Below are 115,343 nucleotides of genomic sequence, written 5' to 3'. Positions count from 1 at the left end.
CGCTTGCGGTAAATAACGCGATCGAGCTGTGAACGACCATCCGACGCCATTTTTCATTTGATTTTCGGGGAATAACTGCCTTTATACCTTTATTTTTCAGTTCATAACGTAATGCATGCCCTGAATATGCCTTGTCAGCCAGTACCGCATGACCACGGCGCTTCATACTACCGGTCTGGCGCTGAATGCCAATGTTATCCAGAAGACGTTGTGCGAACTGACTCTCGTGGGCTTGTCCGGGGCTCAGCACGATGTTAACGGGAGGCCACTTCCGTCTGTAACCAGATGGATTTTGGTGCCAAACCGCCGCGAGAGCGACCCCGGCTATTATCTCCGGTGATATCGGGATGTTTTTTGCGCTCTAGCGCCGTTGCTGACCAGTCAACGAGTCCATGAGCGTCAATAGATGAGAGTAACTTATTGAAAATAATGTTAATCACTCCCGATTTTGACCATCGATTAAAGCGGTTGTAAACGGTTTCCCATGGGCCGTATCGTTCAGGCAAATCGCGGCATGGCGCTCCTGAGCACAGTATCCAGAACATGCCGTTGATGATCATGCGATGTTCTGCCCATGGCCGTCCTGCACGTGGTGAATCTGGTTGCGCAGGCAATAAGGGCTGAATGAGAGTCCATGCATCATCGGGTAGAACGTAGCGAGCCATAGTTCAATATATTCTGGAAACAGATAGTTACTATAACTCAGATGATTAAGGGACACAGCCTAACCTATCCACTTAGTAGTCGCTGATAACAATGTAATGTTTCACAGAGTATGTTATAAAAAACTTTACATATAACATTACGCTTTGTAGGTTTTGTTGAAAATATTTTGATAATTTTCTATACTATATAATCATTTATCGTTTCCATGAGATTATTCATGGTATATCAGGTAAACCTAACCGTTCTGATTTTTACTTAAAAATAAAATGGTTAGCATGAGATATCGTGATAACCACAGGCTATTGGTACGCCTACTGCAAACCTGACCTCTCCTTACCCGGTAATGGGTTTGAAGCTCGAAAGAGAGAGGGGAAAGCGACATGTCAGGAAAAGGCTGGTTGCGGGGAAATAACCTACCCTGCGCCAGCTATTGCAAGACCCGCAAAGTTAAGCCCGATTGCTCACAAAACGCTGCAATGTCAACCGTGGCAAATTGATTTACCCTGACTGACGTAGTACCATTCAAAACTCACCCTACCCCTCATAAGCAGTTGGTTTTTCTATGCCAATCATCCAGTCGGTGGAACGTGCTTTACGTATTCTGGACCTTTTTGACGAATACAACGTTGAAATCAAAATTACCGATATCAGCACCCAAATGGGGTTACATAAAAGTACCCTGCACTCCTTGCTGAAAACATTGCAGGTCGCGGGTTATATCGATCAAAACCGTGAAAACGGCAAGTATCGGTTGGGAATGAAGCTGGTTGAACGCGGTAATCTGGTGGTGAACTCCATTGATATTCGTGAAAAAGCGCGCAGCTACCTGCTGGATCTGGCATCGCAAACCGGTCAAACCACCCACCTTGCCATCCTTGACGGCAAAGAAGGGGTCTACATCGATAAAGTGGAAGGGAAACTGGCGGTCATCACATTTTCGCGTATTGGCAGGCGGTTGCCTGTTCACGCGACGGCGATTGGGAAAGTTCTGTTGGCGTTCAACCCCGAAAATGAAATCGACGCGTTGTTGCAAGACTATGAATTTACCCAGCAAACGTCCAACACCATCCTCGATCGGGAAACTTATCTACAAGCGCTGGAATGGGTACGTCAGAATGGCTATGCGCTGGATAATCAGGAAAATGAGCAGGGCGTGAGATGTATTTCCGTGCCGATCTGGAATCATGCCCGCCGCACCATTGCGGCAATCAGTATGTCGACGCTCACCAACCGCGTTTCCGATGCGGAATTCAACGACTACATTGTGCTGCTGAAGGCCGCATCCAAGGAACTTTCCCGACGTCTTGGCTACGAAGGCTGAGACTGCCGCTCTGGTATGGCGTCAGGCCACACCAGAGCAAGACCGTTAAATCACCGTATTCAGTAGTAAAATAAACGCCAGACCAAAGATAGAAACCAGCGTCGACAATAACGTCCAGGTGGCGAAGGTCTCTTTCATCGTCAATCCGAAATACTCTTTTATCATCCAGAAACCCGCATCGTTGACGTGAGAAGCGATGGCGCTGCCCGCCCCTGTCGCCAGCGTGACCAACGCCAGATTGGCGTGACTCTGCGCCAGAGTCGGAATTACCAGCCCGGCGGTGGAAATGGCCGCGACGGTGGCCGAGCCCAAAGAAACACGCAGAATGGCCGCAACGCCCCAGGCAAGCAGAATGGGTGAAGCCGAGGTGCCGGCAAACAGTTCGGCGACATAGGTGCCCACGCCGCCATCGATCAGCACCTGTTTGAAGGCGCCGCCGCCGCCAATGATCAGCAGCATCATCCCGATACCGGCAGCCGCGGAACTGCATGAGGACATCAGATCCTTCACTGCAATATGCCGGTTCAGCCCCATCGAATAGATGGCGAACAGCAGTGAGATAATCATCGCGACCGAGGCGTCACCCAGAAATTTTATTACCCCGGTGAACAAATTATCCGCCACGCCGATTTGCTGTTGTACCATCGATACCAGCGTCGCAACCGACATCAATATAACCGGCAACATGGCGGTAAACAGGCTAATACCGAATCCCGGCGTCTCTTCCAGTTGAAAGGTTTTCTGCATGCCGAGGGAATCAATATTCCCGACCTTGCTGAAGCCTTCCGGAACAATAAGTTTTGCTACCTTATTGAATAGCGGGCCACAAATTACTACTGTCGGCGCACCGACGATAATGCCATAAAATAATACCGTGCCGATATCTGCACCATATTCCCCCGCAATCATCGTTGGGCCGGGATGTGGCGGCAGGAAGCCGTGAGTCACCAGCAACGCGGAAATCATCGGAATGCCCAAATGCAGAATGGACACATTTAACTGCCGCGACATGGTAAACAGAATAGGGATCAGCAATACCAGCCCCACTTCAAAAAACAGCGCAATCCCGACAATAAATGACGCAATCACCACCGCCCATTGAATATGACGTTCACCAAATCGATTAATCAACGTCACGGCAATGCGGTGCGCACCGCCGGCATCGGCAATTAACCGCCCCAACATGGCGCCCACGCCAAAAATAAGCGCAATGTGGCCTAATGTGCCGCCCAACCCTTTTTCAATGGACTTCACGACGCCGTTGAGCGGTATACCCAGTGCCAGCGCCACACCAAAGGCGACAATCAGCAAGGATACAAACGTATTCAACTTTAACTTCATGATTAGAATAAGCAGGAAAAAAATCCCGACACAGACAATAAATAAAGGCATATCAGTAACTCCGGGTTTTTATATTATTAAAGGTAAGATAGTTTTCTATTACTTATGATTTTCCCTGATAATTAACCCTACGACTCCTGCAATAACATTTATTTCTTACAAACCTATCCCATTTATTTAAAGTTGCAGAAATACGACCAACATCCCGGCAACTTTAAAATTAAACATATAAAAATAAATCGCATGAAAAATAAAAGACAACACCTACCCGATGGCTATTACCGCTTGTTTAATTAAACCAAGCGGTAATGCACCACATTATTTCCAGTCAGATAATTATCTTTTTTATTTTTGGCTATTCGGTATTATTTATTTAATACTTTTACACCTGCCTGTAATACTTCGATAATTTTATCGGTATCATAAATACAGCCTTTCCAGGTTCCGCCGCTGGCCGCCTGTAGCGCCGCCCATAAACGCGTGTCATCAGGCAGTTCCGGGTGGGGGCTCAAATCAGGATGGGCCTCGCGTTTCGCCAGCACCTCAGCCGCTTCATCCGGCGTCAGCGGGTGTTCCTCACTGCCGATAAAATTAATCGATCCCGACAATTCCCGACGATCGATGATAATTTCAATCATATCGCCATCGCGCAGTTTGCCAATCGGCCCACCGACCAACGCTTCCGGCCCGACATGCCCGACGCAGGCGCCGGTAGAGACGCCGGAAAAGCGGGCATCGGTAATCAGCGAAACATATTTGCCGTAAGGTAAGTGCTTCAGCGCCGACGTCACCTGATACGTCTCCTCCATACCGGTTCCCGACGGCCCGCCGCCGATGATCACCATGATATCGCCCTTGTGCACATGGCCTTGTTTAATGGCTTTAATCGCCAACGCTTCCGATGTAAAAACGCTGGCTTTACCGGTATGCCGGTAGATACCATCCTCCCCGACCACCGAGTCGTCTATTGCCGTCGATTTAATGACCGATCCTTCCGGGGCGATATTGCCCACCGGAAAGGTGATCGTCGACGTCAGGCCTCGGGTACGAGCCTGCGCCGGACTCATGATCACCTCATCAGGGTGAATGCCGTCCAGCTCTTGCAAACGTTCGCGGAATATTTGCCGCCGCGCCGAATTTTCCCACCATGCCAGGTTATCACCCAAGGTTTCCCCGGTAACGGTCAGCACATCTTCATGCAACAGCCCTAATGCACGCAGGTGCAGCATCACTTCGGGTACGCCGCCGGCAAGAAACGCGCGCACGGTCGGATGATAAACCGGGCCGTTAGGCAATACGCTGACCAGCCGCGGTACCCGGCGATTGATGGCGGTCCATTGATCGACGCCAGGGATCTGACACCCCGCGGCATGTGCAATGGCGGGAATGTGCAGCAGTAGATTGGTTGACCCGCCAAAAGCGGCGTGCACCGTCATCGCATTCTCAATCGCCTTGTCGGTCAGAATATCCCGGGTCGTCAACCCCTTACGCTCCAGCGTCAGTACCGCGCGCGACGACTGACGCGCAATTTCCAGCCAGACCTCCTGCCCAGAAGGCGCCAGCGCGGAATGCGGCAGCGCCAGCCCCAGTCCTTCGGCCACCACCTGTGACGTACCGGCCGTACCGAGGAACTGGCATCCGCCGCCCGGCGAAGCACATGCCCGGCAGCCGAGCATCGCGGCTTCTTCCAGCGTCAGATCGTGATTGGCAAACCGCGCGCCAATCGTCTGCACTTTGCCCGCGTCCTCACCGTGCGTCGGCGGCAGCGTGGCGCCGCCGGGAACGATGATCGTCGGCAGAGAGTGCATGGATGCCAGCGCAATCATCATCGCCGGTAGTCCTTTATCGCAGGTCGCGACGCCAATTACCGCCTTACGGGTGGGGAGGGAACGGATCAGACGACGAAAAACCACCGCCGCATCATTGCGGTATGGCAAAGAGTCAAACATCCCGGTGGTGCCCTGAGAGCGCCCGTCGCACGGGTCGCTGATATAGCCGGCAAACGGTACGCCGCGATGAAGCGCAATTTCCTCGGCGGCGGCGCGCATTTGCAAACCAATTTCCCAGTGACCGGTATGGTAACCCAGCGCCACCGGCGTGCCATCCGCATCGCGGATGCCGCCCTGCGTGCCAAGAATCAACACTTCACTGCCCAATAACTTATTCGGATCCCACCCCATGCCGGCGTTGAGCGTCAGACCAAAAATATGGCCGCTCGGCGAATCGATCAGCATTTCCGGCGTCAACGGCAGCGCCCCCTGTGGCCCCGCCGCGTGGGTATGAATGTCATAGACCTGCGCATTGTCTTGATTAAAAATAGTATTAATAGACATGGCTTCTTCACTTATTCAGTAGAATTAAAATCACTGTATCCCTTGGGGAACAGCGGTAACCTATTCTATCCGTAGCGTGCGTTATTCCTGTGGAAATAGAGCGGCGTCAATTAGCGTTTGCCTGACCTGCGCTTTCTGCCTGTCGTTCAGAGGCTGAGTAGGCGGCAGACAGACAGTCGAAATATCCAACCCCATCAACTTCATCGCCTCTTTCACCACATTGACGAATGGGCTGTCGATTTGATAAAGCCTCGGCAATTGCAGAATAGTTTTATGCAGCGCGGCGGCCTGCGCCAAATCGCCGTCGGATACCGACTGATACAGGCCGACAGACAACGCCGGCGCAAAGTTGGCACTGGCGGAAATCGCGCCATCCCCTCCCAGCAGTAGTGTATTCAGCAAATGATCATCAAACCCGCAGAACACGCTGAAATCTGGATGGGCAGACTTCACGGTGGTAATCATGTCGCGTAAATGGGCGACCGAGTCGATAGTGTCTTTAATCCCCACAATATTGGCATGTGCATCGACGAGGCGTTTCACCAATTCAGGATAGAGATCCTGCCCGGTCAGTTTTGGGAAGTTGTACAAAATCACGGGTAGCGCGACCGCCTGTGCAATGGCGCCGTAGTAGCCGAACAGATTTTCTTCGGTGATTTGCCAGTAATATGGGTTAATGGCCACCACCGCATCCGCGCCTGCCGATTGCGCATGCTGGCTTAGCGCCACCGCTTCCCGTGTATTGGTGCTGCCAACCCCGATCAATACGGGAACGCGCCCATCCACCAGGCGAATAGCCGTTTCGGTCAACCGCATCCGTTCTGTCGCCGACATTTGCGAAAACTCGCCGCCCGTACCGAGGAAAAACAAACCATTCACGCCAGCCGTAATCAGATAGTCGATCACACGCCGCATTCCGGTCTCATCCAACGAACCATCGGCAGCAAAGATCGAAGATACCGGAGGAATGATCCCGGAAAATTTTGTGCAAAACCCCATGAACGTCTCCTTACAACACCAAGAGAGGAAGGCCCTTGTCTTTCGACGACGTTAATCGCGACGATTGAGAACCTATCGATAATTTTGTTTTACATTATAGAACTAAGTTCTACATTGCATAACAGGATGCTAGCACCGTTGTTTATGGCGAGTAAATAACCGGCTTAGGACATCCCTTAGAAATGGTTTGTGGATCACAAAATCAACAGCAGGAGATAAAAATCTGAATAAAGTAAGGCGGCATTCCTGCGAGGGAAAGCAGTCAGAGCGGGCAGTCTTTGAATATGCGGGGCGGATGACTCACGTGCAGTGGTGCGATGTCGCACCGCTCCACAGATAAAACATTTATAAAGCGGAGATGCCTTGTTACACCAACGTCAAATTAAACGGCTGCGCCTTAAGCTGAGCCTGAGCTTCCGGCGGTAATCCGCCGTCGGTGACGATATCCGAAAGATCGGATAAGGGCGTGACGCAAAATAGTGAATAAGCGCCGTACTTACTGCTGTCCGCCAGCAAAACCCGGCGGCTGGCGTTGAGGCCGAGATCCTGCTTCACGCCGGCTTTTTCCTCGGTCGGCGTGGTGATGCCTTTTTCCAGACTCCACGAGTTGCAACTGATGAACGCGATATCCGGGTAGATGCTGCGTAATAAACGCCGGCCGTGTTCGCCGATGCATGACTGGCTGCTGTCATCAATCCGCCCGCCGATAATCGTCACTTCAATCTGTTTGAATTCGGACAAAAACAGGGCGATTTGCAGATCGGCGGTGATCACCCGCAATGGCAGGTGCGTCAGATTGCGCGCCAGCTCCAACATGGTAGTGCCCGCATCCAGCACCACCGCGCTGCCCGGTTTCACCAGCGTCGCGGCATAGCGGGCGATGGCCTGTTTTTCCTGTAAATTACGTTGAAGCTTTTCATTAGTGGTCGGCTGGGAGGGAATAAACCGGTTAAGCGTGACGCCGCCGTGGCTGCGGCTGATAACGCCCTGCTCATCCAGTTTGATCAGATCGCGGCGAATCGTCGCCGGGGAAGCATCAATGACAGTAACAAGTTCATCCACCGTCACCAGATTATGGCTTTTCAGATAATCCATAATCTGATCAAGACGGCTTTGACCTCTCACTTTATCCCCGCTTACGCGGAAAGCATCACTCAATGTTTGCCCCACGACGATATCCATTTATTTAATTAAAAACTCCCGTCAGCCATAGAAAATCTCCCGATATTACGCAAGCTGCATGGCCAACTTGATTGAGATCGCCATGCTCTCAGACTTCGCTTTTCCTGTCCAGGCAATATCAAACGCGGTGCCATGATCGGCGGAGGTACGAATAAAAGGTAATCCGGCGGTAATATTGACGCCATCATAAAAGCCCAGCAGCTTCAGCGGAATATGACCCTGATCGTGATACATCGCCACCACCATATCATACTGCCCTTCATACGCCTGTAAGTAGACGGTATCGGGCGGGCATGGGCCGTATACGTCAATCCCTTTGGCTTTCATCGCTTCAACCGACGGCGAAACAATCTTGATTTCTTCATCGCCAAACAGGCCGTTTTCTCCGGCGTGCGGGTTTACCCCGGCAACGGCAATGCGCGGATGGGTGAAACCAACCCGTTTAAGGAAAGTATCCGCCATCGCAATCACCGTTTCAACGCGGTCGCGGTTAAGCGTATCCAGGAATTTACGCAGCGCGATATGCGTTGAAACATGGATCACTTTCAGTTTATCGGTATACAGCACCATGGCGTAGTCGCGGCTGTGGGTGAGCTTCGCCAGTAATTCCGTATGCCCCGGATAGAGATGTCCCGCTGAATAGAGCGCTTCCTTGTTCAGTGGCGCGGTGGCGATGGCATGAACCTCTTCCGCCATCGCCAGCTCCGTGGCCCGTTTAACGCAGCGGTAGGCCAGATCGCCCGCCTGAGCCTGAACGATGCCCGGCTTAAGCGTCAGCGGATCGGCCAGCGGTTCGTCGATGATATTCACCACGCCGGGGGTAAAAACCGCGTCGGCGGGCTTATTGATAACCTTTAATTCAACCGCCGGCACCGCATTCAGCGCCTGAATACGGCGCAGCGTCTGCACACAACCAATCACCACTGCCGGGGCGCCAGAGAGTTCTCCCTCAGCCAGCGACTTGATAATAATTTCCGGACCAATACCTGCCGGGTCGCCCATGGTTACCGCAATAATTTTACTCACTGACTTTCTCCTCAATAAAACGCAAAACGTCCAGCAAAGTGGTTTCGTTACCAAATCCCCCCGCTTTAGTCATAACGGGGATATCGCCGACCACGCTGTCCAGCAATCGCCCCCAGGGCACGCACGCGGCGATTTGCCCCTTGATCTGAAAACCGCTGGCGCCCAGCGCGGTCGCCACCGCAATCGCAATATCACCGCCGGATAAATACAGCCCTCCCGGCAACGGACGCTTAGCCATGCTGTTCGCCATGACGATATTGCGCGTCAGCTCCCCCAGCGCATGGCTGATGGTGTCGCCAAGCTGTTGCCGACTCAGCCTATGCTGTTGACACAAGTTGTTGATTTCAAAACGTTGATTATCGTGATGACAGGTTCGAATGATGCAATGGCGTCCCTGTTCCAGCGCGGTGAGCGCTTCATCGCGCCAGCGGGTCATCGCCGTCAGAACAGACTGAGAAAGTAATTCATTGATATTGATATCAACGATCTGCACATTACGCCGCTGACTGATGGCGATAATCTGTTTTTGAGCGATATCGCTCATCGAACCCACCACCGCCAGCAGCGGTTTACTGGTTTCCGGCTGAAAATTCAGGGTCTGCGCCAGTGCTTCACTCAACCCGGCCGAGCCCACCAGCAAGGGACGGAAAGCCAATGTATCGGCGGCGTTGACGATGTTTTCCAGGTCGTCCTGATGCTCGGCATCCAGAATCACCAGACGCACGCCCGACTCGGCCAAATGATGAAAACGTGCGCCCAGATCGGCCCGACGGATGTCGGCTAAATGAATTTCCGCCATCGGCAGCGTCGTCTGTTCCGCCAGGCGGCTGGCAATCGACGCCGAGCTAACCGGGGTTTTCGGATCGCTGGCAAACTCGGTGTCCGTCAGCAAACGCCCATGCACCCAGACCTGACCGGCACGGGTAACCCGGCCCTGCGCCGGTGAGGCGGGAGCAACCAGCGCCAATGGCGCCTGTATGGCCGCCAACGCCGCCTCAATTTCCGCCCCTATATTTCCCCGCAAGGTGGAATCGATCTTTTTAACTACCCATCCCTGCCCGCCGGCGTCATACCACGCGTTCACCGCTTGTGTGGTGCGATGGGCCGCCGCCTCCGCGTTCACGGCGCGGCTACCGGTATTGATCACCACGGCGTCACCCAGCAGATCCGTATGCAGCTTATCGACTTCGAACATCACGCTAACCTGAGCGCCATTCCGCGACAGGCCAACGCCGGCATCATTTGCCCCAGTGAAATCATCCGCAACGACCAATACCCGATCCGCTGTCTGCTGCTCTTTCGGCATACTCCATCTCCGGCTTATCGATTACCTGACAATGATTATATTAAATCATATTTGATTATATGTGAGCAATCTCAAATTATTTGAAATGAATTTAACCTATAAATTGTCCCTACAATGTGGCAAATGGCTTTTTACATTGATTGACCTCAAGCCATTTGACTGAAACAAATCATCGGCATTGGCTGGATTCTGGAAGAAAAGGCAAGGTAATAGCATGAACATCAATAGCACCATCATCAGCGGCTATCGGGTACTACAGGACATTCGCCATCTTATGGCAGGCAAACAGCACGTATTGTTTGTCACCGATAAGAACATCGTCGGTCTGTCCGATGTACAGGCGCTGATCGAGCAAGTCAGGCAGACAGTCTCTCAGGTGGTCGTGGTGGACAATGTTCCCGCCGAGCCCAGCCAGCATGATGTGGCGGGAATATTGGCGCACTTGCCCCACACCTATACCGATATGGTGATTGGGATTGGCGGCGGCAGCGTGCTGGATGTCGCCAAGCTGCTTTCCGTACTGTGCGCCGGTGATGATGCCGTCACGCTCGACACGTTGCTGGCCGGTGAAAAGCCGACGCGGCGAACACCGTCGCTATTAATTCCGACCACTGCGGGCACCGGCTCGGAAGCCACGCCCAATGCGATTCTGGCTATTCCTGAAAAAGAGACCAAGGTCGGCATCATTACGCCGGTGATGCTGCCGGACTATGTGGCGCTGGTTCCCGAATTGACCACCAGCATGCCCGCTCACATCGCCGCCTCCACCGGTATTGATGCGTTATGCCATCTGATTGAGTGTTTCACCTCCACCGCGGCAAACCCGGTCAGTGATAACTACGCCTTAATCGGTCTGAAAAAACTGTTCGCCAATATTGAGACCTCGGTGAGTGAGCCGGGCAATCTGGAAGCCAGGCTGAATATGCTGTGGGCGTCTTACTACGGCGGCGCGGCCATTGCCCATTCCGGAACCCATCTGGTGCATGCCATGTCCTATCCGCTGGGCGGCAAATACCACATCCCGCATGGGGTGGCGAACGCCATTCTGCTCGCCCCCTGTATGCGGTTTGTACAGACGGCCGCGCAGGAGAAGTTCGCTCAAGCCTACGATCTGCTGCCGGATGCCGAGCTGACGCTCGGTCGCACGGAGAAAGCCCAGGCGCTGATAACGTATTTCACCGCGCTGGTGAAGCGGCTCAACCTGCCCGATACGCTGCAACAGCTTGGGGTTGAAAAAGCGCATCTGCCTTATCTGGTCGATGGCGCGTTACAGGTTCAGCGTCTGATGAAAAACGTGCCGGCCCCGGTGAGTGCCGATGACGTACGCAAAATTTATTTAACGCTGTTTTAAGTTTTCATCTTTTGATAACGAATCCACGAGGAAATGATGAGTAAAAACATTACCGGCGTACTGACAGCCATCGTGACGCCCTTTGACACCCAGGGTGAATTTAATCCAGTCGCTATGCGTCGACAGGTGCAGCGCCAGATGAAATATGGCAACGGTATTTTCTGCAACGGCACCAACGGCGAGTTTTTTGTTCTGCATACCGATGAAAAAATTGCCGTAACGGAAGTCTGCGTCGATGAAGCCGCAGGCAAGGTGCCGGTGGTCGGTCACATCGGCGAAATCTCCACTCGCGAAACCATCAAACTCGGTAAACGTATCGCTGCTTTGGGGGTCGATGCGGTCTCCGTGATCACCCCCTATTTTGTGCCGCTGAAACAGAAAGAGCTTATCGCACACTATTGGGCCATCGCCGATGCGCTGACCGTACCGGTATTTCTGTATAACATTCCGGCGCGCACGGGCAACACGCTGGAGCCAGAAACCGTACGTATTTTGGCCGAACATCCCAACATCATCGGTATTAAAGACAGCGCAGGCAGTTATGAAAGCCTGAGCGGCTATTTACAAGCGGTGAAAGGCTTGCCGAACTTTGATGTTCTGAACGGACCAGATTCGCTCATCCATCAGGGATTTGTTGACGGCTGTTCAGCCTGTATCTCCGGGCTGGCCAACGTCGCGCCCGAGGCCGTCAGCCAGATCTGGCATCGCTTCCATGCCGGCGATATCGAGGGGTCGCGGCTTGCTCAGGAACAGGTCAGCGAATTGCGTAATACCTTATATGCCATTGCTTTCTCACCAGCCGCAGTGAAAAAAACCATGACCCTGATGGGAGAAGACGTTGGCGTAAGCCGATATCCTGTTGAATTTGACGATAACATGAACGCTTCCATTAAAAATATTATTCAACATCATCGTTTATGCTAATTCATTTTTCGTCAGATAATCGTCAAGCAATAGAAGGGATATACAATGAATATTTCCTCTGTGATTAAAAACGGTTCTCCGTACAGTGCATTATTAACAACCCGGGTGACGGCTGCCACGGTGAAAATTATTCCCCAGGAGCCAGGAGGTAGCAGGTATCCCTATAATTCAGCATTTGGAAAAACAATCACTGATTAAACCAATAAAGAAATATCGTCTAATGTAAATTTACCAAAGCTGTTACACGATAAAAAATAAAGAAAAACTTATCTTTCAAAAATGATACGGGGGAATAAAAATGGCTACAAAATTACCGAGTGTAAGACAATCAGAACCAAATGGCGTCGTGTATCGTGATGAATTTTTAAATGTGGATTTTGCTTTAATTCCAACAGGTGGAAATAACACTGCCCATGCGCCGGCATTAATCGAAACGCAAGACGGCGGTCTATTATGTGCTTGGTTTGCCGGAAGTTTTGAAGGAAGCGGCGATATTTCCATTGCGGTATCTAAATTAGTCCCGGAAACGCAACTCTGGTCAGTTCCGGAAATAGTATCTAAAGGCGTTGATCGCAGTGAACAAAACCCTGCATTTTTTAGAGCGCCTGATGGTCAAATTTGGCTAATTTATACTTCGCAATTAAGCCGGCAAGAAGGCAAGGACAACATGCAGTTTACTTCGATCATTATGGTTCAAAAATCCAATGACGAAGGTAAAACCTGGGAAGAACCTGAAGTATTGTTTGCCCGTGAAGGGACTTTCTCAAGACAAGCGATTCAAATTTTAAGCAATGGACGCTGGATTTTCAGTACTTGGTTATGTGAGGACTCACCGGAGGGCTTGAAAAATGATCCAACCGAATTTCAACTCTCTGATGATAAAGGAAAAACGTGGAAATCTGTACGTATGCCAGAAAGTAGTGGCCGCGTTCATGCGAATGTTATTGAAGTACAAACCGGTCATTTAGTTGCTTTCATGCGCAGCCGTTTTGCCGATCGTGTGTATACAAGCGAATCTCATGACTTTGGGGATACGTGGAGTGTTCCAGAAGCCAATGTGTTACCAAATAACAACGCTAGTATTAGTGCTATCAAATTGCAATCTGGAGAAATCGCTTTAGCTTATAATGTTAATTCAGCCAATAATGCTGAATTTGGGAAAGTAGCTTGGCCAGGTCTGCGTAATCCTGTCGCTGTTTCTGTAACAGAAGATGTTGGCAAAACATGGCCAATCGGTAGAGTTTTTGAACCCGCAGAAGGCTATATTGGAATCGAAAACAAAACAAATAATTCACAATATGAATATCCGACGATTTATCAAGACAGCAATGGCGTGTTGCACTTGGTGTATGCCTACAAGAATAGACTTTGTGTTAAATACCTCCGCTTTACCGTAGAAGATTTATTTGGTGAAAAACGCGAAACAGAAGGCCTGTACAATCCAACGTCAGGTGAAGGAATAGATAAATAATCAGCGAATTGGATTTTCGCTAAACGGGGTAACAGGTTTTATAACGAGAAATAAATGTTGATTTAATTCAGCATCACGTCAGGCATTTTATAACGCGGTGCTAATGTGAGCAAAATTCAGTATGGATAGGTCAGATGGGAATGGTCAAACCATACAGAATATCTAATGTAATCGTATTCAAAGGTATTTTTTGAATACCAGACAGAATCAACATAAACCTGTTAATTATGTTATGAAAGAAAGCGGAGAAACAACAATGACAATGGAAATGATTCACGCTCTTGTTATTTTGATTCTAATGATTGTAATGATTATGTGCGACAAGTTTGCATTTGGCGCACCGCCCATTATGGCTTGCCTTTTACTTGTAGTCACTGGTTTATCTACTGTTCAGGAAGCATTCGCCGGATTTATCAATTCAAGTGTGATTATGGTTGCAGGCTTCATGGTGGTGATGGCGGGGCTAATGAAGACGAGTTTAATTGGCAGGGTTCAGTCGGCTATGGTTACTTTAGTAAACAGGGGCGGATATAAAAGCTATGCCCTTTTACTAATCGTAGTCATGCTTGGCGCCAGTTTAACCGGTTCTGGTTCCACGGGTTATTATGTCCTTATTTTATCTTTAGTATCGACGATTCCTTATAATAAAAAAATGCCGACCTCTAAGCTGATGATGCCTTTAGGTTTTGCAACTAACCATCCGCTGGTTCCTTTTAATGTCGCACTTTTCTACGGAGTGACCGTCAGTGTTCTGGAAACAGCCGGTCACCATGTTTCACTATCGATGCCAAGATTCGCTATAGTAAATTTTATTTTGGCGCTGGGTTTCTTAATATGGGCTTTAGTTGCTTACCGTCTTTTACCGGATCATGCAATTAATGAAAATTCCGGAGACGATGAAATAGTAGAAAAAACCGCAACGTCGACCCTGCCTAGATGGAAAGAAAATTGTACGATCGCATTATTTGCTATTAGCGTAATAGGAATGATGCTTATGAGCACCATTGGCGAGCCGGCTTATGTCATCCCGGGCATCGCCGGAGCAATCATGATGATCATCAATGTGATTGATTTCAAAGAAGTTCGCGATAATATGGGAGCCCCTGTAATTCTGATGATGGCTGGTGTCATTGGTGTAGCAGATGCGTTGGCTAATTCTGGCTTCACAGTGATGATCGGTGATGTTGTGGCTGATGCATTAGGGGCCAATATTCATCCATTTATCCTTATTTTCATTTTCGCACTTTTAACCAGTACCTGTGCTACCTTCACGGGGTCAAATATGGGTTCTGTTTACATTTTTGCACCCATTGTCATCATGACTTTCTTAAGCCTGGGACTTAATCCTGTTGCTGCTGCAACCGCAGTAGTTATCTCTGGATGGAACGGTGGCTACATGCCGGTTGATGGTATGCCTGCCATGATCTTAGGGATGGGTAAATATAAGCTTCCAGAGTTCTGGAAATTCACTGTACCGATGTACTTGATTCGTATTTTCGCCCTGTGTGTCGGAGCGGTGATTATGTTCCCGTTACATTCATGATGGGATCGGGAAAAAAGACTATCAAAGCACGACCGGCATTTTTTAACTGTTCAGAATGTTAAACCTGAAGAAGCGGATCATTGACGGTCAAAAACGTTTAAAGTTTATATGAGAAGTTTGTTCTGGGTATTATCTCATTGAATGGCCTATGGTCAACTTTCGAAATTTTCAGGAACTTCGCCTCTCAGGCATTGAATGTTAATTAACAGCTCTTAAATGGGGTAAATAAATTACCCCATTTTTATAAACCATCAACTGTTTCACACTGACGAAAAAGAAATAAAGAGGAAAAAAGATGTTTATGTGGATGGCAGATCCCAATGCCTGGCTGACACTGAGTACATTAACGATCCTCGAGATTGTACTGGGTATTGATAACATTATATTTTTATCATTGGTGGTGGCGAAACTCCCTAAAGAGAAACAGAATATCGCCAGAATAACCGGATTAACGGCGGCCATGCTGATGAGGCTCTCATTACTGGCCTCGATTTCCTGGCTAATGCACCTGAACCACCCTTTATTAACGATTTTCAATCATAGTATTTCCGTCAGAGATCTGATTCTCTTTTCCGGTGGGCTTTTTCTTATTATTAAGTCAATGAAGGAAATAAAAGCATCGCTAATAACAGAAGAACATCAAGTCCATAGTCGTGTGACTTCTTTTTTCGGCGCAATCATTCAAATTATGTTACTCGATATTATTTTCAGTCTTGATTCCGTTATCACTGCCGTGGGACTCTCAGAGCATCTGGCGATTATGATGTTGGCCGTCATTATTGCAGTTCTGGTTATGATGCTGGCCGCAAAGCCGATAGGAAACTTCGTTGAAAATCATCCGTCAGTGAAAATGCTGGCATTGGCTTTTTTAATTTTAGTCGGGTTCACCCTGGTTCTCGATGGTATTCATATCCATGTCCCTAAAGGATATATCTATTTCGCCATGTTTTTCTCTATTTCCGTCGAGACATTAAATCTAATAAGAAATAAGAGTGAATATCAACTTTCAAGGAGAATATAATGATCGCAGGTAATCTCAGCCATCTGAAACTGGCCACTTTGCCCATACCATTATGGAATATTCTGTCTGCGCCAGGCATGACGCTGACGGAACTGAACGCATTGCCGGAAGGCCGCTATCAACCTGAAGGCGCTGACTGGTTCTACAGCATCGGCACCGTGAGTACCGCGCCGCAGACGGAGCGGCACACCGAATTTCATAGTAACTATCTCGATATCCAGTTGATTTTGGCAGGAGAGGAAATCATCGGCTATGGCCTGAACGACGTACACGGCCAGGCGGCGACGGAGCGCAAACCGGATTTGTACATTCTTGATAACCCAACCGTTCCCCACAAAATACATCTCCGTGCGGGTGATTTTGCGATCTTTTACCCCGGGGAAGCACATCAGGCCTTGTGCGCCGTTAATGACCGCCCCGCTCCGGTAAAGAAAGCGGTGTTTAAAATCCCGGTAGCCCGGTTAAATACGCACTAAGAAGATAATCGCATTCCAGTAACAATACCAAAGCATGCGCTGATTACCGGAAGCCGTTCGGGCATTGGCGCGGCGTTCACTCAGACATGACTAACATCATGCTGTGTTAATCAATGGGGAGCAGGTCACAACCAAAACCCGGCTCAGCGTTGCTGTACAAATTCCCGGTATTTCGCCGCCAGATCGAGAAAATCTTCCAGGCCGCAGAGGGACAAACTTTCTTCGTCGTAATAGCTCATTCCTTCTTCCATCTCATCGACCATAAATTCAAGCTGGTTCGCCTGGATCATCACTTCCTCGCCGTCCAGCAACAGCGTGTATTCATGTCCGACTTTTCGCCACTGGCGCTCACTGCCGATCACCGAACGGGCCGCCTCCACGACCTCATCCAACACCGCCAGTTGGCCTTTTACTTCTTCATTTAACCAGTGGCCCACTGCTTCATGTCCCATCGACATCCGTACAATTACCTGACCGGTAACGTCGCGCAAGAATTCATAGTCCATGATGCCATCCTCTGTGATAGTGCTTAACGCTCAGTTTAACTGCCCTCCTGCAATACCACAGTGATAGTTCGCATAATTGGAAGCAAAAAAGATCTGCCGGTCTGATAGAGGTCACGTAATCTTACTGCCGGATGAAACGCGGGGATAAGGTTTTCGCTTCGCCACGCTCACCCCGTGCTTTCGAGGGGCGGCACGGGGAGGTTAATTTTCAGTATCTTGCGCTATTAAAAGCGATAATTGCGCCATCTCTTGATCGGAAAGCTGAGTCACCTGCTGCACCATGGTTTTATCCAGCCCATTGAGCAACAACTGGCGAGCTATCTGTCGCGCGCTGGTTTTCATACCCTGTTCCATTCCTTGTTCTAAACCTTGTATTACCCCGGCCTGCATGCCCTCTTCAAATCCCATTTGTTTCAGTTGCTGAGCAATGGTCATAATCTCCTCCCGATCCACTGACAGCGGCGCTGCCACTGCCTCGATAAAGTCGGCTGGTTTGGATGTATTGCCGGTCTGGGCAATATAGTGCAGCAATGCCCGTTTCTGCATTAGCGGCACCTGCCAGCGCTCAAATAATACCCCGATATCTTGCGCCAGTTCCAGCATATCCCGTGTGCGGATATGTTTTTGCACCAGTGACAGCAGCGCCGCTCGCCGATGCGTTTTGATTTCCTCATCTGGAATAACAGTGAGATCTATCAATGGAAAAGCATTACTGTATATTTGCGCCGCCAAATCCGGATCATCAAAGCCGTCCAGCCAGCGCATACTGTATGGATACGGACAGCGTTCCCCCTGATAGAACAATAACGGCACGACCAGCGGCAGTTGCTTATTCCCCTGCTCAAGATGTTGCTGCATCGCCGCCAGGCAGTAGCGCATCAGTCGGAATGCCATCATTTTGTCCGGCTTGCTCTGGTGCTCAATTAAACAGTAGATATAGCCCGTTCCGCTGAGGGTATGCAGCGAATAGAGCATATCGGAAATCCGGGCGCGCAGCGCTTCATCGACAAATGAAGCGGATTGAAGTTGCAGTGTGCTGAAATCGCAGCGTTCACGAATATCCGACGGCAGGTGGATAGTGAGAAAATCCCGAGCCACATCGATATCGCTGAGGAATATTTTGAATACATTATCGTGTGATTGCATGTCATCCCTGACGGTCATGTTCCTTTGACCTAAGGGTAATCAGTCGTGATAGCGCGTAAACATAATTTCACGCGGTCTGCAAACAGGCTCGAAAGAAAAAAACCTAAGAACGGCGGAAAAACATTTTCCTGTGCGCGATGCCGCACGGTAGGCATCGGCGTGATGGGTCTCCCATATTGAACGGCCCCATAGCCATAGTCTGAGGCCGTCCCCTTACCGGGAAACAGGAAGGTTATTTATTTGTCAGCCAGCGCCGGGTAGTCGGTATACCCTGTACCGTCAGAGCTGTAGATGGTATCGCTATTCAGCGCATTTAACGGCGCCTGGCGGCGGAAGCGCTCCACCAGATCCGGATTGGCGATATACAGTCGGCCGAAAGATACCGCATCGGCTTCCCCCTCGGCAATCAGCTGCTCGGCGGATGCCTGCGTCAGGCCGTCATTGGCAATGATCGCACCGGTGAAACGTTGGCGGATCAGCGGCAGAATGCGATTCGGCGTCGTCAGCGCCTCACGGACGAAAATAAACGCCAGATGACGCTTATCCAATTGTTCGGCTACGTAACTGAACAACGCCTGCGGATCGGAGTCCTGCATCGAGTGGGTATCAGACATGGTATTCAGGTGAACGCCCACCCGATCCGCCGGCCACACGTCCAGAATGGCATCCACCGTTTCCAGCAGGAAACGCGTCCGGTTGGCGATGGAGCCGCCATATTGGTCGGTACGTTTATTGGATCCGTCATGCAGGAACTGATCGAACAGATAACCGTTGGCGGCATGGATTTCCACCCCGTCAAAACCGGCGCGCTTTGCGTTTTCCGCCGCCTGGCGGAAATCCGCCACCAGCCCGGCCACTTCCTCCGTTGTCAGCGCCCGCGGCACGACATAAGGTTTATACGGACGGATGGTGGCGACATGGCCTTCCGGCGCAATCGCGCTGGGCGCCACCGGCAGTTCGCCATCCAGATAAACCGGGTCGGAAATACGCCCGACGTGCCATAGCTGGATCACTACTTTTCCCCCAGCTTGATGCACCGCGTCATTAATCTTTTTCCAGCTTGCAATCTGCTCTTCCGACCAGATGCCCGGGGTATTGGGGTAACCCACCGCTTTCGGCGTGACGGCGGTGGCTTCGGTCAAAATCAAACCGGCGCCGGCCCGCTGGACGTAGTATTCCAGCGACAAGGCGCTGGGAATGCGTTGTTCAAAAGCATGCATACGGGTAAGCGGAGCCATCACAATACGATTGGATAATGGGATCGCGCCAATCTTGATAGGATCAAACAAACTAGGCATAGCATTTTCCTTAAGACTTAACACCCTATGAATTACAGGAAGCCTATCGATAATTTTTATCGATAACCCAATGATATCATGCGCGAATCAACGCAGAGTTATAGCGCATTATGTGTGATTGCGTCATACGATTAGATACTAAGTCGGTAGCAGAAAGTTATATGCCGATGCGCCGGCACAGCGGCAACCTGCAAGAAGAAAAAATGAAGAAGGAGGCCAATACCTCTGTATCGGATTTGTGAATGGTTCCGTTATTGAATTACCCATAAAAAATGCACAAAATCCGCCCAGAGGTTCAGTGAAAATGTCATACGGCACTCACCCTGAATATCATCATGGCGTATTGATAATAAAGGGGGCGTCAGATCTGACGCCCTCTTTCCGGCAAAAAACAAACTATTTTAAACCGTGGTCTGGAAGATCACGCCGTCTGCTTTGTCTGTATATTGATCCAGACGATCAAAGTTCAGATAGCGGTAGGTATCCAGCGCGGTTTTATCCACCTGCTCCATATAGGCCTGATATTCATTCGGCGTCGGCAGACGACCCAGCAGCGAAGCCACCGCCGCCAGTTCAGCGGAAGCCAGATAAACGTTGGCGCCGGTCCCCAAACGGTTCGGGAAGTTACGGGTAGAGGTTGATACCACCGTCGCGCCGTCGGCCACCCGCGCCTGGTTGCCCATGCACAGTGAACAGCCGGGGATCTCAATGCGCGCACCGCTCTTGCCGAACACGCTGTAGTAACCTTCTTCGGTCAGCTGGGCCGCGTCCATTTTGGTCGGCGGCGCCACCCACAGGCGGGTCGGCAGTTGCCCTTTGTGGCTATCCAGCAGTTTACCCGCCGCGCGGAAGTGACCGATATTGGTCATACAGGAACCGATAAACACTTCATCGATCTTCTCGCCCTGCACATCGGACAACCAGCGCGCATCATCCGGATCGTTCGGCGCGCACAGGATCGGCTCTTTGATTTCAGCCAGATCGATATCGATCACCGCGGCGTATTCCGCATCGGCATCGGCTTCAAGCAGTTGCGGATCGGCCAGCCATTTTTCCATACCCTGAATACGGCGTTCCAGCGTACGGCGATCGCCGTAACCTTCCGAGATCATCCACTTCAGCAGCACGATGTTGGAATTCAGGTATTCGATAATCGGCGCTTTATCCAGCTTGATGGTGCAACCCGCGGCCGAACGTTCCGCCGAGGCGTCGGTCAGTTCAAAAGCCTGCTCCACTTTCAGATCCGGCAGACCCTCGATTTCCAGAATACGACCGGAGAAAATGTTCTTTTTGCCTTTCTTCTCAACGGTCAGCAGGCCTTGTTTAATGGCGTACAGCGGAATGGCGTGAACCAGATCGCGCAGCGTGATGCCCGGCTGCATTTTTCCTTTGAAACGAACCAGCACCGATTCCGGCATATCCAGCGGCATGACGCCCGTGGCGGCGGCAAACGCCACCAGCCCGGACCCCGCCGGGAACGAGATGCCGATCGGGAACCGGGTATGGGAGTCCCCTCCGGTGCCCACGGTATCCGGCAGCAGCATACGGTTCAGCCAGGAGTGAATAACCCCATCGCCCGGACGCAGGGAAACTCCGCCGCGGTTCATGATGAAATCAGGCAGCGTATGGTGAGTCGTGACGTCAACCGGCTTCGGATAGGCCGCGGTATGGCAGAACGATTGCATCACCAGATCGGCGGAGAAGCCCAGACAGGCCAAATCTTTCAGCTCATCGCGAGTCATCGGCCCGGTGGTGTCCTGAGAGCCGACAGAGGTCATCTTCGGCTCGCAGTATTCGTTCGGACGAATACCGGCGACGCCGCAGGCGCGGCCGACCATTTTCTGCGCCAGTGAGAAACCTTTGGCGCTGGCCTCCACGGCTTTGGAAATACGGAACACTTCGCTGTGCGGCAGCCCCAGCGACTCGCGGGCCTTGGCGGTCAGTCCGCGGCCGATGATCAGCGGAATACGGCCTCCGGCGCGAACCTCATCCAGCAGCACATCGGTTTTCAGCGCAAAGGTCGCCAGCAATTCGTTGGTATCATGACGGCGAACCTCCCCTTGGTAGGGATAGATATCAATCACATCGCCCATGTTCAGGTCGTTGACATCCACCTCGATCGGCAGCGCGCCGGCATCTTCCATAGTGTTGAAGAAGATTGGCGCAATCTTGCCGCCCAGCACCACACCGCCGCCGCGCTTGTTCGGCACATGGGGGATATCATCCCCCATAAACCATAACACGGAGTTGGTGGCGGACTTACGGGAGGAACCGGTTCCGACCACATCGCCGACATAGGCCAGCGGGAAACCTTTCTTGTTCAGTTGTTCAATCTGTTTGATTGGCCCAACCACGCCGGGCTGATCGGGCTCAATACCTTCACGGGCGTTTTTCAGCATCGCCAGCGCATGCAAGGGGATATCAGGACGCGACCAGGCATCAGGCGCGGGAGACAGGTCATCGGTGTTGGTTTCACCAGTGACTTTAAATACGGTGACGGTAATCTTTTCCGCCAGTTTAGGACGAGACAGGAACCACTCGGCGTCAGCCCAGGATTGAATGACCTGTTTGGCGTAGGTATTGCCTGCCTTCGCCTTTTCTTCCACGTCGTAAAAGTTATCAAACATCAGCAGCGTGTGCGACAACGCTTTTACGGCAATCGGCGCCAGCAAATCACTGTCCAGCGCGTCAATCAGCGGATGAATATTATAACCGCCCTGCATGGTGCCCAGCAGTTCGACCGCTTTTTCGGGGCTGACCAGCGGGGAAGAAGCCTCGCCTTTCGCGATGGCGGCCAGAAAACCGGCCTTAACGTAGGCGGCTTCATCAACACCCGGCGGGACACGGTTAATCAGCAGATCCAGTAAAACGGCCTCTTCGCCAGCCGGCGGATTTTTTAATGACTCAACCAGCGCCGCCATCTGCGTGGCGTCCAACGGCTTAGGAACAATCCCCTGTGCAGCCCGCTCGGCCACGTGCTTACGATATTCTTCTAGCACGACTTTCTCCTCGCTCTCATTGTCTTCGTTATGCCCGGCGCTCTTGTTCCTGATTATAATGTCCATGCCGGCATGTCAGCATGTGGGGGTAAGGTAAGAGAGTGCCCGGTCCAGCCTCGTCAGCATATCAGGATTTGAATCGATTGTTAATTCGTTCACATAATAGCAACATTAAAACGCAGTTAACCCACAGCTAACGTTTCTATCCAATAGCGGCCAACGCCGGAAGATTAACATGTTAGCGGCAAAATCGACCACAGATTATGATCCCGGCGCGGTTAAGGATAGCGCCGCACCCCCCGTCTCCGTCTGACGCCTCCCCGCGGCTATCTTTATGAGATCCATAATAAATCAATATGCAAGCAACCCTCAGGATTGCCGATAGGCTATTAATAGTTAGGATGATCTTGATGCCATCTGGAGTCGCTATGTCTTTTTTGCGGAATATTACAATCAGGAAAGTGTTGTTGACGATTCTAAGTCTTTTCCTGCTGTTATGGGGTGGAGTTTCGTGGTTTACGCTGTCCTCGCTCAATCAGGCGACCAACGTCCTTACGCTCGGTAATACACAAATAGAGGGATTGAATACCCTAACGGATGGCAACAACCAGGCGCTGCGTGCGGCGATCCGGCTCAATCAGGCGATGACGTTGATGCAAAGCGGGAAACTGGACGATATCGATACGACCATCTCGTCCGCCGTCGATGCGCTGCAAAGCAGCCGGGATAATCTGGAAAAATTCAAAAATCAGCCGCATCCGCAGATCGATCGACCCACTGTCGATAATGTGATTACTACCTGGAGTCAGCTTATTGATCGCGGATTACAACCGATGCTGACCGCCTTGCAAGAGAAAAGATTCGCCGAGTATCGCCGCCTGTTCCGCGATGAATTCCAAACGTTGAATGAGACATCCATAACAGCATTAAATCATTACCAAACGCTATCGGCGGATAACCCTACGCTGCAACAAATATATACGCTGGTTGACTGGTGCAAAAGGATCCTGATTGCCGCCATGGCGGCGGGCGCGATCATTTTACTGCTGACCGACCGCTATCTGGCGGGCTATGTGGTAAAACCGCTAACCATCATCAAAGCGCACTTTCGAACCCTGGCGGCGGGAAAGCTCGATCATTCACTGGATGAGTTCGGCCGTAACGACGCCGGTCAGTTGATCCCTTATCTTAAGGAAATGCAGGAAAGCCTGAAAGCAACGGTGATAGCCATTCGCAGCAGTGCGGATTCTATCTATCAGGGAACGGCGGAGATCAGCGCCGGCAACAACGATCTCTCTTCACGTACCGAACAGCAGGCGGCGGCGCTGCAACAGACAGCCGCCAGCATGGAGCAGTTGGGCACCACGGTAAAACATAACACCGATAATGTTCATCAGGCCACCAGGCTGTCGGAAAAAGCGGCGACGGTCGCCAGGCAGGGTTGGGAGATGGGGCGCGAGGTCGGTGCGATCATGGACAGCATTGCGGCCAGTTCGCGTAAAATCAACGAGATCACCGGAATGATCAACAGTATCGCCTTCCAGACCAATATCCTGGCCCTGAACGCCGCGGTCGAAGCCGCGCGCGCCGGCGAGCAGGGACGCGGCTTTGCCGTCGTGGCGGGCGAAGTTCGTAATCTGGCGCAGAAAAGCGCCCAGGCGGCCAAAGAAATTGAAGTGCTGATTGCAGAATCGGTCGATCACGTTGATGCAGGCTCCAGACAGGTGGTTCGCACCAGCGAAGTCATGGATGGCGTTATTGCCTCCATCGGTCAGGTTAACGATCTGATGGAGGAAATCGCCTCAGCCTCCGATGAGCAAAGCCAGGGGATCAGTCAGGTGAGTCAGGCCGTGACGGAAATGGACAGCGTCACCCAACAGAATGCGGCGCTGGTGGAACAGTCGGCGGCGGCGGCAACCTCGCTGGAAGAGCAGGCTCGCCAACTCACCCAGGCCGTCGCCATTTTTCAACTGGCCCAGGATCAGGACATCGCCGCAACGTTTTCCGCCGAACCGCCGGTGCCGCAACTGGCGGCGGCATTCTGAGCTGCGAATAACAACCGGAACCTATTTTAAAACGCCAGACCGGGTGGTCTTATCGCCCGGCTCCGGCAGGAACCTGCCGGAAATGGCTACGCAACGCCTGCTGTAAGGCGAACAGCGGCACCGACTGATGCGACTGTTGCGGATAGATATCCAGCGTAACCTGCAAATTCGGCGCCCGGTTTTGCAACAGCCACGCCAGTTCCCGAACGCCGTCGACCATCCGCCGCTGATTACGATGTTGCCGCAGCGTCAGACGCTGTTCGTCGGGCAAATCCAATTCCCACGGCTCCAGAGACTGTTCATATTCCCCCACCGACAGGGCCAAACCGGCTGTTTGCGGCTGGGCGCGCGCAAGAAACCGTTCGGCCTGCCGGATAAGATACCCCCCATTCCACCAGACTGACGGACTGGCGGCATAAAAATGCTGAAAAGCATCGGCGGAGGAAAACAGCGTATCGACGGTAAATAAACCGCCGTAGGAATGACCAAATAATGCCGCGCGCTGACTATCGACCGGATACAACCGCGCGACAAATGGCTTGAGTTCATGCTGAATAAAGCGCCGAAATCCGGCGGCATTCCCCGCCATGCCGGACGGATAATACCCGCCCTGTGGGTTGGCTTCCGGCACAATGCGCTCAACCGCGGGACGATAGTCCCGTTCACGCCGGGTAGGGCCGTCGTAATCCAGCGCCACAATAACCCCCGGCGCCATACCGCAGCGCGGATGGGCCAACGCCTCCATCAATGACACCGCGACCGGGAAATAGCGGGCGCCATCCAAAAGATAGATAATCGGCCAGCCCTGCGGCGGCGGCGCGATGGCGGGGCAAAAGGACATAATGCGGTAACGCCCGCAGGTTGCCGAATCAAACCTTTCATCACGAGTATTACGTAACTGATACACCCATCCTCCCTTACTCAGAACCTGCTCCCAAAGCGATCCGTCATGCCAAATAAAAAATCCGGTGAAGGAAACCCGCACCGGAAACAATAGCGTAATAACGCCTTGCCTGTAGGTCTTTTCCAACCGACGCCGATACGCAGCGCCGGTTGCCCGTCACCGCTTAAAAGCGGGTATTCAGACTGACAAAAAAGGTTCTGCCCGGCTCGTTGTAGGTGGCGGCGCCGGCGCCGTACATATACGACTCGACCCCGGCTCTGGTATTGCCCGTAGTTTGAGCATTCCCCGCACGATACAAACGCTTATCGAATAGATTATCCACCCCCACCGTGACGCTGGCATACTTATTCACGTCATAAGTACCGCTCAAACCGAAAATGGCATACGGGCTGACTTCATTCGTTCCGCTATCGGTCACCCGGTTGCCTTGATAATCATATTTTTTCGGTTTCTGACGTCCGTACCAGGTCAAATCCGCCAGGAAGGAAAGATCTTCCGTTGCCTGCCAGTTGACCGATGAATTCAGGGTGAATTCAGGCGTAATCGACAAATATTCGCCGGTTTCTTTATTCTCGCTTTCAAGCATATAGGTAATGTTGTTATTCCAACTGACCGTTTCACTGACGGGAATATTCAATGTCCCCTCCAGTCCCTGCACGACGGCCTTCGGTATATTATCCCACTGGAAAATCCGGGTATCGCTCGCCGTCGTGCCTATCACCGAGGTTCCCGCCTCGATTTTATTACGGTAATCATTACGGAAATAGGTCACGCCAGCCTGATATCCGTCGCGATGAAATTCAATGCCGATTTCTTTGTTAATACTGGTTTCGGCCTTCAAATCCTCGTTGCCTAACAGATAACAAGGCGTTCTGGTGCCGCTGCATCCCTGACCATTGCTGTAGAGCAAATAATCGCTGTTAAGCTGGTAAAGGTTTGGCGCTTTATAAGCACGGGCTATCCCCATTTTCAGCGTAAAGTCTTCACCCAGTTCCTGGGACAAATTCAGCGACGGACTCCAGTTCGTTCCGGCCATACTATGATGATCCAAACGCAGCGCCGGCGTCAGCATAGTGCTGGGCGTCAGTTCCAGGTTATCCTCCACGAATACCGAGGCAATGCGCGCCGATATGCGGTCACTGCGCGTACCGGTGGCATAACCGTCGATCGCGCCGCCGGAAAGCGCCTGTGATGTCGAAACAGGATCTTTCATTTTTTGCTCTGTCCACTCAACGCCAACGGTGGCGGTCTGATTGAACAGCGCTTCAAACGGGATATTGACCTCGCTATGCGCCGTTACGCTGTCCAGTTTGACGGTGCCATAAGTATCCGCAGCAGAAAATATCCCTTCCGTCCCCCCCGCCAGTCCTTCGGTTATCCGGGTATTCTGGGTACGTTCATATTGCAGATATGACATCGAATTGACGCCGCTGTCCCAGTAACCGCGATGGGTAACGGCAAAGTTCTGACGGTACATACGGTTGGTTTCACGGCCATAATTGCTGATGACATAGGCGTTGCTGTTGGTATTCTGCGTATCGCCGGCATAGATATTGCCCTGACGGCTCGCTCCCGCCTCAAACTCCAGAGATTGCTGCCGGGTGATATCCCAGCGCAGCAGACCGTTAATATCTTTATTGCGCACCCCTTCCCGTCCGGCAGCCAGCGTATCGGCATACGATCCCGTCCGTTCCGACTGGTGGCCTTGATTGATATCCCTGGCATCGGCCTGCGTTTTATTGATATTACCGTACAGGCGGAAACTCAGGTTATCGGTCAGGCCGCCCATCAGGCTGAAGTCGGTACGTTTGGTCGCCCCTTCGGACTTATGCTCCGGCATATTCAGGTAGGTATTCCAGCTACCGTGCAATTCTTGTGCGGGCTGTTTGGTAATAATGTTAATCACCCCGCCCGCCGCGCCGTTGCCGTAACGCGCCGCCGCCGGCCCGCGCAACACTTCGATACGCTCCACCAAATCAGATGGCACCCAGTTGGTATCGCCGCGGCTGTCACGCTCGCCGCGCCAGCCGTAACGCACGGCATTGCGGCTGGAAACCGGTTTGCCATCCACCAGAATCAGCGTATTTTCCGGCCCCATACCGCGAATATCAATCTGACGATTATTCCCACGCTGGCCGCTGGAGGAATTACCGGAAAGATTTACCCCGGCATGGTACGAATAATTTCCGACAGATCGTTGGCCGGTGGACGTTTGCTGATATCCTCTGCGGTGATCACCGACACGCCCGGCGCCTGTCGGGTTTGCTCGGCGGCGGTCACCACCATCGTATCCGAGACGTCTGACGTAGCGTTCGTCTGAGTTTGCTGGGTCGTGGCTGGATCGGCCGCCGTCGTGTCGGCCCAGGTAAGGAAAGGGGCCGTCGAACAACTCAGTCCGATAAGGGTCGCCAGATAGTGACGTGGTGGTAGTCTCATTATTAAAATCGCCCTGTAGAATCGTAATTTGAAAAACGCGAAAGCTGACTGGCTCAGGCACGGACAGGCTTCATTGATTACCGTAAACGGCCTCCATACGTTGTGGAGAAAAAACCTGTGTATTATCGGGCGGTTATCGGACAGGCGTACCTTATTGAGGATGTGCCTGCCTGTTCCGATCCTGGCCCGGGCGGACAGACCTGCCCATCCGCGTTTTACCGGCCGTCAGCGAAAAATGCTTTTGAGAAGTATTTGCATTACCAATTCGGCGCAGTCATTGTTACATTTGTTTTTCAGGACTGGGTTTGTGCAAACGGCAAATTGCTTTGCGAAAGCGGCAAAATGATCGGCGATAACCAGACAAAATAAGGGGAAATGATGCAGAATCCTATTCCATCGCTAAAATCCATTTATAAAAATCACATCGTCGAGCAGTCCAGTCTGGTCTCAAATAACTATCGTTTGCTGGGATCGAAATTGATCGACGATACGCCGGTACTGTTTGGCAGCTTCGATGTGATACGACTGAACCGCGATCTGATTCTGCATACGGCTGATGTGATCAATCTGCACAATATGAAAACGCAGAGCATTCTGAATGGCGCGGTAAAACTGGCTATCGTGGTAAACAGTATCGCGCATATTACCTATGATGAAAAGCGGTTGCATTTGGGCAATCATCAGCCGGCTTCGCTAATTTCACTGACCGAACCCACATCCTTTAGCCGCAACGGTAAACGGGATGAATACGAGCGCACCGTTTCGCTGACCTTTAGCCGGGAATGGCTGTACGGCAATTTGCTGGACACCGTCAGCGACTGGCAGGCGATTTATGACTTCACGCAAACCCATCTTGCCACGCACTTATGGATCCCCTCGCGTCAGGCATTGGCCATTGCCTGGCAGATCCTGAATGCGGGGCCTTGCCATACCCCTCTGCAACGTCTGTATCTGGAAACGCAGTGTATGTCGCTGATAATAGAAGCATTCAGCTCGCTTACCAGCCATGCGTTACAGGGTGCGATCCCACCCGGCGTCACCCTGCGCAATCATCACCGCGTCCATCAGGTGAGGGATATGCTGGAAAGCGGCGCCGCCGACCAGCTATCGATGAGCGACATCGCCAAAAACGTCAATATGAGTGAAAGCACGCTGCAACGGCATTTTCGCCAGACATTCAACATGACGGTATTTGAATACCTGCGTAATTGTCGTTTACAACGCGCCATGCTGGCATTGCAAAAAGACGGAATCGGCATTCCGCAGGCCGCCAGTATCGCCGGCTATAACAGCCCGGCCAACTTTGCCACCGCCATGCGCCGCGCATTCGGTATTACGCCGGGGCAGCTTAAAGATCGTTTCTGATCCAGCGACCTCAACGTCACATATAACCAAAATCGATAACTCATTCCATTTAGTTATTAATAACCCATCAACAGAGCGCAGTAGATTAGAACAACGTTACCGATGACTTTCTGCCGTTTATGACTAATCACACCGATTTAACCGTCGCGCTCGCTCATGCGATTACACACAGTTTGCCAGACCAGGCGGCCATTGATGCGGCGCGTCTTGGGGTCACCGATTTCATTGCCACCGCGCTGCCGATCACCCAGGGGGCTATCGCCGACAGCGGTCTGACGCCGTTAAAGCAGGTTTTCAGCGCCACAGACAGCCTGACGAACAGCCTGATATTGGGTTATGTCGGTCATGCGCTGGACTTTGATGATTATCACCCGGCATTTCGTGGTCATCCCAGCACGGTGATTTTGCCTGCGTTGTTCGCACTGGCGGCGGAAAACCCACAGATAACGGAAAAGGCGTTTTTGACAGCCTATGTCATCGGCGTGGAAGTTGCGGGCAGAAGCGGTCTGGCAAGCGGATCGCGGCACTACAGCCTCGGCTACCACACCACGGCCACGCTGGGCGCCATTGCCGCCGCCGCGGCAGCAGCGCGTCTGTCCGGGGCATCGGTTGAACAGACGCAAACGATTCTCGGTCTGGCCGCCACGCAGGCGGCGGGCTTGCGCGCGCAGTTTGGTTCGGCGGTAAAACCGCTACATGCCGGGCTGGCGGCCAGAGCGGGCCTCACCGCCGTTAAACTCGGATTGGCTGGTTTTAACGGGAATACGCAACAGGTTCTGGACGCGTTTCTGGCCGCGCACGGCGATCAAAAGCAGCAGCCCGAATTGCTGATCCAATCCTGGGGAGCCCCCTGGCGGATCCTATCCCCCGGTCTGGAATTCAAACGTTATCCGACCTGCGGCGGAACGCACAGCGCAGCGGAAGCCGCTTTCGCCCTACGGGAACAATGGGCTGAACAACATGACGCGAACGCCTCGCTCGCTGACAGTATCGAAAGCATCACCGTTACTTTCCCGCCCGGCGGCGATATCGCCCCCTTTATCCGTAGAGCCGCCACCGGCGTCGAAGCCCGTTTCAGTCTGGAATATGTGATTGCCGCTGCTCTACTGGAAGGCGAGCTGCAACTGACGCGCTTTGCGGAAGGGCCGGTCGATCCGAAAATCGCCTCGCTGGCCGACAAAGTTCAACGGATCGCCGACGAAACCGCACCGCCGGACGAGCTGGATCCCGATGCCCGTTTTCATGAGGTCACCCTCTTCCTGCGCGACGGCGCCACGCTGACAAGCCGCGTCACCCGACAGGAAACCGCCGCAAAACCGACCGACCTTGGCGCGAAGCTAAAACAGAACATCAACGCCCTGCCGCATCTGGACGCTGAACAGATTCTGGCGCGCTGCCAATTGAATACCTCCGGCGATCTGGGCGTACTCCTGCGGCTGCTGCTGCCATAAGAAAAAATCATTTTCTATCAGTTCATTAACTATAAGCCACTACGCCAATTAGCCTTTCCTCATTTCCCTATTCCGCGCCCTGCTCTCCTTAAACGAAAGACGGTTTAAGGAGGGTATGCGCATCAATAAACGCGGCAAAACGTTACCCAGGTCAAATAATGAACGCAAAGGTATTGAAAAGGTATTATCCAGTGATACCGTCACGCTTGTTGCAAAGGTTTTATCCCGCTCGATACCCTACACACTGGTGAAGGAAGGCAATCAATGAATAAAACAAAATCCAAACTCTCATTCATGATGTTTCTTGAATGGTTTATCTGGGGAGCATGGTTTGTTCCTCTTTGGCCTTTTCTACACAATAATGGTTTTACCCCGACACAAATCGCCTGGTGCTATGCCTGTACTTCTATCGCCGCCATTTTATCGCCGATTCTGGTGGGTTCTCTGACAGACCGTTTCTTTGCCGCCCAAAAGATGCTGGCGGGGTTGATGATTGTCGGCGCAGCGTTGATGTATCTGGTCGCCCAGCAAACCCAATTCAGTACCTTCTTCCCGCTGCTACTGTTGTACTCACTCACCTACATGCCGACCATCGCGCTGACCAACAGCATTTCATTTTCCAATGTGCCTGATGTGGAACGGGATTTTCCCCGCATCCGGGTGATGGGAACCATCGGTTGGATCGTTTCCGGCATAGCCTGCGGTTTCCTGCCTCCCATGCTGGGTTTCGGCGATATTTCCGCCACCAAATTCCCGCTGGAGTTGGCCGCCGCCAGTTCTTTGCTGCTCGGCCTCTTCGCCTTTATCCTGCCGCATACCGAACCAAAAGGAACGGGTAAACTGAGCCTTAAAGTGATGCTGGGTCTGGATGCGTTGGTGCTATTGAAAGACCGTAATTTCCTGGTGTTTTTTATTTGCTCGTTCATGTTCAGTATGCCGCTGGCGTTTTACTACATCTTTGCCAATGGCTTTCTGAGCGAGGTCGGTATGACCAATGCGACCGGATGGATGACGCTGGGTCAGTTTTCGGAAATCTTCTTTATGCTGGCGTTGCCGTTTTTCACCAAGCGCTTTGGTATCAAGAAAGTGCTGATACTCGGTCTGGTCACCGCCGCTATCCGCTATGTTTTCTTCGTTTACGGCGGAGCGGAACATCTGTTCACCTACGCGCTGCTATTTATGGGGATTCTGTTGCATGGCGTCAGCTACGATTTTTATTTTGTTACCGCCTACGTTTATGTGGATAAAAAAGCGCCGATACAGATGCGCAACGCCGCGCAGGGACTGATCACGCTGGGGTGTCAGGGTATCGGCAGCCTGCTTGGCTACCGTTTGGGGGGCTGGTTGATGGAAAAACTGTTCGCATATCCCGAGCCGCAAAACGGCCTGACGTTTAACTGGTCGGGAATGTGGGCTTTCGGCAGCGTGACCATCGCCATCATCACGGTGATTTTCCTGATTCTGTTCCGTGAGTCCGATCGGGAAATCAACGCAATAAAAATCCATAACAACCGCTCATCTTCCGCCTCGTCATAAACGCGGGAGCGGGTATTCATTTCAGGGTTAACGCCGACGCCATGCTTTCTTCACCACCGGGAAGGCGTGGTCGTTCGGCCCACAATATAAGGATGATGTCATGTCATACAGTAAAGAAAGCCGGATTGCAGGCGCGTTATACGGACAAATATTAGGCGACGCCATGGGCATGCCGTCCGAATTGTGGCCGCGTTCGCGCGTCAAGGCGCATTTTGGCTGGATCGATCGCTTCCTCCCCGGGCCGGCGGAAAATAGCGCCGCCTGTTACTTCAAGGCGGCGGAGTTTACCGATGATACGTCGATGGCCATCGCTCTGGCTGATGCCATTATTGAATGCGAAGGACAGATCGACGCAGACGTTATTGGCCGGCATATCCTTGATTGGGTCATACGCTTTGACGCCTTCAATAAAAACATACTGGGCCCGACCTCAAAGATTGCGCTGCGCGCCATTGAACAAGGTCAGGATATCGCCTCGCTGGAAAACAACGGCGTCACCAATGGCGCGGCAATGCGGGTTTCTCCGCTAGGTTGCCTGCTGCCGCCTCGTTCTCTGGGCGATTTTATCGCCGAGGTCGAGCGGGCCTCCAGCCCGACCCACAAATCCGATGTCGCCATCGCGGGCGCCACCGCGATCGCCTGGGCGATATCCAAAGCCATTGACGGCGCCAGTTGGTCATCGATCGGCGATCAGTTGCCCGCCATCGCCAAATTTGCTCAGGAGAAGCATGTCACCACCTTTAGCGCTTCCATCGCCGCGCGTATCGAACTGGCGCTACAGATTGCGAGAAACAACCATGGCGTGGAACAAACGATGGAGCAGATTTATCAGCTGATAGGCGCCGGCACCTCAACCATCGAGTCCGTCCCTGCGGCGATTGCCATGGTGGAACTGGCGCAGACGGATGCCAATCGTTGTGCGATTTTGTGCGCCAATCTGGGAGGCGATACCGATACCATTGGCGCGATGGCAACCGCCATCTGCGGCGCGCTCAACGGCGTAGAGAGTCTTGACCCGGCGCTGAAACAGCAATTGGACGACGCAAACCGGATTGATGTCGGTCGTTATAGCCATGAACTGCTGCGCCTACGCTTGCTCAGAGAGGCAGACTATGCCGACAAATAATCTTCTTCAGCACCTGCATACGCTGAAAAATCAGCGTCAGATTTGTGTCATCGGCGCCGCGGTCATTGATGTCATCGCCGATGCCTATTCGCTGCCGCACCGTGGCAGCGACATCGAACTTCATCAGCAAGGGGTGAATATTGGCGGCTGCGCCCTGAATATCGCCGTCACGCTGAAACAACTGGGAATGTCATCGCTTAACGCGCTGCCTGTCGGGCAGGGGATCTGGGCCGATATTATTCGCCACGCGCTGAAAGAAAAAGATATCAACAGCGTGATACAAACCGAAAAAGGCGATAATGGCTGGTGCCTGGCGCTGATAGAGCCAGACGGCGAACGCACGTTTCTGTCGGTGAGCGGCGTCGAAAATCAATGGACGACGGATATGCTGTCGCAACTGACGATAGATCCACACGCCCTGGTCTATCTGTCCGGTTATCAGCTAACCAGCGCATGCGGCGATGTGCTGATTCGCTGGCTGGAGACATTGCCGCACAGCACCACGCTGTTTATCGATTTCGGCCCGCGGATTGCCGATATCGCGCCAGACCGGCTGGCGCGAGTGCTCGCCCGCAACCCGATAATATCGCTGAACCGCGAAGAGGCCGGCCATTTACTCAAAACCGACTCTGACGCCGAGCTGACCGCTCAGGAAGTCGAAATTCTGGTCGCAAACTGGAGTCAGCGCCATCGCTGTCCGCTGATCGTCCGACTGGATAAAGAAGGCGCCTACTATCGCCATGCGCAACAGGCCGGCTGGGTTTCTCCCGTTCAGGCTCAAGTCGTTGATACCATCGGCGCGGGCGACAGTCACGCCGGCGGCGTGCTCGCCGGGCTGGCCTCCGGCTGGTCGCTGCAACAGGCGGTTATGCTGGGCAATGCCGTCGCGTCGTTTGTGGTGAGCCATCGCGGCGGCGACTGCGCCCCGTCGCGCCGGCAGCTCAGCGAATATTTACAGGCCCGGGAAACATAAAAATATTTTATAGCCTGCCGCCAATTGCCTGCCCCCGGATAATTGGCGCTATTCTTCAGACACAAACACATAGGTATCAGCACGGCAATAGCTGATACTGTACTCAATAGGAATGTTGCTCCGATCAAAAGCAAGCTGTTTCACCACGAGTACGGCCGCGCCGCTGTTCAATTTCAGCGATTCGTGCATGGACTTATCCGCAAGCTGAGCCGACACCCAACTACGCGTGCGCACCGGACTCCGGTTCTGACTGCGAAAATAAGCATACAGCGACAGGGTAATGTCATCCACATCATGGATAAATGCCACCGGCACATAGGACTCGGCGATGGACAACGGCTCATCATCAATATAGCGAATGCGTTTTAAGCAGAAAACTTCACTGCCTACCGGCAGCTTAAGCCGTTTGGCAATCTCCTCACGACAGTTCACCACCGATTTGCACAGCCATTCCGTACCCGGTTTTTTCCCCTGCTGCTGAACCTGTTGAGTAAATCCCTGAGCTTCCTTGAGATAATATTCCATTTGATCGCTGATATAGGTGCCATAGCCGCGCGTTCGAATAACAACCTGCAACGACTCCAGCTCAGACAACGCCTTACGCACCGTAATACGCGAGATCCCAAGCCATTCGCTCAGTTCGCGTTCGCTGGGTAAAAAATCCCCCTGGCGAATTTCGCCCGCTTGTAACGCCTGCTGTACCGTTTGTACAAATCGAACATACAACGGAGATTTATTCGGCAACGCCAAACTCTCGCGTAGCCGTTCCATCAATATGGCGTCACTCTCCATTTAACCCCACCCGAACAGTAAAATTACGTTCAAATATCATCACGTTTTCCGTTTTATCGATCGGTTACACCCTCCATAAAACCTAATACCATCCGGTGTTTCAATAAACCATAGGCATCACTTTATTTTTTGATGTCCATCGGGTATCAGCCAGCGATCCAGCCAGAGAAAAACCGCTTCCTGCTGTTGCTGATAGAAAACGTGCCCCAGTTCCGGCCAGATTCGGGTTTCCAGTTGACTGCCCGCCCGCTGCGACTGCCAGACCCGGTGCATTTTCGCATACGCGTCCGTCACCGAGCGGCCAGGAAACAAAGCGTCTTTGCCGCCGTTGAACAACAACATCGGCTTCGGCGCCGCAAGGCTGGCCACATCCGGGAAATCCATACGTGCCGGCAAACCGGGATGCAGCATGTAAAACGCCGACTGCCCGCGCAGCACGTTATTGCCCGGCGTCATCAAGCCCTCATAAGTCCCAATCCAGGAAACCGCCGCCGTGGCGGCGATACGATCGGATAGCGCCGCCAACTGCCAGGCCCGGTAAGCCCCCATCGAAAAACCGACGGCGCCAATGCGACGCGCATCAACCTGCTGGAGCGAGGCTAAAAAGTCCGTCGCCCGCATATCTTCATAGGCCATCAACCCTGCCAGCGAGCGCCCCAAATTAAAGAAGTTGCTGGCCAGCGCCTGCTGCTGCTCATAGTTGATGGGGCCGCGTTCGCCCCATCCCAGCGCATCGACCGCCAGCACCACGTAACCCCGTTTCGCCAGTTCATCGCCCACAAAACGCCCGCTGAAAAACTTGTCGGCCCAGGCCTGCGCTGAAGCCGACTGCTCATCGTTCCCCCACGGCTTGATCATCTTCTCTTTGCCGATATCAAATTTCGATCCGTGATCGTGCAACAGAACCACCGCGGGATGCGGCCCTGGCGTTTTGGGCGTCAGCAACAGCCCGTTGACGCGGCTTTCATCCGTCAGATTAAACGCCACTTTCTCCGCGACGTAGTCTCCACGATCCTGTTGCGCCAGGGTTTTCGGGGCAAAATCCTTACTGGCCTCCGGCGTCAATAGCAGCCTATGCAACGTCTGCCGCGCCGCCGATTTCCACAGAGTAAAATCGGCATAGTTGCCGGAAAGCCAGGAATCGGGATAGGTCATCTGCTGTTTAAGCTGGGGATAAAACGAGGGCAGTCCTTCATCCGTGACCGCCGGCGTATGAGTGTTCATATCATTGGCCATAAGCGAGGTACTGGACAATAACGCCGCCAGCAACCAGACAGGAAAACGCAGGATAGTCATTTTCATAAATAATCTCAAAAATAAAACATCGTTTCTTTTTTGAAACTTGATTGTAAATGACGCGGATAAAAATAGAGCGAGGAAAGTACAATTTTGCGAAGCCGGTAGTAAAAAAACGTCGGGAACGTTTTTTAACGTTGCGCAGCAACGGCCCGAAGGGAGGCGGGCAAAACGCCCGGCCATAAAAAATCCGGCCTCTTACGAGACCGGATCAGCAATGATTAACCACCAGCTAAAACGAAATTATTTCTTTTTCGCTTTCGGGTTCGGCAGATCGGTGATGCTGCCTTCATAAATTTCAGCCGCTAGACCGACAGACTCATGCAGCGTCGGGTGAGCATGGATGGTCAACGCGATATCTTCCGCATCGCAACCCATCTCGATCGCCAGACCGATTTCGCCTAACAGTTCGCCCCCGTTAGTCCCGACAATCGCGCCGCCGATAACCCGGTGCGTTTCTTTGTCGAAAATCAGTTTGGTCATACCGTCCGAACAATCGGAAGCGATGGCGCGGCCGGACGCCGCCCACGGGAACGTAGCCGTTTCATAGCTGATGCCTTTCTCTTTCGCTTCTTTCTCGGTCAGACCAACCCAAGCGACTTCCGGCTCGGTGTAAGCAATGGAAGGAATGACTTTCGGATCGAAGTAATGTTTTTTGCCGGCGATAACTTCCGCGGCCACGTGACCTTCATGAACGCCTTTATGCGCCAGCATCGGCTGCCCGACGATGTCGCCGATTGCATAAATGTGCGGCACGTTGGTGCGCATTTGCTTATCCACGCGGATAAAGCCGCGATCGTCAACCTCAACCCCGGCCTGACCGGCATCCAGCTGTTTGCCGTTCGGCACACGTCCGATGGCCACCAGCACCGCATCATAACGCTGTGGTTCAGCTGGCGCTTTTTTGCCTTCCATCGTGACGTAGATACCGTCTTTTTTAGCTTCTACCGCGGTCACTTTGGTTTCCAGCATTAGCGTGAACTGCTTGCTGATACGTTTAGTGAACACTTTGACGATGTCTTTATCGGCAGCCGGGATCACCTGATCGAACATTTCGACCACGTCGATCTGAGAACCCAGAGCATGATACACGGTGCCCATTTCCAGACCGATAATGCCGCCGCCCATAATCAACAGGCGTTCCGGTACGTCTTTCAGCTCCAGCGCAGCGGTGGAATCCCATACGCGCGGATCATCATGCGGAATAAACGGCAGTTGGATCGGACGGGAACCCGCCGCGATAATCGCGTTTTCAAAATTGATTGTCGTCTTGCCGTTTTCACCGTCAACCACCAGCGTGTTAGCGCCGGTGAATTTGCCCAGGCCGTTAACCACTTTAACCTTACGGGCCTTCGCCATACCGGACAGGCCGCCGGTCAGCTGGTTAATCACTTTTTCTTTCCACAGGCGAATTTTATCAATGTCGGTTTTAGGTTCGCCGAATACGATGCCGTGTTCCGCCAGCGCTTTGGCCTCTTCAATCACTTTGGCAACGTGCAATAATGCTTTGGAAGGGATACAGCCAACGTTCAGACACACGCCACCCAGCGTGGCATAGCGCTCAACCAGTACGGTTTCCAGGCCTAAATCCGCGCAACGGAAGGCAGCAGAATACCCTGCGGGGCCGGCACCAAGTACCACCACCTGAGCTTTAATTTCAGTACTCATCATGACCTCTTAATTAATTTCCGGCGGGTCTGTGACGTCATTGTTATTGAGTCTTAACGCCCTCTTCCACCGGGACGTGTCCTTGTCGCTGTAGTGTACAAAATCGTTAACAATTTTGAAACAACAAGCGACTAACGATTTGTCCTTAATCACTGATAGCTGTAGCAAACGACAGCTTACCAGAAAAAAGCCGGCCGTCAGGCCGGCTTTTTCGATTACATCACCAGACGGCGAATGTCAGACAACATATTGTTGATGATGGTAATAAAGCGCGCACCATCAGCACCGTCAATGACACGGTGGTCGAAAGACAGAGAGATCGGCATCATCAGACGCGGCGTAAACTCTTTACCATTCCAGACCGGTTCCATCGCCGACTTAGACACCCCCAGGATAGCCACTTCCGGCGCGTTGACAATCGGCGCGAAATGCGTCGTACCCAGGCCGCCGATGCTGGAGATGGTGAAGCATCCGCCCTGCATTTCGCCCGCGGTCAACTTACCGTCACGCGCTTTCTTAGAGATAGTCATCAGTTCGCGGGACAGCTCGATGATGCCTTTCTTGTTCACGTCTTTGAACACCGGAACCACCAGCCCATTAGGCGTATCCACCGCCACGCCGATATTGATGTATTTCTTCAGCGTCAGTTTCTGAGCATCTTCAGACAGCGAACTGTTGAAACGCGGCATCTGCTCCAGCGCATAGGCAACGGCTTTCATGATGAAAACCACCGGGGTGATCTTCACATCCAGTTTTTTCTTCTCTGCTTCCACGTTCTGCTGTTTACGGAACGCTTCCAGATCGGTGATATCCGTTTTGTCGAAATGCGTAACGTGCGGGATCATCACCCAGTTACGGCTGAGGTTAGCGCCGGAGATTTTCTGGATACGCCCCAGCTCGACTTCTTCAATTTCACCGAATTTGCTGAAGTCCACTTTCGGCCACGGCAGCATGCCTGGCAGACCGCCGCCGGTAGCGGCAGGCGCGGACTCGGCGCGTTTCACCGCGTCTTTCACGTAAGCCTGAACGTCTTCGCGCAGGATCCGGCCTTTACGCCCGGTTCCCTTCACTTTCGCCAGATTCACGCCGAATTCACGCGCCAGACGACGGATAACCGGCGTCGCGTGAACATAGGCGTCATTTTCGGCAAACTCGCCCTTGCCTTCCGCTTTGGCGGCTGGCGCAGGAGCAGCGGCGGCTGGTTCTTCTTTCTTCGCCGGAGCGGCATCCTGCTGACTGGCCGCCGGAGCGGAAGCCGGGGCGGCGCCTTCAACTTCAAACACCATGATCGGCGAGCCGGTTTTCACTTTGTCGCCGGTGTTGATTTTGATTTCTTTCACCACGCCGGCGAACGGCGCCGGCACTTCCATCGACGCCTTGTCGCCTTCAACGGTGATCAAAGACTGCTCGGCTTCAACGCTGTCGCCGACTTTAACCAGCACTTCGGTGACTTCGACTTCGTCATCGCCAATGTCCGGTACGGCAACATCTTTACTGGCGCTGGCGGCGGCGGCCGGTTTGGCCTCTTCTTTCGGCTCTTCTTTCTTCTCTTCAGCCTTGGCGGGCGCTGCATCGGCCGCGCCGTCGGCGGAATCGAAAATCATAATCAGCTTGCCGGTTTCCACTTTATCGCCGACGGAAACTTTGATCTCTTTTACTACACCGGCCTGCGGAGAAGGCACTTCCATAGAAGCCTTATCGCCTTCTACGGTGATCAGCGACTGTTCAACTTCAACCTTGTCGCCTACCTTCACCAACACTTCGGTGACTTCAACTTCATCTGCACCGATGTCCGGTACCTTGATTTCGATAGCCATGTAATCTTTACCTCTTATGCCAGACGCGGGTTGACTTTATCTGCATCGATATCGAATTTGACGATAGCGTCAGCAACCACTTTCTTATCGATTTCACCGCGTTTAGCCAGTTCACCCAGAGCCGCAACCACGACGTAAGACGCATCCACTTCAAAGTGGTGACGCAGGTTCTCACGGCTGTCGGAACGGCCGAAACCGTCAGTGCCCAGAACGCGATAATCGCTGGCCGGGATGAAGTTACGAATTTGCTCGGCAAACAGCTTCATGTAGTCGGTTGAGGCTACGGCCGGCGCATCGCTCAATACCTGCGCCACATAAGGCACGCGAGGTTCGTCGGCCGGGTGCAGCATATTCCAACGCTCGCAATCCTGACCATCACGCGCCAGCTCGGTGAAGGAGGTGACGCTGAATACATCGGAACCGATGCCGTAATCTTTCGCCAGAATCTGCGCGGCTTCACGCACGTGGCGCAGGATAGAACCGGAACCCAGCAGTTGGACCTTACCTTTGCCGCCTTTGACCGTTTCCAGCTTATAGATACCCTTACGGATACCCTCTTCCGCACCCTGCGGCATCGCCGGCATGTGGTAGTTTTCGTTCAACGTGGTGATGTAGTAGTAGATGTTTTCCTGCGCTTCGCCATACATACGATGCAAACCGTCATGCATGATGACAGCCACTTCGTAAGCATAGGCCGGATCGTAGGAAATACAGTTCGGGATCGTCAGCGACTGAATGTGGCTGTGGCCGTCTTCATGCTGCAAGCCTTCGCCGTTCAGCGTGGTGCGGCCCGACGTACCGCCGATCAGGAAGCCGCGCGCCTGTTGGTCGCCTGCCGCCCAGCACAGATCGCCGATACGCTGGAAGCCGAACATCGAGTAGTAGATGTAGAACGGGATCATCGGCAGGTCGTTAGTGCTGTAAGACGTCGCCGCCGCCAGCCAGGATGAACCGGCGCCCAGTTCGTTGATCCCTTCTTGCAGAATCTGGCCTTTTTCGTCTTCTTTGTAGTAAGCAACCTGCTCACGGTCCTGCGGGGTGTACTGCTGACCGTTCGGGCTGTAGATACCGATCTGACGGAACAGACCTTCCATACCGAAGGTACGCGCTTCATCGGCGATGATCGGAACCAGACGATCTTTGATCGACTTGTTTTTCAACATCACGTTCAGGACGCGGACGAAAGCGATAGTGGTGGAAATTTCTTTGTTCTGCTCTTCCAGCAGCGTGCTGAAATCTTCCAGCGTCGGCAGTTCCAGTTTTTCACTGAATTTCGGCAAACGGGTCGGCAGGTAGCCTTCCAACGCCTGACGGCGTTCGTGCAGGTATTTGTACTCTTCGGAGTCTTTATCGAAAGTGATAAGCGGCAGTTTTTCGATGTTGTCGTCGCTAACCGGCACATTGAAACGATCGCGGAAGTAACGTACGCCTTCCATGTTGATTTTCTTGACCTGGTGAGCGATGTTTTTACCTTCAGCCGCATCACCCATACCGTAGCCTTTAATGGTATGCGCCAGAATAACGATCGGTTTGCCTTTGGTTTCCTGCGCTCTTTTCAGGGCGGCGTAGACTTTCTTCGGATCGTGACCGCCACGGTTCAACGCCCAAATCTGGTCGTCGGTCCAGTCTTTGACCAGCGCCGCCGTTTCAGGATATTTACCGAAGAAGTGCTCACGCACATAAGCGCCGTTTTTGGATTTGAAAGTCTGGTAGTCGCCGTCAACGGTTTCGTTCATCAGTTGAACCAGTTTACCGCTGGTGTCTTTACGCAGCAGTTCGTCCCAACGCGCGCCCCAGATAACCTTGATCACTTCCCAGCCGGCGCCGCCGAAAATGCCTTCCAGTTCGTTAATGATTTTACCATTACCGGTAACCGGGCCATCCAGACGTTGCAGGTTACAGTTGATAACGAACACCAGATTGTCCAGTTTTTCGCGGGTGGCGATAGTGATCGCCCCTTTGGATTCCGGCTCGTCCATTTCACCGTCGCCCAGGAACGCGTAAACGGTTTGCTTAGACGTATCTTTCAGACCGCGGTGTTCCAGATACTTCAGGAACTTAGCCTGATAGATAGCGCCGATCGGCCCCAACCCCATCGAAACGGTCGGGAACTGCCAGAATTCCGGCATCAGTTTGGGATGCGGGTAAGAAGACAGACCTTTACCGTGAACTTCCTGACGGAAGTTGTTCATCTGCTCTTCGGTCAGACGGCCTTCAAGGAAGGCGCGGGCATAAATGCCGGGAGAAATGTGGCCCTGGAAGTAAACCAGATCGCCGCCGTCCTGCGCGTTACGCGCGCGGAAGAAGTGGTTGAAGCACACTTCATAGAAGGTTGCGGAAGACTGGAAAGACGCCATGTGGCCGCCCAGATCCAGATCTTTTTTCGACGCGCGCAGCACGGTCATGATCGCGTTCCAGCGGATCGCGGAGCGAATACGTCTCTCCAGATCCTGATTACCTGGATAGTCCGGCTCGTCTTCCACTGCGATGGTATTGACGTATTGGCGAGCGGCACTGCCAGCGGCAACGCTCACTCCGCCTTTGCGCGCTTCGCTCAATACCTGATCAATCAGGAACTGAGCGCGCTCAACACCCTCTTCACGGATGACCGATTCGATCGCCTGCAGCCAGTCGCGGGTTTCGATCGGATCCACGTCATTATTTAAACGATCTGACATGGTTATTCCTTATCTTCTCTAATAAGTTAGTTTGTTGGAGCCTGTCTTCTTGCGCTCTGCCGTATAGCTATAAGTAAAGCACATGAAGACAGGCTCATCGTCGTAGTCGCCGCATTCAGCGTCCCAACCAGGTAGGACACTCAATCCTTGCGCTGCTGGAGCCGACGCAGCGATCTTTCGCGCCGACTATTTTCCCGGTTAAGATCCAGCAATACTTCCTCAATAAACGCCAGATGGCGGTGTGATGCCTCGCGCGCCTTCTCGGGCTCACGGGCAACAATCGCCTCAAAAATTCCAGCGCGATGAATGCTCACCTGCGCCAGCACTTCCCGGCTTAGATAAAGCAATTCAAAATTCTGTCTCACGTTCTGTTCCAGCATCGGCCCCATGCAGCGCAGCAGATGCAGCAGCACCACATTATGCGTGGCCTCGGTGACCGCAATCTGATACTGCATAACCGCTTCCGACTCGGATGCTAAATCCCCCGCATCTCTGGCCTGCTGAATGGCCTCATGACAATCCCGGATACGTTGCAAATCTGACTCTGTGCCACGTAACGCGGCATAATAGGCCGCAATACCTTCCAGCGCGTGGCGGGTTTCCAGCAGATCAAATTGTGATTCGGGATGATTACTCAGTAATTCCGCCAGCGGATCGCTGACGCTTTGCCAGAGATTGGCCTGAACGAAGGTGCCGCCGCCCTGACGGCGCAAAAGTAATCCTTTGGCTTCCAGACGTTGAATGGCTTCTCTCAGAGAGGGGCGGGAAACATCGAACTGTTTGGCCAGTTCGCGCTCCGGAGGGAGCTTCTCGCCGGGGCGCAGAGTGCCCTCAAGGATCAGAAATTCCAGTTGCTGCTCAATCACATCTGACAGTTTGGGCTGACGGATTTTGCTGTATGCCATGGTGGATTCATCTCTGCGAATAGCGCGGAGTCAATTGGTAATACCAATTTCAAAAACGTGACGCTAAAGTAACAAAGTATTCACCTTCTGTCCATAAGGACGTGGGGTAAAATCACCAATCCCACCATATTTTAACAAATGCACGAAAGATATACGGCAAAGTGATAGGGCGCCAGTGGTATTACCATTAATCCTCTTGCGTATGTTTTAACTTTTATGAAACCTAAAGCAGGCAATGCTGAACCGTTTAAATAACCAATAATTGAATTTAAATTCAAAATAAATGAATTTTTATGAAAATATGCATTTGAGGATAATGCTGTGGCCTGGTGCAATTCGTGCACAGAATTGGGCAAATTCACCGGATGGTAAGAAAAGACATCGTGAAAGAGTAAAGGTAAAAAAGAACGCCCGACGTTATCAGGCCATCGGCTGAGGATTTATGGGCGAGACATTGATGTCGTTATAATTATTCTTTACTGACCCGTAAGAAATCAGTGCAATCTTGTTTGCTTGCCACTATTCTCTGACCAACGATAGATGTCGGATAATATTAGCCAGCATCTCATCGTAAAAATAAAATTACACCAACGTAAAAGAGTTAATACAACTGAGCTTATGATCGGCTCACAATGGCAGAGGGTAAAATTGATGGATGATCAACAACAGGATGGAGCACTCAAGCGTGGCTTGAAAAACCGTCATATTCAGTTGATTGCCCTGGGTGGCGCGGTCGGTACCGGGCTTTTTCTCGGGATCGCTCAAACAATCAAAATGGCTGGGCCGTCAGTCATTTTAGGGTACGCCATCGGCGGGCTGATCGCCTTTCTTATCATGCGTCAACTGGGGGAAATGGTGGTAGAGGAACCGGTGGCAGGTTCTTTCAGCCACTTTGCTTATAAGTACTGGGGAAATTTCGCCGGTTTCGCCTCCGGCTGGAACTACTGGGTGTTGTACGTGCTGGTTGCCATGGCGGAACTGAGCGCGGTGGGTATTTATGTCCAGTATTGGTGGCCCGATATTCCCACCTGGGTTTCCGCCGCCGTTTTCTTTCTGGTGATTAACGCCATTAATCTGGCGAACGTCAAAATTTACGGTGAAATGGAATTCTGGTTTGCCATCATTAAGGTGGCGGCCATTATCGGTATGATCGTCTTTGGCGGCTGGCTGTTGATCAGCGGCACAGGCGGCCCGGAAGCGACGGTCACCAACCTGTGGGCGCAGGGAGGGTTCTTCCCGAACGGCACCATCGGCCTGGTGATGGCAATGGCGGTCATCATGTTCTCATTCGGCGGACTGGAGCTGGTCGGCATCACCGCCGCTGAAGCTGATGACCCGCAAAAAAGCATTCCACGGGCAACCAATCAGGTTATCTACCGTATTCTGATCTTCTATATCGGTTCTCTGACCATTCTGCTGTCGCTGTACCCATGGGGTAAAGTGGTCGAAGGCGGCAGCCCGTTTGTGATGATCTTCCATGAACTGAACAGCAATGTGGTGGCGACCGTACTGAACATCGTGGTGCTGACCGCCGCGCTGTCGGTGTACAACAGCTGTGTGTACTGTAATAGCCGCATGTTGTACGGTCTGGCAAAACAGGGCAACGGCCCTAAAGTGCTGAAAACGGTCGACAGCCGCGGCGTACCGGTGGTTGCCATTGGCCTTTCGGCTCTGGCTACCGCGCTCTGCGTACTGATCAACTACCTGATCCCAGGCAAGGCCTTTGCGTTGTTGATGGCGCTGGTGGTTTCCGCCCTGGTGATCAACTGGGCGATGATCAGCCTTGCCCACCTGAAGTTCAGGGCGAAAAAAGACAGCGAAGGCACCGTAACCAAGTTTAAAGCGCTGTTTTATCCGCTGGGCAACTATCTCTGCTTGTTATTCCTGGCGGGGATTCTGGTCATCATGTACCTGACGCCGGAGATTCAGATTTCCGTGCTGTTGATCCCGGTATGGCTGGTTATTCTCGGCATCGGTTACTTTATCAAACAGAAAAATCAACGCCGTTAAGGTTTTTCATCCGACTGTTACAATGGCCGATGTTTTATCGGCCACTCAGACCGTTGACAAAGCCCGTTATTAGGGAGAGCGTGGCGAGGGGCCGTAGCGGCGTAAGCCGCCGGAGCGCCCCTCGGTACGGTAGGCCCGGGTATCTCAGGCTTACAGACGACTTTGTCAGCAACCTCAATGGCCGATATCTATCCGCCATTTTTCATTTCTGCCGCAGTAAGATTTATACCAGCGCGCCGTAAATCGTCAGTAAAGCCACCACCACCACCAGCGCCAGCGTCACCTTTTTCGCCAACGTCACCGCCGCCTTCGGCGTTTCGACCGGATCGATATGCGGTTCTCGCGCCAGCGAAAATTGCGCCAGTTGAGTCAACACCCAATATTGTGAATTACGATAGTCTCCCAGAGAAGCAAACCAGGCCGGTAATGCCTTCTCGCCGTGTCCCAGCAGCGCGTAGACCACGCCGGCCAAACGAACCGGGATCCAGTCAAGCCAGTGCAACAGGCTATCAACCCCCGACTGCGCGCGCGCCAGCGGCGTATGATGACGCGCCAGCCAGGTCTGCCGGGCACGCAAAAAAGCATAGCCGGCCACGGCGACAGGACCATAAGGGCCTGCCACGGTAAACCAAAACAGCGGAGCTAAATAAAACCGGAAATTAATCCATAACAAGGCATTTTGTAGCTCTTTCAAGCGTTCACTTTCTCCGGTGCCGACCGGTAAACCGTGGATCAAGGCTAACTCCGCCGCCATTTCCTGACTCGCGTCCTGTTCGCCGCGCTGGGCCGACTGAAGATAGCGGCGATAGTGCTGACGAACATTCCCCGCGCCAATACACATCATGCCGATCAAAATCCACAGCAGTAACAGAATAAGACCGAATAAAATCCCCTCCGCCAGCCACAACACGGCGGCCACAGCCCCCATACAGCACAATGTCAGAAACAGGGTCTGAAATAAGGACGGAGAAGGCAGATGACGAAACACGACTTCAAGACGGTGATCCAACTGCCAATGCTCGCCTTGTTTAAACAGACGTTCCCACGCCAATACCAGCAACAATGTAAACAGCGTCATCGGGTTATGCTCCCTTTGTTCTTTATCCGGCCATCCTGTATCAGGCGGAGATATAAATCCCAGTCAAAAACCGGCCCGGGATCGGTTTTCCGCCCCGGCGCAATATTGCTGTGTCCGGTAATTCGGGACGGTGTAATCGGGTAAGCGCTGACCAACAGCCGGGTTATCGCCGCCAACTGATGATATTGTTCAGTAGTAAAAGGTAGCGTATCCGTTCCTTCCAACTCGATGCCTATCGAAAAATCGTTACACCGCTCACGGCCCTCAAAACAGGAAACGCCCGCATGCCAGGCGCGCTGATTAAAGGAAACGTATTGAATAATCTCTCCATCCCGGCGAATTAGACAGTGTGCGGAAACCCGCAAATGGCTGATGTCGGCGAAATAGGGATGAGCGGAAGGATCGAGCGTCGCGGTAAATAATTGGTCAATATACGGGCCGCCAAATTCGCCAGGCGGCAGACTGATGTTATGGATCACCAGTAATGAAGGCGCTTCACTGTCCGGGCGGCTATCGCAATGGGGGGATGAAAGGTGTTTTATCTCAGATAACCAGCCATTTTCCAAAAGCATCGGCGGTAACCTCGCATTGTGTCGTTTGCCGGCTGAATAAGGTGCAATTCATCAGAGCTGTTTTTAACAAAAATGCCTCTGCCACCAGAGTAGCATGTTTCTCAACATCATAACTAACCAATTGGATATAAAAAGGTTTATTGTTTTCCTGCTCATTAATGCCACGACCAGCGCATCCTGAATGCGGCGATCGTTTAATGCCCCCGCCCGTATGACCTCTTTTTTCTCCCTCAATAAAATTGAGATACAGATCACAATATCAATGCAAAATTATGAGCTTATTAAGTAATTTACGTGCACTGAATCACTTTTTATTTAAAATAACAATTTGCAACAATCACTAAATTTTTAGTTATTACAAAAACTTATTTTACTCGTTCCAACATCACAACACATTTCGCCAACTCGGTAATTAACATGAAGAAAACTCTCGCCGCAGGCGCTTTGCTCGCCTTGTCCTACAGTGTCCCGGCTCTCGCCGACGAAAATAAAGCAGAATATCTTTCTGACTGGTGGCACCAGAGCGTCAACGTCGTGGGCAGTTATCACACGCGCTTCGGGCCACAGTTGAACAACGATGTCTATCTGGAATATGAGGCGTTTGCCCGTAAAGACTGGTTCGACTTTTACGGCTATGTCGACGTGCCGAAATTTTTCGGCACGGGAAATTCAACCAACAGCGGCGCCTGGGACGATGGCTCGCCGTTGTTTATGGAAATTGAACCACGCTTTTCCATTGATAAACTGACGGGCGCCGACCTCGGCGTCGGCCCGTTTAAAGAGTGGTACGTCGCCAACAATATCATTTACGACCACGGGCGCAGCAGTGATTCCCGGCAAAGCACCTGGTATATGGGATTAGGCACCGATATCGATACCGGTACTGACTTATCGCTTTCTGCCAATATCTATGCCAAATACCAGTGGAAAAACTATGGCGCGGGCAATGAGAACGAATGGGACGGCTACCGGGTTAAAGTGAAATACTTTTATCCGTTAGGAACGATGTGGGGCGGCAACGTTACCTATATCGGCTTCACTAACTTTGACTTCGGTTCGGATCTGCGCAATCAGGATGGCCGCGCCCGTACCGGTAACGCGATCGCCTCCAGCCACGTTCTGGCGTTGGGTTACGACCACTGGCACTATTCCGTCGTCGCCCGTTATTTTCACAATGGCGGACAATGGGCGGACGGCGCTGAACTGGATTTTGGCAAAGGCCCGTTTGAAGTGAAATCAACCGGCTGGGGCTATTATCTGGTCGTGGGTTATAGCTTTTAAGGGTAACATATAACCCCGAATCCCCTTTCGGAGTTTTTGTGATGACAACGCGCCGCTACAGTCAGGAACAGCGCCAAACCGACCTGCTCGATCGTATTGCGCAGGATATTCCCGCCAGCGTCAGGTTGGCGTTAAGTGAAGATTTGGGCGGCGTTGTCGATGCCGCCCAGGACATTACCGCACACCTGTTGCCGGATAATAATCAGGCGCAGGCCCGGATTATCACCCGCGAGGCTGGGATCTTCTGCGGCAAACGCTGGCTTGAGGAAGTATTTTCCCAGCTTGGCGATGCAACATCCATTCGCTGGCAGGTTGCCGACGGCGATGCCATCGCCCCAAACCAAACGCTGTGTGAAATTACCGGGCCGGCAAGACAGCTTCTGACCGGAGAGCGTACGGCGCTGAATTTCCTGCAAACGCTTTCCGGCGTGGCAACCGAAGTCGGCCGTTACGTCGCATTATTGGCAGGAACCGGCACGCGTCTTCTCGACACCCGAAAAACCCTCCCCGGGCTGCGAACCGCGCTGAAATATGCCGTTTCTTGCGGCGGGGGCGGCAACCACCGGCTCGGCCTGTCCGATGCGTTCCTGATTAAAGAAAACCATATCATCGCGGCAGGCTCCATCCGGCAGGCGGTGGAAAACGCTTTTTTGCTGCGCAGCGACGTGCCGGTGGAAGTCGAAGTGGAATCGCTTGATGAACTGCAACAGGCGCTGGACGCCGGCGCCGACATCATCATGCTGGACAACTTCAGTCTGGAAAAGATCCGTGATGCGGTAAGCCTAACGCGCGACCGGGCGCTGTTGGAAGTATCGGGCAACGTGACGATAGAGACCTTACGCGGCTACGCAGAAACCGGCGTGGACTATATTTCTGTCGGCGCATTGACCAAGCATGTCCGGGCGCTGGATTTATCGATGCGTTTTCTCTGAATCGCTCTGTCGGCCCGGGGAAACTCGGGGCCGATTCCCCTCTTCCTTTCATTTCCCGCACCGACAGAGATTGCCAAACCGCTCGCAAAAACCCCTGAACAAACGGCAAATTATAAAACCTTTTCCGAGACGCTTTCCTGTTTTAACCCATTCCTGTCGCCAGCCATCATCAGGTTTTCTATCCTGCTGGCATGCATCACAACAGGGGGAAAGCACATGCAAAAACAACAGGGATTTACGCTCATTGAGCTGATGATCGTCATTGCGATTGTCGCCATCCTCAGCGCCATTGGCGTGCCGGCGTATCAGGGGTATCTGCAAAAAGCGGCCTTGACCGATATGCTGCAAACGTTGGCGTCCTATAAAACAGCGGTAGACCTGTGCGGATTGGAGAACGCGGCGTTCTCCTCCTGCAACGCCGGAAGTCAGGGAATACCCGCCAGCCAAACCTCACGCTATGTCAGCGCGGTCAGCGTTAAGCAAGGCACGATCGCTTTAACAGGCCAATCTATGTTGCAAGGTTTGAACGTGGTGCTGACGCCGGTATGGAATGCGCAAACCGGCTCATCACGCTGGACAAAAAACTGCGTCACCGAGAACCAGGCAGACAGTCTGCAATCCGCCTGTCAGGATGTTTTCCGCTTTGATAACACGGCGGATTAATCATGGCTAACGCAGAACATCTGGCCGCCGAACTACAAATACTGTGCCGCCGTTATCATGCTTTACTGCTGAGCATGGATGAACAGACCCTATCGGTGGCGATCACCGGCGCGCCCTCGGCGGAAATGATCGCCGCACTGCGTTTTGCCGGCAACCGCCAGATTCTGATAGAACAATGGCCTCAGGCAAGGATGGAACAACAGCTCAATCTCAACCCGGTAAACACCGTTGAGGAACCCGCAGAGATTTACCAGGCGGAACCAGAAAACCCTGTCAGTGACGAAGATAGCCCTGCGGTTCATTTTATTAATCAAACACTGCGGTTAGCCGTTCAACGTCGCGCTTCGGATATCCATTTTGAACCCTTGCAGGATCGCTATCGCGTTCGCTTACGCATTGACGGCGTATTGCAGGAAATATCGGCCCCGCCGAACGCGTTGACCGCGCGGATTACCGCCCGGCTGAAAATTATGGGCAAACTGAATATTGCCGAACGTCGTCTGCCGCAAGACGGACAATTCAGCGCCACGCTGGATCGGCAAACCTATTCATTGCGCATTGCAACCTTGCCGGTACAGCATGGCGAGAAAGCGGTACTGCGTATTCTGCAAACCCAACGGCAGGAACTCACGCTGGATAAACTCGGGCTTTCAGACGCCGATCTGGATCAATTCACCCAGGCGCTTAATGCGCCGCAAGGGATGATTTTAGTGACCGGGCCAACCGGCAGCGGCAAAACCGTCACGCTGTATAGCGCCATCCGCTGGCTGAACAATGTCAGCCGGAATATCTGTAGCGTGGAAGATCCCATTGAAATTCCCTTGCCGGGCATCAATCAGACGGCGATCAATCCGAAAGCCGATCTGGATTTCAGCCGGATATTACGGGCGCTGCTGCGTCAGGATCCGGACGTTATTATGGTGGGTGAAATCCGCGATGCCGAAACGGCTGAAATCGCCGTCAAAGCCGCGCAAACCGGGCATTTGGTGATGTCCACGCTGCATACCAACTCGGCGGTGGAAACCCTGACCCGGCTGAGCCATCTTGGCATACCGGGCTACCTGATCGCCGCCGCGCTGAAACTGGTGATTGCGCAACGTCTGGTTCGACGCTTATGCCCTCATTGTAAAACCCAGGCCGCCCCGCTCTCTCATTTGCCGACAACGCTGTGGCGCGGCACGCTGAATAACTGGCAAGCCCACGGCTGCGGCCACTGTCTATCGGGCTATTACGACCGTATTGCGATTTATGAATTGCTGGTCATTACGCCCGAGCTACAGCAGGCGCTGGCGAATAACGCCAACAGCAACCAACTGGCGCAACTCTCACGCCAGTCGGGCTTCCCCACGCTACTCACCGCCGGGTTATCGCTGGTTCATGAAGGCGTAACGTCGATTTCAGAGATTTATCGCATTGTTGGCGAAAGCATCCGGCATCAGGACGCGGCCTTATGAAACTGGAACGTTTATATCACTGGCAGGCCATCACCCCGGAAGGGACGCTCACCCACGGAGAAATAATCGGTTCCCATCGGCAACAGGCACATGTCCGTTTAATTGCCCGGGGATACCAGCCTTTAGCGCTGAAAACGGGGCAATATCTGCCACAACGTTATTGGAAAGGCGATTGGCTCAGTGAAATCATCAAACAATTGGCCGCGCTGTTACAGGCGGGACTTCCCTTGCTGGAAGCCCTTCAGTTGATCACCGAACAGCATGAACGTCCGGGCTGGCGCTGCGTTCTTAGGGAAATCAGCACCCAGATTGCACAGGGGAAATCGCTGTCGGAAGCACTGACGGAATATCCCCATATCTTTCCCGTCATCTATCGCTCGCTGATCGCGGTGGGCGAACTGACGGGGAAACTGGATGAATGCTGCTTACAGCTGGCGCAGCATCAGCAAGCGCAATCACAGCTACACCGGAAAGTCGTTAAGGCGCTGCGCTATCCGTGTTTTGTGTTAATCATCGCCACGCTGGTCAGCATATTGATGCTGACATGGGTGTTACCGGAATTCTCCGGCTTGTACGCCTCTTTTGACGCGCCGCTGCCGTGGTTTACTCAACAATTACTTCATCTGGCGGAGTGGATAGCCGACAATGGTTTAGCGGGTTTGATCATCACCTTGAGCGCGCTATTGAGCTATCTCAATCTGCGGCAGCACCGACCGATATGGCGGAAAAAGGAACAGAGCGGGTTACTGAGGTTGCCGGTGATTTCGCACCTGATACGCGGTCACTGTCTAAGCCAGATATTTAACGTACTGGCGATGACGCAACATGCGGGGCTGACATTACCCGCAGGATTAGACGCCGCCGCTACGATCCATCACCCGGTGTATCAAGCCGCTATTCAGCAAATACAGAAGCAAATCCAGCAAGGCATTACCTTGCACCAGGCGATTCAGCAATATAGCCGGCTGTTTCCCGCGCCTTGTCAGCAACTTATTCGAGTGGGCGAGGAAACCGGGGCCTTAGATACCTTGTTCGCTCAACTGGCGCAGTGGCATGAGAGAAAAACACGACAGCAGGCAGAAGCCCTGACGCAAACGCTGGAGCCGATGCTGATGTTGATTGTCGGAGGGATGGTGGGTGCATTGGTGATTGGTATGTATTTGCCTATTTTTCAACTGGGTAACGTATTGGCTGGCGCCTGAACCAGCCAATACCCACCTCGCTTAACATCACGACGGGCAGAGGTTATCCGTTAAAAACGCGGTTTTCCTGCTCGGCGACGCGAATGAACGTGGTGCGCTTGGTCAGCTCTTTCAACCGGGAAGCGCCGACATAGGTGCAGGCGGAACGTAACCCGCCGAGAATGTCGCGCACGGTGTTATCCACCGGTCCGCGCAGCGGTAATTTGACCGTTTTACCTTCAGCCGCGCGGTATTGTGCGACGCCGCCCACGTGACGTTCCATGGCTGAAGCGGAACTCATGCCATAGAACAGCATCATTTTTTCGCCATTCTCTTCAACGATAGTGCCTTCGCATTCATCATGCCCGGCCAGCATGCCGCCCAGCATGACAAAATCCGCGCCGCCGCCGAAAGCTTTTGCCACATCGCCCGGCACGGAACAGCCGCCATCGCTGACGATCTGCCCACCCAGGCCATGAGCCGCATCGGCACATTCGATTACCGCAGAAAGCTGGGGATAGCCGACACCGGTCTTCACCCGGGTGGTACAGACCGAACCGGGGCCAATACCGACTTTCACGATATCCGCGCCAGAGAGGATCAGTTCTTCGACCATTTCACCGGTCACGACGTTGCCCGCGCAAATCACTTTGTCCGGGCAGGCTTCGCGCGCTTTTTGCAGGAAAGTGACAAAATGCTCGGAATAGCCATTGGCGACATCGATACAGATAAACTTCAGCTCCGGCGACAACGCCAGAATTTGCTTCAGTTTGATGAAGTCTGCCTCCGACGTGCCGGTTGATACCATGACGTGGCGTAAAACGGATTCGGATGAACGTTGCACAAACTGCGTCCATTGTTCCAGCGAATAATGTTTATGCACCGCCGTTAATACATCAAATGACGCCAGCGTCTCCGCCATGCGGAACGTACCTACCGTATCCATATTGGCGGCGATAATCGGAATACCTGACCAGTCGCACCCGGCGTGGAGAAAAGCGAACTGACGCTCAAGCTCAACATCGGAGCGGCTTTTGAGAGTAGAGCGTTTGGGGCGGATGAGAACGTCTTTAAAGCCTAACTTCAAGTCTTCTTCAATACGCATGAGGTTTGCATTCCTGGTTAGTGGCGACGATTCGCAAAAGTTGTGATCGACGTAATTAATACCATTCCCAGTGACGTTATCATACGCGGGAATAATCCTACGACAAGACTGCGAATTTACCTTTATTTGGGATAAAATCGGACTAATTTATCCATTAACTTTCAAAGTCGGCACATGACCTATATCGTAGCCTTAACCGGCGGCATCGGCAGTGGGAAAAGCACGGTGGCCGATGAGTTTGCTAAACTCGGGGTAACCATCATTGATGCGGATATCATCGCGCGTCAGATGGTTGAGCCGGGGAAACCGGCGCTGGAAGCGATCAAACGCCGGTTTGGCGACACTATCCTTAACGCCGATGGTTCGTTGAATCGCGCAGCGTTACGACAACGAATTTTTTCCTCCCCGGAGGATAAACGATGGGTGAACAATCTGTTGCACCCATTGATTCATGCGGAGACACAGGCTCAGATTCAGGCGGCCGCCGTCCCTTATGTATTGTGGGTGGTGCCCTTACTGGTAGAGAATGGTTTACAACAACGCGCCCAACGTGTTCTGGTTGTCGATGTAAACCGGGATACCCAGCTTGAACGCACCCTTGCCCGAGACGGGGTCAGTCGTCAACAAGCAGAAAACATACTGGCAGCTCAGGCCACCCGCGAACAGCGGCTAGCCTATGCCGATGATATTATTGATAATAACCGTAGCCAAAAAGAGCTTGCTCCGCGCGTGGCGCAATTGCATCGTCGCTACCTAGAGCTTGCCGCTTCAGCCGCTGACAGGATTACTAATGATGAGTGACGTTTCCTCAACCATTTTATTTGAATATCCCTTGAACGAGAAAACGCGTACCTGGTTGCGTATCGAATCACTGTTGCAGCAGTTACATAAAAACCATGCCCTCACGGATATGGGCAGCGCCCTGACATTTTTCCGCGCCATTTCCGATCTGATGGATGTATTGGAACGAGGGGATGTACGCACCGAACTGTTAAAAGAACTGGAACGCCAGCAGCAAAAGCTGCTGCAATGGAGCGATGTCCCCGGCGTCGATATGGATCGCATCCACTCGCTGCGTCGCCAGTTAAAAGAACAGTCAACCGCGCTGATGGCCGCCCCGCGGATGGGACAACACTTGCGGGAAGATCGTCTGATCGCCATGGTGCGTCAGCGTCTGAGTATTCCGGGCGGATGTTGCAGTTTCGATTTGCCTACGCTGCACATCTGGCTTTATCAACCACAGGATCAACGCGAAAAGCTGGTCTCAGGCTGGCTAACCTCACTCGCGCCCTTAAAAAAATCACTGGATATGATCCTGGAACTGATCCGTCATTCCGGTATGTTTCGTCCTCAGATTAGCCTGAACGGCTTCTTTCAGGATAATGCGTCCGAAGCCGACCTATTACGCTTGCGCATCGATTTGGCTTATCAGCTCTACCCGCAAATCTCTGGTCATAAGACGCGCTATGCTATTCGTTTTTTGTCTCTGGATAGCGAGAGCGGACAAATTCCCCCTCGTTTAACGTTTGATTTAGCCTGTTGCTAAACCGCACATGAACCATAAGACGCGTTAAGCGGGAATAAAGTAAGGAGAAATCATATGGCTACAGATATCACCACGGTAAAATGTCCGACCTGCAAGAAAGCGGTTATCTGGAATGAAACCAGCGTTTATCGCCCTTTTTGCAGCAAACGCTGTCAACTTATCGATTTGGGGGAATGGGCTGACGAGGAAAAACGTATCCCCAGCGATGATATCGTTTCAGACACCGAAGACTGGAGCGAACCGCGGCACTAAAAGATATTGCCACGGTATTTCAGGCGACTGATGTCAAAGGCGATGGTTTAAAAAACCGTTAATGGGATTTCAACCAGCGGATCATCTCCGCATTCGCTGGTGGAAATTCATCCTCCTGCAACTCCTCCGCACGCAGCCAGCGGGAATCCTGTCCTTCACGGCCGTATGGCTCGCCCTGCCAGTGCTCCACCAGAAAAAAATGCAGCGTGATTGTTCGCTCCGGCGTAGAGAAGGTTTTTGTAGTCAGCGGCTGAGGGTTTTCCGCCTCAATCCCCGTTTCTTCACGCAACTCACGAATCAGCGCCTGCGCCGGCGTTTCTCCCGCCTCAACTTTCCCGCCGGGGAACTCCCACATCCCCGCCATATGAACGCCTGCGGGCCGGAGAGCAATAAAAAACCGCTGTTCGGCATTGCGAATAATCCCTACCGCAACGGATAACTGTTTTTGCACCATGATACGTCCTATCAAGTAAAAGGCGGTCGGTGACCGACCGCCTTAACAGTATGACTCAATTCAACAGTCGGTTACTTCTGTATACGACCGTGGCATTGCTTATACTTTTTCCCGGAACCGCAAGGACAGGGATCGTTGCGACCGATTTTACGATCCGCATGAACCGGCATGCCGCTGTTCTGGCTCGCTTCTTCCTGATGACTGAGCTGCTGCTGACGCGCCAGACGTTCGGCCTCTTCACGACGCTGTTGCTCCAGCGCCTCGATCTCTTCCGGCATACGAACCTGTACTTTGCTCAGCGTACTGATCACTTCATATTTCAGTGATTCCAGCATGGCCGCAAACATGGCGAAAGATTCACGCTTATATTCCTGCTTAGGATCCTTCTGAGCGTAGCCACGCAGATGAATCCCCTGGCGCAGGTAGTCCATAGCCGCCAGATGTTCTTTCCACAGCGAATCCAGCGTCTGCAACATCACGCCTTTTTCGAAGTTGCGCATCACTTCAACGCCCACAACCTCTTCTTTACGCTGATAAACTTCAATCGCCTGTTGGAAAATGCGCTCGCGCAACGTTTCTTCGTGCAGTTCCGGCTCTTTATCCAACCACTCTTTAATCGGCATTTCCAGATCGAAGTCGTTTTTCAGCCGCTGTTCCAGACCGTCGACATCCCACATTTCTTCCAGCGATTGCGGCGGAATATAGTTATCGATGGTCACTTTAAACACATCTTCACGAATACTGGTGATGGTTTCGCTGATATCGGAAACATCCAGCAGTTCGTTACGCTGAGAATAAATCGCCCGACGCTGATCGTTGGCGACATCATCATATTCAAGCAGTTGCTTACGAATATCAAAGTTGCGGCTTTCAACTTTACGCTGCGCGTTGGCAATCGCTTTCGTCACCCACGGGTGCTCAATCGCTTCACCCGGTTTCATACCCAGTTTACGCATCATGTTGGACACGCGATCGGAGGCGAAGATACGCATCAGCGCATCTTCCATCGACAGGTAGAAACGGGAAGAACCGGGATCCCCCTGACGACCGGAACGGCCGCGTAACTGGTTATCGATACGGCGCGACTCATGACGCTCAGTACCGATAATATGCAAGCCGCCGGCTGCCAGCACTGCGTCATGACGTACCTGCCAGGCCGCTTTAATCTCGGCTATCTGCGCTTCATCCGGGTTTTCCAACTTGGCGATTTCCGTCTGCCAGCTTCCGCCCAGCACGATATCCGTACCACGACCGGCCATGTTGGTGGCGATGGTCACCGAACCGCTTTGGCCCGCCTGCGCGATGATATCCGCTTCCATCGCATGGAACTTGGCGTTCAACACATTGTGCTTAATGCCTGCTTTATCCAGCGCCTGGGAGACAACCTCCGACTTCTCAATGGAAATCGTCCCCACCAGTACCGGCTGGCCTTTTACGGAACGCTCTTTGATATCTTCAATAATCGCATCAATCTTTTCGTGCTCGGTCATGTAGACCAGATCGGGCAGATCTTTACGGATCATCGGACGGTTAGTCGGCACAACGATGGTGTCCAACTTATAAATCGAGCTGAATTCAAACGCTTCCGTATCCGCCGTACCGGTCATCCCGGCCAGTTTTTCATACAGGCGGAAATAGTTCTGGAAAGTGATAGACGCTAATGTCTGGTTCTCATTCTGAATAGCGACATTCTCTTTCGCTTCCACCGCCTGATGTAAACCATCCGACCAGCGACGTCCTTGCATGGTACGCCCGGTGTGCTCATCCACAATGATGACTTCACCGTCTTTCACAATATAATCCACATCGCGGGTAAACAGCACATGGGCGCGCAATGCCGCCGTTACGTGGTGCATCAGCATGATATTGGCCGGGGAGTACAGCGACTCGCCCTCCTCCATGATGCCTTCTCTCACCAGCAGCTCTTCGACCAACACCAGACCACGCTCGGTCAGGTTGACCTGACGGGCTTTCTCATCCACCGAGAAGTGACCTTCGCCGTGGAAGGTGTCCGAATCCTCTTTCTCCTGACGAATCAGGTGCGGAATAATTTTGTTAACCCGGATATAAAGTTCCGAACTGTCTTCCGCTGGCCCGGAAATAATCAACGGGGTACGGGCTTCATCGATCAGGATGGAGTCAACCTCATCCACCAGCGCGTAATACAGTTTACGCTGTACCCGCTCTTCCGGGCTGAAGGCCATGTTGTCACGCAGATAGTCGAAACCGTATTCGTTGTTGGTGCCGTAAGTAATATCCGCGGCATAGGCTTCACGCTTGGCCGGCGCCGGCATGCCCGGCAGGTTGATACCCACGCTTAATCCCAGAAATTCAAACAGCGGACGGTTATTTTCCGCGTCACGCTGCGCCAGATAGTCGTTCACCGTCACCACATGAACGCCGCGGCCGGTCAGCGCATTGAGATAGGCCGGCAGCGTCGCCGTCAGGGTTTTACCTTCACCGGTACGCATCTCGGCGATACAGCGCTCGTTCAATACCATCCCGCCGATCAACTGGACGTCAAAATGGCGCATACCGAACACGCGTTTACTGGATTCGCGCACCACGGCGAAAGCTTCCGGCAGCAGACTTTCCAAAGATGCGCCTTTTTCCAGACGCGCCCGGAACTCAAGCGTTTTGCCTTTTAACTCGTCGTCTGAAAGCTTTTCCATATCCGCTTCCAGACGATTAATCACCTCAACGTTCTTACGCATACGGCGCAATGTACGATCGTTACGGCTACCAAAAATTTTAGTTAATATATTCAAGGCCATAATAATTTTAATCTCACAAATGCCGCTCATCCAGCGGCTGCACAACATCAAAAAAACTGGGGACGCATCCTACAGCTGTTTGGCGATAATTCTTTTTTCAGCTTGGGAAATGCGGGCCGGCGCGAATACCGCGAACCTGGGCCAGCCAGATCCCCGTCTGATGATGTGTTGGGGGAAAAGAAGAGACTCGCCCTGTTTGGCGAATGATGGTTGGCAGCTTTGCTTCACGCGTTAATAACGCACTCAGCGTATCCAGCAACACCAGAGAATGTGAAGGTAAATCGTCAACCTGCCGCGCAGTTATCGGCTGCGGCGCCGTGAGCGCAAAAGAGAGGTGACGAATGACGGTGCGAATGGCATGCTGATGCCAGTAATCCACGCCAAAAGACGAGCGACGATGCGCGTCTTTCAACGCCACTAAATCGGTAAGGCTGAGTGATGTGCTGTTCTGACGGCTGACGCTGGAAGCGGAATTAGCTAGCGGAGTCAGCTCCTGTGACTCATTCAGACTGGTCGGCAAGCCAAGACTCGCCGCGACCATCCCCAATAAGAGATGCGGCCAGAAATAACGTCTGCCAAATTGTCGCCAACGATTTAGAATACCGATCACTAGTTTAACGTCCGTCGGAGCCTGATATATGCGTGATAGCCGCCCACAATCACTGGAATCCCTGTTTGATAGCGCGTCAGGCGCGGGCACTGGCCCACTGCGTGACGTGCAGCAACGCGCTATCGCTTTATTAAAACTCAACCGGGCCGTACGCGGAATTCTTCCGGCACAGTTGCACCCCTGGTGCCGTGTCGCCAACTATCGACAAGGGCTGCTGGTGCTGGAAACCGCCAACGCTAACTGGTTGATGCGGTTACGTTATGAACAGCCGGCGCTGCTCTCTGCATTACGCGCCCAAATATTACCATCATTGGCCTCAATCGACATCAGGATTAATCCGGCGCTCGCCGCAAAAGGGCATGAAATGATGAAAAAAGGCGCTATCGACACACCGGACAAGGCAGAGACACAGCCATTTCGGCAGTTAAGCGAACAAAGCGCGGAAGCATTGAGAAGTCTGGCGAGTCACAGCCCGGAGAAATTACGTAAGATATTAGAACGACTGGCCTCACTGGCCGGAGAGAGTACCAGTAAAACCAGTCGTAATAAAAAATGACTACATCAAGCGTTAAGCCAATACCGTCGACGGCGCTTTAAATGCCAATGGCACTTCGGCTTCGTCTTCAAAGGTAACGAATTCCCACGCTTCCTGCTTAGCCAGCACAGCCTGCAACAGTTTATTATTCAAGGCATGGCCGGACTTAAAGGCAGTAAAGGCGCCGATGATGTTGTGACCGCACATAAACAGATCGCCAATGGCATCCAGCATTTTATGGCGCACAAACTCATCTTCAAAACGCAGTCCGTCTTCATTCAGCACGCGGTAATCATCTACGACTATCGCGCAATCGAAACTGCCGCCCAGGCACAACCCACGAGACTGCAAGTATTCGATATCACGCATAAAACCGAAAGTACGCGCGCGGCTAATCTGGCGCACGAACGCATCGGCGGAGAAATCCAGACGATAGCGCTGGGAGCCGGCATCAATAGCCGGGTGGTTGAAATCGATAGTGAAGTCCAGACTAAAACCGTTGAACGGCGTCAGCTCGGCCCATTTGTCGCCATCTTCAACCCGCACAGGCTGTTTGATACGCACGAATTTCTTGGCGCTGTTCAGTTCTTCGATACCCGCATCCAACAGCAGGTAAACAAAAGGACTGGCGCTGCCATCCATAATTGGAATTTCCGGTGCGTCAACTTCAATGACGATATTGTCAATACCCAACCCTGCAAGCGCAGCGTTAAGGTGTTCCACCGTGGAAATACGCACGTCATGCTCATTAACCAGGCAAGTACAGAGCATGGTATCACGCACGGATTTTGCATCAGCCGGAAAATCAACCGGTGGATTCAAGTCAGTGCGACGATAGATGACCCCGGTATTTGCCGGTGCAGGACGCATGGTCAGGGTGACTTTCTTGCCGGTATGCAAACCGACCCCTGTCGCCTGAACAATACGTTTTAATGTACGTTGTTTGATCATCATTTTATCTCGCATGTTACTGAACCTACCGACCTAGCATACACCAGGCTCGGCGGGACAGTTTAGCACAAAGAGCGGAGATTCCAACGTTCTATGGCAGTATTAATCTGCCTGCTTGCGCAGAAACGCCGGGATATCCAGGTAGTCAGGCTCTTTATTGGTCTGCGGATTCTGGTCATTGACCACTTTAGCCGCCGGCTTTTCTTGCGTCAGCGGCGTCATGCCATGCTGCTGATAGCGATGATCCATCACTGGCTGACTGGCCTGCTTATTGGTCACCAGGGTAATTTCCGGACGCTTGTCCATACCGATGCCGGTGGCAACCACGGTAACCCGCAGTTCGTCATTCATTTCCGGATCAAGCGACGTGCCGATAACCACGGTCGCATTGTCAGAAGCAAACGCACGGATAGTGTTACCCACCGTTTCGAACTCATCCAAACGCAGATCGAAGCCGGCGGTGATGTTAACCAACACGCCGCGCGCGCCAGACAGGTCGATATCTTCCAGCAGCGGGCTGGAGATCGCCATTTCCGCCGCTTCTTCCGCACGATCTTCGCCGCGCGCCACACCCGAGCCCATCATGGCATAACCCATTTCAGACATCACAGTGCGAACGTCCGCAAAGTCGACGTTCATCAGACCGGGACGGGTGATCAGTTCGGCGATACCCTGAACCGCGCCTTTCAATACGTCATTGGCGGCGCCGAACGCATCCAGCAGGGAAATACCGCGCCCCAAGACTTTCAGCAATTTATCGTTCGGGATAGTAATCAGCGAGTCGACATGTTTAGACAGCTCGGCGATCCCCTGCTCGGCGAAAGCCATGCGCTTTTTGCCTTCAAAATTAAAAGGCTTGGTGACGACGGCAACCGTCAGAATGCCCAAATCCTTGGCGACTTCGGCAACCACGGGGGCTGCGCCCGTTCCGGTGCCGCCGCCCATACCGGCGGCGATAAACACCATGTCGGCGCCTTCAAGCGCCGTACGCAGCGCTTCACGGTCTTCTTCCGCTGAATTGCGACCCACTTCCGGGTTGGCGCCTGCGCCCAACCCTTTGGTGATGCCGCTGCCGATCTGAATCGTTTGGCCCACCGCCGTCTTACGCAATGCCTGAGCATCGGTATTCACCGCGAAGAATTCAACGCCTTCGATGCGCTCACGCACCATATGTTCGACAGCGTTGCCGCCGCCGCCGCCGACGCCGATGACTTTAATCACCGCGTCGTTGGTTAATTCCATTGGTTCAAACATAGTTTCTCTCCGTTTTGTGCCTGTAACTGCGAGATCATAAACTGTGCTAAGCGATCTCTTTGATAAAATTAAAATTCTTTCCTCAGCCAACTATTGATTCTTTTGAACCAGTTGCTCACCGAGGCGCGTTTTTCGACTTCATGCTCACCACCAAGGTGAGACTCTTTGCCGTAATGCAGTAACCCGACCGCCGTGGAGTAGTAGGGTTCCTGCGCATAATCCGTCAGACCTGTAATATTTAATGGCTGGCCGATACGCACCTGCGTGTGGAACACACGCTGGGCGCAGGCCGCCAGGCCGTCTATTTGCGCAGCACCACCGGTAAGCACAATACCCGCCGCCAGATGGTGTTTAACGCCTTGTTGACGTAACTGCTCCTGCAACTGTAAAAGTTCGTCATTCACCAAATTCAATAGTTCGGTGTAACGCGGTTCAATCACTTCCGCCAGCGTCTGCCGTTGCAGACTGCGCGGCGGACGTCCCCCTACGCTGGGGACCTCGACATTTTCATCTTTACTGACGATCGCGCCCAAGGCGCAACCGTGGCGAACCTTGATCGCTTCGGCGTCTGTCGGCGGCGTGCCGAATGCGTAGGCGATATCGCTGGTCACCACGTTACCCGCATAAGGGATAACCTTGGTGTGCCGCAGGGCGCCGCCGGTATACACCGCGATGTCCATCGTGCCGCCGCCGATATCCACCACGCAAACGCCCAGTTCGCGCTCATCTTCCGTCAACACGGCATAGCTGGACGCCAAACCGGCGAAAATCAGCTGATCCACCTTCAGGCCGCAACGCTCCACCGCTTTGACGATATTCTTCGCCATATCGTTATGGCAGGTGATCAGATGAACCTTAGCCTGCATACGCACGCCGGATAATCCGACCGGATTCTTAATCCCTTCCTGGTAATCGATGGCATATTCCTGTGGGATCACATGGAGTATGCGATGTTCATCGCGTACGCGTACCGACTTGGCGGTATGCACCACGCTTTCAACATCTTCCTGCATGACTTCTTCTTCTGAAATCGGCACCATGCCGATTTCATTCTGGCAGCTGATATGTTTGCCCGACAGCGCCAGATATACAGACGATATCTGGCAATCCGCCATCAGTTCGGCCTGGTCAATCGCCCGCTGCACACATTTGACGACCGACTCAAGATCGTTTACGCCGCCTTTATCCATACCGCGCGACGGGCAACTGCCCACGCCAATAATGTTGACCATGCCATCGGGCAGAATCTCCCCTACCAGCGCAGCCACTTTTGCTGTACCGATTTCCAGCCCAACTACCAGTTTTCTGTCCGTCGACTTGATCATTGTTGTTTAGCCTGTGCCTGATTACTGTTCTGTTGCCGATCAATGTCTTGCCGCTGATCAACGCTTGGCTGATCAATAAATGCCGGTCCCCAACCTACCGCTGCGCCCGTGTCATAACGCAAGTCTACATAGCTGATGCGTTTGTTCTCGCTCTGCGCCTGACGTTGCAACAGCGGATAAAGCTCGATAAAACGCGCCAGACGCCGCGCCCGTTCATCCCGCCCAAGTTCGAGCCGAATATCATCTTCCAACCCCAGTTGCCATGAATGACGCGCACTCATCGCCACCGTTTTTAAGCTGAATTTACCTGCCGCCAGTACCTGGTTCATCGTCCGATACCCCTCGAGCACGTCGGTTTCACTTCCCTCCGGCCCGTACAATAACGGCATTTTACGATTACCCACGCGTTCAGCCGGTACGCTAAACGCGTTGCCTTCGGCATCAACCATCAGCAGGTCATTCCAACGCGCTACCGGAATATATTCAACCAGATGAATCTTTAATTCATCCGGCCACTGCTTGCGCACGCTGGCCTGTTTGATCCACGGCAGACGTTCAATCTGCTGTTGGATCACATTCACATCCTGCGTCATAAACGTTCCCGGCGACCCCAGCGCCAGAATCGCCTGACGAATATCGTCGTGAGTCGTGTACTGCCGCTCGCCGGTCACCACCATTCTGGACAACGGCAGGCGGCTGGCATCCTTCATCCATCCGACGACCATCCAGCTCCCCCAGACGATCGTCCCTACCACCATCAGCAGGAAAATCATCCCCGCCAGCCGGCCTCCGTTACTGCGACGCGAACCTCTCGTTTCCGGCTCTCGTTCGCGGGTATTGAGCGCTGCCTGCGACATATCAGTCAGCCAGTTCCAACACTCTGGCCACCAGTTGCGAGAAGCTCAGACCATGTTGCCGCGCCGCCATCGGAACCAGGCTGTGGCTGGTCATTCCCGGCGAAGTGTTGACCTCAAGCAGATAGAACGCGCCATCACCGTCCATCATCAAATCCACACGGCCCCAGCCGCTGCAATCCAACGCGCGATAAGCCGCAATCGACAGCGCCGCCAGTTCCTGCTCTTTTTCAGCCGACAGACCGCTTGGGCAGAAATACTGCGTTTCATCCGACAGGTATTTCGCTTCGTAATCATAAAAGGTGCCGGCAGCCTGAATACGAATCGACGGCAGCACCTCATCGCCCAGAATGCCGACGGTGTACTCCGGGCCGCTCAGATACTTTTCCACCAGCACATCGTCGTCATGGCGGAACGCCTCTTTCAGCGCAGCCGGCAACTCTGCGGCCTGATCCACTTTACTCATTCCCACGCTGGAACCTTCACGGCTGGGCTTCACAATCAGCGGCATGCCTAAATGCGCCAGCTTCTCCGTCAGTTCTTCCTGACTGGCTGCGGCAAACTGCCGGCGGTTCAGCGCCACATAAGGGGAGACCGGCAGATTTAATGCCTGCCACACCAGCTTGGTGCGTAATTTATCCATCGTCAGCGAGGAGGCCATCACCCCGCTGCCGGTATAAGGTAGTTGTAAAAACTCCAGAACACCCTGTAATGTGCCATCTTCACCGCCACGGCCGTGCAAAGCGATAAAGACTTTGGTAAACCCCTCATCCTTTAAGTGCGTCACCGGAAACTCACGCGTGTCGACGGCATGAGCATTGATTCCCGCTTCTCTTAAACCTTCCAGCACCGCCTGGCCTGAAAGTAACGACACTTCACGTTCGGCAGAGGTGCCACCAAGCAATACAGCAACTTTCTCAGTCATGATGTTCCTCATTCACAAATCTGTGGCTTGCAGTCTGGCATCAGCCAGCTTACGCGCCAGTTTGCCGATATTACCGGCGCCCTGAACCAAAATCAGATCGCCGCCGCGTAGCGCCTGTGACAGCAGTTCCGGCAAGGTATCCACATCGGTTACCAAAATCGGATCAATCTTACCGCGACCGCGGATCGTGCGGCACAACGAACGGCTGTCGGCCCCGGGGATCGGCGACTCGCCCGCGGCGTAGACGTCCAGCATCAGTAAAACGTCGACCTGCGACAATACATGAGCGAAGTCATCATAGAGGTCGCGGGTACGCGTATAGCGATGCGGCTGAAAAACCATCACCAGCCGTTTGTCAGGCCAGCCGGCGCGCGCCGCTTTAATGGTCGCGTCAACTTCCGTCGGATGGTGACCGTAATCATCCACCAGCATGGCGCTGCCGTGTTGTCCGTTAACCAACTCCAGCGGGTATTCACCCAGAAAATCAAACCGTCTGCCGGTGCCTTCAAATTGCTCCAACGCCCGCAGAATCGACGCATCGTCAATCCCCTCGTCCGTCGCCACGGCAACGGCGGCGGCGGCGTTCAGCGCATTGTGACGGCCGGGCGCGTTCAAGGTGACATTCAGCATCGGCTTGTCCTGACGCTCCAGCGTAAAGTGCCCTTGAGCGCCAACCTGCCGGTAGCTGGCGATGCGCACATCGGCATCGTCGCTAAAACCATACGTCGTGATATGACGCCCGACCCGGGGCAACAGCTCACGAATCACCTCATCATCCACACACATCACGGCACGGCCGTAAAACGGCAAATTATGTAAAAAGTTGATAAATGTTTGCTTCAGGTTTTCAAAATCGCCCTGATACGTATCCATATGGTCGGCTTCGATGTTCGTCACGATGGCGACCATCGGCTGCAAGTGCAGGAACGAGGCATCGCTTTCGTCCGCTTCAGCGATCAGATAACGGCTCGATCCCAAACGAGCGTGCGTTCCCGCCGCTTTCACCAAGCCACCGTTCACGAACGTGGGATCCAGTCCCGCTTCGGCATAAATGCTGGTGACCATCGCCGTCGTGGTGGTTTTACCGTGTGTTCCGGCGATCGCAATGCCGTGGCGAAAACGCATTAACTCCGCCAGCATCTCTGCCCGGCGAATCACCGGAATACGCGCTTCATGAGCCGCGACAATCTCCGGGTTATCGGCCGCGATAGCGGTGGAAACCACCACCACGCTGGCGTCCAGCACATTTTCCGCCCGATGATGGAAATAAATCTGCGCCCCCAACTCGGTCAACTGTTGGGTTACCGCATTCGGCGCCAGATCGGAACCGCTGATTTCATAACCTTCATTAGCCAACACTTCGGCGATACCGCCCATGCCGGCACCGCCGATGCCGACAAAATGGATGTGCCGGACGCGATGCATCTCGGGCACGAATGAACGCAGTTTCGCCAGTTGTTGAGTATTCACTTTTTTCTATCGCTACCTTGTTTAATCCCCGGCCGATGTTATCGCCGGCAATACCGTAAATTAACCATGAACCACGCGAGTAGTCCGACTGCCCGCCGCGGCGCTGACTTCCGCCGCAACACGGGCGGTCGCATCAGGAATCGCCACCCGACGGGCCTGCTGGGCCATTTTCATCAACGTTTGGCGATCCCAGCCCGCCAGCGTATCGCTCACCGACGCCACGCTAAACTGGGGCTGCTCAATAATCTTCGCCGCGCCCGCTTTTTCCAGCGGCAGCGCATTCCAGTACTGTTGCCGGTCTTTATGCTGAAAAGGCACAAACAGCGCGGGCAACCCTGCCGCCGCCACTTCACTGACCGTCAGCGCGCCTGAACGACACACCACCACGTCGGCCCAGGCATAGGCGGCGGCCATGTCATCAATAAATTCCACGATCTTATGCTGCGGCTGCCCGACCTGCCGATAGGCCTGCCGCACATCGGACAGCGCGCCCTTACCCACCTGATGCCAAAGGGTGATGCTGTCGCCTAAGCGGGCCGCCACACCCGGCAGCGTCTGATTAAGCACTCTCGCCCCTTGACTGCCGCCAATCACCAGCACCCGCACCGGGCCGGCGCGGTCGGCCAGACGAACCTCCGGCGCAGGCAAGGCCAGGACATCCGTTCGAACCGGATTACCGACCACCTCGGCATCAGGGAATGCGCCGGGAAAAGCCTGTAGCACCTTTTTGGCAATATGCGCTAACCAACGGTTGGTCAGCCCCGCAATGCCATTTTGCTCATGCAACACCACCGGAACGCCGCACAGCCAGGCGGCTAACCCGCCGGGGCCGGAAACATAGCCGCCCATGCCGAGAACCACATCGGGCCGATAGCGCCGCATAATGGCCTGAGCCTGGCGAACCGCCTTAAAAATACGCCAGGGCGCGCTCAATAGAGCCAGAACCCCTTTGCCACGCAGCCCGGAGATACGGATAAAATCAATCTCGATGCCGTGCTGCGGCACCAAATCCGCCTCCATGCGATCCGCCGTGCCCAACCAGCGCACCTGCCAGCCCTGCGCCATCAGATGATGCGCAACGGCAAGACCGGGGAACACATGTCCGCCCGTTCCGCCGGCCATCACCATCAAACGCTTGCTTTCGCCACTCATCGGGCACTCCTCGTAAACGCCTGCGCTTTCGTCAGACGCGTTTCAAAATCAATGCGTAACAGTAAAACGATGGCTGTCGACATAATGATCAAGCTGGAGCCGCCGTAACTGATCAGGGGCAACGTCAGACCTTTGGTCGGCAACATCCCCGCGGCGGCGCCGACGTTGACCAGCGTCTGGAAACTAAACCAGACGCCGATAGAGCAGGCCAGAAAACCGGAAAAACGCTGATTAATCTCCAACGCCCGACGCCCGATGGACATCGCGCGAAAAGCGACGAAGAATATCATTAACAGCGCCAAAACCACACCGATATAGCCGAGCTCTTCGCCTAAAATGGAGAAAATGAAGTCGGTGTGCGCTTCCGGCAGATATTCCAGCTTCTGCACCGAATTTCCCAGACCTTGCCCCCACAATTCGCCGCGTCCGAACGCCATCAGAGATTGGGTTAGCTGATAGCCGCTGCCGAACGGATCTTCCCACGGATTCCAGAAGGAAGTAACGCGCCGCATACGATAGGGTTCAGCAACAATCAGCAGACAGACGGCAAAAATACCGCAGCCGATAATCGCCAGAAACTGCCACAGCTTCGCCCCGGCCAAAAACAGCATCGCCAGCGTGGTGATAAACAGCACCACCACCGTTCCCAGGTCCGGCTGAGCCAGCAGCAGCACGGCCAGCACCACCATCACGCCCATCGGTTTACAGAAGCCCCAGAAATTGTTACGCACTTCTTCTACCTTACGAACCATATAGCTGGAGAGATAACAGAACAGCGCCAGCTTGGATAACTCCGCGGGCTGAATGCGCAACGGCCCCAGCGAAATCCAGCGGGATGCGCCATTTACCGAACTCCCGACCGCCAGCACCACCAGCAGCAAGACCATCGACGCCAGCAGCAGCACCGGGCTGTAACGCTGCCAAATCTCCATGGGAATGCGCAGCGTCACCATCGACAGCAAGAACGCCAGCCCCAAATATAGCGCATCGCGTTTGGCAAACAGGAAAGGATCGCTTGCCAAGCGTTGACCAATCGGCATCGAGGCGGACGTCACCATCACAAAACCAATCACGGCCAGCCCGAACGTCAACCACACCAGGGTACGGTCATACAGAACAACGCTCAGCGTATCGCTTTCCCGCGTCCCCATGACCCAGCTTTTTAGCCGTTCGATAAATGCCAGCCCGAAGAACCGCATCAGCCCAGTTCCTCCGCCAGACGGGCGAACTCATCGCCCCGTTGTTCAAAACTGCGGAACTGATCGAGACTGGCGCAGGCCGGCGACAGCAACACCATGTCGCCGGGCGCGACGCGTCGTGCTATCAGCCGCATGGCTTGCTCCATTGTCTCTGTCTGTTCCGCTATCTCCGGACGCAAAGCCGCCAACAGCGCGCCATCACGGCCAAAACAGTACAGACGGATATTGTCGCCCTGCAAATAAGGCAGCAGCGGCGAAAAATCAGCCGACTTGCCGTCTCCCCCTAGTAACAGATGCAAGATACCGTCCAGGTTGAGACCGCTTAACGCCGCTTGCGTACTGCCGACGTTGGTGGCCTTGGAATCATTAATCCACCGCACGCCGTTACGCTCCCAAACCAATTGGAAACGATGCGCCAGTCCGGTAAATGCGGTGAGCGCGGTCAACGCGGATGAACGCGGAATATCGACGGCATCAGCCAGCGCCAGCGCCGCCAGCGCATTCGTGTAGTTGTGCTGCCCCACCAATTTCATCTCACGGATGTTCAGCACCCGCTCGCCTTTAACCCGTAGCCAGGTTTCACCCTGCTGGCGGTTCAGGTGGTAATCGCCGACGTCGACGCCGAAACTCACGCAGCGCTCGTCCGCGCCGCGTACCGGCATCGTCAGCGCATCGTCGGCATTAACCACGCACACGTCGGCATGTTCATAAATACGCAACTTGGCGGCACGATACTGTTGTAAACCAAAGGGATAGCGGTTGGTATGGTCTTCGGTCACATTCAGAATGGTCGCCGCCGCCGCATGTAAACTGCGGGTTGTCTCCAGTTGAAAGCTCGACAGTTCCAGCACATAAAGCTGGCACTCATGCTGGAGCAACTGCAACGCCGGCAGGCCGATATTGCCCCCTACGCCCACCGACCACCCGGCGGCTCGCGCCATCTCGCCAACCAGCATGGTTACCGTGCTTTTACCATTAGAACCGGTAATCGCCACGATGGGCGCGTGCGCTTCTCGGCAGAACAGTTCGATATCGCCGACTATCTCAATGCCCGCCTCCGCGGCATCGCAAAGGATAGGCGTAGCCAGCGCAATGCCGGGGCTGGCAACAATCAGATCGGCGTCCATCAGCCAGGCTTCGTTGAGATCGCCAAGATGGCGTTCTACGTTTTCCGGCAATTTATCCAGGCCAGGCGGACTGACGCGGGTATCCACCACGCGCGGCGCCACGCCGCGCGCGAGAAAGAAATCAACACAGGAGAGCCCGGTCAGCCCCAACCCGATAATGACCACCTTTTTACCCTGATAGTCCACCATGTTTTACCGTACCTTCAGCGTTGCCAGGCCAATCAGCACCAGCATCAGCGAAATAATCCAGAAACGCACAATCACCCGCGGCTCCGGCCACCCTTTAAGCTCGTAATGATGATGAATCGGCGCCATGCGGAAAATGCGCTGACCCCGTAACTTAAACGACCCTACTTGTAAAATGACCGACAGCGTCTCCACCACGAACACGCCGCCCATAATCACCAGCAAAAATTCCTGACGCAGCAACACCGCGATAGTACCCAGCGCGCCGCCTAACGCCAGCGAACCCACATCGCCCATAAACACCTGGGCCGGGTAAGTGTTGAACCACAAAAAGCCCAGTCCCGCGCCCACGATAGCCGTACATACAATCACCAGTTCACTGGCATGACGGATATAAGGAATGTGTAAATAACCGGCAAAATTCATATTCCCCGTGGCCCAGGCGACCAGCGCAAACCCGGCGGCGACGAAGACGGTCGGCATGATCGCCAGGCCGTCCAGGCCATCGGTCAGGTTTACCGCATTGCTGGTGCCGACAATCACAAAATAGGCCAGCGCGATATAGAGCAGCCCCAACTGGGGCATAATGTCCTTAAAGAACGGCACCACCAGTTGCGTGGCCGGCGTATCTTTACCAATCGCGTACATGACAAAGGCGACCACCAGCGCAATCACCGACTGCCAGAAATATTTCCAGCGCGCGATCAGCCCTTTGGTGTCTTTACGCACGACTTTGCGGTAGTCATCAATAAAGCCGACCACGCCATATCCCATCAGCACAAACAGCACGCACCAGACATACGGGTTAGACAGATTGACCCACATCAGTACCGAAATAATGATCGACGCCAGGATCATCACGCCGCCCATGGTCGGCGTACCCCGTTTACTGAAATGCGATTCCGGCCCTTCGTTACGAACCACCTGCCCGATCTGCAATCGTTGCAGCCAGGCAATCAAATGCGGCCCCATCCATAAGGAGATCACCAATGCGGTCAGCAGGCTGACAATGGCGCGGAACGTCAAATAGGAAAAGACGTTAAAGCCGGAATAAAGTTTGACCAGATGTTCGGCCAGCCACACTAACATGTTGCATTCTCCTGTAATGCGTGTACTACCTGCTCCATCGCAGTGCTGCGCGACCCTTTAACGAGCACGCTTATTCTCTTGTGTTCCGATAGCAGCGCCTTCAAGCGTAAAACCAACGCCGCTTTATCCTGAAAATGTTCGCCGTTGCCGCTGGCCCCACCGATCAATTCGCTTAACGTTCCCACGCTTAATACTTTGTCGATGCCCGCCACCCGTGCGGCTTCGCCGACCTGACGATGACACTCCCGCGCTTCATCGCCCAGTTCGCCCATGTCTCCGACCACCATCACGCGGTATCCCGGCATATCGGCCAGCACCTGCGCCGCCGCCGTCATTGAACCCACATTGGCGTTGTAGCTATCGTCCAGCAGTAATTTGCCTGGCGCCAAAACCATCGGGAATAGCCGTCCCGGCACGGCCTGAAGCTGCGCCAAACCGCTTTTCACCGCATCTAACGTCGCGCCGACGGACATGGCGAGCGCCGCGGCGGCCAGCGCGTTCGACACGTTATGGCACCCGGGCAATGGCAACTCCACCGCTATCTGACCGAACGGCGTATGCAGGATGAATTGCGTACCCAGATCCAGCACCTTGATATCACTGGCAAAAAAATCGACATCACCGGCGCCCTGCGGTGAAAATCGCCACACCGTTTTATGATTCAACGTCGCCTGCCAGTGTGGAAAGTCATGACTGTCGGCATTGATAATCGCCACACCGTCGGCAGGCAACCCGGCAAAAATCTCCCCTTTTGCCTGCGCGACCCCGGCCAGAGAACCAAACCCTTCCAGATGCGCGGCAGCCAGGTTATTGACCAATGCGCTCTCGGGACGCGCCAGATCCGTGGTGTAGGCAATCTCGCCGATATGGTTGGCGCCCAGCTCAATCACCGCAAACTGGTGTTCCGGCGTCAGACGCAATAAGGTCAGCGGCACGCCGATGTCATTGTTAAAGTTGCCGGAGGTATAGAGCACCTCGCCGCATTGCCGCAAAATGGCCGCCGTCATTTCCTTGACCGATGTTTTGCCGGAAGATCCGGTTAACGCCACGACTCGCGCCGGTGACTGTTCTCTTACCCACGCCCCCAGCTTCCCTAGCGCCAGACGCGTATCTTGCACCAGCAGTTGCGGCACGTTAACATGTAAGCGCTTACTTACCAGCAGCGCCGCAGCGCCGTTTGTTACCGCATTTGATGCATAGTCGTGCGCATCGAACTTTTCGCCTTTCAAGGCGACAAACAGACAGCCGGCGGCAAGCTTGCGCGTATCGGTCGACACCGCGTCGATATCAATGCTGTCGCCAATCAATTGAGCGCTCAGCACGGAAGCCAGTTGCCGTAGGGAAACGCGAATCATACGATCACCCCCAACAGGCGGGCGACGGTAATACGGTCCGAATAATCCAGACGCCGATTGCCGACCAATTGATAATCTTCGTGGCCTTTACCCGCGATCAGCACCACGTCATTTTCTTTTGCCTGCATGATGGCGCTGGTGACGGCTTCGGCGCGGCCGTGAATGACCTGAACGCGGCCGGCATCCAACAGTCCGGTCAGGATATCCGCGATGATCGCCTGTGGTTCTTCGCTACGGGGGTTATCGTCAGTCACCACCACCCGATCGGCCAGCTGTTCCGCAATGCCTCCCATAAGCGGGCGCTTGCCTTTATCCCGGTCGCCGCCGCAGCCAAACACACACCACAATTGCCCCTGACAGTGTAATCGCGCCGCCGCCAGGGCTTTTTCCAACGCATCCGGGGTATGAGCGTAGTCCACCACCACCGTCGGCCAGCCTGCGGCGTGAAAAACCTCCATTCTGCCGCACACCGGCTGCAACTGTGAACCTGAAGTAATCAATTGACTCAAGGGATAACCGAGGGAAAGTAGCGTAGCCAGCGCCAACAACATATTGCTAACGTTAAACGCGCCCATCAGGCGGCTTTCAATCTCGCCCTTGCCCCAGCTTGAGTCGAAACGGACGGTGGCGCCGCTATCGTGGTAATCGACCTGGGTGGCTTTCAGCCAGCGACCGCGACAGCCGGGGATAAGATTATTTTCCATGGTTACGGCGACGGCGTCCGGCAGTTTATCCAGCCAGCGGCGGCCGACTTCGTCGTCGGCATTAATGATCGTCTGACCCACGCGGTGCTCGGCGAACAGAGACCATTTGGCGGCCTCATAGCGTTCCATATCGCCATGATAATCCAGATGATCGCGGCTCAGATTGGTGAATACCGCCGCGGCGAACGGCAATGCCGCAACCCGGTTTTGCACCAGCCCGTGGGAAGAGACCTCCATCGCCGCAAACGTGGCCCCCTGATCAACCAGTTGCCTTAGCACCTGCTGTACATCTATTGCCGAGCCCGTGGTATTCTCTGTCGGCGCGACACGCCCCAGCAAACCATTTCCTACCGTTCCCATTACCGCGCTGGTTTCGCCCAACGCCTGGCTCCACTGCGCCAGTAACTGCGTGGTCGTTGTTTTACCGTTGGTGCCGGTCACGCCGACCAGTTGTACTTTCTCTGCCGGCTGTTGATAAAAACGCCCCGCCAACGCGGAAAGACGATGATTCAGATTACTCAGGTAAACCACCGGCACACCGTGCATTTCGCGCACGGCGCCATCGGTCGCCTCGCCCTCGGCTTCGGCAATAATCGCCGCCACACCTTGCGCAATGGCCTGCGGAATATAGCGCCGTCCATCCGTTTTGTGGCCGACAACGGCGACAAACAGATCCCCGGCAGCCGCGACGCGGCTGTCTAATGTCATTTCCCGCAGCGCACACGCCGGGGCATCCTGCACCCACGGCGCTAATAACTCGCGCAAATTACGATCTGCCACCTGAAGCCTCTTTTCTGTTAATTACAAACTCGTTTTTGTCGCCGGTGGGCAATGCATCTGGCTCTACGTTCATCGTGCGCAACACCCCGCCCATAATGGCGCCAAATATCGGCGCTGAAACCGCACCGCCGTAATATTTCCCGGCTTGCGGATCGTTGATGACCACGACCAGAGCAAACCGCGGGTTACTGGCGGGCGCAACGCCCGCCGTGTAGGCAATGTATTTATTAATGTATTTGCCGTCCGGACCGACTTTTTTCGCCGTCCCGGTTTTAATCGCAATCCGGTAGCCTTTGATCGCCGCTTTGGTGCCGCCGCCGCCGGGCAGCGCAACGCTTTCCATCATATGAACCACGGTGCGCACCAGCGCCTCGGGGAACACGCGTTCGCCGGCGACAGGCGGATCAACCCGGGTGATCGACAACGGGCGATAAATCCCAAAGCTGCCGATGGTGGCGTAGACTCGCGCTAACTGTAACGGTGTTACCATCAGCCCGTAGCCAAAAGAAAAGGTGGCCCTCTCTATGTCAGACCACCGTTGTTTTTGAGGGTATATGCCACTGCTTTCTCCGACCAACCCCAAATTGGTCGCTTTTCCCAATCCCATACGCGAGTAAGTCTCTACCAACGCAGAGGACGGCATCGCTAACGCCAGTTTGGAAACGCCGACGTTACTCGATTTCTGGAGGATCCCGGTCAGGGTCAATTCGTTGTAACGCGCCACGTCTTTAATTTCGTGACCGTTAACGTAATAAGGCAGCGTGTTAAGGACGCTGTTTTCTTTTATCACGTTGCGTTGCAGCGCCGTCATGACCACCATCGGTTTCACGGTAGAGCCGGGTTCGAAAATATCGGTGATGGCGCGGTTGCGCATAATATCTTTGGGCGTGCCGGCCAGATTGTTGGGGTTATAAGACGGGCTATTGGCCATCGCCAGCACTTCCCCGGTATTCACATCAACCAGCACCGCCGTACCGGATTCTGCTTTGTTAAACGCCACCGCGTTGCTCAGTTCGCGATAAACCAGCGCCTGTAAACGTTCATCAATGCTCAGCATCAGATTGTGGGCGGCTTGACTGTCAACGGAGGAGATGTCTTCGATCACCCGGCCAAATCGATCTTTACGCACGGTTCGTTCACCCGGCTGTCCGGTCAACCAGCGGTCAAAGCTTTTTTCGACGCCTTCAATGCCCTGCCCGTCGATATTGGTGAAGCCCATCAAATGGGCCGTGACCTGACCAGAGGGGTAGTAACGGCGCGATTCCTGCCGCAGATTAATGCCGGGCAGCTTCAGCTTATGGATATATTCGCCAATCGCCGGGTTCACCTGACGCGCCAGATAGACAAAACGGCCTTTGGGATTGGCGTTAATCTTCGCCGCCATCTGATCGAGAGGGATTTCCAACGCGTCGGAGAGCGCTTTCCAGCGCGTATCAAGCGTGATGCCGCCATGCTCATTCAATTCTTTCGGATCGGCCCAGACCGCGTTGACCGGTACGCTGACCGCCAGCGGACGCCCGGCCCGATCGCTAATCATGCCGCGAGCGGTCGGCACCTCCTGCACGCGCAGAGAACGCATATCGCCTTCACGCACCAGCTTGTCGGGGTTAATCACCTGAAGATAAGCGGTACGCACCATCAGGCCGACCATCGCCAGCAGAATACAGCTACAGAGCAACGCAAAACGCCAGCTAACAAAGCTGGCTTGGTCTTCCTGGCGTTTTAATCTTCCTGTACGAGCTGCTTTCATGCTTAATTGGATGCCTGTTTAGTTCATTGCTTGACCACAATATTTTCCTGTGACGGATCAACATGCCCCATTTGCAGTTTTTCCGTCGCGATCCGCTCAACGCGACTATGATCCCCTAACGAGTTTTCTTCCAGAATCAGGTTACGCCATTCAATATCCAGCGCATCACGCTCCAGCAGCAGCTGTTCGCGTTCCGCGGTCAACAAGCGCGTTTTATGCGCCGTCGTTACGACGAACACCGCGGAAACCAGGGCGGCGATCATCAGCAGTATCGGGATCTTGGCATTACGCAGCAGATCCTCGCCGATAACACCGACCAGACCGTGACGCTCGTTGCCTATCATGCCGGCAATCTCTCGGCAAACCGCAAGACCGAACTACGGGCGCGCGGGTTTTCCGCCACTTCTTGCGCCGAGGGCATCATTTTTCCTACCGACTTAAGCGTTTGTCCGCCCTGACTGCGCAATTGTGCTTCCGTCAGCGGCATACCGGGCGGCACCTGCGGGCCACGGCTCTGATGGCGGATAAAACGCTTCACGATTCTGTCTTCCAGCGAATGAAAGCTAATGACCGACAAACGGCCATACGGCGCCAACACGCTCAGCGCCCCGTTCAACGCCTGTTCGATCTCTTCCAACTCACTGTTGATATAAATTCGGATAGCTTGAAAACTGCGCGTCGCCGGATGTTTATGCTTTTCACGAATCGGGCTGGCGGCCGCAATCAGCTCCGCCAACTCTTTGGTCCGTGTCATCGGTTCCGTGCGGTTGCGTTCCACAATGGCGCGGGCAATCCGCTTCGCAAAGCGCTCCTCGCCAAAGGTCTTCAAGACCCAGGCAATATCCTCCGCTTCCGCTTTCATTAACCATTCGGCGGCGGACAGTCCACGGGTCGGATCCATACGCATGTCCAACGGGCCGTCGCGCATAAATGAAAATCCGCGCTCGGGATCGTCAAGCTGCGGCGAAGAAACCCCCAGATCCAGCAACACGCCGTCAATGCGGCCGGTAAGCTCGCGTTCCGCCATGTAGTCGGACAGCGCGGAGAACGGACCGTGAATAATTGAAAACCGGGGATCGTCTATCGCTTTAGCCGCTTCGATAGCTTGAGGATCGCGATCGATCGCCAGTAAACGCCCTTCCGGTCCCAATTGGGAAAGAATAAGGCGAGAGTGGCCGCCACGGCCAAAAGTGCCGTCTATATAGGTTCCGTTGTTGCGGATGTTCAGACCGTTAACGGCTTCATCCAACAACACGCTTGTGTGTTTATAATTTTCCGGCATGACTATAGTGATAAGTCCTGCAACCGCTCAGACAACGGTTCCTGAGTCGATTGTTCAGCGTCGATATCTTCCTTGACCTGTTGATACCAAGTCTGTTCATCCCACAGTTCGAACTTGTTGAACTGCCCGACCAGCATCACTTCTTTTGTAAGGCCTGCGTGTTGCCGCAACGTACCGGCAATTAATAAACGTCCCGCGTTATCCATCTGACATTCACTGGCATGCCCCAATAACAAACGCTGAACGCGACGTTCGGCGGGGTTCATACTCGACAGACGAGAAAGTTTCTGTTCGATGATTTCCCACTCAGGCAAGGGATAAAGCAGCAGGCATGGCTGGTGAAGGTCAATGGTGCAAACCATTTGACCTTGCGATTCCTCGTTCAGCGTTTCCCGATAACGGGTAGGTACGGCAAGCCGCCCCTTGCTGTCGAGATTAACCAGCGTAGCCCCACGAAACATGCCTGAGTTACCCCTCCATAACCTTTTTCACCACTTTATCCCACAAATTCCCACATTGAAGAGTGTACGGAGGGTATGAAAACCTTGTCAAGCCAGAGCGGACGTGCTTTGGAATTATTTCTGTATGAATTTGGGTCGGCCTGAAGGAAAAAAGAATAAGGATGGATAATTAATAAAGATTAAGGTCATGAAAATTTGAGAGAAATTCACGGGCGGAATAACATTTCCCCGAGATATAGCTATAAATTTTCGTTGGTGAATTATTTTTATTGTCACAGACTGATACTAAATATAAATGTTTCCGGAATAATCTTAGCTGGCCGCAAGCCTTGCATGGCAAGGCTTTCACCGTTCGGCGCAATTATACTGCTGTTGTTAACACTTGTTCAATGTCACAGTTTTACCAACAACATCATCGTTTCTCTATTAATCGCCCGGTTTACCTTAATTTACGTTTTCTTCCTCGCCAGGTTCGTTACTAAAAAAAGAAAAACCCCGGTTTGCCTGGAACAAACTAATTAGCGTCTTTGGCCTTCGGCTGACGACGATGTAAAAGACCCCGGTATTATTCCGTCATTTATCATTACGGCATTACTCCCCTCTTTATATGCATGTTTTCATTGCCCGCCGGGCCGCCTGCACCTAAAAAACCAACTCATTGTTTATAAACATATTTATTCCCCACCTCGCGATAAATGAGCGAATCAATGCATTGGCAAAAATAAAGTAGCGAGAAGGATGAAAAAACTGCGAAAAATAAATATTTTTAGCTACTTATTAATCAATAAAGCAGTGATGTAAACTACGTGAAATTTCAAAAGCAAAATAAAAAACCATCATTAAGATTTTTCTCTGATTTTTATTCGCCAACAAAAAACGGAGTCATTGGGTATGCATTTTTCCCCAACATCACGGTTACGCAGCGCAACGGCGGATACGTTCGCCTTGGTTATTTACTGCTTCATTACCGGTATGGTGATTGAGATCGGGCTTTCAGGCATGAGTTTTGAGCAGTCTTTCTCTTCGCGTCTGCTGTCTATTCCGGTCAACATCGTCATTGCCTGGCCCTATGGTATTTATCGTGATCGCGTACTCAGCTTCGCCAAACGCCATGGCCCAAGACACTTTTTAGCACGCAACCTTGCCGATCTGTTGGCATACGTCAGTTTTCAGTCTCCGGTTTATGCCGCCATTCTTTGGACTATCGGGGCTGATTCAGCGCAAATACTGACCGCCGTTACCAGCAATGCGGCGATCTCAATGGCGATGGGTGTGCTATATGGGTATTTTCTGGAATATTGCCGCCGGTTATTCCGGGTCGCCATCTCCGGGTAACGGCCGTTACCCTCGGATATATATCACTCTCGGGATAGGGTTTTCCGGCGCAATTTGGCAAGCTGCGTCATGAGGCGACCACGCTTCAGGCCGGACAGATTATCGATAAGCGATCGCCCATCCAAATGATCGATTTCGTGCTGTAGGCACACGGCCAACTCACCGCCCGCTTCAATTTCCTGCTTCGCGCCATCCAGATCGAAAAAGGAGACCGTCACCCGTTTTGCCCGCTCCGCCGGCATTGGGTGGTCAGGAATAGAAGAACACAGTTCCAGATGCGCCGTTTTCTCTTCTGAATATTGAGTTATTTGCGGGTTAATCAACGCCAGACGCTGGCGTTTTCCCTGTTCGTCGGCCATATCGATCGCCACAATACGCTGCGGAATGCCAAGCTGGATCGCGGCAAGCCCCGAGTCTTTCATCGCATCAATCACGGCAAACATACGCGCCACCACCGCTTTAACGTTATCATCAATGGTTTCGACGTCGCGGGAAACCTGATTCATCCGCCGATCGTCGATCCATAGCACATCAGTTGCGTCCATTATTCTCTCCGTTAATACCTGTCTTTTGCTGTAGCGACATAAGCTTTGTGCGCAGCTTTTCATCATGCGCGTAGAGGTAGAGACCATAAATGGCCCGAGTCATCAGCACATTGATGGCGTTAAGCATAATGCGCTCTTTCACCTCATCAACGTTATCCACCTGCGCTTGCCCCTGAAAGGCCGCGCTGTCTTCATATTCAGCAGGATTGAGGGCAATCTCCCCGCGGCGATCATCCCACGTCACCGACGGCCCCAGAATCAGGCCGACATAGTTCAGGTCAAATCCCTGAACGGTGTACACCGAACCAACTTCATCTATCGTGTCTGCGCGCTCCGCCCAGGGCAATCGCTCGGTGGGTTTCGAGCGATCCCAGCGCAGGCGGAATTTCCCCTCTTCAATAAAATAATCCTGCCCGTCCAGCCGATAGGGATAGTCATAGGTTGACAGCATTCGCGCCAGACCGCCGGATGCGTTTTTATCTTTTATTACTTCATACATAGCCTGCGCATCATCAAATATCCTGATGTCGAAAGCCTGTTCCCTGCCGGAGGTATTGGTTGATGGCAAAGGCAGCAGCCTGCGCTGACAAAAACAACGGATCCAGTGTTGCGTTGCCGCATCGGCCCGCATTCTGAACTGATGGCGCAGCACGTGGACCTCATGCGGCCAGCGGGCCATGATGCGCGACAGATCGCTTTCACGCCACAGGCTCTTGAATTTCAACACCTGCTGTTCATCAAAAACCAATACCACGATACGGGCCAGGCGAATAATCTCATCCAGATGATTATCCTGAAAAAAATGATTATACCTATCGCGCCGGGTCAGCAGCAGATGCGCTTCGTCAACCAGAACGATATCGGCCCTTGAACCGCGTTTATCCATTCGGTTGATAAAGGTGGTTGGCCGCTCATAATCTTTTTTTCTCAGGCCGGGCTGGTTATCCGTCGCATTTTTATAGGCTTTAAGCATTTCGGGATGGTTGACGAGCAAATAGTTTTCGCTGCCATAAAGAGGATGCTGCGGCCGCAGGCGGGCACGGGTTTGCAGGTCGCAAAATAGGTTATTCAATAAAACGCTTTTGCCGGTTCCGGCTTCGCCGTGGATAACAAAGAAAGCATGGGTATCCTGTGCGTGCGCGTTCAGGAAGTCCTCGACGCTGCGCTTTAAAATATGCTGTTCATGCGAAAGGTTTTTTTCTGGCGATAGTTTGAAGCTGGCCTGATTAATGTCTGACATGTTAACTGACTGATTTATTAAGAATTCAGATTCTGCATCTTTTCAATTGCAAGCAGGCGCCATACATTGCGGTCATATGGCGCAATAAAAGCGAGAAGTTAACGCCGACTGAGCGAACCCCGGCGATAAAGGTTACGGCGAATACGGTTAAGCCCCGGTTTCGGCCTGTTGGGTTCATCCAGACTCGCCAGCACCAGTTCCAGCACCCGTTCAGCCACCTCACGATGGCGCTGAGCGACAGACAAAACCGGGCATTCCAGGAAATCCAGCAGCTCATTATCGCCAAAGGTGGCAATCGCCAGATTACTCGGCAGCCGCCCGCTCTGCTTCAGCGTGACATCCATTACGCCCTGTAAAAGGGAGAAAGAGGTGGTGAATAGCGCTTTGGGCATAGGATGGTGCTTAAGATACTCGGCAAATACCCCTGCCGCCGCTACACGCTCATAGCTATTGGCATACAGATAATGCACTTCCCGCGGATCGCCGGCCCAGGCCTGACGAAACCCCTGTTCACGCAGGAAACTGACGGAAAGTTCCGGCAACGCGCCCAGATAAAGAATGGATTCCGCCGGCACTTTTCGGAGTTCTTGCGCCAGCATTTCAGCATCTTCAAGATCGGCGCCCACCACGCTGGTGAAGTGTTCACGATCCAACGCCCGATCCAGAGCGATAATAGGCAAGCCATCTCTCGCCCAACGCTGATAAAACGGGTGCTCAGGCGGTAATGCCGTTGATACGATGATCGCATCGACCTGACGCTGCAACAGATGTTCGATGCAGCGCATTTCGTTGTCCGGTTGATCTTCAGAACAGGCAATCAGCAGTTGATATCCGCGTTGCCGCGCCTGACGCTCCAGATAATTGGCAATCCGCGTGTAGCTGGTATTTTCCAAATCGGGAATAACCAAGCCAATAGAGCGCGTGCGTCCGGCACGTAATCCAGCGGCGACGGCATTGGGATGATAATTGTGCTCCCTGACCACGGCCATGACTTTCTCAACGGTCTTATCGCTGACGCGATACTGCTTGGCTTTGCCGTTGATCACATAGCTGGCGGTAGTGCGTGAAACACCCGCAAGACGCGCGATTTCATCCAGTTTCACGATAACCCCTTAGTAAGCCGGATAAATAAAAAAGAGCGATGTCCATAAACTCGTCATGGATATCGACTAGATCTAACAGCAGAAGCGACTGAACGGCAACCGCTTTTATCACATACTCGTCATACTTCAAGTTACAGATGCATTGGCCGCTCTCATTGCCGCAACTCGAATGATTGAGAGTATACATAGGTTATAGACGGAAAAATTAAGAGGCCCGACGTTATTATCGGGCCTCTTAAACCAAAAATCAGCGAAAAATACCCTTAACGCATGATCTTATCACCGCGGGATACGCCGACGATCCCGGAACGCGCCACTTCCACAATCTCCGCCACTTCACGCACGGCGTTAAGAAACGCATCCAGTTTATCGCTGGTTCCGGCCAACTGAACGGTGTAAAGCGAGGCGGTGACATCCACAATCTGGCCGCGGAAAATCTCAGCGCAACGTTTGACCTCTTCACGGCCATAGCCCGTCGCCTGTAGTTTCACCAGCATGATTTCGCGCTCGACGTGAGACCCCTGCCCCAGTTCGCTGACGCGCAACACATCCACCAGCTTATGCAGTTGCTTCTCAATCTGCTCCAGCACTTTTTCGTCGCCGACGGTTTGAATGGTCATCCGCGACAGCGTCGGATCGTCAGTGGGGGCGACCGTCAAACTTTCAATGTTGTAGCCCCGTTGCGAGAACAGGCCGACGACACGCGACAATGCGCCTGATTCATTTTCAAGTAATACCGATAAAATCCGCCGCATGATCAGGTTCTCTCCGTTTTGCTTAGCCACATTTCGTCCATCCCGCCGCCACGGATCTGCATGGGGTAAACATGCTCGCTGCTGTCAATGTTGACATCCACGAACACCAGTCGGTTTTTCTGCGCCAGCGCCTGCGCCAGCTTGCTTTCCAGTTCATCGGGGGTATCAATGGAAATGCCGACATGCCCGTAAGCCTCCGCCAGCTTGACGAAATCAGGCAGCGATTCCATATAGGAACTGGAATGGCGACCGGAATAAATCATGTCCTGCCACTGTTTGACCATGCCGAGGAAACGGTTATTCAGGTTAACCACCACGATGGGCAGGTTGTATTGCAACGCCGTAGAAAGCTCTTGAATATTCATCTGAATACTGCCGTCGCCCGTCACGCAAATCACGGTCTCTTCCGGCAACGCCAGCTTAATCCCCAGCGCGGCGGGCAGGCCGAATCCCATGGTGCCCAGGCCGCCGGAGTTGACCCAGCGGCGCGGTAAATCAAAAGGATAATAAAGCGCGGCAAACATCTGATGCTGACCGACGTCCGATGCGACATAAGCATTACCGCCAGTCAACTGATACAGCGTTTCGATTACCGCCTGCGGCTTGATCTTGTCGCCGTCCGTGCTGTATTTCAGGCATTGACGGGAGCGCCATTGTTCGATGTTCTGCCACCAGTCGCGCAACGCATCAAACTGTTGCGGCGCGCCATCCTGCGCCAGTAGCTCCAGCATCAGGGTTAATACCTGTTTGGCGTCGCCCACGATCGGAATATCGGCATTCACGGTTTTGGAGATCGAAGCCGGATCGATATCAATGTGCAATACGGTGGCGTCAGGGCAGTATTTCGCCAGATTATTGGTGGTGCGATCGTCAAAACGCACGCCGACGGCGAAAATCACATCGGCATTATGCATCGCCATATTGGCTTCATACGTACCATGCATGCCGAGCATTCCCAACGATTGACGATGCGCTCCCGGAAAGCCGCCCAATCCCATCAGTGAACTGGCTACCGGCAGATTGAGCTTTTCCGCCAGCGCCAGCAGTTGCTGATGACAACCTGAATTGATCACGCCGCCGCCGCTGTAGATAATCGGTTTTTCCGCCGCCAGCAGCGTTTGCAACGCGCGCCGAATCTGCCCTTTGTGTCCCTGTACCGTCGGGTTATAGGAACGCATGCTGACATGATCGGGGTAAGCATAAGGCAGTTTGTTGACGGGGTTCATCACATCTTTCGGTAAATCCACCACCACCGGGCCGGGACGGCCGCTGGATGCCAGATAAAAGGCTTTTTTCAGTATCGTCGGAACATCTTCCGCCTGTTTGACCAGAAAGCTGTGCTTGACGATGGGCCGGGAAATTCCCACCATGTCGCATTCCTGAAAGGCATCATAACCAATCAGCGATGTCGCAACCTGACCGGAGAGCACCACCATCGGAATCGAGTCCATATAAGCGGTGGCGATACCGGTAATGGCGTTGGTCGCGCCGGGGCCGGAGGTCACCAGCACCACGCCGACCTCGCCGGTCGCGCGCGCATAGCCATCGGCCATATGTACGGCGCCTTGCTCATGACGCACCAAAATATGTTCAATACCGCCAACCGTATGCAAGGCATCGTAAATATCCAGCACCGCACCGCCGGGATAACCGAATACATGTTTTACGCCCTGATCGATTAACGATCGGACCACCATCTCGGCGCCTGACAACATCTCCATGGGTTTGCCTCTTAATACAACAGGGTTTGAAATATAACCAATCAACATAACGTGAGATTATGACTCAGGCAAACGACAAAAAACCACCATGCCATACGGTTATCATGGGGAATACATCGTAGGTGGAACCAGAACCAAGATAAAACACCAAAAAGTGGCCTTTGCGCCTGAAGTATCTTCCACAAAAGCCATAAATTACGGCGCGAAATCTTGAGACTAAAAACCAACGCGCATCCTCAGACAAAACCATTTCCCGCCACGGACGCCATCATGAGTCAGAATACATGGCATCAATTTCCAACTGATAACGCTGATGAATCACCTTACGACGCAGCTTCAATGTTGGGGTCAACTCCCCTTCTTCCATCGAAAACGGCGCTGACAGCAAAGTGAACTTTTTCACCTGTTCAACGCGGGATAGCTCTTTTTGCATTTCGCGCAGGCGCTGTTCAAACATCTCGATAATATGGCTGTGACGCAGCAGTTCCAGACGATCGTGATATTTCAAATTAGCGGAGCGGGCGTACTCTTCCAGCGCGTCAAAACAGGGAACGATCAGCGCCGACACGTATTTGCGCGCATCGGCAATCACCGCTACCTGCTCAATAAACCGATCCTGTCCCAGCGTGCCTTCCAGATGTTGCGGCGCGATGTATTTCCCGCCAGAGGTTTTCATCAGATCTTTCAGCCGCTCGGTAATAAACAAATTGCCCTGGGCATCCAACTCCCCGGCATCGCCGGTTTTTAGCCAGCCATCAGCGGTAAACGCTTCAGCCGTTTCCTGCGGACGATGGAAGTAACCGCGCATCACCGTCGCGCCACGCACCTGAATTTCATTATCCGCGCCGATCCGCACGTCAATTTCCGGTAAGGGCGTGCCAATCGAGCCAAGCCGGAAATTCTCTTCTTCCCAGCAGGACACCGTGGCGCAGGTTTCGGTCATGCCGTAACCATAGACAATGCGGATCCCCATCGACTGGAAAAACAGGATAATATTGTCATCCAGCCGGGCGCCGGCGGCGGGCAGGAATCTGACCTGTCCGCCCAGGAGCTGGCGCAATTTATCCAGCACCAGACGGTCGGCATAGCGGTGCATAAGGCGACGCAACGCGCCAGATCGCTTACCGGCGCGGCGCAGCAGAAAAACCCGTTGCCCCTGCGCGATAGCCCAGTGAAATAACCGCTGGCGATACCAGGGCGCCTGAGCCACTTTTTCATGAATGGCGCTGTAAACTTTTTCATAGAAACGCGGAACGGCGCACATCGTGGTCGGTTTCACCGCCTGCATGGCCGCGCGCACCAGATTGGTATCGTTGAGATACACATTCTGCGCCCCGCTGTGCATGATGAAAAAGCTCCAGGCACGTTCAAACACGTGTGACAACGGCAAAAAGCACAGCGACGAGTCCGTCGCCGATACGCTCAAGCGCTCATCGTGCAGCTTAAGCTGCATCGCCATATTGGCGTAATCCAGCATGACCCCTTTAGGTTCACCCGTTGTGCCCGAGGTATAAATCAGCGTAAACAGATCGTTGAGATCGCGGCTGTCGATACGGCTTTGCAGCACATCCTGCCAGAACGCGTCTACCGCCTGAGTTTCAAACTCATGCAGCGTCACGGCAATATCACAACCGCGCAAATCCACGCCGTCATCCATAACAATGATATTGCGTAATTGAGGACAGGTTTCCCGTAATGCCAGCAGCGCGTCAAACTGCGCCTGGCCGCCGACAAAAATAGTGCGAATATCGGCATCATTAATAATAAATGCGGCCTGCGCCGGCGTGTTGGTCGCATAGATCGGGACGCTGATCGCACGCAGGTGCAACATCGCCAGATCGGCCAGCGACCAGTTCATCGAATTATGAGCGAAAATGGCGGCGCGCTCCTGCACATCCAGTCCCTGCGCCAACAGACCGCAGGCGATTCGCCGAATACGCCTGCCCGCCTGAGACCAGGTAAGCCGCTTTTCGCCGTCCGGCGTCCACTCTCGCAACGCTGCGCGGCCCGAACAACCTTCAACCTGCTGCTGTATCCGGTGTACTACATGGTATTGCTGTAAATGATTATTCATTTGCAAAAGACGACTCACAGAGAAAGTTAACCCGCGGGCTTCAGCGTACAGCTGTATATTATTTTGGCCGCAGTCTACTGATATGATAGGAAACCGCAACACTCTTTCTGAGCCAGGCAATGGCCGTTGATGGTTTAATTGACGCCAGTCACACTGAAATCAAGGGTTGACATAACCCTGCTAATCAAGTACCAATAGAGAAAGCAAATCAATTTCAGATGACGAGATATCATGTTCAACTTCTCTTTCCTACTAGGCCTACTACTAAACGCATCTACATTGCGCGGTAGGCTGGTGGACAGAATTCAGAACTGATTCGCACCATCCAAAAAAACCCGCGCCAATGCGCGGGTTTTTTTTTACTCGCCGGGCGCTAAGTAAATACGATAAGGAATCAAGCCGATGAGCCAGCAAGTTATTATTTTCGATACCACATTACGTGACGGTGAACAGGCTTTGCAGGCCAGTCTGAGTGTGAAAGAGAAACTTCAGATTGCACAAGCCCTGGAAAGAATGGGTGTTGACGTAATGGAAGTTGGCTTTCCGGTGTCCTCGCCCGGTGATTTTGAATCCGTACAGACCATTGCCCGCCAAATTAAAAATAGTCGCGTTTGCGGTCTGGCCCGCTGTGTGGACAAAGATATTGACGTCGCCGCCGAAGCATTGCGCGTCGCCGAGGCGTTCCGCATCCACGTATTTCTGGCGACCTCTACGCTGCATATTGAATCCAAACTGCGCCTGTCTTTTGAGCAGGTGGTGGAGAAAGCGATTCATTCCGTAAAACGCGCCCGCAATTATACTGACGACGTTGAATTCTCATGTGAAGACGCCGGCCGCACGCCCATTGATAATCTGTGCCGCATTGTTGAAGCGGCGATTGATGCCGGCGCGCGCACCATCAACATTCCAGACACCGTTGGCTACACCACTCCGGTTCAGTTCGGCGGCATCATCTCTACCCTGTACGACCGGGTGCCCAACATCGATAAAGCCATTATCTCCGTACACTGCCACGACGATTTGGGCATGGCCGTCGGTAACTCCATTGCCGCGGTTCAAGCCGGCGCGCGTCAGGTTGAAGGAACGCTGAACGGTATCGGCGAACGTGCCGGCAACTGTTCGCTGGAAGAAGTGATCATGGCGATCAAAACCCGTCCGGATATCCTGAAGGTACACACCAATATCAACCATCAGGAAATTTACCGCACCAGCCAACTGGTCAGCCAGATTTGCAACATGCCGATCCCGGCCAACAAGGCGATCGTCGGCTCAAACGCTTTCGCCCACTCTTCCGGCATCCACCAGGACGGCGTACTGAAAAACCGCCAGAATTATGAGATCATGACGCCGGAATCCATCGGTCTGAAAGAAGTCCAGTTGAACCTGACCTCCCGCTCCGGCCGCGCGGCCGTGAAGCACCGTATGGAAGAGATGGGGTATCAGGATAGCGACTATAATCTGGATAACCTGTACACCGCCTTCCTGAAGCTGGCCGACAAAAAAGGTCAGGTCTTCGATTATGATTTGGAAGCGTTGGCCTTTATCAACAATAAGCAAGAAGAGGCCGATTTCTATCGTCTGGACTATTTCAGCGTACAGTCCGGTTCCAGCGTCATGGCGACCGCCTCGGTCAAACTGGTCTGCGGCGATGAAACCCAGTCTGAAGCCGCTACCGGCAATGGCCCGGTTGACGCAGTTTATCAGGCCATTAACCGCATTACCGGCTACCAGATTTCGCTGGTCAAATATCAACTGACCGCCAAAGGGCAAGGCAGAGATGCGCTGGGTCAGGTTGATATCGTGGCGGATTATCAGGGCCGCCGTTTCCACGGCATCGGTCTGGCGACGGATATCGTCGAATCGTCCGCCCAGGCGATGGTAAATGTCCTGAACAACATCAAACGCGCTCAGCAGGTAGAAAAAGAAATTCAGCGTCTGCAACAGCACAACAGTAAACAACAAAATAGTCAGGAAACAGTGTGATGACAAAGAGTTACCATATCGCCGTCTTACCCGGAGACGGTATTGGCCCGGAAGTAATGGCACAGGCTCACAAAGTATTGGAAGCGGTGCGTCAACGCTTCGGCCTGCGGATCACCACCAGCGAATACGATGTGGGCGGCATAGCAATCGACCGTCAGGGTACGCCGCTGCCGCCGGCAACCGTTGCCGGATGCGAGCAGGCTGACGCGATCCTGTTCGGCTCCGTGGGTGGTCCGAAATGGGTAAACCTGCCCCCGGACGAACAACCGGAACGCGGCGCCTTACTGCCGCTGCGTAAACATTTCCGCCTGTTCAGCAACCTGCGTCCGGCGCGTCTGTATCAGGGTCTGGAAGCATTCTGCCCGCTGCGCAGCGATATCGCCGCCAAAGGCTTCGATATTCTGTGCGTTCGTGAGCTGACCGGCGGTATCTATTTCGGTCAGCCGAAAGGCCGTGAAGGCAGCGGTCAATATGAACGTGCATTCGATACCGAGGTTTATCACCGTTTTGAGATTGAACGCATTGCGCATATCGCGTTTGAATCAGCGCGCAAACGTCGCGGCGTCGTCACCTCTATTGATAAGGCCAACGTTCTGCAAAGCTCCATCCTGTGGCGTGAAATCGTCAGTGAAGTCGCCCAAGCATACCCGGACGTGAAGCTGTCTCACCTGTACATCGACAACGCCACCATGCAGTTGATTAAAGATCCCTCCCAGTTTGATGTCATGCTGTGCTCCAACCTGTTCGGCGACATTCTGTCCGACGAATGCGCCATGATCACCGGCTCGATGGGGATGCTGCCGTCCGCCAGCCTGAACGAACAGGGGTTTGGCCTGTATGAACCGGCAGGCGGTTCCGCACCGGATATCGCCGGCAAAAACATCGCCAACCCGATTGCCCAGATCTTATCGCTGGCGCTGCTGTTACGTTACAGTTTGGGCGCCGATGACGCGGCGGACGCCATTGAAAAAGCGGTGAACACCGCATTGGCCGAAGGCTATCGCACCTCGGATCTGGCCAGTGAAGGCAGCGCCGTCGGTACGGATGAGATGGGCGATATTATTGCCCGGTTTGTAGCGCAAGGGGCATAACCATGAGTAAGACGTTATATCAAAAATTGTTCGATGCGCACGTCGTTTATGAAGCGCCGAATGAAACGCCTCTGCTGTACATCGATCGCCACCTGGTGCATGAAGTGACCTCTCCTCAGGCTTTTGACGGCCTGCGGGCGAAAGGACGTCAGGTTCGTCAGCCGGGTAAAACGTTCGCCACCATGGATCACAACGTTTCCACTCAGACCAAAGATATTAATGCCTGTGGCGACATGGCGCGTATTCAGATGCAGGAGCTGATCAAGAACTGTGCTGAATTCGGCGTACAGCTGTATGACCTGAACCACCCGTTTCAGGGCATCGTCCATGTTATCGGCCCCGAACAGGGCATGACGCTGCCGGGCATGACCATCGTCTGCGGCGATTCCCACACCGCGACGCACGGCGCGTTCGGCTCGCTGGCTTTTGGTATCGGCACATCGGAAGTCGAACATGTTCTGGCGACGCAAACCCTGAAACAGGGCCGCGCCAAAACCATGAAGATCGAAGTGACCGGCGACGCCGCGCCGGGCATTACCGCCAAAGATATCGTGCTGGCGATTATCGGTAAAACCGGCAGCGCGGGCGGCACCGGACACGTGGTTGAATTCTGTGGCAAAGCCATTCGGGCCTTAAGTATGGAAGGCCGCATGACGCTGTGCAACATGGCGATTGAAATGGGCGCCAAAGCCGGACTGGTCGCGCCGGATGAAACCACATTCAGTTACCTAAAAGGCCGCCAGTTCGCTCCGAAAGGCGCCGACTGGGACGCCGGCGTCGCTTACTGGAGCACGCTGAAGTCCGACGACGATGCCCGCTTCGATAGCGTCGTCACGCTGGACGCCGCCGATATTGCGCCGCAGGTAACCTGGGGCACCAATCCCGGTCAGGTGATTGCCGTTAATCAAGTTATTCCGTCACCGGAATCCTTCAGCGATCCGGTCGAACGCGCTTCGGCCGCCAAGGCGCTGGCGTATATGGATTTGCAACCCGGCATCAAACTGACCGACGTGGCGATCGATAAAGTGTTCATCGGTTCCTGCACCAACTCGCGGATTGAAGATTTGCGGGCGGCGGCCGAGGTTGCCAAAGGACGCAAGGTCGCCAGCGGCGTACAGGCCATCGTGGTGCCAGGTTCCGGTCCGGTCAAAACCATGGCCGAGCTGGAAGGGCTGGATAAGGTATTTATCGAAGCCGGCTTTGAATGGCGCTTACCCGGCTGTTCCATGTGCCTGGCGATGAACAACGACCGTCTGAATCCCGGCGAACGCTGCGCGTCCACCAGCAACCGTAATTTTGAAGGCCGTCAGGGCCGTGCCGGGCGCACGCATCTGGTCAGTCCGGCAATGGCCGCCGCCGCCGCCGTCACCGGCCGTTTTGCCGATATTCGCGAGTTGAATTAAGAGAGAAACCGACATGACTAAATTTATCCAACATACCGGTCTAGTGGTTCCTCTGGATGCCGCTAACGTTGATACCGACGCGATTATTCCCAAGCAGTTTCTGCAAAAGGTGACGCGTACCGGTTTCGGTCAGCACCTGTTCAACGACTGGCGTTTTCTGGACGAGTCCGGTCAGCAGCCCAACCCTGATTTTGTGCTGAATAAGCCTCGCTATAAGGGCGCCAGCATCCTGCTGGCACGGGAAAACTTCGGCTGTGGTTCTTCACGCGAACATGCGCCGTGGGCGCTGACCGATTACGGTTTCAAAGTGGTGATTGCACCGAGCTTTGCCGATATTTTTTACGGTAACTCGTTCAACAACCAATTGCTGCCCGTTACGCTCAGCGAAACGGATATTGATACGTTGTTTAAGCTGGTCGACAGTCAGGAAGGCATCACTTTCACGGTCGATCTGGGAAACCAGACCGTGCTGGCAGGCGATATCAGCTATCCGTTTGAAATCGACAGCTTCCGCCGTCACTGCATGATCAACGGGCTGGACAGCATCGGTCTGACGTTGCAGCACGAAGCATCCATTGCCGATTACGAAAAGAATCAACCCTCGTTTCTGCGTTAATCGCCCGGTTATATGCCGATAACACGTTAAGTGCGCTATCGGTGTGATACAACATCACCAAAACCCAGCGTTTTTTTACAAAAACGTTGGGTTTTTTAATTGGCATTATTCCTGGCGTTTAAGTTTGGAGTGATACAGGTATCACCAAGTCGTTATCAAATTCGGCTTCATCTACTCCCTACACCATTTATTCTTTTTTGCACAAATGTGCAATCCTTCTATTTATGTACAAATATAAAACTGTGACATGCTGCTGATTTCCGCTCACTCGTGCAAAATAAATCGGATATAACAAAAGTAAGTTCTATCAAGGATATAGCCTTTAATGCACAACTGTGCATTATTTTATGCTTAAAAAACGCAACTAAACGATGATTAACACCAATAAACGCACGATTATTACCGGGCCGCATTTTGACAAGGGTACATGAAAATGATTATATCAGGCCAGGACTAGATTAATCTCATTTGCACATTTGTGCAGGAACACTGGGGTAATAAATGACTAATAACGATGAACTGCGTTTACTTATCAAAGTTGCCCAGATGTATTATGAGCAAGATCTGACACAATCACAGATCGCTAAATCACTCGGTATTTATCGCACTACCATTAGTCGGATGCTGAAAAAAATCCGCCAGCAGGGCATCGTAACCATTGCCATTAATTACCAGTTCAATGAAACCTTGCTATTGGAACAGCAGTTAAAAAAACGTTTCGAGCTAAAAGAAGCCATCATCTCCCCACTCAATGCCGAGTCGCCGATGCAGGAGCAACTCGACAGCATGGGTTCGCTATGCGCCAACTTCCTCAATAGCATTATTGAAGACCGCGATGTGATTGGTTTCTCCTGGGGCAGTGCGTTATCGGCCGTCGTAGAACAAATGGCCGAAGGCTGCGGCAAAAAAAACGTCACCTGCGTGCCGATGGTCGGTGGCCCTTCCGGCAAACTGGAAAGCCGTTACCACGTCAATACCATCGTTTACACCGCGGCAAGCAAGATGCACGCGGAATCAAAACTTATTGATTTCCCAGCCATCCTTGAACAAAAAATGATTCGCGACGGGATTATGGAATCACAGCATTACCTTTCTATTTCAGAATATTGGAACAAGTTGGACATTGCCGTTTTTGGCATCGGCTCACCCAACATTAGCGGACACTCTGTCTGGCGAGCCTTTTATGGTAACGATGTCATTGAACACTTTAATACCGCACTGGTCGCAGGGGATATTTGCTCCCGCTTTTATGACGCGACCGGAAACAGCGTAGAAACGTATTTTTCCGAAAAAACCATTAATATTACGCTGGATAAAATTAAACGCGCCAATTATGCCATTGGCGTAGCACATTCTTATGAGAAGCTGTCCGGTATTATCGGCGCCATTAACGGCGGCTATATTAATTGTCTGGTGACGACCAAGGATACTGCGGAAAAATTGCTGGCGATGACCCCATAGCCTAATAACAGGAAAATACGTTTAAAAAAATGGTTATCCACCATTTACGGCCTCCCCTTGCCCAAAAACAGCCAACCAACAATGAGGAGAAAAATATGCAGGACTGGTTAAATATCAAAAATAAAGTGATCGTCGTTACCGGGGGCGCATCCGGTATCGGCAAAGCGATTGTGGAAGAATTGCTGGCAAATGGCGCACAGGTGCAATTGGCTGACATCAATGCCGTTGAAGGAGAATTACCGCACCACTCGAAATTGCAGTTTATCAAAACCGATATTACCGATCGTTATAGCGTCGCCGCTATGGTCAATCATACGCTGGAAACCCATGGACGTATTGATGCGCTAGTGAATAATACCGGTATAAATCTACCACGACTGCTGGTCGATCCCGCGCAGGAAGACGGCCATTATGAACTCAATGACGACGCCTTCGAGAAGATGGTCAACGTCAACCAGAAAGGCGTGTATCTGATGTCGCAAGCGGTGGCGAGAATCATGGTGAAACAGAGCCGCGGCGTCATCGTCAATATCTCGTCGGAAAGCGGACTGGAAGGATCCGAAGGCCAGAGTTGCTACGCAGCAACTAAAGCCGCCATGTACAGCTTTACCCGATCCTGGGCTAAAGAGCTGGGTAAGCACGGTATTCGTGTGGTCGGTGTCGCACCGGGCATTCTGGAAAAAACCGGGAGGAAATCTGCTGATTCTGGGGGGCACAGGGCCAATGGGACTGCTGGCGATCGACTATGCGCTGCACGGCCCGATCCAGCCACGGCGTCTGGTGGTAACCGATCGTCATGAAGAAAAAATCCGTTATGCCGAACATCTGTATCCCGCCGATAATGATACACAGGTGAACTACATTAACGTGAAAACCTTAACGGACCAGCGCAGTTATCTGCTTGGCTTGACCGAGGGCGCAGGCTATGACGATATCTTCGTCTTCGTGCCGTCTGAAGAATTGGTCACCCTCGCCTCCTCACTGCTGGCGCCGGACGGCTGTATGAATTTCTTCGCCGGGCCGCAGGACAAATCATTCAGCGCGCCCATTAACTTTTACGATATGCACTACGCCTTTACCCATTATGTCGGCACATCCGGCGGCAATACCGAAGATATGCGTACCGCGGTGCGACTGATTGAGGACAAAAAGATCGATGTCAGCAAAGTTGTTTCTCATATACTTGGTCTGAATGCTGCGGCAGAAACCACACTGAACCTTCCACAAATCATTGGCGGAAAAAAGATGGTCTATACCGGGAAATCGCTTCCGTTGCTTAGCCTGGGTACGTTAACGCAGGAACCACAGGAAACGGAATTTACCCGCAAGTTGCAAAGGTTGCTGCGTGAAAATAACGGCCTGTGGTCAAAGGCCGCGGAAGATTTTGTGCTTAATCAGGCACCGGCCATCTGAATCCGCTGCTATTGGGCGTAGGCTGAAAGACGTAGATTCCTGTAAATGTACTAAGGATAATCCTCATGGGTCATGAAATTAACAAAGATACTCAACTGTGCATGTCATTGTCGGGACGTCCCGGCAATTTCGGTACCCGTTTCCATAACTACCTGTATCAAGAACTGGGCCTGAATTTTATCTACAAGGCCTTTACCACCAAGGATATACAGGCGGCGGTAGGCGGCGTGCGAGCATTAGGGATCCGCGGTTGCGCCGTTTCCATGCCGTTCAAAGAGATTTGTATCCCTTTTTTAGACCAGTTGGATACCTCCGCCGCAGTTATTGAATCGGTAAACACCATCGTCAATGACGACGGTTTCCTTCGAGCCTACAACACCGACTATATCGCCATCGCAAAACTATTGGATCAATACCAGGTGTCGCCAGCGACAACCTTTGCTCTACGCGGCAGCGGCGGCATGGCAAAGGCGGTCACCGCGGCGCTGCACGATGCGGGATTCAAAAATGGATATCTCATTGCCCGTAACGAGGCTTCAGGCAAAGCGCTGGCGTCACAGTATGGTTATACATGGCAACCCGAGGTGGGTGATTTACCCGCGGAGATGATAATAAACGTGACGCCTATCGGTATGGCAGGGGGCGCTGAATCCGAACAGTTGGCGTTTGAACCCGCCATCATTGATGCTGCGAAAATCGTGTTCGACGTGGTGGCTTTGCCAGCGGAAACCCCTTTGATCCGTTACGGACGGCAAAAAGGCAAGCAGGTGATTACCGGTGCGGAAGTGATCGTGCTACAGGCGCTGGAACAGTTTGTATTATACACCGGCGTACGTCCAACCGACGATCAGCTCACCCGAGCCGCAGCCTATGCGCGTGGGGAAGACGTTATCAAGTAGGGCGGCGGGATTGCTGTCGATTCCGCCATAACTTCGTTGGTTTGGCGCTACCGTTGCGTAATACCCCGCATCAAGACAAGTTAAGCAACTGTAGCGGTTGCTTAACGACAGCAGCGAATTGGACGCGTATTGCCGCTGACGGAGTTTTATTGAATAAGCATAAAAAAAGCCAGCGGAAAGTTTCGCTGGCTGGTGAAATGCACCATTACTCAGAATTTTTCAGTTGTCCGTGCCGTGCCGCTATATCCAGTGACGGTATTCCTCTTCAGACATTTCCGCTATTTGCCACTGGGTCGCCTGTTGCAATAACGCTATCCGCTGCTGAGCAGACATCCAACGCAGCCATTTCGCCTGACACGTCGAGAGATAGACCTGATAAAACCGATACAATGTTGAGATTGTCATAAGTCACCTCCACGCTTTCATTATGGGAAAGTATCGACGTAATATAGGGAAAGATAAATTGATGACTTTAGCGTGTGGAGTTCCTCTTTTATGTCTTCCAATCGTCTGCAACAGCAGTTCATCCGCCTATGGCAACGCTTTCAGGGACAGACAACAGAAACGACGCTACAAGAACTGGCGGGCGTATTAAGTTGCTCACGTCGCCATATCCGCTCACTGCTGGGCGCCATGCAGCAGCAGGGCTGGCTTATCTGGCAGGCGGAAGCGGGGCGCGGAAAACGATCGCTGCTCACCTTTATCTACACCGGGCTGGCGCTGCAACAGCAGCGGGCTGAAGACTTGCTGGAGCAGGATCGCATCGATCAACTGGTACAACTGGTGGGTGATAAAGAAACCGTGCGCCAAATGCTGCTGGCGCATCTGGGCCGCAGTTTCCGGCAAGGGAAACATATTCTGCGTATTCTTTATTATCGTCCGCTGCGTAATCTGTTGCCGGGTTCAGCCCTCCGGCGCTCGGAAATGCACATTGCCCGGCAAATTTTCAGCGGACTGACTAATATAAATGAGGAAAATGGGGAACTAAAACCCGATTTGGCGCATCACTGGCAAAGGCTGGAACCGCTGCGCTGGCGATTCTATTTACGCCCTTCCATTCGTTTTCACCACGGGCGGGAACTGACGATGGACGATGTCATCAGTTCGCTTACCCGGCTGACCACCATGCCATTGTTTGCCCATATCGAAAAAGTCACCTCGCCAATGCCTTTTGTGATTGATGTGCAACTGAGCAGCGCCGATTATTGGCTACCGTGGCTGCTTGGCAGCGTGCCGGCCATGATCCTGCCGCAGGAATGGCAAACCCTCCCCGATTTTGCCAGACGCCCCATCGGCACCGGCCCATACGCGGTGGTGTACAATAACAACAGTCAACTGAAGATAAGCGCCTTTGACGACTATTTCGGTTACCGGGCGCTGATTGATGAAGTCAATATCTGGGTACTCCCCGATGCCTCAGATGAGGTGCCGGTCTCGGTACAGCTCCAGTCGGATGACTCCGCCTATGACAAGCAGGAAAGCCGAATGGAAGAAGGCTGCTATTTTCTGCTGTTTGATCAGCGTTCTCCGCTCGCCGCTAAACCGGAAATTCGCCGCTGGCTCTGGCAAATCCTCAATCCTATCGCCTTGCTCAGCCGTGCCGGTACCCCTCATCAGCGAGACTGGTCACCCGCCTACAGCCTGCTGCCGCGCTGGCATCACCATCAGCAGGGCGAGCCGTTGCCGATGCCCCCGGGACTTAGGCAAATCACGCTGACGTTTTATCAGGAGCACCCCGAATACCAGATATTGAGTGACATCATGTCCAGACTGCTGGCGGAGCATGGCGTGAAACTGCATGTTCAAACCGTCAGCTACGAGTCTTGGTATCAGGGCGACGCCGAGAGCGATATCTGGCTCAGTAGCGCCAACTGCTACTTGCCGTTGGAGTTTTCGCTGTTCGCCATGCTGTACGAACTGCCGCTGCTGCAACACTGCCTGAGCGAAGATCTGCATTATGATGCTAGCCTGTGGCGCAGCAAAGCGCTGCCAATGGCGGAGTGGTGCGAAAAACTGGTCAGCAGCGGTCAGATGCACCCACTGCTGCATCATTGGCTGCAACTTCAGGGACAACGCAGTATGCGAGGTGTCCGCATGAACACTCTCGGCTGGTTTGACTTCAAATCCGCCTGGTTCGCGCCGCCGGAAAACTGAGAACCTTTCGCTACCCGCCGGAACGCTCTACAATAGGCCGTTCTCAACGGGGTGCGGAAAACGTTTGACGCGTTTTTTCGCTGAGAAAACACCCGTCGAACCTGATCCGGCTAATACCGGCGAAGGGATTTGAGAGTGTTCTCCGCTGACTCAAAGTCCTTTGCCACCCCATGATCCTCAGGAGTGCAAAGTGTTAAATACGTCATTATTAAAACATTCAGCCGCCATGCTGAAAAAAATCCTGCCTTGCCTGCTATTGGTGTCAATACCGGCGTTCGCCAAACCGGCACTTACGATCTATACCTACGACTCTTTCGCCTCTGAATGGGGACCCGGCCCGGTGATCAAAACCGCTTTTGAGAAAGAGTGTGAATGCGAACTGAACTTTGTGGCGCTGGAAGATGGCGCGTCATTGCTGAACCGCCTGCGTATGGAAGGGAAAAACAGCAAAGCGGATATCATTCTGGGGCTGGATAATAACCTGTTGCAGGCGGCGGAACAGACCGGGCTATTTACCCAACATCATATCGACACCACCGCGGCGGTAAATGTCCCCGGCGGCTGGAGCAATACGACGTTTGTTCCCTATGACTACGGCTATTTCGCATTTGTTTACAACCGGGAAAAGCTGAAGAATCCCCCCAAAAGCCTGCACGAACTGATCGACAGCACTGAGCCGTGGAAAGTGATCTATCAGGATCCGCGCACCAGTACCCCGGGCCTGGGTCTGCTGCTGTGGATGCAGCAAGTGTACGGCGAGCAGGCGCCCCAGGCGTGGCAGAAACTGGCGAAAAAAACCGTTACCGTCACGAAAGGCTGGAGTGAAGCCTATGGTTTGTTCCTGAAAGGCGAGGCCGATTTGGTGCTGAGCTACACCACCTCGCCGGCCTATCACCTCATTGAAGAGAAAAACGACCACTACGCCGCCGCAAACTTCAGCGAAGGGCATTACCTGCAAGTTGAGGTCGCCGGGCAACTTGCCGCCAGCAAAAACCCAGAACTGGCAAAACGTTTTATGCAGTTTATCCTGACCCCGACGTTCCAGCAGGCAATCCCCACCACCAACTGGATGTATCCGGTGATCAAGACCGATCTGCCGGCGGGCTTCGCCGCCCTTGCCGTACCGGAGAAAGCATTGCAATACAGCGCGCAACAGGTTGCAGAACAGCGGAATAACTGGATCCAGGCATGGCAACGCGCAGTCAGCCGCTGACTGCCGGAAGTCTGTGGCCGGGATTGCTGGCCACCGCGCTGTTAATTTCGGTGGCCGCGCTGGCTTTCGGCGCGCTGTGGCTACAGGCGCCGGAGAACCAGTGGCAAGCCTTATGGCATGACAGCTACCTGTGGCATGTCATCCATTTTACGTTTTGGCAGGCGTTTTTGTCCGCCCTGCTGTCTACCTTGCCGGCGATCTTCCTCGCCCGAGCTCTTTATCGCCGCCGTTTCCCCGGCCATCGCTGGCTATTGCGGCTATGTGCCATGACGCTGGTATTACCGGTGCTGGTGGCGGTTTTCGGCCTGCTGAGCGTGTATGGGAGACAGGGCTGGCTGGCCGCATTACTGGGTTTTCTCGGCCTTCCCTATCCCTTTTCTCCCTACGGCTTGCAGGGCATATTGCTGGCGCATATTTTTTTCAACCTGCCGCTGGCGACCCGCCTGCTGCTACAGTCGCTGGAAGGCATTGCGACGGAACAGCGCCAGTTGGCCGCCCAGTTGGGCATGAACGGCTGGCAGTCTTTTCGGATTGTCGAATGGCCCTGGCTACGCCGACAAATTCCGCCGACGGCGGCCCTGATTTTTATGCTGTGCTTTGCCAGCTTCGCCACCGTTCTATCCCTCGGCGGCGGCCCGCAGGCCACCACCATCGAGCTGGCGATTTATCAGGCCTTAAGCTTTGATTACGATCCGTCGCGCGCCGCGCTGCTGGCGCTGATCCAGATGATTTGCTGCCTGGGGCTGGTTCTGTTGAGCCAGCGGCTGGGACGTATCTTGCCGGTGGGCAGCACCCGGCAGTTGGCGTGGCGTAATCCGCAGGACAGCCTGTTCAGCCGGGTATGCGACAGCCTACTGATTGGCGCGGCGCTGTTATTGATCGTGCCGCCGCTGCTGGCCGTGGTCATAGACGGCGTCAACCGCTCGCTGTTCACCGTATTGCAGCAGCCCACGCTATGGAAAACGCTGTTCACTTCGTTACGTATTGCGTTGGCCGCCGGCGTTATCTGCATCATCCTGACCATGATGCTGTTATGGAGCAGCCGGGAACTGAAGTTGCGCCAGAAGCCGCTATACGGTCAGTTGATGAATCTGAGCGGCATGCTGATCCTCGCCATGCCCGGTATCGTGCTGGCAACCGGTTTTTTCCTGTTGCTCAACAATACCGTGGGATTACCTGAATCTCCTTATGGACTGGTGGTGATGACCAACGCGCTGATGGCGATCCCCTATGCGATCAAGGTACTGGAGAACCCAATGATTGATATCGCGGAACGGTATAATCAACTCTGCCTGTCGCTGGATATCCGGGGTTGGCGGCGGTTGAAAATTATTGAGTTACCCGCGTTGAAACAGCCATTGGCTCAGGCGTTGGCATTTGCCAGCGTGCTTTCTATCGGTGATTTTGGCGTGATTGCCTTGTTCGGCAATGAGCAGTTCCGCACCTTGCCTTTTTATCTTTATCAGCAGATTGGCGCCTATCGCAGCGCCGATGGCGCCGTTACCGCACTGTTACTGATGTTGCTGTGCTTCACCCTGTTCACTCTGATTGAAAAACTGGCGGATCGTGATGATCTTTCTCGATAAACTGACCTACCTCTACCAGCAGATGCCGATGTGCTTCGACCTCAACGCCCAGCCCGGCGAACGCATTGCCATCCTTGGCCCCAGCGGAGCGGGAAAAAGCACGCTGCTGAACCTGATCGCCGGTTTTTTGCCGGCCGACAGTGGGAAATTGCGGCTGAACGGAGAAGATCATCGCCACACGTCGCCGTCAAAACGTCCGGTTTCCATTCTGTTTCAGGAAAATAATCTGTTTCCGCACCTGAGCATTGAGAAAAATATTGCGCTGGGGCTAAACCCCGGCCTGCGCCTTAATGCCGAACAGCGTGAAACGTTGAGACTGATTGCCGCACAGGTTGGATTAACCGAACTGCTCAGCCGCCTGCCGTCGCAGGTTTCAGGCGGCCAGCGCCAGCGTGCGGCGCTGGCCCGCTGCCTGGTTCGCCACCAGCCCATCCTGCTGCTGGACGAACCGTTCTCCGCGCTCGATCCCGCGTTACGACTGGAAATGCTGCAACTTGTGGAAAAAGTCTGCGATGAACGTCGGATCACGCTGCTGATGGTGTCGCATAATCTGGATGATGCGGAATACATCGCCAACAGGGTCATTACCGTGAACGACGGGCGTATTAGCGACAACCGCGCGCTCAGCTAATCCGTCCGGACATGACGATACCGCCGTCGGCCACGGTATTCAAATAGGGAAAACGCTGGGAAGATGATAGAAGACACGCTATTTTTTGACGTGGCCTAATGCGCCTTTACACCATATTGTGATCTAGCTGGTTATTCTGAGAAAAACTTTAAATTGGCGTATGAAATGCGACAAAAAATAAAATATGCTGCTGAACAAGAAATATAGCGCAGCGTAACCATTTTCACATATTAAATAATCATGGAACTACCGTCTTTATTGGAAGTAAATAATATCTTTTTTTGATTAATTATTCCGTTAAATTTTCGTAAAAAGATGTCTTGCGCCCTTCTTATTTTGGCCTTGTTTTTATTACTCACGTTATACCAACAGATTTCAATATGCCGGAAGGCGACAGCCGAAAGAAAATCCGTAAGATCCGCCAAGCGGCATAACAACAAACGGAACACCCATAAAAATTAATTAAAATCAACAATATAAAAAAATAAGCCAATTAGCATTGATGATGGAAATGTCTTAGCCCGTCCTATCTGACGCCCTTATAAATTAACTCAAATAAAAATAATAAGCTGGCTATTATCTATATCGTCATTTTGGTACGAAACATATTTATTCTCGGCGTCTGTTTTTAAGTCCATGTCGCAGAGGTGGCAGCAAAGACTCAGGCAATCATACGTAGTATGTCGTTATCTGATTCTTGTTGCCTTATTTAGGGGAAGTTCCTGGCAAATATATTGCTTAATTGGAGACTACCATGGCCGTTACACAAAATGATTATCTTGATTCTTTGGTTTCCCGGGTGAAAAAAGCCCAACGCATCTACGCTGACTATACGCAGGAACAGGTGGATAAAATATTCCACGCTGCTGCGCTTGCCGCTGCCGCCGTTCGCATTCCGCTGGCGAAAATGGCGGTGGAAGAATCGGGCATGGGCGTTGTGGAAGATAAAGTGATCAAGAACCACTTCGCGTCCGAATACATCTATAACGCCTATAAAAACGAGATTACCTGCGGCATCCTGTCGCAGGACGACGCCTACGGCACCATTACCATCGCCGCCCCCGTCGGTCTTATCTGCGGCATCGTTCCCACCACCAACCCAACTTCCACCGCCATTTTCAAAGCGCTTATCAGCCTGAAAACGCGTAATGGCATTATCTTCTCGCCGCATCCGCGCGCGAAAAACGCCACCAACAAGGCGCTCGACATCGTCCTACAGGCGGCGATTAACGCCGGAGCCCCGCCGGATATCATTAGTTGGATCGCCGAGCCGACCATCGAGCTGACAAACCAGTTAATGCATCATCCGGACATTAACCTGATCCTGGCCACCGGCGGGCCGGGGATGGTGAAGGCGGCCTACAGCTCCGGAAAACCGGCCATCGGCGTCGGCCCCGGAAATACGCCGGTGGTGGTGGACGAAAGCGCCGATGCCAAACGGTTCGTCGCCTCCATTCTGATGTCGAAAATCTTTGATAACGGCGTGATCTGTTCGTCCGAACAGTCTGCCGTCGTGGTCAAGGATATTTATGACCAGGTACGCGCGGAGTTTCTCGCTCAGGGCGGCTATATCCTGCAAGGTGCGGAACTGGCGGCCGTAGGCGGCATCCTCAGAAAAAATGGCGGGTTAAATGCCGCCATCGTCGGGCAGTCGGCGGTGAAAATTGCCGAAATGGCCGGGATTAGCGTTCCGCCTGATACCAAGGTGCTGATCGGCGAAGTGTCCAAAGTCGATGAATCCGAACCTTTCGCTCACGAGAAACTCTCCCCCACGTTGGCGCTGTATCGGGCGCAGAATTTCAACGAAGCGGTCGACATCGCTGAAAAACTGCTCAACCTGGAGGGGATCGGCCATACCTGTTGCCTGTATACCGATCAGGATAACCACGCTGACCGTGTCATTTACTTTGGTGACAGGATGAAAACCTCGCGGGTGCTGATTAATTCACCGACCTCCTACGGCGGCATCGGCGATCTGTACAACTTCAACCTGGTGCCTTCTCTGACGCTGGGCTGCGGCTCCTGGGGAGGCAACTCTGTCTCGGAAAACGTGGGGCCTAAGCATCTTCTCAATATAAAAACCGTAGCCAAGAGAGCGGAAAATATGTTGTGGCATAAACTTCCCAAATCCATCTATTTCCGGCGCGGTTCGCTGCCTGTCGCACTGGCGGAAGTCGTCCGCGATGGTGCGAAACGCGTATTTATCGTCACCGATCGTTTCCTGTTCAATAACGGTTATGCCGATCGGGTGATATCGCGCCTGAAACAACAGGGTGTCGCCACCGAAGTATTCTTCGAGGTCGAGGCCGATCCGACACTGAGCATCGTGCGTAAAGGAACTGAGCAGGTTAACGCCTTCAATCCAGATGTAATCATCGCGCTCGGCGGCGGCTCCCCAATGGATGCGGCCAAACTGATGTGGGTTATGTATGAGCACCCGGAAACCCGCTTCGAGGATCTGGCGCTGCGCTTTATGGATATCCGCAAACGCATTCACTCGTTCCCGAAAATGGGGGTGAAAGCGCGTATGATCTGCATCGCCACCACTTCCGGCACCGGTTCTGAGGTAACGCCGTTCGCCGTCGTCACCGATGATGCCACCGGGGTGAAATATCCGCTGGCGGACTATGCGTTAACGCCGGATATGGCGATCGTGGATGCCGACCTGGTCATGAATATGCCGAAATCACTGTGCGCATTCGGCGGTCTGGATGCGGTCACCCACGCGACGGAAGCCTATGTGTCGGTGCTGGCTAACGAATTCAGCGACGGGCAGGCGTTACAGGCGCTGAAGCTGCTGCACGGTTATCTGGTCGTCAGCTATCAGGAAGGGGCGAAAAACCCGATTGCACGCGAACGAGTGCACAGCGCGGCGACCATCGCCGGCATCGCCTTCGCCAACGCCTTTCTGGGCGTCTGCCATTCCATGGCGCATAAGCTGGGTTCCGAATTCCATATTCCACACGGGCTGGCCAATGCCATGCTGATCTGCAATGTCATTCGCTATAACGCGACCGACAAACCGACCAAACAGGCGACATTCAGCCAATACGGTTTTCCACAGGCGCGCAAACGCTACGCAGAGATTGCCGATCATCTTGCGCTCAGCGCCTCTGGCGACGACGTGGGGCAGAAAATTGACAAACTGCTGGCCTGGCTGGAGGAAACCAAGGCGGCGCTGGATGTCCCGGCCAGCATTCGCGACTTCGGCGTGCCGGAAGCGGATTTTCTGGCCAAGGTGGATAAACTGTCCGAAGACGCGTTCGATGACCAGTGTACCGGCGCCAACCCGCGTTATCCGTTAATCTCTGAGCTTAAGCAGATTCTGCTTGATACCTACTATGGTCGTTCCTATAGCGATACGCCCATCAACGCAGATCGATCAGCCACGGCGCCGAAAGCGGCCGGTAACGGCAAAAAGGGGAAAACGAAAGGCTGACAACGCATCCGCACACGCCAGTGGAAGCCATGCTGAACACCGCATGACGCCCACTGGCGAGAAGTACGGCGGGACGAGACGGTTGTTCATGCCGTCTCTCCCTGCTGGCTAATGTCAACCACTCAAGCTGGCGGGGCGTTCGTTCGGTTCCCCCTTATCCGACATCGGCGGCCAAGAGTCGCCAAGTGTGATCCAACGCGAATTTTAGGGTTTTATTCGTTGCGGGTATTGTGTCCTTTTCACCACCTGTGATTATATGGATAAGTGATTTAACCGTTAATAACAGGATCCCCGTGACGCACTATTCTTCCACTTCAGCACTACTAAGCACCGCGCATGTTGACGCGGTCGTCGTCGTGCGCGTGGTGGTGGTCGTCGTCGTCGGCAGCGCGCCGTAACGGGTTCCGAATCAAGTCTAAAGATTCCCAAACCCCGCCGGCGCCAGCCGAGCGGGGTTTCTTGTCTCTACCCTCCCCGCTCTGATACCGCACCGGCCCTGATGAAGGATATAAATATGCGTTATACAGGCGCTCAGCTGATCGTTCGGCTGCTCGAACAACAGGGCATCACGACCATCGCAGGTATTCCGGGTGGCGCGGCTCTGCCGTTATATGATGCACTCGGTCAAAGTAAAACCCTACGCCATGTGCTGGCGCGTCACGAACAGGGTGCGGGGTTTATGGCCCAAGGCATGGCGCGGGCAAGCGGACGCGCCGCCGTTTGCCTGGCATCCAGCGGTCCCGGCGCGACCAATCTGGTCACCGCCATCGCCGATGCCAAACTCGACTCTATCCCGCTGGTGTGCATTACCGGACAGGTGCCTTCCGGCATGATCGGCACCGACGCCTTTCAGGAGGTGGACACCTACGGTATTTCCATTCCCATCACCAAACATAACTATCTGGTGCGTGATGTCAGAGACTTGCCGCGCGTGATCCCGGAAGCATTTCGCATTGCGCAGTCCGGCCGTCCCGGCCCGGTCTGGATCGATATTCCCAAAGACGTACAAACGGCTGAAATCGAGTTGGATGAATTGCCGGGGATAACCCTGAACGATATTCCTCCGGCTATCGATCGGCAGAAAATTGAGCAGACCGCTGCCATGATCAATGCCGCCCAACGCCCGATACTCTATCTGGGAGGGGGGATTATCAGCGCATCCGCGCATCAACAGGCCATCCAACTGGCGGAACGCGCCGGCTTGCCGACCACCATGACGCTGATGGCATTAGGGGCGATGCCCGTCGATCATCCACTGTCGCTGGGCATGTTAGGGATGCACGCCGCACGCTCAACCAATCTGATTTTACAGCAGGCGGATTTGTTAATCGTGCTGGGCGCCCGTTTCGATGACCGGGCGATCGGTAAAGCGGAGCAGTTCTGCCCGGACGCCAGCATCATTCATATCGACATCGATGCGGCGGAACTGGGGAAAATCAGGCAGCCTCATGTCGCCTTACATGCCGACGTAGTGCAGGCGCTGGATCAATTACTGCCGTTGATCGAGCCCCGGCAGCGTGAGACGTGGCATTCGGCGATTGGTCAGTTGCAACGTGAATTCCCATTCAGCATGCCGGGCGCGGACGATCCGTTAAGCCACTACGGATTGGTACAGGCCACGGCGCAGGCGCTGACGGACGAGGCGATTATTACCACTGACGTCGGTCAACATCAGATGTGGGTCGCCCAGTCTTATCCGCTGCGCAGACCGCGACAGTGGCTGACCTCCGGCGGGCTGGGCACCATGGGGTTTGGTTTACCCGCGGCGATCGGCGCGGCGCTGGCCGAACCGGAACGCATCGTGGTGTGTTTTTCCGGCGACGGCAGCCTGATGATGAACATTCAGGAAATGGCGACCGCCGCAGAAGAAGGGCTGAATATAAAAATCATCTTGATGAATAATCAGTCACTCGGTTTGGTTCATCAGCAACAGGATCTGTTCTTTAAACAGCATATCTTTGCGGCGGATTATCGCTACCGCACCAACTTTCTGGCGATCGCCGCGGGTTTCGGGTTTTCCACCTGCGATCTGAACGCGGCGGAAGATCCCCTGGCCGCATTGGCCGACGCGCTGAATCGCCCGGGACCGGCGTTGATTCATGCGCTGATTGACGTGAATGAAAAAGTTTATCCGATGGTGCCGCCGGGCGCTGCCAACATCGATATGATTGGAGATTAATGCCATGCTAAATCAATCAACCTCAACGCAGGTGACGCTGGAGCTATCGGTACGCAATCACCCTGGCGTGATGTCTCACGTATGCGGATTATTTGCCCGCCGGGCATTTAATGTCGAAGGGATCTTATGTATGCCGCTGGCCGGGGGCGACGAAAGCCGCATCTGGCTGCTGGTGCAAGACGATCAGCGCCTGCAACAGATGATAAGCCAGGTGGAAAAACTGGAAGATGTAATACAGGTGCGCCGCCACGGCGAGGAAATGCGCATCTTTGATCAGGTGGCGGAATTTTATCGCTGATGAGCGAACCGCAGGCGTCGTGGTTAAATGACCGCCTGCGGCGCTCACGCATAATCGGAAAAACCTCTAAAACCAGCCGTCACAAGGTGTTAAGACCCTGTAACCAGGCGGCTTTGTGAATAGAAGCTTACCCCCGTCCCTCACTCAACGCGGTAATCTCGTCAGGGTTAAGCGCGCCATGCCAAATCTTAAAATAGTCATAACGCCCCGCGGTATAAGGATCAGCCTCATATTGCGAGCGCCCGAGGTAGGTGTTATTTTCCGGCCCCAGATGATAGGGCGCCAACGTAAACTCATCATTGCGGCCCACCGCCACGCCGTCCAGATATAATGTGCACACCTTGCCGGACAGCGTAACGGCGATATGCACCCACCGCCCTACCGGCATTGTCACATTCGACGCCACCCGCTGAGTATCGTAGCTATGCACCGTAGAGATGCCGAATTCCGGCCTGCCATCTCCGCCTTCCAACGTTAACATCATCCAACGGCGAGGGCCGGAGCCGGCGTCGAACACTCTCGCCCATTTGCTTTGCCTATCAGCGTAAAATCGCGTTTCAATTGTAAAGTCGGCGAGCGACGCAAGCAGCCCTTCCGGAAGATTGATGTAACCGCCAGCCCCGTCGAGCACAACGGCGCTGCCGCTCATGCCGCTTCCCCAACTGGCGCCGCCAACCAGTTCGCCATTGCCCTGATTTGCGATGCGGTTCGACGCAACCCGCCCGGAAGCTTCATCAAAATCGAGCTGGAAGATCGTCTTTGCCTTTATACCGACGCCGACCGCCTGCGAAGGCGCGTTTTCCACGCCATCAACGACTGCGGTTACCTTATAAAAGTATTCGGAAGCGCCGGCAATATCCGTATCTTCATAGGTCAGCGGATCGCTAATATCGGCGGCAATCGTCACGTAGTCGCCATTAACCGCGGTGGATCGCTTAACCTGATAGCGTTCCGCATCAATGACGCCCCACCACGATAAAACCACGCTATCACCGCGCAGGTATGCCGTCAGACCGGAAGGCGAAAGGGAAGGCGCCTGCTGTTCGCGTGAAAATAGCAACGTGCCGAAACCGAGCTGATCGCCATTGCGATTGTTGGTTTCCGGGTACATCAGTGCCGCCTGCTTGCGAACATATGGCGCGGCGATACCCTTGCGCATCGCATAGTGATGATAAACACACTCCCAGGTCGGCCGTGCGTTGCCCTGTCCGGCGGGAGAAATCCCTACCGCCAATCCATGCCGATTTCTATAGTCGAGCCACGGCAACGTATAAAACTCGCCGCTCCCTGCTTTCAGGTTAGATTTGGCGACATATTCAGCCCCAGCCAGAAAACGGTTGTTGTCATAGCCGTACATATCATCGCCCTGATTCCAGGCCATTTCGCAGAATGCGGCGGCAAGACTGATACCCAGCGTACAGTGCCCCTGATCGCGCCCGCTCTCCTGCCACTGCCCAAGATAACCGGGGTGGACGTGATAAACCGCCTGAAGCGCCGCGCCATTACCTTGCCCGTATTTATAATAATTCACCGCCTCTGCATAGATATCCGGCCGATCGCACAACACGCCGGTCGCCAGAATGCAGGCAATGGCGCACTGATCCCAATTTGCCCAGTAGTTGGTTATTTCAGCGTCATTATGTTCGCGCAAAAAACGTGACGAAAGCGGGTAGAACACCGTAAGCATCATTTCTTGAAAGCGCGCTAAATCGCTGGACGACCAGCCCTGATAGGTGCGCATAATCTCGCCGACATTGGCGAACTGATAGCCGTAGATACCCGCCGCAAGATAGCGATCGGCGTTGCCGGTGAGGGTTTTCAGCGTGGATGACCAAGCATTGAGGTAAGCCACCGCCTGATCCCCATAGCGTGCGTCCTGAGAGATTTTCCAGCGTACCGCCAGTTGATAGGCCCGTTGTATATCGCCATGCAGTTGAGCGTAGTTATTGCCAGTTCCGCCACGAACCACCGTTTCCACCGGCCTCGGCGCGCGATCGGGCTGAGAATATCCGTCCGACAGTAAAGCGTTCCATCCATCCAGCCAGGGTTGTGCGGAAACCGCGATTTTCTTTCTGATAAGCGCAAAGTCATCTTCCGTGTGCAACAAACCAGGGTGAACAAAATTCCGTTCGGCTGCCGCAACTTCCGTGCCGGCGACCGCCAGGGCAAGGCTTCCTGTAGATATAAGCCGTCCGTACAGCGTCCCCATCAATGCGGCGGAAATACCGCCTTTTAAGAGCTGTCGCCGACGAGGCATATTGACGGTTTCTTCTGACCGAGACACATCCTGATCGCTGATAGGCGGTAGGTAATCCTTTGATACCATGATAGTTTTCTCCATTAATCCGGACGCTGGCATTTAGGCCCCGTCGCTTGATTATCCTTGAAATCCCAGGGATTCGTTTCGAACCGCTTTCCTGTCTTCCGACATCCCGTGAGTACAGCATCTCCTTTATTACCCGATTATAGTAAACATGATTTTATCACCCCTGCAACACCTGCCACAGCAGGTGGCGGAGTTTTATCGCTGAGATAAATTGAGAAAATGAGAACTACGGTATCATTTCAGCGGTAGATCGGAATGGTAGACGCGCCTCTGTCTTTTTTAATTTTGGGAAAGTATTTTCGGAGAGTTTATCCTTGGTCGTTATTCCAATGATTTTTAATTAAATTAATTATTAACATGCTAATAATATAATTGACATTTGTTGGAAATAATATTTTCATAATGTGATATTCGTGTTATCTATTTATAGGCTTGCACTCAGTAAACCGCAAAGAAACACTAGCAACATCTTAGCGTTTATCATAACAAGAATGGGAAAGAAGAAAGATTTTTTGAAGTCGATATCATCGCCGGTTGGTTCACCAGAACGAGAGTATAGTGCTTATGGCAGACGAATTCTTGAGAAGAAAGAGTCTATATATAAAATTTTAAGAATGAACTAACATGTTAAGATATAGATGGATTTTATTTTTTACGTTTTGCTGCGTTGCAATATATTTACTTTCCTCTTTTGAAGAGGATATTTATATTGATGGCAAAGAGATATTAAATTCCTGCATGGCTTTCAGGGCGTTTGTTGTTGATGACACTAGAGATATTACTGGAACGATTTCATTCGCTTTTTTTGTTTTTCCTTTTCTACTGTTAAGTTTCAGGAAAAAATTTAGAGATATCAGTATAAATATACTGACCTTTTTTTTATTGCTGTTCTGGGCATGGCGTTTTTTTATAAGACTCCATCTCTGCTGATTACCATTAACAACACACGGTGATTTTCCGCTAATATGTCCGTTCACTGTTGCAATATAAGCAAACAGTGAACGGGCATTATAGGGATAAAATGACCTAAAACCCGATTTTATCACCCCTGCAACACCTGCCACAGCAGGTGGCGATAAACAGGCATTAACGGATGTTGTATCAGCATGACCAGGCTCAGGCCCGCCGCCGTCAGCGTCAACGGGGCAACCCAGCGTAAACGGCGCAGCGGCAGCCGTTTGCTGAACCAGTCGCGTTTTTTGCGTTTATCGCCTCGCCACCAGCGCCAACTTAACCACGCGGCGATCCACACCAGTAACACGGTAACCAGCAATAGCCATTTAAAACCGCTGCTGTTAACGCCAGCGGGAATATCAATCGCCACGCCGGCCAATATACCGGGTAAAAGATACGCCGGCGGCCACAGCAGGCAACCGATGATATTCGGTACGGCGAACTTATGAGGCGGCAGACCCAGCATGCCGGCGACCATCGGGATCAGCGGACGCGTCGGCCCGACAAAACGCCCAATCAACACCGTCGGAACCGGATGCCGGTGCAAGGCATGCTCCGTTTTACGAAGCAACGTTTGATGCTTTTTCAGAAAAGACCATTGGTGCAGCGGTTGCTTAAACCGTCTGCCAATGAAGTAGGAAATCCAATCCCCCAGCAAACAACCGACAATACCCGCCAGCCACGCCGGATATAACCCTATCTGACCGCTGCCGATCAGCGCTCCCAACGTTGCCATCATCACGGTGCCCGGCAGCAACAGACCGACCAGAGCAAGCGATTCCAGAAAGGCTACCAGCATAATGGCGATCGATGAATACGCTAATGATTGAGTAACCAGATGATCCAGCCACGCTTCCATAAACCCCAGCTCGTTGTTGATAAAAAATGGATTGTCTGGATCTTGGCGGATAACGTCAACGGGTCATTTTCAGTATGGGGAAAGCGAATGCCGCATATGCATCGCAGTCCCGTCATGCCCGCGCCTGCGGGTATGACGGGAAACTGCCGGCAAACGCGGGTCCCCGCCTGCGCGGGGGATGGGACGGCGGAGAAAAATTTAGCCCCCCAGATACATCTTCTTCACTTCCGGGTTGGCCAGAATAGCCTGCGCCTGCCCTTTCAGAACAATCTGACCGTTTTCCAGCACATAAGCGCGGTCGGCAATCTTCAGCGCCGCCGTGGCGTTCTGCTCAACTAAAAGGATGGTGATATTTTCCTTTTGCAATTGTTTAATAATATTGAACATTTCGCCCACAATCTTCGGCGCCAGCCCCAGGCTTGGTTCATCCAGCATCAGCAGTACCGGCTCGCTCATCAACGCCCTGGCAATCGCCAGCATCTGTTGCTCGCCGCCGCTCATGGTGCCGGCCAACTGGCTGCGACGCTCTTTCAGGCGCGGAAACAGCGTATACATTTTATCTTTCAGGTGATTGAAATTAAGCGGGTTGTTGTACGCTCCCATGCGCAGGTTTTCTTCAATGGTCAGGTTGGTGAAAACCTTTCGCCCCTCCGGCACCAGCGCCAGCCCTTTACGCACAATCTGATGCGTCAGGCTGTGGGAGATATCTTCATTAAGGAAATTCACCTGCCCGGTCGATTTCACCAGATTGATAATACCGTTGAGTGTTGAGGTTTTCCCCGCCCCATTGCTGCCGATCAGGGTGACGATTTCACTATTATTGACCTCAATATCAATCCCCTTTAATCCCTGAATCAGCCCATAAAATACCCGTAGATCATCGGCCTTAAGCATAATCGACATCTCCAAGATACGCGGCAATCACCTCTTTATTATTAATTGCCTCATGGGTAGTGCCACTGAATAACGGTTTGCCATAATCAAGCACCAATACCCGTTCACACAGGGTGTTAACAAAAGACATGTCATGTTCAATCAGCAATACCGTTAATTTGTAATCTTCACGCATTTTAAAAATCAGTTGCGCCAGTTCATTGGTTTCTCTTGGGTTCATGCCCGCCGCCGGCTCGTCCAGTAACAGTAACGCCGGTGACGTGGCTAACGCTCTGGCAATCTCGACTTTACGCTGATTCCCGTAACTCAGATTGGTTGCCAGTAAATGCGCATGCTCCGCGATACCGATATAGTCGAGGATCTCCATCGCCTGCGCTTTAGCCTGTTTTTCCGCCGAGAAAAAGCGCCCCATATGCAATGCCGCTTCGATAAAGGAATAACGAATGGCGCGATCGAAACCGATTAATACGTTTTCCAGCACCGTCATTGAATTGAACAGACGAATATTCTGGAACGTGCGGGCGATGCCGCGATTGACCACCTGATTCGGTTTTAATCCGGTAATTCTTTCATTACCCAGCATCACCGTTCCCGACGTCGGTTTATAATTCGAGGTAATCACATTAAATAACGTGGTTTTCCCCGCGCCGTTCGGGCCAATCAGACCGAATATTTCCGCCTGATTCAGCGTAAAGCTGACGTCGTCGATCGCGCGTAAGCCGCCGAATTGCATAATGATATTTTCAACGCTGAGAATAGCCTTATTTTCCATGATGGCGCTTCCTCTTCACTTCCCAGATTTCCTGCTTACCCAGCAACCCTTCGCGGGCAAAAAGCATAATAATCAGCAGTACCAATGAAAAAACGACCATCCGTAAACCGGGGTAAGCGCCCAAGTTCTCGCCAAACAGACTTAGCGGCTGATCCAGGAAACGTAGCCATTCTCCGCTGCCCACCACCACAATCGTCCCCAGAATCGCGCCGCTGGTACTGCCCAGCCCGCCCAGGACAATGATGATCAGCAACTGGAACGTCAGCATAAAATCAAACAGATCGGGGGAAATAATCGTCAGCAGCGAAGCCAGCAAACCGCCGCCGATCCCTTCCAGAAAGGCGCTGGTGGCAAAGGCGCAGGTTTTGATTTTGAAGGTATTAATGCCCATGGCGATGGCGGCGTCTTCATCATCACGCACCGCTTTCATCGCCCGCCCGTATTTTGAATACACAATCTGTAAAATAAGCAGCACAGCGATAAGGGCAATAAAACCGCACCAGTACAGCATGTTGCCGGCCTGAGGAATTTCATTCAGCCCGATGGCGCCATTGGTGATTTGCGGGTTATTGATGGCCAGAATTTTAATAATAAAACCAAACCCCAGCGTCACAATCGCCAGATAGTCGCCGCGCACGCGAAAGACAGGGAACGCCAGACACACGGCTAACAGCGAGGCGCAGATCCCGCTGATAATCAACGCGGGCAAGAAAGAGGTATGCAGCGCCAGCACCAACGCGCTGGGGGAAGCCATCTCATACATTTCCAGCTTGGTGTCCGCGCTTAACAACAGGATGGCGGTAATATAGGCGCCGACGGCGACAAAACCGTTAGGCTCCAGGGATAACTGTCCGGTGACGCCATTGATCAGGTTGTAACTCACCGCCAGGATCATAAAAATAAAAATATTACAGACGATACGCAGGATGTAATCGTCAAATACATTCTGCAATGTAAACAGCACCAGCAGCATGATCACAAATAACGCGACATAGCCGGTTAACAGCGAAAATGAATTTGTTGGCATTTTCATCAGAAACGGCTCCTTTCCAGTCTTTCATCACCCATAATGCCCACCGGTCTGAATAGCAGAACCAGAATCAGAAACAGAAACGCAAAGGCGTCTTTATATCCGCCCAGTTCAGGAAATACCGCCACGGCAACCACTTCGGTGAAGCCCAGAATAAAGCCGCCGATCACCGCTCCCGTGACGCTGCCAATCCCACCGAGCACGGCGGCGGCAAACGCCTTCAGGCCAATCAAAACCCCCATTAAAGGATCGATCGTCGGGTAGCTGGTGGCGTAAAAGATCCCGCCGAGCGCCGCCAGCGAGCTTCCCAGAGCGAAAACAAAAGCAATAATATGGTTGGCGTCCACCCCCATCAGGCGGACGGTATTGACATCAAAAGCGACGGCGCGGATCGCCATCCCTTGCCGGGTCCGGTAGAGGATAAACAGAATGCAGCCCAGCAAAACCAGCGTCACCAGCGGCACCAGCCAGGCGACATTGGTGATAATGATGCCCCAGAACGAGACGGTTTGATTGAAGAAATCAGGCGCCGCAAAGAAGCGCGGGCTGCCGCCGAACAACACGTTGAACAGGTTCTCTAAAAAGAAACTGACGCCGATGGCGGTAATCAGCATGGATATTTTGGACGCCTGGCGCAAAGGACGGTAGGCAATCTGATCGATACACACGCCCAGCAACGCCGAAAAGAGAATGGCGAATAAAATAGCCGCCCCGAAAGGCAGTTCAAAGGTGGTTGAACCAAACAGGGCAAGAAACGCCCCCACCATCATAATATCGGCATGAGCAAAGTTGATCAGTCGTAATACGCCGTAAACCATGGTGTAACCAATCGCAATCAGCGCATACATACTGCCCAGACTCATGCCATTAACCACCTGCTGGAAGAAAATAGCAGCATCCATAAATTCAATCCTTATTGGCCTTTATATACTTGAGGTTATGACGGGCTATCCTGCCCGCTTCCGGGGGCTGACGCCCCCGGTGTTTTGCAAGATGAAAGGGATATCTTAAGGGTTGACCACCGTCTTGAAGGCCAATTGTCCATCTTTGACTTCATTAATGACGGCGCTGCGGATCGCGTCGCCATCTTTCAGCGTCAGCGTGCCGGTAATGCCGGAGAAATTGCTGGTGGCGCGGATTTTCTCATTGACGCAAAC

General features: G+C 53.2%; 93 protein-coding genes, 5 pseudogenes and 1 riboswitch (2 of these 99 running past the window's edge). Of the genes and pseudogenes, 43 read left to right on the top strand and 55 right to left on the bottom strand.

What is annotated here, in order from left to right:
• Positions 1-665: pseudogene (locus JG725_RS13775) on the bottom strand (IS5 family transposase) (it extends 133 nt beyond the left edge of the window).
• Between the two features lie 563 nt (positions 666-1,228).
• Between JG725_RS13775 and JG725_RS13770 the strand changes: the two are divergent.
• Entirely contained in the window at positions 1,229-1,987 is a 759-nt protein-coding gene (locus tag JG725_RS13770; RefSeq protein WP_199378489.1) for an IclR family transcriptional regulator, read from the top strand.
• A 45-nt stretch (positions 1,988-2,032) separates the two neighbouring features.
• On the opposite strand, the gene JG725_RS13765 is transcribed toward JG725_RS13770, so the two are convergent.
• The 6 genes from JG725_RS13765 to JG725_RS13740 form a co-directional block, all read right to left on the bottom strand.
• Positions 2,033-3,379, bottom strand: a complete 1,347-nt coding sequence (locus JG725_RS13765; protein ID WP_199378487.1) for a gluconate:H+ symporter — start codon at positions 3,377-3,379, stop codon at positions 2,033-2,035.
• 314 nt (positions 3,380-3,693) lie between these two features.
• A complete protein-coding gene (locus tag JG725_RS13760; protein ID WP_199378485.1) occupies positions 3,694-5,661 on the bottom strand; it encodes a YjhG/YagF family D-xylonate dehydratase in 1,968 nt (655 codons plus the stop codon).
• Between the two features lie 81 nt (positions 5,662-5,742).
• Positions 5,743-6,660, bottom strand: a complete 918-nt coding sequence (locus JG725_RS13755; RefSeq protein WP_199378483.1) for a dihydrodipicolinate synthase family protein — start codon at positions 6,658-6,660, stop codon at positions 5,743-5,745.
• 366 nt (positions 6,661-7,026) lie between these two features.
• Entirely contained in the window at positions 7,027-7,842 is an 816-nt protein-coding gene (locus tag JG725_RS13750; protein ID WP_172290670.1) for a DeoR/GlpR family DNA-binding transcription regulator, read from the bottom strand.
• A 45-nt stretch (positions 7,843-7,887) separates the two neighbouring features.
• Positions 7,888-8,868 (bottom strand): D-threonate 4-phosphate dehydrogenase, encoded by a 981-nt coding sequence (locus tag JG725_RS13745; protein ID WP_172290671.1) that lies wholly within the window; start codon positions 8,866-8,868, stop codon positions 7,888-7,890.
• Positions 8,861-10,174, bottom strand: a complete 1,314-nt coding sequence (locus JG725_RS13740; protein WP_199378481.1) for a four-carbon acid sugar kinase family protein — start codon at positions 10,172-10,174, stop codon at positions 8,861-8,863. The genes JG725_RS13745 and JG725_RS13740 overlap by 8 nt, the downstream gene beginning before the upstream one ends.
• A gap of 214 nt (positions 10,175-10,388) precedes the next feature.
• Here JG725_RS13740 and JG725_RS13735 point away from each other — a divergent pair, with 214 nt between their 5' ends.
• The 6 genes from JG725_RS13735 to JG725_RS13710 all read left to right on the top strand — a co-directional run bounded on the left by JG725_RS13735 (position 10,389) and on the right by JG725_RS13710 (position 16,960).
• A complete protein-coding gene (locus tag JG725_RS13735) occupies positions 10,389-11,525 on the top strand; it encodes an iron-containing alcohol dehydrogenase (RefSeq protein WP_199378479.1) in 1,137 nt (378 codons plus the stop codon).
• A gap of 36 nt (positions 11,526-11,561) precedes the next feature.
• On the top strand, positions 11,562-12,449 hold the full coding sequence (locus tag JG725_RS13730; RefSeq protein WP_172290674.1) for a dihydrodipicolinate synthase family protein: 888 nt from the start codon (positions 11,562-11,564) through the stop codon (positions 12,447-12,449).
• Positions 12,450-12,747: 298 nt separating this feature from the next.
• The gene (locus JG725_RS13725) at positions 12,748-13,920 is read left to right on the top strand and encodes an exo-alpha-sialidase (RefSeq protein ID WP_199378477.1); all 1,173 of its coding nucleotides are present in this window, start codon (positions 12,748-12,750) and stop codon (positions 13,918-13,920) included.
• Positions 13,921-14,176: 256 nt separating this feature from the next.
• Positions 14,177-15,463, top strand: a complete 1,287-nt coding sequence (locus tag JG725_RS13720; protein ID WP_199378495.1) for an SLC13 family permease — start codon at positions 14,177-14,179, stop codon at positions 15,461-15,463.
• Between the two features lie 295 nt (positions 15,464-15,758).
• Entirely contained in the window at positions 15,759-16,484 is a 726-nt protein-coding gene (locus JG725_RS13715) for a TerC family protein (RefSeq protein WP_172290677.1), read from the top strand.
• Entirely contained in the window at positions 16,484-16,960 is a 477-nt protein-coding gene (locus JG725_RS13710) for a YhcH/YjgK/YiaL family protein (RefSeq protein WP_172290678.1), read from the top strand. Before JG725_RS13715 ends, JG725_RS13710 begins: the two co-directional genes overlap by 1 nt.
• A 143-nt stretch (positions 16,961-17,103) precedes the next feature.
• Here the strand turns inward: JG725_RS13710 and yacL are convergent, their stop codons facing one another.
• The 4 genes from yacL to acnB form a co-directional block, all read right to left on the bottom strand.
• Complete coding sequence (yacL, locus tag JG725_RS13705) at positions 17,104-17,466, bottom strand: protein YacL (protein WP_172290679.1); 363 nt, start codon at positions 17,464-17,466, stop codon at positions 17,104-17,106.
• 201 nt (positions 17,467-17,667) lie between these two features.
• Positions 17,668-18,630: an Rpn family recombination-promoting nuclease/putative transposase gene (locus JG725_RS13700; RefSeq protein ID WP_370541747.1), complete on the bottom strand. Its 963-nt coding sequence runs from the start codon at positions 18,628-18,630 to the stop codon at positions 17,668-17,670.
• 218 nt (positions 18,631-18,848) lie between these two features.
• Positions 18,849-19,910, bottom strand: a complete 1,062-nt coding sequence (locus JG725_RS13695) for an alkene reductase (RefSeq protein WP_199378475.1) — start codon at positions 19,908-19,910, stop codon at positions 18,849-18,851.
• 401 nt (positions 19,911-20,311) lie between these two features.
• Entirely contained in the window at positions 20,312-22,909 is a 2,598-nt protein-coding gene (acnB, locus tag JG725_RS13690) for a bifunctional aconitate hydratase 2/2-methylisocitrate dehydratase (RefSeq protein ID WP_172290682.1), read from the bottom strand.
• 428 nt (positions 22,910-23,337) lie between these two features.
• On the opposite strand from acnB, the gene JG725_RS13685 reads away from it, so the two are divergent.
• Positions 23,338-24,954 carry a methyl-accepting chemotaxis protein gene (locus JG725_RS13685; RefSeq protein WP_172290683.1) on the top strand — a complete coding sequence of 539 codons (1,617 nt, stop codon included), beginning with the start codon at positions 23,338-23,340 and terminating at the stop codon, positions 24,952-24,954.
• A 49-nt stretch (positions 24,955-25,003) separates the two neighbouring features.
• Here the strand turns inward: JG725_RS13685 and JG725_RS13680 are convergent, their stop codons facing one another.
• Both JG725_RS13680 and JG725_RS13675 read right to left on the bottom strand, forming a co-directional pair.
• Positions 25,004-25,861 (bottom strand): alpha/beta hydrolase-fold protein, encoded by an 858-nt coding sequence (locus JG725_RS13680; protein WP_199378473.1) that lies wholly within the window; start codon positions 25,859-25,861, stop codon positions 25,004-25,006.
• 160 nt (positions 25,862-26,021) lie between these two features.
• Positions 26,022-28,294: pseudogene (locus tag JG725_RS13675) on the bottom strand (TonB-dependent siderophore receptor).
• Positions 28,295-28,396: 102 nt separating this feature from the next.
• Between JG725_RS13675 and JG725_RS13670 the strand changes: the two are divergent.
• The 7 genes from JG725_RS13670 to JG725_RS13640 all read left to right on the top strand — a co-directional run bounded on the left by JG725_RS13670 (position 28,397) and on the right by JG725_RS13640 (position 34,745).
• Positions 28,397-28,663 (top strand): hypothetical protein, encoded by a 267-nt coding sequence (locus tag JG725_RS13670; RefSeq protein ID WP_199378471.1) that lies wholly within the window; start codon positions 28,397-28,399, stop codon positions 28,661-28,663.
• 9 nt (positions 28,664-28,672) lie between these two features.
• Positions 28,673-29,659: an AraC family transcriptional regulator gene (locus JG725_RS13665; RefSeq protein ID WP_199378469.1), complete on the top strand. Its 987-nt coding sequence runs from the start codon at positions 28,673-28,675 to the stop codon at positions 29,657-29,659.
• Between the two features lie 119 nt (positions 29,660-29,778).
• Entirely contained in the window at positions 29,779-31,110 is a 1,332-nt protein-coding gene (locus tag JG725_RS13660; RefSeq protein ID WP_199378467.1) for an MmgE/PrpD family protein, read from the top strand.
• Positions 31,111-31,225: 115 nt separating this feature from the next.
• Positions 31,226-31,378, top strand: a complete 153-nt coding sequence (locus tag JG725_RS13655; protein ID WP_172290688.1) for a hypothetical protein — start codon at positions 31,226-31,228, stop codon at positions 31,376-31,378.
• Positions 31,375-32,646 carry a nucleoside permease gene (locus tag JG725_RS13650; protein WP_199378465.1) on the top strand — a complete coding sequence of 424 codons (1,272 nt, stop codon included), beginning with the start codon at positions 31,375-31,377 and terminating at the stop codon, positions 32,644-32,646. The genes JG725_RS13655 and JG725_RS13650 overlap by 4 nt, the downstream gene beginning before the upstream one ends.
• 100 nt (positions 32,647-32,746) lie before the next feature.
• Positions 32,747-33,772, top strand: a complete 1,026-nt coding sequence (locus tag JG725_RS13645; RefSeq protein ID WP_172290690.1) for an ADP-ribosylglycohydrolase family protein — start codon at positions 32,747-32,749, stop codon at positions 33,770-33,772.
• A complete protein-coding gene (locus JG725_RS13640) occupies positions 33,759-34,745 on the top strand; it encodes a PfkB family carbohydrate kinase (protein ID WP_172290691.1) in 987 nt (328 codons plus the stop codon). The genes JG725_RS13645 and JG725_RS13640 overlap by 14 nt, the downstream gene beginning before the upstream one ends.
• A 48-nt stretch (positions 34,746-34,793) precedes the next feature.
• Here the strand turns inward: JG725_RS13640 and JG725_RS13635 are convergent, their stop codons facing one another.
• The 6 genes from JG725_RS13635 to pdhR all read right to left on the bottom strand — a co-directional run bounded on the left by JG725_RS13635 (position 34,794) and on the right by pdhR (position 43,901).
• On the bottom strand, positions 34,794-35,537 hold the full coding sequence (locus JG725_RS13635) for a GntR family transcriptional regulator (protein WP_199378463.1): 744 nt from the start codon (positions 35,535-35,537) through the stop codon (positions 34,794-34,796).
• Positions 35,538-35,654: 117 nt separating this feature from the next.
• Entirely contained in the window at positions 35,655-36,839 is a 1,185-nt protein-coding gene (locus JG725_RS13630; RefSeq protein ID WP_199378461.1) for a dienelactone hydrolase family protein, read from the bottom strand.
• 237 nt (positions 36,840-37,076) lie between these two features.
• The gene (gene lpdA / locus JG725_RS13625; RefSeq protein WP_172290695.1) at positions 37,077-38,501 is read right to left on the bottom strand and encodes a dihydrolipoyl dehydrogenase; all 1,425 of its coding nucleotides are present in this window, start codon (positions 38,499-38,501) and stop codon (positions 37,077-37,079) included.
• A gap of 215 nt (positions 38,502-38,716) precedes the next feature.
• Entirely contained in the window at positions 38,717-40,318 is a 1,602-nt protein-coding gene (gene aceF, locus JG725_RS13620; RefSeq protein WP_199378459.1) for a pyruvate dehydrogenase complex dihydrolipoyllysine-residue acetyltransferase, read from the bottom strand.
• Between the two features lie 14 nt (positions 40,319-40,332).
• Complete coding sequence (gene aceE / locus JG725_RS13615; protein ID WP_199378457.1) at positions 40,333-42,996, bottom strand: pyruvate dehydrogenase (acetyl-transferring), homodimeric type; 2,664 nt, start codon at positions 42,994-42,996, stop codon at positions 40,333-40,335.
• Between the two features lie 140 nt (positions 42,997-43,136).
• Complete coding sequence (pdhR, locus tag JG725_RS13610) at positions 43,137-43,901, bottom strand: pyruvate dehydrogenase complex transcriptional repressor PdhR (RefSeq protein WP_172290698.1); 765 nt, start codon at positions 43,899-43,901, stop codon at positions 43,137-43,139.
• A gap of 651 nt (positions 43,902-44,552) precedes the next feature.
• Between pdhR and JG725_RS13605 the strand changes: the two genes are divergently transcribed.
• A complete protein-coding gene (locus tag JG725_RS13605) occupies positions 44,553-45,911 on the top strand; it encodes an amino acid permease (protein ID WP_199378455.1) in 1,359 nt (452 codons plus the stop codon).
• Positions 45,912-46,134: 223 nt separating this feature from the next.
• On the opposite strand, the gene ampE is transcribed toward JG725_RS13605, so the two are convergent.
• Positions 46,135-46,989 (bottom strand): beta-lactamase regulator AmpE, encoded by an 855-nt coding sequence (ampE, locus tag JG725_RS13600; protein ID WP_172290700.1) that lies wholly within the window; start codon positions 46,987-46,989, stop codon positions 46,135-46,137.
• Positions 46,986-47,561, bottom strand: a complete 576-nt coding sequence (gene ampD, locus JG725_RS13595; protein ID WP_199378453.1) for a 1,6-anhydro-N-acetylmuramyl-L-alanine amidase AmpD — start codon at positions 47,559-47,561, stop codon at positions 46,986-46,988. Before ampD ends, ampE begins: the two co-directional genes overlap by 4 nt.
• A gap of 417 nt (positions 47,562-47,978) precedes the next feature.
• On the opposite strand from ampD, the gene JG725_RS13590 reads away from it, so the two are divergent.
• From JG725_RS13590 to hofC, 5 genes are all read left to right on the top strand, one after another.
• Positions 47,979-48,842: a nucleoside-specific channel-forming protein Tsx gene (locus JG725_RS13590; RefSeq protein ID WP_199378451.1), complete on the top strand. Its 864-nt coding sequence runs from the start codon at positions 47,979-47,981 to the stop codon at positions 48,840-48,842.
• 41 nt (positions 48,843-48,883) lie between these two features.
• Positions 48,884-49,774, top strand: coding sequence for a carboxylating nicotinate-nucleotide diphosphorylase (gene nadC, locus JG725_RS13585; protein WP_199378449.1), 891 nt, complete (start codon positions 48,884-48,886; stop codon positions 49,772-49,774).
• A gap of 216 nt (positions 49,775-49,990) precedes the next feature.
• The gene (ppdD, locus tag JG725_RS13580; RefSeq protein ID WP_199378447.1) at positions 49,991-50,437 is read left to right on the top strand and encodes a prepilin peptidase-dependent pilin; all 447 of its coding nucleotides are present in this window, start codon (positions 49,991-49,993) and stop codon (positions 50,435-50,437) included.
• A gap of 2 nt (positions 50,438-50,439) precedes the next feature.
• Complete coding sequence (gene gspE / locus JG725_RS13575; protein WP_199378445.1) at positions 50,440-51,891, top strand: type II secretion system protein GspE; 1,452 nt, start codon at positions 50,440-50,442, stop codon at positions 51,889-51,891.
• Complete coding sequence (gene hofC / locus JG725_RS13570; protein ID WP_199378443.1) at positions 51,888-53,093, top strand: protein transport protein HofC; 1,206 nt, start codon at positions 51,888-51,890, stop codon at positions 53,091-53,093. Before gspE ends, hofC begins: the two co-directional genes overlap by 4 nt.
• A 43-nt stretch (positions 53,094-53,136) precedes the next feature.
• On the opposite strand, the gene JG725_RS13565 is transcribed toward hofC, so the two are convergent.
• Positions 53,137-54,177, bottom strand: coding sequence for a GMP reductase (locus JG725_RS13565; protein WP_172290707.1), 1,041 nt, complete (start codon positions 54,175-54,177; stop codon positions 53,137-53,139).
• A gap of 174 nt (positions 54,178-54,351) precedes the next feature.
• On the opposite strand from JG725_RS13565, the gene coaE reads away from it, so the two are divergent.
• Genes coaE through yacG form a run of 3 tightly spaced genes read left to right on the top strand, consistent with a single transcriptional unit; the run spans position 54,352 to position 55,975 of the window.
• Complete coding sequence (gene coaE / locus JG725_RS13560; protein ID WP_199378441.1) at positions 54,352-54,978, top strand: dephospho-CoA kinase; 627 nt, start codon at positions 54,352-54,354, stop codon at positions 54,976-54,978.
• Entirely contained in the window at positions 54,971-55,723 is a 753-nt protein-coding gene (gene zapD, locus JG725_RS13555; RefSeq protein ID WP_172290854.1) for a cell division protein ZapD, read from the top strand. The genes coaE and zapD overlap by 8 nt, the downstream gene beginning before the upstream one ends.
• 54 nt (positions 55,724-55,777) lie before the next feature.
• Positions 55,778-55,975: a DNA gyrase inhibitor YacG gene (gene yacG / locus JG725_RS13550; protein ID WP_172290709.1), complete on the top strand. Its 198-nt coding sequence runs from the start codon at positions 55,778-55,780 to the stop codon at positions 55,973-55,975.
• A 58-nt stretch (positions 55,976-56,033) separates the two neighbouring features.
• Here yacG and mutT read toward each other — a convergent pair whose 3' ends face one another.
• The 3 genes from mutT to secM all read right to left on the bottom strand — a co-directional run bounded on the left by mutT (position 56,034) and on the right by secM (position 59,813).
• Positions 56,034-56,429, bottom strand: a complete 396-nt coding sequence (gene mutT / locus JG725_RS13545) for an 8-oxo-dGTP diphosphatase MutT (protein ID WP_172290710.1) — start codon at positions 56,427-56,429, stop codon at positions 56,034-56,036.
• A 71-nt stretch (positions 56,430-56,500) separates the two neighbouring features.
• A complete protein-coding gene (gene secA / locus JG725_RS13540) occupies positions 56,501-59,203 on the bottom strand; it encodes a preprotein translocase subunit SecA (RefSeq protein WP_199378439.1) in 2,703 nt (900 codons plus the stop codon).
• Positions 59,204-59,300: 97 nt separating this feature from the next.
• Positions 59,301-59,813, bottom strand: coding sequence for a secA translation cis-regulator SecM (gene secM / locus JG725_RS13535; RefSeq protein ID WP_172290712.1), 513 nt, complete (start codon positions 59,811-59,813; stop codon positions 59,301-59,303).
• Between the two features lie 28 nt (positions 59,814-59,841).
• On the opposite strand from secM, the gene JG725_RS13530 reads away from it, so the two are divergent.
• Positions 59,842-60,369: a DUF721 domain-containing protein gene (locus JG725_RS13530; protein WP_172290713.1), complete on the top strand. Its 528-nt coding sequence runs from the start codon at positions 59,842-59,844 to the stop codon at positions 60,367-60,369.
• Between the two features lie 12 nt (positions 60,370-60,381).
• On the opposite strand, the gene lpxC is transcribed toward JG725_RS13530, so the two are convergent.
• From lpxC to mraZ, 16 genes and pseudogenes are all read right to left on the bottom strand, one after another.
• Positions 60,382-61,299 (bottom strand): UDP-3-O-acyl-N-acetylglucosamine deacetylase, encoded by a 918-nt coding sequence (gene lpxC / locus JG725_RS13525; protein WP_172290855.1) that lies wholly within the window; start codon positions 61,297-61,299, stop codon positions 60,382-60,384.
• A 102-nt stretch (positions 61,300-61,401) separates the two neighbouring features.
• Positions 61,402-62,553 carry a cell division protein FtsZ gene (gene ftsZ, locus JG725_RS13520; protein ID WP_172290714.1) on the bottom strand — a complete coding sequence of 384 codons (1,152 nt, stop codon included), beginning with the start codon at positions 62,551-62,553 and terminating at the stop codon, positions 61,402-61,404.
• Between the two features lie 68 nt (positions 62,554-62,621).
• The gene (gene ftsA, locus JG725_RS13515) at positions 62,622-63,878 is read right to left on the bottom strand and encodes a cell division protein FtsA (protein WP_172290715.1); all 1,257 of its coding nucleotides are present in this window, start codon (positions 63,876-63,878) and stop codon (positions 62,622-62,624) included.
• Entirely contained in the window at positions 63,875-64,735 is an 861-nt protein-coding gene (ftsQ, locus tag JG725_RS13510) for a cell division protein FtsQ (RefSeq protein WP_172290716.1), read from the bottom strand. Before ftsQ ends, ftsA begins: the two co-directional genes overlap by 4 nt.
• A gap of 1 nt (position 64,736) precedes the next feature.
• Positions 64,737-65,657, bottom strand: coding sequence for a D-alanine--D-alanine ligase (locus tag JG725_RS13505; protein ID WP_199378437.1), 921 nt, complete (start codon positions 65,655-65,657; stop codon positions 64,737-64,739).
• A pseudogene (gene murC / locus JG725_RS13500) lies at positions 65,650-67,082 on the bottom strand (UDP-N-acetylmuramate--L-alanine ligase). The gene JG725_RS13505 and the pseudogene murC overlap by 8 nt, the downstream one beginning before the upstream one ends.
• A 105-nt stretch (positions 67,083-67,187) precedes the next feature.
• Entirely contained in the window at positions 67,188-68,279 is a 1,092-nt protein-coding gene (gene murG, locus JG725_RS13495; RefSeq protein WP_172290719.1) for an undecaprenyldiphospho-muramoylpentapeptide beta-N-acetylglucosaminyltransferase, read from the bottom strand.
• Complete coding sequence (gene ftsW, locus JG725_RS13490) at positions 68,276-69,478, bottom strand: cell division protein FtsW (protein ID WP_172290720.1); 1,203 nt, start codon at positions 69,476-69,478, stop codon at positions 68,276-68,278. The genes murG and ftsW overlap by 4 nt, the downstream gene beginning before the upstream one ends.
• The gene (murD, locus tag JG725_RS13485; RefSeq protein ID WP_172290721.1) at positions 69,478-70,794 is read right to left on the bottom strand and encodes a UDP-N-acetylmuramoyl-L-alanine--D-glutamate ligase; all 1,317 of its coding nucleotides are present in this window, start codon (positions 70,792-70,794) and stop codon (positions 69,478-69,480) included. The genes ftsW and murD overlap by 1 nt, the downstream gene beginning before the upstream one ends.
• Positions 70,795-70,797: 3 nt before the next feature.
• Complete coding sequence (gene mraY / locus JG725_RS13480; protein ID WP_172290722.1) at positions 70,798-71,880, bottom strand: phospho-N-acetylmuramoyl-pentapeptide-transferase; 1,083 nt, start codon at positions 71,878-71,880, stop codon at positions 70,798-70,800.
• Entirely contained in the window at positions 71,874-73,235 is a 1,362-nt protein-coding gene (gene murF / locus JG725_RS13475; protein ID WP_199378433.1) for a UDP-N-acetylmuramoyl-tripeptide--D-alanyl-D-alanine ligase, read from the bottom strand. The genes mraY and murF overlap by 7 nt, the downstream gene beginning before the upstream one ends.
• Entirely contained in the window at positions 73,232-74,719 is a 1,488-nt protein-coding gene (gene murE / locus JG725_RS13470) for a UDP-N-acetylmuramoyl-L-alanyl-D-glutamate--2,6-diaminopimelate ligase (RefSeq protein ID WP_199378431.1), read from the bottom strand. Before murE ends, murF begins: the two co-directional genes overlap by 4 nt.
• Entirely contained in the window at positions 74,706-76,469 is a 1,764-nt protein-coding gene (locus JG725_RS13465) for a peptidoglycan glycosyltransferase FtsI (protein WP_172290725.1), read from the bottom strand. Before JG725_RS13465 ends, murE begins: the two co-directional genes overlap by 14 nt.
• A 23-nt stretch (positions 76,470-76,492) precedes the next feature.
• Positions 76,493-76,813: a cell division protein FtsL gene (gene ftsL, locus JG725_RS13460; RefSeq protein WP_172290726.1), complete on the bottom strand. Its 321-nt coding sequence runs from the start codon at positions 76,811-76,813 to the stop codon at positions 76,493-76,495.
• Complete coding sequence (gene rsmH, locus JG725_RS13455) at positions 76,810-77,751, bottom strand: 16S rRNA (cytosine(1402)-N(4))-methyltransferase RsmH (RefSeq protein ID WP_172290727.1); 942 nt, start codon at positions 77,749-77,751, stop codon at positions 76,810-76,812. Before rsmH ends, ftsL begins: the two co-directional genes overlap by 4 nt.
• A 2-nt stretch (positions 77,752-77,753) precedes the next feature.
• Entirely contained in the window at positions 77,754-78,212 is a 459-nt protein-coding gene (mraZ, locus tag JG725_RS13450) for a division/cell wall cluster transcriptional repressor MraZ (RefSeq protein WP_136166100.1), read from the bottom strand.
• Positions 78,213-79,103: 891 nt separating this feature from the next.
• Between mraZ and JG725_RS13445 the strand changes: the two genes are divergently transcribed.
• A complete protein-coding gene (locus JG725_RS13445) occupies positions 79,104-79,547 on the top strand; it encodes an L-alanine exporter AlaE (protein WP_172290728.1) in 444 nt (147 codons plus the stop codon).
• 23 nt (positions 79,548-79,570) lie between these two features.
• Here the strand turns inward: JG725_RS13445 and def are convergent, their stop codons facing one another.
• The 6 genes from def to JG725_RS13415 form a co-directional block, all read right to left on the bottom strand.
• Complete coding sequence (gene def, locus JG725_RS13440; protein ID WP_172290729.1) at positions 79,571-80,092, bottom strand: peptide deformylase; 522 nt, start codon at positions 80,090-80,092, stop codon at positions 79,571-79,573.
• Positions 80,079-81,332: a DUF2075 domain-containing protein gene (locus JG725_RS13435; protein WP_199378429.1), complete on the bottom strand. Its 1,254-nt coding sequence runs from the start codon at positions 81,330-81,332 to the stop codon at positions 80,079-80,081. Before JG725_RS13435 ends, def begins: the two co-directional genes overlap by 14 nt.
• A gap of 98 nt (positions 81,333-81,430) precedes the next feature.
• On the bottom strand, positions 81,431-82,435 hold the full coding sequence (cra, locus tag JG725_RS13430; protein WP_172290731.1) for a catabolite repressor/activator: 1,005 nt from the start codon (positions 82,433-82,435) through the stop codon (positions 81,431-81,433).
• Positions 82,436-82,698: 263 nt separating this feature from the next.
• The gene (ilvN, locus tag JG725_RS13425) at positions 82,699-83,190 is read right to left on the bottom strand and encodes an acetolactate synthase small subunit (RefSeq protein ID WP_172290856.1); all 492 of its coding nucleotides are present in this window, start codon (positions 83,188-83,190) and stop codon (positions 82,699-82,701) included.
• A gap of 2 nt (positions 83,191-83,192) precedes the next feature.
• Positions 83,193-84,911, bottom strand: a complete 1,719-nt coding sequence (ilvI, locus tag JG725_RS13420) for an acetolactate synthase 3 large subunit (RefSeq protein WP_199378427.1) — start codon at positions 84,909-84,911, stop codon at positions 83,193-83,195.
• A gap of 268 nt (positions 84,912-85,179) precedes the next feature.
• Positions 85,180-86,985: a long-chain fatty acid--CoA ligase gene (locus JG725_RS13415; RefSeq protein ID WP_199378493.1), complete on the bottom strand. Its 1,806-nt coding sequence runs from the start codon at positions 86,983-86,985 to the stop codon at positions 85,180-85,182.
• A gap of 402 nt (positions 86,986-87,387) precedes the next feature.
• On the opposite strand from JG725_RS13415, the gene leuA reads away from it, so the two are divergent.
• The 8 genes and pseudogenes from leuA to JG725_RS13370 all read left to right on the top strand — a co-directional run bounded on the left by leuA (position 87,388) and on the right by JG725_RS13370 (position 95,851).
• Positions 87,388-88,968: a 2-isopropylmalate synthase gene (gene leuA, locus JG725_RS13405; protein WP_172290734.1), complete on the top strand. Its 1,581-nt coding sequence runs from the start codon at positions 87,388-87,390 to the stop codon at positions 88,966-88,968.
• Positions 88,968-90,059 (top strand): 3-isopropylmalate dehydrogenase, encoded by a 1,092-nt coding sequence (gene leuB / locus JG725_RS13400; RefSeq protein WP_172290735.1) that lies wholly within the window; start codon positions 88,968-88,970, stop codon positions 90,057-90,059. Before leuA ends, leuB begins: the two co-directional genes overlap by 1 nt.
• A gap of 2 nt (positions 90,060-90,061) precedes the next feature.
• The gene (gene leuC / locus JG725_RS13395; RefSeq protein WP_172290736.1) at positions 90,062-91,462 is read left to right on the top strand and encodes a 3-isopropylmalate dehydratase large subunit; all 1,401 of its coding nucleotides are present in this window, start codon (positions 90,062-90,064) and stop codon (positions 91,460-91,462) included.
• Positions 91,463-91,475: 13 nt separating this feature from the next.
• Positions 91,476-92,078, top strand: a complete 603-nt coding sequence (leuD, locus tag JG725_RS13390; RefSeq protein ID WP_199378425.1) for a 3-isopropylmalate dehydratase small subunit — start codon at positions 91,476-91,478, stop codon at positions 92,076-92,078.
• A gap of 501 nt (positions 92,079-92,579) precedes the next feature.
• The gene (locus tag JG725_RS13385) at positions 92,580-93,539 is read left to right on the top strand and encodes a sugar-binding transcriptional regulator (RefSeq protein WP_199378423.1); all 960 of its coding nucleotides are present in this window, start codon (positions 92,580-92,582) and stop codon (positions 93,537-93,539) included.
• A 95-nt stretch (positions 93,540-93,634) separates the two neighbouring features.
• Positions 93,635-94,243: pseudogene (locus JG725_RS13380) on the top strand (sorbitol-6-phosphate dehydrogenase subunit); the annotation flags it as partial.
• A pseudogene (locus tag JG725_RS13375) lies at positions 94,221-94,952 on the top strand (zinc-binding dehydrogenase); the annotation flags it as partial. The pseudogenes JG725_RS13380 and JG725_RS13375, both read left to right, overlap by 23 nt.
• Positions 94,953-95,017: 65 nt before the next feature.
• Positions 95,018-95,851, top strand: a complete 834-nt coding sequence (locus JG725_RS13370; RefSeq protein ID WP_172290741.1) for a shikimate 5-dehydrogenase — start codon at positions 95,018-95,020, stop codon at positions 95,849-95,851.
• Positions 95,852-96,091: 240 nt separating this feature from the next.
• Here the strand turns inward: JG725_RS13370 and sgrT are convergent, their stop codons facing one another.
• Entirely contained in the window at positions 96,092-96,256 is a 165-nt protein-coding gene (sgrT, locus tag JG725_RS13365; protein WP_199378419.1) for a glucose uptake inhibitor SgrT, read from the bottom strand.
• Positions 96,257-96,346: 90 nt separating this feature from the next.
• Here sgrT and sgrR point away from each other — a divergent pair, with 90 nt between their 5' ends.
• The 8 genes from sgrR (at position 96,347) to ilvN (JG725_RS13325) (ending at position 107,351) form a co-directional block, all read left to right on the top strand.
• Positions 96,347-98,005: an HTH-type transcriptional regulator SgrR gene (sgrR, locus tag JG725_RS13360; RefSeq protein WP_199378417.1), complete on the top strand. Its 1,659-nt coding sequence runs from the start codon at positions 96,347-96,349 to the stop codon at positions 98,003-98,005.
• Between the two features lie 37 nt (positions 98,006-98,042).
• Positions 98,043-98,151, top strand: a riboswitch (TPP riboswitch).
• Positions 98,152-98,231: 80 nt separating this feature from the next.
• Positions 98,232-99,218: a thiamine ABC transporter substrate binding subunit gene (gene thiB, locus JG725_RS13355; RefSeq protein WP_172290858.1), complete on the top strand. Its 987-nt coding sequence runs from the start codon at positions 98,232-98,234 to the stop codon at positions 99,216-99,218.
• On the top strand, positions 99,194-100,804 hold the full coding sequence (thiP, locus tag JG725_RS13350; RefSeq protein ID WP_199378414.1) for a thiamine/thiamine pyrophosphate ABC transporter permease ThiP: 1,611 nt from the start codon (positions 99,194-99,196) through the stop codon (positions 100,802-100,804). Before thiB ends, thiP begins: the two co-directional genes overlap by 25 nt.
• Entirely contained in the window at positions 100,788-101,435 is a 648-nt protein-coding gene (gene thiQ / locus JG725_RS13345) for a thiamine ABC transporter ATP-binding protein ThiQ (protein WP_172290745.1), read from the top strand. Before thiP ends, thiQ begins: the two co-directional genes overlap by 17 nt.
• Before the next feature lie 754 nt (positions 101,436-102,189).
• Positions 102,190-104,874, top strand: coding sequence for a bifunctional acetaldehyde-CoA/alcohol dehydrogenase (gene adhE / locus JG725_RS13340; RefSeq protein ID WP_199378412.1), 2,685 nt, complete (start codon positions 102,190-102,192; stop codon positions 104,872-104,874).
• Between the two features lie 293 nt (positions 104,875-105,167).
• Positions 105,168-105,272, top strand: a complete 105-nt coding sequence (locus tag JG725_RS13335; protein ID WP_109052446.1) for an ilvB operon leader peptide IvbL — start codon at positions 105,168-105,170, stop codon at positions 105,270-105,272.
• 116 nt (positions 105,273-105,388) lie between these two features.
• Positions 105,389-107,053, top strand: coding sequence for an acetolactate synthase large subunit (ilvB, locus tag JG725_RS13330; RefSeq protein WP_199378410.1), 1,665 nt, complete (start codon positions 105,389-105,391; stop codon positions 107,051-107,053).
• Positions 107,054-107,057: 4 nt separating this feature from the next.
• Positions 107,058-107,351 (top strand): acetolactate synthase small subunit, encoded by a 294-nt coding sequence (gene ilvN / locus JG725_RS13325; protein ID WP_172290749.1) that lies wholly within the window; start codon positions 107,058-107,060, stop codon positions 107,349-107,351.
• Between the two features lie 127 nt (positions 107,352-107,478).
• On the opposite strand, the gene JG725_RS13320 is transcribed toward ilvN (JG725_RS13325), so the two are convergent.
• Positions 107,479-109,677, bottom strand: a complete 2,199-nt coding sequence (locus tag JG725_RS13320) for a LamG-like jellyroll fold domain-containing protein (protein WP_199378408.1) — start codon at positions 109,675-109,677, stop codon at positions 107,479-107,481.
• Between the two features lie 624 nt (positions 109,678-110,301).
• On the opposite strand from JG725_RS13320, the gene JG725_RS13315 reads away from it, so the two are divergent.
• Positions 110,302-110,607 (top strand): DUF2645 family protein, encoded by a 306-nt coding sequence (locus JG725_RS13315; protein ID WP_172290753.1) that lies wholly within the window; start codon positions 110,302-110,304, stop codon positions 110,605-110,607.
• Positions 110,608-110,719: 112 nt separating this feature from the next.
• On the opposite strand, the gene JG725_RS13310 is transcribed toward JG725_RS13315, so the two are convergent.
• From JG725_RS13310 to JG725_RS13285, 6 genes are all read right to left on the bottom strand, one after another.
• Positions 110,720-111,490: a DedA family protein gene (locus JG725_RS13310; RefSeq protein ID WP_199378406.1), complete on the bottom strand. Its 771-nt coding sequence runs from the start codon at positions 111,488-111,490 to the stop codon at positions 110,720-110,722.
• Between the two features lie 198 nt (positions 111,491-111,688).
• A complete protein-coding gene (locus tag JG725_RS13305; protein WP_172290755.1) occupies positions 111,689-112,384 on the bottom strand; it encodes an ABC transporter ATP-binding protein in 696 nt (231 codons plus the stop codon).
• A complete protein-coding gene (locus JG725_RS13300; protein ID WP_330529048.1) occupies positions 112,377-113,159 on the bottom strand; it encodes an ABC transporter ATP-binding protein in 783 nt (260 codons plus the stop codon). The genes JG725_RS13305 and JG725_RS13300 overlap by 8 nt, the downstream gene beginning before the upstream one ends.
• Positions 113,146-114,129 carry a branched-chain amino acid ABC transporter permease gene (locus JG725_RS13295; protein WP_370541749.1) on the bottom strand — a complete coding sequence of 328 codons (984 nt, stop codon included), beginning with the start codon at positions 114,127-114,129 and terminating at the stop codon, positions 113,146-113,148. Before JG725_RS13295 ends, JG725_RS13300 begins: the two co-directional genes overlap by 14 nt.
• A 59-nt stretch (positions 114,130-114,188) precedes the next feature.
• Positions 114,189-115,088, bottom strand: coding sequence for a branched-chain amino acid ABC transporter permease (locus JG725_RS13290; RefSeq protein WP_172290758.1), 900 nt, complete (start codon positions 115,086-115,088; stop codon positions 114,189-114,191).
• A gap of 105 nt (positions 115,089-115,193) precedes the next feature.
• On the bottom strand, positions 115,194-115,343 hold the final stretch of the coding sequence (locus JG725_RS13285) for an ABC transporter substrate-binding protein (protein WP_172290759.1). 987 nt of this gene lie beyond the right edge of the window; only the last 150 of its 1,137 coding nucleotides appear in the window; its start codon lies beyond the right edge, outside the window; the stop codon is at positions 115,194-115,196.

It is taken from the genome of Brenneria sp. L3-3C-1 (genome assembly GCF_016456245.1).
In the GTDB taxonomy this organism is placed as follows: Bacteria; Pseudomonadota; Gammaproteobacteria; order Enterobacterales; family Enterobacteriaceae; genus Brenneria.
This window is presented reverse-complemented; position numbering and strand designations above follow the sequence as displayed.

What these genes read in the sequence shown, in the direction of transcription:
- JG725_RS13770 (WP_199378489.1), top strand. Translation starts at nt 1,229, where the DNA reads ATGCCAATCATCCAGTCGGTGGAACGTGCTTTACGTATTCTGGACCTT.
- JG725_RS13765 (WP_199378487.1), bottom strand. Translation starts at nt 3,379, where the DNA reads ATGCCTTTATTTATTGTCTGTGTCGGGATTTTTTTCCTGCTTATTCTA.
- JG725_RS13760 (WP_199378485.1), bottom strand. Translation starts at nt 5,661, where the DNA reads ATGTCTATTAATACTATTTTTAATCAAGACAATGCGCAGGTCTATGAC.
- JG725_RS13755 (WP_199378483.1), bottom strand. Translation starts at nt 6,660, where the DNA reads ATGGGGTTTTGCACAAAATTTTCCGGGATCATTCCTCCGGTATCTTCG.
- JG725_RS13750 (WP_172290670.1), bottom strand. Translation starts at nt 7,842, where the DNA reads ATGGATATCGTCGTGGGGCAAACATTGAGTGATGCTTTCCGCGTAAGC.
- JG725_RS13740 (WP_199378481.1), bottom strand. Translation starts at nt 10,174, where the DNA reads ATGCCGAAAGAGCAGCAGACAGCGGATCGGGTATTGGTCGTTGCGGAT.
- JG725_RS13735 (WP_199378479.1), top strand. Translation starts at nt 10,389, where the DNA reads ATGAACATCAATAGCACCATCATCAGCGGCTATCGGGTACTACAGGAC.
- JG725_RS13730 (WP_172290674.1), top strand. Translation starts at nt 11,562, where the DNA reads ATGAGTAAAAACATTACCGGCGTACTGACAGCCATCGTGACGCCCTTT.
- JG725_RS13725 (WP_199378477.1), top strand. Translation starts at nt 12,748, where the DNA reads ATGGCTACAAAATTACCGAGTGTAAGACAATCAGAACCAAATGGCGTC.
- JG725_RS13720 (WP_199378495.1), top strand. Translation starts at nt 14,177, where the DNA reads ATGACAATGGAAATGATTCACGCTCTTGTTATTTTGATTCTAATGATT.
- JG725_RS13715 (WP_172290677.1), top strand. Translation starts at nt 15,759, where the DNA reads ATGTTTATGTGGATGGCAGATCCCAATGCCTGGCTGACACTGAGTACA.
- JG725_RS13710 (WP_172290678.1), top strand. Translation starts at nt 16,484, where the DNA reads ATGATCGCAGGTAATCTCAGCCATCTGAAACTGGCCACTTTGCCCATA.
- yacL (WP_172290679.1), bottom strand. Translation starts at nt 17,466, where the DNA reads ATGGACTATGAATTCTTGCGCGACGTTACCGGTCAGGTAATTGTACGG.
- JG725_RS13700 (WP_370541747.1), bottom strand. Translation starts at nt 18,630, where the DNA reads ATGACCGTCAGGGATGACATGCAATCACACGATAATGTATTCAAAATA.
- JG725_RS13695 (WP_199378475.1), bottom strand. Translation starts at nt 19,910, where the DNA reads ATGCCTAGTTTGTTTGATCCTATCAAGATTGGCGCGATCCCATTATCC.
- JG725_RS13685 (WP_172290683.1), top strand. Translation starts at nt 23,338, where the DNA reads ATGTCTTTTTTGCGGAATATTACAATCAGGAAAGTGTTGTTGACGATT.
- JG725_RS13665 (WP_199378469.1), top strand. Translation starts at nt 28,673, where the DNA reads ATGCAGAATCCTATTCCATCGCTAAAATCCATTTATAAAAATCACATC.
- JG725_RS13660 (WP_199378467.1), top strand. Translation starts at nt 29,779, where the DNA reads ATGACTAATCACACCGATTTAACCGTCGCGCTCGCTCATGCGATTACA.
- JG725_RS13655 (WP_172290688.1), top strand. Translation starts at nt 31,226, where the DNA reads ATGCGCATCAATAAACGCGGCAAAACGTTACCCAGGTCAAATAATGAA.
- JG725_RS13650 (WP_199378465.1), top strand. Translation starts at nt 31,375, where the DNA reads ATGAATAAAACAAAATCCAAACTCTCATTCATGATGTTTCTTGAATGG.
- JG725_RS13645 (WP_172290690.1), top strand. Translation starts at nt 32,747, where the DNA reads ATGTCATACAGTAAAGAAAGCCGGATTGCAGGCGCGTTATACGGACAA.
- JG725_RS13640 (WP_172290691.1), top strand. Translation starts at nt 33,759, where the DNA reads ATGCCGACAAATAATCTTCTTCAGCACCTGCATACGCTGAAAAATCAG.
- JG725_RS13635 (WP_199378463.1), bottom strand. Translation starts at nt 35,537, where the DNA reads ATGGAGAGTGACGCCATATTGATGGAACGGCTACGCGAGAGTTTGGCG.
- JG725_RS13630 (WP_199378461.1), bottom strand. Translation starts at nt 36,839, where the DNA reads ATGAAAATGACTATCCTGCGTTTTCCTGTCTGGTTGCTGGCGGCGTTA.
- lpdA (WP_172290695.1), bottom strand. Translation starts at nt 38,501, where the DNA reads ATGAGTACTGAAATTAAAGCTCAGGTGGTGGTACTTGGTGCCGGCCCC.
- aceF (WP_199378459.1), bottom strand. Translation starts at nt 40,318, where the DNA reads ATGGCTATCGAAATCAAGGTACCGGACATCGGTGCAGATGAAGTTGAA.
- aceE (WP_199378457.1), bottom strand. Translation starts at nt 42,996, where the DNA reads ATGTCAGATCGTTTAAATAATGACGTGGATCCGATCGAAACCCGCGAC.
- pdhR (WP_172290698.1), bottom strand. Translation starts at nt 43,901, where the DNA reads ATGGCATACAGCAAAATCCGTCAGCCCAAACTGTCAGATGTGATTGAG.
- JG725_RS13605 (WP_199378455.1), top strand. Translation starts at nt 44,553, where the DNA reads ATGGATGATCAACAACAGGATGGAGCACTCAAGCGTGGCTTGAAAAAC.
- ampE (WP_172290700.1), bottom strand. Translation starts at nt 46,989, where the DNA reads ATGACGCTGTTTACATTGTTGCTGGTATTGGCGTGGGAACGTCTGTTT.
- ampD (WP_199378453.1), bottom strand. Translation starts at nt 47,561, where the DNA reads ATGCTTTTGGAAAATGGCTGGTTATCTGAGATAAAACACCTTTCATCC.
- JG725_RS13590 (WP_199378451.1), top strand. Translation starts at nt 47,979, where the DNA reads ATGAAGAAAACTCTCGCCGCAGGCGCTTTGCTCGCCTTGTCCTACAGT.
- nadC (WP_199378449.1), top strand. Translation starts at nt 48,884, where the DNA reads ATGACAACGCGCCGCTACAGTCAGGAACAGCGCCAAACCGACCTGCTC.
- ppdD (WP_199378447.1), top strand. Translation starts at nt 49,991, where the DNA reads ATGCAAAAACAACAGGGATTTACGCTCATTGAGCTGATGATCGTCATT.
- gspE (WP_199378445.1), top strand. Translation starts at nt 50,440, where the DNA reads ATGGCTAACGCAGAACATCTGGCCGCCGAACTACAAATACTGTGCCGC.
- hofC (WP_199378443.1), top strand. Translation starts at nt 51,888, where the DNA reads ATGAAACTGGAACGTTTATATCACTGGCAGGCCATCACCCCGGAAGGG.
- JG725_RS13565 (WP_172290707.1), bottom strand. Translation starts at nt 54,177, where the DNA reads ATGCGTATTGAAGAAGACTTGAAGTTAGGCTTTAAAGACGTTCTCATC.
- coaE (WP_199378441.1), top strand. Translation starts at nt 54,352, where the DNA reads ATGACCTATATCGTAGCCTTAACCGGCGGCATCGGCAGTGGGAAAAGC.
- zapD (WP_172290854.1), top strand. Translation starts at nt 54,971, where the DNA reads ATGAGTGACGTTTCCTCAACCATTTTATTTGAATATCCCTTGAACGAG.
- yacG (WP_172290709.1), top strand. Translation starts at nt 55,778, where the DNA reads ATGGCTACAGATATCACCACGGTAAAATGTCCGACCTGCAAGAAAGCG.
- mutT (WP_172290710.1), bottom strand. Translation starts at nt 56,429, where the DNA reads ATGGTGCAAAAACAGTTATCCGTTGCGGTAGGGATTATTCGCAATGCC.
- secA (WP_199378439.1), bottom strand. Translation starts at nt 59,203, where the DNA reads ATGGCCTTGAATATATTAACTAAAATTTTTGGTAGCCGTAACGATCGT.
- JG725_RS13530 (WP_172290713.1), top strand. Translation starts at nt 59,842, where the DNA reads ATGCGTGATAGCCGCCCACAATCACTGGAATCCCTGTTTGATAGCGCG.
- lpxC (WP_172290855.1), bottom strand. Translation starts at nt 61,299, where the DNA reads ATGATCAAACAACGTACATTAAAACGTATTGTTCAGGCGACAGGGGTC.
- ftsZ (WP_172290714.1), bottom strand. Translation starts at nt 62,553, where the DNA reads ATGTTTGAACCAATGGAATTAACCAACGACGCGGTGATTAAAGTCATC.
- ftsA (WP_172290715.1), bottom strand. Translation starts at nt 63,878, where the DNA reads ATGATCAAGTCGACGGACAGAAAACTGGTAGTTGGGCTGGAAATCGGT.
- ftsQ (WP_172290716.1), bottom strand. Translation starts at nt 64,735, where the DNA reads ATGTCGCAGGCAGCGCTCAATACCCGCGAACGAGAGCCGGAAACGAGA.
- JG725_RS13505 (WP_199378437.1), bottom strand. Translation starts at nt 65,657, where the DNA reads ATGACTGAGAAAGTTGCTGTATTGCTTGGTGGCACCTCTGCCGAACGT.
- murG (WP_172290719.1), bottom strand. Translation starts at nt 68,279, where the DNA reads ATGAGTGGCGAAAGCAAGCGTTTGATGGTGATGGCCGGCGGAACGGGC.
- ftsW (WP_172290720.1), bottom strand. Translation starts at nt 69,478, where the DNA reads ATGCGGTTCTTCGGGCTGGCATTTATCGAACGGCTAAAAAGCTGGGTC.
- murD (WP_172290721.1), bottom strand. Translation starts at nt 70,794, where the DNA reads ATGGTGGACTATCAGGGTAAAAAGGTGGTCATTATCGGGTTGGGGCTG.
- mraY (WP_172290722.1), bottom strand. Translation starts at nt 71,880, where the DNA reads ATGTTAGTGTGGCTGGCCGAACATCTGGTCAAACTTTATTCCGGCTTT.
- murF (WP_199378433.1), bottom strand. Translation starts at nt 73,235, where the DNA reads ATGATTCGCGTTTCCCTACGGCAACTGGCTTCCGTGCTGAGCGCTCAA.
- JG725_RS13465 (WP_172290725.1), bottom strand. Translation starts at nt 76,469, where the DNA reads ATGAAAGCAGCTCGTACAGGAAGATTAAAACGCCAGGAAGACCAAGCC.
- ftsL (WP_172290726.1), bottom strand. Translation starts at nt 76,813, where the DNA reads ATGATAGGCAACGAGCGTCACGGTCTGGTCGGTGTTATCGGCGAGGAT.
- rsmH (WP_172290727.1), bottom strand. Translation starts at nt 77,751, where the DNA reads ATGCCGGAAAATTATAAACACACAAGCGTGTTGTTGGATGAAGCCGTT.
- mraZ (WP_136166100.1), bottom strand. Translation starts at nt 78,212, where the DNA reads ATGTTTCGTGGGGCTACGCTGGTTAATCTCGACAGCAAGGGGCGGCTT.
- JG725_RS13445 (WP_172290728.1), top strand. Translation starts at nt 79,104, where the DNA reads ATGCATTTTTCCCCAACATCACGGTTACGCAGCGCAACGGCGGATACG.
- def (WP_172290729.1), bottom strand. Translation starts at nt 80,092, where the DNA reads ATGGACGCAACTGATGTGCTATGGATCGACGATCGGCGGATGAATCAG.
- JG725_RS13435 (WP_199378429.1), bottom strand. Translation starts at nt 81,332, where the DNA reads ATGTCAGACATTAATCAGGCCAGCTTCAAACTATCGCCAGAAAAAAAC.
- ilvN (WP_172290856.1), bottom strand. Translation starts at nt 83,190, where the DNA reads ATGCGGCGGATTTTATCGGTATTACTTGAAAATGAATCAGGCGCATTG.
- ilvI (WP_199378427.1), bottom strand. Translation starts at nt 84,911, where the DNA reads ATGGAGATGTTGTCAGGCGCCGAGATGGTGGTCCGATCGTTAATCGAT.
- JG725_RS13415 (WP_199378493.1), bottom strand. Translation starts at nt 86,985, where the DNA reads ATGAATAATCATTTACAGCAATACCATGTAGTACACCGGATACAGCAG.
- leuA (WP_172290734.1), top strand. Translation starts at nt 87,388, where the DNA reads ATGAGCCAGCAAGTTATTATTTTCGATACCACATTACGTGACGGTGAA.
- leuB (WP_172290735.1), top strand. Translation starts at nt 88,968, where the DNA reads ATGACAAAGAGTTACCATATCGCCGTCTTACCCGGAGACGGTATTGGC.
- leuC (WP_172290736.1), top strand. Translation starts at nt 90,062, where the DNA reads ATGAGTAAGACGTTATATCAAAAATTGTTCGATGCGCACGTCGTTTAT.
- leuD (WP_199378425.1), top strand. Translation starts at nt 91,476, where the DNA reads ATGACTAAATTTATCCAACATACCGGTCTAGTGGTTCCTCTGGATGCC.
- JG725_RS13385 (WP_199378423.1), top strand. Translation starts at nt 92,580, where the DNA reads ATGACTAATAACGATGAACTGCGTTTACTTATCAAAGTTGCCCAGATG.
- JG725_RS13370 (WP_172290741.1), top strand. Translation starts at nt 95,018, where the DNA reads ATGGGTCATGAAATTAACAAAGATACTCAACTGTGCATGTCATTGTCG.
- sgrT (WP_199378419.1), bottom strand. Translation starts at nt 96,256, where the DNA reads ATGACAATCTCAACATTGTATCGGTTTTATCAGGTCTATCTCTCGACG.
- sgrR (WP_199378417.1), top strand. Translation starts at nt 96,347, where the DNA reads ATGTCTTCCAATCGTCTGCAACAGCAGTTCATCCGCCTATGGCAACGC.
- thiB (WP_172290858.1), top strand. Translation starts at nt 98,232, where the DNA reads ATGCTGAAAAAAATCCTGCCTTGCCTGCTATTGGTGTCAATACCGGCG.
- thiP (WP_199378414.1), top strand. Translation starts at nt 99,194, where the DNA reads ATGGCAACGCGCAGTCAGCCGCTGACTGCCGGAAGTCTGTGGCCGGGA.
- thiQ (WP_172290745.1), top strand. Translation starts at nt 100,788, where the DNA reads ATGATCTTTCTCGATAAACTGACCTACCTCTACCAGCAGATGCCGATG.
- adhE (WP_199378412.1), top strand. Translation starts at nt 102,190, where the DNA reads ATGGCCGTTACACAAAATGATTATCTTGATTCTTTGGTTTCCCGGGTG.
- ilvB (WP_199378410.1), top strand. Translation starts at nt 105,389, where the DNA reads ATGCGTTATACAGGCGCTCAGCTGATCGTTCGGCTGCTCGAACAACAG.
- ilvN (WP_172290749.1), top strand. Translation starts at nt 107,058, where the DNA reads ATGCTAAATCAATCAACCTCAACGCAGGTGACGCTGGAGCTATCGGTA.
- JG725_RS13320 (WP_199378408.1), bottom strand. Translation starts at nt 109,677, where the DNA reads ATGGTATCAAAGGATTACCTACCGCCTATCAGCGATCAGGATGTGTCT.
- JG725_RS13315 (WP_172290753.1), top strand. Translation starts at nt 110,302, where the DNA reads ATGTTAAGATATAGATGGATTTTATTTTTTACGTTTTGCTGCGTTGCA.
- JG725_RS13310 (WP_199378406.1), bottom strand. Translation starts at nt 111,490, where the DNA reads ATGGAAGCGTGGCTGGATCATCTGGTTACTCAATCATTAGCGTATTCA.
- JG725_RS13305 (WP_172290755.1), bottom strand. Translation starts at nt 112,384, where the DNA reads ATGCTTAAGGCCGATGATCTACGGGTATTTTATGGGCTGATTCAGGGA.
- JG725_RS13295 (WP_370541749.1), bottom strand. Translation starts at nt 114,129, where the DNA reads ATGCTGCTGGTGCTGTTTACATTGCAGAATGTATTTGACGATTACATC.
- JG725_RS13290 (WP_172290758.1), bottom strand. Translation starts at nt 115,088, where the DNA reads ATGGATGCTGCTATTTTCTTCCAGCAGGTGGTTAATGGCATGAGTCTG.